The sequence below is a fragment of the Lachnospiraceae bacterium oral taxon 500 genome, from assembly GCA_002999035.1.
GTDB lineage: Bacteria > Bacillota > Clostridia > Lachnospirales > Vallitaleaceae > W11650.
On the sequence record CP027241.1, the window covers coordinates 2,047,475 to 2,162,817 of the forward strand.

General features: G+C 41.7%; 89 protein-coding genes and 6 pseudogenes (2 of these 95 running past the window's edge). 77 read left to right on the forward strand and 18 right to left on the reverse strand.

What is annotated here, in order from left to right:
- Positions 1-1,159, reverse strand: the 5' portion of a protein-coding gene (locus C3V36_09305) for a hypothetical protein (protein AVM69421.1). It extends 524 nt beyond the left edge of the window; the window shows 1,159 of its 1,683 coding nt (coding positions 1-1,159); its start codon is at positions 1,157-1,159; its stop codon lies off the left edge, out of view.
- 585 nt (positions 1,160-1,744) lie between these two features.
- Between C3V36_09305 and C3V36_09310 the strand changes: the two genes are divergently transcribed.
- Together C3V36_09310 and C3V36_09315 are read left to right on the forward strand one after the other, a co-directional pair.
- Complete coding sequence (locus C3V36_09310) at positions 1,745-4,285, forward strand: ribonucleoside-diphosphate reductase subunit alpha (protein AVM69422.1); 2,541 nt, start codon at positions 1,745-1,747, stop codon at positions 4,283-4,285.
- 137 nt (positions 4,286-4,422) lie between these two features.
- Positions 4,423-5,469: a ribonucleotide-diphosphate reductase subunit beta gene (locus C3V36_09315; protein AVM69423.1), complete on the forward strand. Its 1,047-nt coding sequence runs from the start codon at positions 4,423-4,425 to the stop codon at positions 5,467-5,469.
- An 8-nt stretch (positions 5,470-5,477) separates the two neighbouring features.
- Here C3V36_09315 and C3V36_09320 read toward each other — a convergent pair whose 3' ends face one another.
- A complete protein-coding gene (locus C3V36_09320; protein ID AVM69424.1) occupies positions 5,478-5,750 on the reverse strand; it encodes a hypothetical protein in 273 nt (90 codons plus the stop codon).
- Positions 5,751-5,935: 185 nt separating this feature from the next.
- Between C3V36_09320 and C3V36_09325 the strand changes: the two genes are divergently transcribed.
- The 28 genes from C3V36_09325 (at position 5,936) to C3V36_09460 (ending at position 39,236) form a co-directional block, all read left to right on the forward strand.
- Positions 5,936-7,408, forward strand: coding sequence for an ABC transporter substrate-binding protein (locus C3V36_09325; protein ID AVM69425.1), 1,473 nt, complete (start codon positions 5,936-5,938; stop codon positions 7,406-7,408).
- A gap of 125 nt (positions 7,409-7,533) precedes the next feature.
- Positions 7,534-8,478, forward strand: a complete 945-nt coding sequence (locus C3V36_09330; GenBank protein AVM70504.1) for a sugar ABC transporter permease — start codon at positions 7,534-7,536, stop codon at positions 8,476-8,478.
- Positions 8,479-8,487: 9 nt separating this feature from the next.
- The gene (locus tag C3V36_09335; GenBank protein ID AVM69426.1) at positions 8,488-9,360 is read left to right on the forward strand and encodes a carbohydrate ABC transporter permease; all 873 of its coding nucleotides are present in this window, start codon (positions 8,488-8,490) and stop codon (positions 9,358-9,360) included.
- 55 nt (positions 9,361-9,415) lie between these two features.
- Positions 9,416-11,269 (forward strand): hypothetical protein, encoded by a 1,854-nt coding sequence (locus tag C3V36_09340; protein AVM69427.1) that lies wholly within the window; start codon positions 9,416-9,418, stop codon positions 11,267-11,269.
- Complete coding sequence (locus tag C3V36_09345; GenBank protein AVM69428.1) at positions 11,145-12,056, forward strand: DNA-binding response regulator; 912 nt, start codon at positions 11,145-11,147, stop codon at positions 12,054-12,056. Before C3V36_09340 ends, C3V36_09345 begins: the two co-directional genes overlap by 125 nt.
- Positions 12,057-14,093, forward strand: a complete 2,037-nt coding sequence (locus C3V36_09350) for an alginate lyase (protein AVM69429.1) — start codon at positions 12,057-12,059, stop codon at positions 14,091-14,093. It begins immediately after the preceding gene.
- Positions 14,094-14,208: 115 nt separating this feature from the next.
- The gene (locus C3V36_09355; GenBank protein AVM69430.1) at positions 14,209-15,654 is read left to right on the forward strand and encodes a DUF92 domain-containing protein; all 1,446 of its coding nucleotides are present in this window, start codon (positions 14,209-14,211) and stop codon (positions 15,652-15,654) included.
- 148 nt (positions 15,655-15,802) lie between these two features.
- Entirely contained in the window at positions 15,803-17,017 is a 1,215-nt protein-coding gene (locus C3V36_09360) for a glycosyltransferase family 4 protein (protein ID AVM69431.1), read from the forward strand.
- Positions 17,005-17,649: a hydrolase gene (locus C3V36_09365; GenBank protein ID AVM69432.1), complete on the forward strand. Its 645-nt coding sequence runs from the start codon at positions 17,005-17,007 to the stop codon at positions 17,647-17,649. The genes C3V36_09360 and C3V36_09365 overlap by 13 nt, the downstream gene beginning before the upstream one ends.
- A gap of 456 nt (positions 17,650-18,105) precedes the next feature.
- Positions 18,106-19,569, forward strand: coding sequence for a PTS ascorbate transporter subunit IIC (locus C3V36_09370; GenBank protein AVM69433.1), 1,464 nt, complete (start codon positions 18,106-18,108; stop codon positions 19,567-19,569).
- Positions 19,570-19,635: 66 nt separating this feature from the next.
- Positions 19,636-20,082 (forward strand): PTS sugar transporter subunit IIA, encoded by a 447-nt coding sequence (locus C3V36_09375; protein ID AVM69434.1) that lies wholly within the window; start codon positions 19,636-19,638, stop codon positions 20,080-20,082.
- Positions 20,083-20,241: 159 nt separating this feature from the next.
- Positions 20,242-21,306, forward strand: a complete 1,065-nt coding sequence (locus tag C3V36_09380; protein ID AVM69435.1) for an L-ascorbate 6-phosphate lactonase — start codon at positions 20,242-20,244, stop codon at positions 21,304-21,306.
- 191 nt (positions 21,307-21,497) lie between these two features.
- The gene (locus C3V36_09385; GenBank protein AVM69436.1) at positions 21,498-21,776 is read left to right on the forward strand and encodes a PTS ascorbate transporter subunit IIB; all 279 of its coding nucleotides are present in this window, start codon (positions 21,498-21,500) and stop codon (positions 21,774-21,776) included.
- A gap of 8 nt (positions 21,777-21,784) precedes the next feature.
- Positions 21,785-22,438: a 3-keto-L-gulonate-6-phosphate decarboxylase gene (ulaD, locus tag C3V36_09390; protein AVM69437.1), complete on the forward strand. Its 654-nt coding sequence runs from the start codon at positions 21,785-21,787 to the stop codon at positions 22,436-22,438.
- A gap of 1 nt (position 22,439) precedes the next feature.
- Entirely contained in the window at positions 22,440-23,288 is an 849-nt protein-coding gene (locus C3V36_09395) for an L-ribulose-5-phosphate 4-epimerase (GenBank protein AVM69438.1), read from the forward strand.
- Positions 23,288-23,983 (forward strand): L-ribulose-5-phosphate 4-epimerase, encoded by a 696-nt coding sequence (gene araD / locus C3V36_09400; protein ID AVM69439.1) that lies wholly within the window; start codon positions 23,288-23,290, stop codon positions 23,981-23,983. Before C3V36_09395 ends, araD begins: the two co-directional genes overlap by 1 nt.
- A gap of 219 nt (positions 23,984-24,202) precedes the next feature.
- Positions 24,203-25,150, forward strand: coding sequence for a hypothetical protein (locus C3V36_09405; GenBank protein ID AVM69440.1), 948 nt, complete (start codon positions 24,203-24,205; stop codon positions 25,148-25,150).
- A 401-nt stretch (positions 25,151-25,551) separates the two neighbouring features.
- A complete protein-coding gene (locus C3V36_09410) occupies positions 25,552-26,574 on the forward strand; it encodes a tripartite tricarboxylate transporter substrate binding protein (protein AVM69441.1) in 1,023 nt (340 codons plus the stop codon).
- A gap of 127 nt (positions 26,575-26,701) precedes the next feature.
- Positions 26,702-27,175, forward strand: a complete 474-nt coding sequence (locus C3V36_09415) for a hypothetical protein (GenBank protein ID AVM69442.1) — start codon at positions 26,702-26,704, stop codon at positions 27,173-27,175.
- A 13-nt stretch (positions 27,176-27,188) separates the two neighbouring features.
- Positions 27,189-28,673: a C4-dicarboxylate ABC transporter permease gene (locus tag C3V36_09420; GenBank protein AVM69443.1), complete on the forward strand. Its 1,485-nt coding sequence runs from the start codon at positions 27,189-27,191 to the stop codon at positions 28,671-28,673.
- 166 nt (positions 28,674-28,839) lie between these two features.
- Entirely contained in the window at positions 28,840-29,721 is an 882-nt protein-coding gene (locus C3V36_09425) for a hypothetical protein (protein AVM69444.1), read from the forward strand.
- Positions 29,722-29,888: 167 nt separating this feature from the next.
- Complete coding sequence (rfbF, locus tag C3V36_09430) at positions 29,889-30,662, forward strand: glucose-1-phosphate cytidylyltransferase (GenBank protein AVM69445.1); 774 nt, start codon at positions 29,889-29,891, stop codon at positions 30,660-30,662.
- On the forward strand, positions 30,662-31,732 hold the full coding sequence (gene rfbG, locus C3V36_09435; protein AVM69446.1) for a CDP-glucose 4,6-dehydratase: 1,071 nt from the start codon (positions 30,662-30,664) through the stop codon (positions 31,730-31,732). The genes rfbF and rfbG overlap by 1 nt, the downstream gene beginning before the upstream one ends.
- On the forward strand, positions 31,732-32,664 hold the full coding sequence (locus C3V36_09440; GenBank protein ID AVM69447.1) for a hypothetical protein: 933 nt from the start codon (positions 31,732-31,734) through the stop codon (positions 32,662-32,664). Before rfbG ends, C3V36_09440 begins: the two co-directional genes overlap by 1 nt.
- Positions 32,657-33,985, forward strand: a complete 1,329-nt coding sequence (locus C3V36_09445; GenBank protein AVM69448.1) for a lipopolysaccharide biosynthesis protein RfbH — start codon at positions 32,657-32,659, stop codon at positions 33,983-33,985. Before C3V36_09440 ends, C3V36_09445 begins: the two co-directional genes overlap by 8 nt.
- A gap of 79 nt (positions 33,986-34,064) precedes the next feature.
- Entirely contained in the window at positions 34,065-35,927 is a 1,863-nt protein-coding gene (locus C3V36_09450) for a glycosyl transferase family 2 (protein AVM70505.1), read from the forward strand.
- A gap of 99 nt (positions 35,928-36,026) precedes the next feature.
- Entirely contained in the window at positions 36,027-37,565 is a 1,539-nt protein-coding gene (locus C3V36_09455; GenBank protein AVM69449.1) for a GMP synthase (glutamine-hydrolyzing), read from the forward strand.
- Between the two features lie 237 nt (positions 37,566-37,802).
- Complete coding sequence (locus C3V36_09460) at positions 37,803-39,236, forward strand: hypothetical protein (GenBank protein AVM69450.1); 1,434 nt, start codon at positions 37,803-37,805, stop codon at positions 39,234-39,236.
- A 102-nt stretch (positions 39,237-39,338) separates the two neighbouring features.
- On the opposite strand, the gene C3V36_09465 is transcribed toward C3V36_09460, so the two are convergent.
- Positions 39,339-39,875, reverse strand: coding sequence for an XRE family transcriptional regulator (locus tag C3V36_09465; GenBank protein AVM69451.1), 537 nt, complete (start codon positions 39,873-39,875; stop codon positions 39,339-39,341).
- Positions 39,876-40,052: 177 nt separating this feature from the next.
- On the opposite strand from C3V36_09465, the gene C3V36_09470 reads away from it, so the two are divergent.
- Positions 40,053-40,238 carry a transcriptional regulator gene (locus C3V36_09470; GenBank protein AVM69452.1) on the forward strand — a complete coding sequence of 62 codons (186 nt, stop codon included), beginning with the start codon at positions 40,053-40,055 and terminating at the stop codon, positions 40,236-40,238.
- Between the two features lie 89 nt (positions 40,239-40,327).
- Here the strand turns inward: C3V36_09470 and C3V36_09475 are convergent.
- From C3V36_09475 to C3V36_09490, 4 genes and pseudogenes are all read right to left on the reverse strand, one after another.
- Positions 40,328-41,162: pseudogene (locus tag C3V36_09475) on the reverse strand (hypothetical protein).
- Between the two features lie 77 nt (positions 41,163-41,239).
- The gene (locus C3V36_09480) at positions 41,240-41,797 is read right to left on the reverse strand and encodes a hypothetical protein (protein ID AVM69453.1); all 558 of its coding nucleotides are present in this window, start codon (positions 41,795-41,797) and stop codon (positions 41,240-41,242) included.
- 141 nt (positions 41,798-41,938) lie between these two features.
- Complete coding sequence (locus tag C3V36_09485; protein ID AVM69454.1) at positions 41,939-42,199, reverse strand: hypothetical protein; 261 nt, start codon at positions 42,197-42,199, stop codon at positions 41,939-41,941.
- A 231-nt stretch (positions 42,200-42,430) separates the two neighbouring features.
- A complete protein-coding gene (locus C3V36_09490; GenBank protein AVM69455.1) occupies positions 42,431-44,131 on the reverse strand; it encodes a DDE transposase in 1,701 nt (566 codons plus the stop codon).
- Positions 44,132-44,424: 293 nt separating this feature from the next.
- On the opposite strand from C3V36_09490, the gene C3V36_09495 reads away from it, so the two are divergent.
- From C3V36_09495 to C3V36_09630, 28 genes and pseudogenes are all read left to right on the forward strand, one after another.
- Positions 44,425-44,640: an XRE family transcriptional regulator gene (locus C3V36_09495; GenBank protein AVM69456.1), complete on the forward strand. Its 216-nt coding sequence runs from the start codon at positions 44,425-44,427 to the stop codon at positions 44,638-44,640.
- Positions 44,633-44,923, forward strand: a complete 291-nt coding sequence (locus C3V36_09500; GenBank protein ID AVM69457.1) for a restriction endonuclease — start codon at positions 44,633-44,635, stop codon at positions 44,921-44,923. Before C3V36_09495 ends, C3V36_09500 begins: the two co-directional genes overlap by 8 nt.
- Entirely contained in the window at positions 44,923-45,279 is a 357-nt protein-coding gene (locus C3V36_09505; protein ID AVM69458.1) for a very short patch repair endonuclease, read from the forward strand. The genes C3V36_09500 and C3V36_09505 overlap by 1 nt, the downstream gene beginning before the upstream one ends.
- Positions 45,280-45,617: 338 nt before the next feature.
- On the forward strand, positions 45,618-51,494 hold the full coding sequence (locus C3V36_09510) for a hypothetical protein (GenBank protein ID AVM70506.1): 5,877 nt from the start codon (positions 45,618-45,620) through the stop codon (positions 51,492-51,494).
- A gap of 860 nt (positions 51,495-52,354) precedes the next feature.
- Positions 52,355-52,690 (forward strand): hypothetical protein, encoded by a 336-nt coding sequence (locus C3V36_09515; GenBank protein AVM69459.1) that lies wholly within the window; start codon positions 52,355-52,357, stop codon positions 52,688-52,690.
- A gap of 18 nt (positions 52,691-52,708) precedes the next feature.
- A complete protein-coding gene (locus C3V36_09520) occupies positions 52,709-53,215 on the forward strand; it encodes a DUF1877 domain-containing protein (GenBank protein AVM69460.1) in 507 nt (168 codons plus the stop codon).
- Between the two features lie 112 nt (positions 53,216-53,327).
- A pseudogene (locus C3V36_09525) lies at positions 53,328-53,577 on the forward strand (hypothetical protein).
- A 70-nt stretch (positions 53,578-53,647) separates the two neighbouring features.
- The gene (locus C3V36_09530) at positions 53,648-54,514 is read left to right on the forward strand and encodes a hypothetical protein (protein AVM69461.1); all 867 of its coding nucleotides are present in this window, start codon (positions 53,648-53,650) and stop codon (positions 54,512-54,514) included.
- Between the two features lie 79 nt (positions 54,515-54,593).
- Positions 54,594-55,010 (forward strand): hypothetical protein, encoded by a 417-nt coding sequence (locus tag C3V36_09535; GenBank protein AVM69462.1) that lies wholly within the window; start codon positions 54,594-54,596, stop codon positions 55,008-55,010.
- A gap of 44 nt (positions 55,011-55,054) precedes the next feature.
- Positions 55,055-55,474: a hypothetical protein gene (locus C3V36_09540; GenBank protein AVM69463.1), complete on the forward strand. Its 420-nt coding sequence runs from the start codon at positions 55,055-55,057 to the stop codon at positions 55,472-55,474.
- A 24-nt stretch (positions 55,475-55,498) separates the two neighbouring features.
- Complete coding sequence (locus C3V36_09545) at positions 55,499-55,699, forward strand: transcriptional regulator (protein AVM70507.1); 201 nt, start codon at positions 55,499-55,501, stop codon at positions 55,697-55,699.
- A gap of 245 nt (positions 55,700-55,944) precedes the next feature.
- Positions 55,945-59,649 carry a hypothetical protein gene (locus tag C3V36_09550; GenBank protein ID AVM69464.1) on the forward strand — a complete coding sequence of 1,235 codons (3,705 nt, stop codon included), beginning with the start codon at positions 55,945-55,947 and terminating at the stop codon, positions 59,647-59,649.
- An 814-nt stretch (positions 59,650-60,463) separates the two neighbouring features.
- Positions 60,464-60,859, forward strand: coding sequence for a hypothetical protein (locus C3V36_09555; protein ID AVM69465.1), 396 nt, complete (start codon positions 60,464-60,466; stop codon positions 60,857-60,859).
- A 104-nt stretch (positions 60,860-60,963) separates the two neighbouring features.
- Complete coding sequence (locus C3V36_09560) at positions 60,964-61,365, forward strand: hypothetical protein (protein ID AVM69466.1); 402 nt, start codon at positions 60,964-60,966, stop codon at positions 61,363-61,365.
- Positions 61,346-61,456: pseudogene (locus C3V36_09565) on the forward strand (MolR family transcriptional regulator). The gene C3V36_09560 and the pseudogene C3V36_09565 overlap by 20 nt, the downstream one beginning before the upstream one ends.
- Positions 61,457-61,633: 177 nt before the next feature.
- Entirely contained in the window at positions 61,634-61,969 is a 336-nt protein-coding gene (locus C3V36_09570) for a hypothetical protein (GenBank protein AVM69467.1), read from the forward strand.
- 130 nt (positions 61,970-62,099) lie between these two features.
- Entirely contained in the window at positions 62,100-62,885 is a 786-nt protein-coding gene (locus tag C3V36_09575; GenBank protein AVM69468.1) for a hypothetical protein, read from the forward strand.
- 238 nt (positions 62,886-63,123) lie between these two features.
- A pseudogene (locus tag C3V36_09580) lies at positions 63,124-63,483 on the forward strand (TetR/AcrR family transcriptional regulator).
- A complete protein-coding gene (locus C3V36_09585; protein ID AVM69469.1) occupies positions 63,470-64,552 on the forward strand; it encodes a beta-carotene 15,15'-monooxygenase in 1,083 nt (360 codons plus the stop codon). The pseudogene C3V36_09580 and the gene C3V36_09585 overlap by 14 nt, the downstream one beginning before the upstream one ends.
- Before the next feature lie 581 nt (positions 64,553-65,133).
- Positions 65,134-65,496, forward strand: a complete 363-nt coding sequence (locus C3V36_09590) for a nitrous oxide-stimulated promoter family protein (protein AVM69470.1) — start codon at positions 65,134-65,136, stop codon at positions 65,494-65,496.
- A 77-nt stretch (positions 65,497-65,573) separates the two neighbouring features.
- Positions 65,574-66,161, forward strand: a complete 588-nt coding sequence (locus C3V36_09595; GenBank protein AVM69471.1) for an SMI1/KNR4 family protein — start codon at positions 65,574-65,576, stop codon at positions 66,159-66,161.
- Between the two features lie 130 nt (positions 66,162-66,291).
- Entirely contained in the window at positions 66,292-67,506 is a 1,215-nt protein-coding gene (locus C3V36_09600) for a hypothetical protein (GenBank protein AVM69472.1), read from the forward strand.
- Between the two features lie 393 nt (positions 67,507-67,899).
- Positions 67,900-68,964, forward strand: a complete 1,065-nt coding sequence (locus tag C3V36_09605; GenBank protein AVM69473.1) for an AAA family ATPase — start codon at positions 67,900-67,902, stop codon at positions 68,962-68,964.
- On the forward strand, positions 68,957-71,191 hold the full coding sequence (locus C3V36_09610; protein ID AVM69474.1) for a serine protease: 2,235 nt from the start codon (positions 68,957-68,959) through the stop codon (positions 71,189-71,191). Before C3V36_09605 ends, C3V36_09610 begins: the two co-directional genes overlap by 8 nt.
- 14 nt (positions 71,192-71,205) lie before the next feature.
- A complete protein-coding gene (locus C3V36_09615; GenBank protein AVM69475.1) occupies positions 71,206-72,936 on the forward strand; it encodes a hypothetical protein in 1,731 nt (576 codons plus the stop codon).
- Between the two features lie 104 nt (positions 72,937-73,040).
- On the forward strand, positions 73,041-73,910 hold the full coding sequence (locus tag C3V36_09620) for a restriction endonuclease (protein ID AVM69476.1): 870 nt from the start codon (positions 73,041-73,043) through the stop codon (positions 73,908-73,910).
- Between the two features lie 36 nt (positions 73,911-73,946).
- Positions 73,947-74,341, forward strand: a pseudogene (locus C3V36_09625) (hypothetical protein).
- 164 nt (positions 74,342-74,505) lie between these two features.
- On the forward strand, positions 74,506-75,228 hold the full coding sequence (locus C3V36_09630; protein AVM69477.1) for a hypothetical protein: 723 nt from the start codon (positions 74,506-74,508) through the stop codon (positions 75,226-75,228).
- Between the two features lie 211 nt (positions 75,229-75,439).
- Here the strand turns inward: C3V36_09630 and C3V36_09635 are convergent, their stop codons facing one another.
- Together C3V36_09635 and C3V36_09640 are read right to left on the reverse strand one after the other, a co-directional pair.
- Positions 75,440-76,327, reverse strand: a complete 888-nt coding sequence (locus C3V36_09635) for a carbohydrate ABC transporter permease (GenBank protein ID AVM69478.1) — start codon at positions 76,325-76,327, stop codon at positions 75,440-75,442.
- Positions 76,327-77,061: pseudogene (locus C3V36_09640) on the reverse strand (sugar ABC transporter permease). The gene C3V36_09635 and the pseudogene C3V36_09640 overlap by 1 nt, the downstream one beginning before the upstream one ends.
- A 575-nt stretch (positions 77,062-77,636) precedes the next feature.
- On the opposite strand from C3V36_09640, the gene C3V36_09645 reads away from it, so the two are divergent.
- Together C3V36_09645 and C3V36_09650 are read left to right on the forward strand one after the other, a co-directional pair.
- Complete coding sequence (locus tag C3V36_09645; protein ID AVM69479.1) at positions 77,637-79,211, forward strand: hypothetical protein; 1,575 nt, start codon at positions 77,637-77,639, stop codon at positions 79,209-79,211.
- A 3-nt stretch (positions 79,212-79,214) separates the two neighbouring features.
- Positions 79,215-80,984: a hypothetical protein gene (locus tag C3V36_09650; protein AVM69480.1), complete on the forward strand. Its 1,770-nt coding sequence runs from the start codon at positions 79,215-79,217 to the stop codon at positions 80,982-80,984.
- A gap of 269 nt (positions 80,985-81,253) precedes the next feature.
- Here C3V36_09650 and C3V36_09655 read toward each other — a convergent pair whose 3' ends face one another.
- The 8 genes from C3V36_09655 to C3V36_09690 form a co-directional block, all read right to left on the reverse strand.
- Complete coding sequence (locus tag C3V36_09655) at positions 81,254-83,623, reverse strand: hypothetical protein (protein ID AVM69481.1); 2,370 nt, start codon at positions 83,621-83,623, stop codon at positions 81,254-81,256.
- Between the two features lie 195 nt (positions 83,624-83,818).
- Positions 83,819-84,667: a carbohydrate ABC transporter permease gene (locus C3V36_09660; GenBank protein AVM69482.1), complete on the reverse strand. Its 849-nt coding sequence runs from the start codon at positions 84,665-84,667 to the stop codon at positions 83,819-83,821.
- A gap of 15 nt (positions 84,668-84,682) precedes the next feature.
- Positions 84,683-85,606: a sugar ABC transporter permease gene (locus tag C3V36_09665; protein ID AVM69483.1), complete on the reverse strand. Its 924-nt coding sequence runs from the start codon at positions 85,604-85,606 to the stop codon at positions 84,683-84,685.
- A 223-nt stretch (positions 85,607-85,829) separates the two neighbouring features.
- The gene (locus C3V36_09670) at positions 85,830-87,278 is read right to left on the reverse strand and encodes an ABC transporter substrate-binding protein (GenBank protein AVM69484.1); all 1,449 of its coding nucleotides are present in this window, start codon (positions 87,276-87,278) and stop codon (positions 85,830-85,832) included.
- 173 nt (positions 87,279-87,451) lie between these two features.
- Positions 87,452-88,225 carry a hypothetical protein gene (locus C3V36_09675; GenBank protein AVM69485.1) on the reverse strand — a complete coding sequence of 258 codons (774 nt, stop codon included), beginning with the start codon at positions 88,223-88,225 and terminating at the stop codon, positions 87,452-87,454.
- A 427-nt stretch (positions 88,226-88,652) separates the two neighbouring features.
- Positions 88,653-90,335 carry a hypothetical protein gene (locus tag C3V36_09680; protein AVM69486.1) on the reverse strand — a complete coding sequence of 561 codons (1,683 nt, stop codon included), beginning with the start codon at positions 90,333-90,335 and terminating at the stop codon, positions 88,653-88,655.
- 153 nt (positions 90,336-90,488) lie between these two features.
- Positions 90,489-91,370 (reverse strand): ABC transporter permease, encoded by an 882-nt coding sequence (locus C3V36_09685; protein AVM69487.1) that lies wholly within the window; start codon positions 91,368-91,370, stop codon positions 90,489-90,491.
- A 15-nt stretch (positions 91,371-91,385) separates the two neighbouring features.
- Complete coding sequence (locus C3V36_09690) at positions 91,386-92,330, reverse strand: protein lplB (protein AVM69488.1); 945 nt, start codon at positions 92,328-92,330, stop codon at positions 91,386-91,388.
- Positions 92,331-92,776: 446 nt separating this feature from the next.
- On the opposite strand from C3V36_09690, the gene C3V36_09695 reads away from it, so the two are divergent.
- From C3V36_09695 to C3V36_09740, 10 genes are all read left to right on the forward strand, one after another.
- Positions 92,777-94,948: a hypothetical protein gene (locus C3V36_09695; GenBank protein AVM69489.1), complete on the forward strand. Its 2,172-nt coding sequence runs from the start codon at positions 92,777-92,779 to the stop codon at positions 94,946-94,948.
- 284 nt (positions 94,949-95,232) lie between these two features.
- On the forward strand, positions 95,233-96,789 hold the full coding sequence (rny, locus tag C3V36_09700; protein AVM69490.1) for a ribonuclease Y: 1,557 nt from the start codon (positions 95,233-95,235) through the stop codon (positions 96,787-96,789).
- A gap of 127 nt (positions 96,790-96,916) precedes the next feature.
- Positions 96,917-97,225, forward strand: a complete 309-nt coding sequence (locus tag C3V36_09705; protein AVM70508.1) for a hypothetical protein — start codon at positions 96,917-96,919, stop codon at positions 97,223-97,225.
- Positions 97,226-97,258: 33 nt separating this feature from the next.
- Positions 97,259-97,975 (forward strand): hypothetical protein, encoded by a 717-nt coding sequence (locus tag C3V36_09710; protein ID AVM69491.1) that lies wholly within the window; start codon positions 97,259-97,261, stop codon positions 97,973-97,975.
- 222 nt (positions 97,976-98,197) lie between these two features.
- Entirely contained in the window at positions 98,198-99,445 is a 1,248-nt protein-coding gene (locus C3V36_09715) for an aminopeptidase (protein ID AVM69492.1), read from the forward strand.
- 27 nt (positions 99,446-99,472) lie between these two features.
- The gene (locus C3V36_09720) at positions 99,473-100,051 is read left to right on the forward strand and encodes a xanthine phosphoribosyltransferase (protein ID AVM69493.1); all 579 of its coding nucleotides are present in this window, start codon (positions 99,473-99,475) and stop codon (positions 100,049-100,051) included.
- Between the two features lie 25 nt (positions 100,052-100,076).
- A complete protein-coding gene (locus tag C3V36_09725) occupies positions 100,077-102,053 on the forward strand; it encodes a hypothetical protein (protein AVM69494.1) in 1,977 nt (658 codons plus the stop codon).
- On the forward strand, positions 102,050-103,435 hold the full coding sequence (locus tag C3V36_09730) for a hypothetical protein (GenBank protein AVM69495.1): 1,386 nt from the start codon (positions 102,050-102,052) through the stop codon (positions 103,433-103,435). The genes C3V36_09725 and C3V36_09730 overlap by 4 nt, the downstream gene beginning before the upstream one ends.
- A gap of 357 nt (positions 103,436-103,792) precedes the next feature.
- Positions 103,793-104,182 carry an aldoketomutase gene (locus C3V36_09735; GenBank protein AVM69496.1) on the forward strand — a complete coding sequence of 130 codons (390 nt, stop codon included), beginning with the start codon at positions 103,793-103,795 and terminating at the stop codon, positions 104,180-104,182.
- Positions 104,183-104,397: 215 nt separating this feature from the next.
- Complete coding sequence (locus tag C3V36_09740; GenBank protein ID AVM69497.1) at positions 104,398-106,485, forward strand: hypothetical protein; 2,088 nt, start codon at positions 104,398-104,400, stop codon at positions 106,483-106,485.
- Between the two features lie 29 nt (positions 106,486-106,514).
- Here C3V36_09740 and C3V36_09745 read toward each other — a convergent pair whose 3' ends face one another.
- A complete protein-coding gene (locus C3V36_09745) occupies positions 106,515-107,495 on the reverse strand; it encodes a LacI family transcriptional regulator (protein AVM69498.1) in 981 nt (326 codons plus the stop codon).
- A 576-nt stretch (positions 107,496-108,071) separates the two neighbouring features.
- Here C3V36_09745 and C3V36_09750 point away from each other — a divergent pair.
- From C3V36_09750 to C3V36_09775, 6 genes are all read left to right on the forward strand, one after another.
- On the forward strand, positions 108,072-109,340 hold the full coding sequence (locus tag C3V36_09750) for an ABC transporter substrate-binding protein (protein ID AVM70509.1): 1,269 nt from the start codon (positions 108,072-108,074) through the stop codon (positions 109,338-109,340).
- A gap of 97 nt (positions 109,341-109,437) precedes the next feature.
- On the forward strand, positions 109,438-110,325 hold the full coding sequence (locus C3V36_09755; GenBank protein ID AVM69499.1) for a sugar ABC transporter permease: 888 nt from the start codon (positions 109,438-109,440) through the stop codon (positions 110,323-110,325).
- Complete coding sequence (locus C3V36_09760; protein AVM69500.1) at positions 110,322-111,152, forward strand: sugar ABC transporter permease; 831 nt, start codon at positions 110,322-110,324, stop codon at positions 111,150-111,152. Before C3V36_09755 ends, C3V36_09760 begins: the two co-directional genes overlap by 4 nt.
- Positions 111,153-111,157: 5 nt before the next feature.
- Entirely contained in the window at positions 111,158-112,666 is a 1,509-nt protein-coding gene (locus C3V36_09765) for a sucrose-6-phosphate hydrolase (GenBank protein AVM69501.1), read from the forward strand.
- 83 nt (positions 112,667-112,749) lie between these two features.
- On the forward strand, positions 112,750-114,084 hold the full coding sequence (locus C3V36_09770; protein ID AVM69502.1) for a fructotransferase: 1,335 nt from the start codon (positions 112,750-112,752) through the stop codon (positions 114,082-114,084).
- Positions 114,085-114,476: 392 nt separating this feature from the next.
- Positions 114,477-115,343, forward strand: partial view of a guanine permease gene (locus C3V36_09775; GenBank protein AVM69503.1) — the 5' portion only. Its footprint extends 435 nt past the window's final position; only the first 867 of its 1,302 coding nucleotides appear in the window; it begins with the start codon at positions 114,477-114,479; its stop codon lies off the right edge, out of view.

A 115,343-nucleotide genomic window follows, 5' to 3' on the forward strand; every position in this document is an offset into this window, starting at 1 on the left:
CGGAAACAAACAACAGGTCGCCTTGGACGCAGTACTTTGAATCATCGGGAACAGAAAAAATCTGATCGGACGAATCGATGTCTTTGACTTCGCCTTGTTGATTCATCAGGAAAAGTCCGGGAAGAGGGCCGGTAACACTAAAATACGAGCCAATCCATTGCTCCCGCCAGGGAATCAGCCAAGACAGGCGCTGGTTGGAAATAAGGCGGCTTTGGCCGCTGGCCGGCAGAAAATATTGCTGCTCACTGCCCATAATGGCGCCGCCAAAATGAGAAGTAAAGAATAAATCGTTATTCGATAAAAGCCAAGGGTAATGATAACCAATGGGCATCTTAATCCCATCGGCAATTTCCGCGCTGCCGATTTTTTCCGCCTGACCGTTTAGGGGGCGCCGCCAAAAATCAAGGGAGGTGCTGTTCTCACCATGATTGACAAAATAAAAAAGCAGGCCGTTTTTATAAACGATCGGGTCGGCAAAAGCGCTTTTCGGCAAAACAAGGCTTTGCGTTTCTTTGAGTAACGGCAGGATCGACGGATCGGCGTTTAACGGAGCAGGTAGATCCTGGGGCGCGGCCTCTGGCTGGTAGCCGCTGCTCTTGATCTCCAGGCCGTCCGTGGCCGTAAAACGGTAGTTTAAGTCAAAAAGATCAACGGCAAAGTGCCAAGTCAGCGGAAAATAGGTAATATTTCTAAAGCTCAGAATCGGATAGGGCTGACTGTTTAAATCCAGCGCTTCTCCATTGACACTGACCGGATACCAAACCGGCTGAGCATATAAGTTTTGGTTGGTTACGCCTTGAGGCAGAGTAGGACTGGGATCATAATAGGAAAGGGGCGAGAACGAGATGTTCCAGGAATAAATGGTCATCATGGATTTTTCCTCGACCCAGTGCGCCATTAGGTTTAAAAATCTACCGTAATCCGCCGTCATGGGCAGATACGTAATGCCTTGATAAACCAGCATCGGATAATAGGACTCTTTTTGATCGCGAAGCAAAACGCCGTTTAAGCGAATGGGAAAATTGGCCACGCTGACCGGTACTTTGGCCGGCATGGCGGCGGACAGGGTAACATTTGCGCTCAGCACAGAAAATACCAGCCCAAGAGCCAACAGCTGCCGAAAACAGGATTTCGGCCGGTTCCAATTAAATCCTTTCATAGTGACCTCCTTCGTCCGGCATTTGACCGGTTTTTAATGTAAAAATAGTTTTAAAATGAAAACAGCGGTCAAGCTATTTCTCGCGGGCTATCCAAAAACTTTAGGAATTCGTCAGGAAAGCCAGCGAAAGCAAGAAATCTGTTTTTTATAGTATACGCCTGAAGTTTTATGAAAGCAATGGATGTAAAGGAATTGTAAATTAGTAAAGGAATTGTAAGAAATTGCCAAAATATTTTATTAACAAGGTAGAGTTTTATAGAAGATTACTATTGTTTCTTTTCTTATTTCTGTTGCGGCAAGTGTAGTTGGTTACTATGTTTGCAAGTGGTTAGACAGAAAGAAAAATGACAACTAGCCCAAATGAAATCCCTCAGAGTTCGTGGCTCTGAGGGATTTCTATTGTTTGGAAATCGTTTCTTTCTTGGTTGCTTTTATTATATCATAGGTGCCTATTGGAAGCAAGGGGAATTTCGATAATTTTTTATCGGGAAATTTGGTTTGCAGGCTGAGGGAAATATGCTACTATAAATTTAAGTTTCCAGAAAAAGAGAATGAAATTTTAGGTCAGGAGATAGCAAGGAAGAAATGGAAAAAATAAAGAAAATCAAAAAAAGAGACGGCAGTGTGGTTGATTTTGAGGCAAAAAAAATCGAAACTGCCATGGATAAAGCATTTCATTCGGTGGGCGAGTCCGTTTCTGCGGAAGAGTTGACCGCTTTGACGGACGCGGTGACGGAATTGATCTGGCAGCGCTTTGGAACAGAAGGAGTTCCCGGTGTGGAAGAAGTGCAGGATTTGGTTGAGTTGACGCTGATTGACCGCAAATATTATTCGGCAGTCAAGGCATTTATTTTGTACCGGTCAGCTCACAATGACAAACGTCGAAAAATAGACGGATTTAAAGCATATATTCAGGATCCGGATACGCTGGCACTGATTAAGGGGATTGCCAAGGAGTTCAGCGCTGAAGAATATGATTTGAAATATTTGCTGGCCAAGTTGGAGAGTTTTGCTAAAAAGGAGATGACGGAAGAGGATTATTTGAAAGCACTGATTCGGGGAGCGGCGGAACTGACAGCCAAAGAAGCGCCGGATTGGGAGTTTATTGCCGGCCGTTTTCTGCGCCTTGGCCTGCAAAATGAAATTGATCAGGAAAATGCCCGGCACGGAGTGTTCAGCTTGCCGGAAAAAATCAAAAAATGGGAACAAATGGGACTATACGGCGCTTATATCAGGAAGAATTACAGCAATGATGAAATCAGCCAGCTGGAAAGCTATCTGGTACCGGAAAGAGATGCCTTATTTACCTATTCGGCACTGGATCTACTGATGAAGCGCTATTTGATCAAAGATACTGACGGCCGTATTCTGGAAACTCCGCAGGAGATGTTTATGGGCATTGCCATGCACCTGGCGCTGCCGGAGGGCGAAAATCGGGTTAAGTGGGCGAAAAAGATTTACGATATTTTAAGTAAATTGCAGGTAACGATGGCAACGCCGACTTTATCCAATGCCCGCAAGCCTTTTCATCAGCTTTCGTCCTGCTTTATCGACACGGTGCCGGATTCGCTGGAAGGCATTTACCGGTCGCTGGATAATTTTGCTCAGGTCAGCAAACATGGCGGCGGCATGGGGATGTATTACGGCAAGGTCAGAGCGGCGGGCTCGGATATCCGCGGCTTTAAGGGCGTGGCCGGCGGTGTTATTCGCTGGGTGCGGCTGGCTAACGATACTGCGGTGGCGGTTGACCAGCTGGGCGTACGCCAGGGCAGCGTGGCGGTTTATTTGGATGTCTGGCATAAGGACGTACCGGAGTTTTTGCAGCTGCGGACGAACAACGGTGACGACCGGATGAAGGCGCATGATGTTTTTCCGGGAATTTGCTATCCCGACCTGTTTTGGCGGCTGGCCAAGGAAAATATTGATGCCGTATGGTATATGATGTGTCCGCATGAGATTAAAACAGAAATGGGCTATGCCTTGGAGGATTTTTACGGCCAGCAGTGGGAGGAAAAATATTGGGAATGTGTTAAAAACCCCCGAATTTCCAAGCGAACGATGGCGGTTAAGGAGATGGTCAGACTGATTATTCGGAGTGTGATTGAAACGGGAACGCCGTTTGCTTTTAACCGCGATACGGTCAATCGCTTAAACCCGAATAAGCATCAGGGTATGGTTTATTCCTCGAACTTGTGTACGGAAATTATGCAGAATATGAAAGAGATTCGTTCGCTGGAGACGGAGATTGTAACGGATGGCGGGGAAAGCATCGTGCAGACGAAAACAGCGGCCGGGGATTTTGTGGTTTGTAATCTGGCTTCTCTGGTGCTGGGCAATCTCAATTTGGATTCGGCGCAGGAACTGGAGGAAGTGGTCACCACTGCTGTTCGGGCGCTGGATAATGTCATAGATTTGAATTATTATCCGCTGCCCTATGCCGAAATTACCAATCAAAAATACCGGGCAATCGGCCTGGGTACCAGCGGTTATCATCATGCTTTGGCGCAGCGGGGGATTGCTTTCAGCTCGGAGGCACATTTGCGCTATATGGACGAGGTTTATGAAAAAATTAATTATTATGCAATTAAAGCCAGTTCCGATTTGGCAGCCGAAAAAGGGAGCTATGCTTATTTTACCGGCAGTGAGTGGCAGGATGGCCGGTATTTTGAGCGGCGCGGCTATGTTTCGGAAAAATGGCAGGCTTTAAAAGGCAAGGTGGCGGAGCAGGGACTGCGTAACGGCTATTTACTGGCGGTGGCGCCGACCGGATCGACTTCGATTATCGCCGGAACGACGGCCGGGGTTGACCCGGTTATGAGCCGGTATTTTCTGGAAGAAAAGAAAGGAGCAATCATTCCGCGGGTGGCGCCGGGACTGAACGCCGAGACTTTTTGGCTGTATGAAAACGCGCATGATATTGACCAAAACTGGGTTGTTCGTTCGGCGGGCATGCGCCAGCGCCATATCGACCAAGGGCAATCGGTTAATTTTTATATTACCAATGATTTTACGATGAAGCGAATCTTAAACCTCTATCTGCGGGCCTGGGAAGAAGGCGTAAAAAGCATTTATTATGTCCGCAGCAAATCGCTGGAGGTTGAGCAGTGTGACAGTTGTTCCGCGTAGCAGGATAAAAATACCTCAGCTTTTCTCCCGCAGGCCACAGAGCGCAAAGCGTTGTGCGGGACAGGGCATACGCCCGGTTTAAACAGACTGTGTTGTTAAGCGGGGAAAGAGGAGAACATAAGGAAAGGAGATCATCTATGGATAATAAAATTACTAGAAAAGCGTTGTTTAATGAAAAGGGTGATATTGAGCTGAGCAAACGGCGGCTGATTAACGGCAATACCACCAATTTAAATGATTTTAACAATATCAAATATAGCTGGACGAGCGATTGGTATCGGCAGGCGATGAATAATTTTTGGATTCCGGAAGAAATCAATATGAGCCAGGATGTCAAGGATTACCGGCTGCTGGATGAGGCGGAAAAGACAGCGTATGATAAAATTTTATCATTTCTGATTTTTTTAGACAGTATTCAAACGGCCAATTTGCCCAATATCAGTGAATATATTACCGCCAATGAGGTCAATTTATGTTTAAATATTCAGACCTTTCAGGAAGCGGTGCATTCGCAAAGCTACGGCTATATTTTAGACAGTATCTGCTCGCCGGAGGAAAGAACGGAGATTCTTTATCAGTGGCGGGATGATCCGCACTTGCTGGCCAGAAATAAGTTTATCGGCGACCTGTACAATGAGTTTTATGAGGAAAAATCGCCGTGGCTTTTGGCCAAAACCATGATTGCCAACTATATTTTGGAAGGAATTTATTTTTATTCGGGCTTTATGTTCTTTTATAATTTGGGCAGAATGGGCAAAATGCCCGGCACCGTGCAGGAAATCCGCTATATCAACCGGGATGAAAACACGCATTTGTGGCTGTTCCGGTCAATGCTGCTGGAGTTGAAAAAAGAAGAGCCGGAGCTGTTTACCGAGGAAAAGGTGGCGGTGTACAAGGCGATGATAAAGGAAGGGGCGGAGCAGGAAATCCGCTGGGGTCAGTATGTGCTGGATAACAAGATTCCGGGGCTGACCAATCAGATGGTGGAGGCCTATATCAAGTATTTGGGTAATCAGCGCAGTATGGCGCTGGGATTTGGCCCGATTTATGATGAGTATCAAACCGAGCCGGATGCGATGAGCTGGGTTAGCGAGTACTCCGATCCCAATCAAATCAAGACGGATTTCTTTGAAGGCAAGCCAAGTGCTTATTCCAAGGCGGCAGTGATTGAGGATGATTTGTAGATGACAGTTTAGGCGAGTATAGATATATATTTTACAGCAGACAAGCAGATATTTGAGCTGATGCGACCGGAAAGCAAGGTTTTCACGGAAAGTGTTCGGCATAAATATCTGCTCGTTTGATGTCCGCCGGAATAATCGCTGAGATATTGAACTTTTGAATTGATATTATTTGCCTGATAAACCGAGAAAAAAGGGGAATTTAACAGCAATATGCCCGATTTTCTTTTACGAACAGAAACAAACTGAAAAAAACAACTGATAAAACCTAAAATTTTAAACATAATTCCTGATATATTGCCTTTACTTATCATCGAAAATTGATAAAATAAAAATATACAAGGTTTTCTTGGTTTCCTGTTTCTGGCAACTTGACTTTGACTTAGTTTAAAGACAGAAAAAGGTGCATTTAAGATGAAACAAAGAAAACCGGAAACCGGCAGTCAGCAATTTAACAGGAGGGTAGGATATGAAGCCACGGGCAATTTTAAAACTGATCGCAGCAGTAATGTGTATAACATTCCTTTTGGGCGGATGTTCAGGGCAAAGCAGCGGAGATAAGAAAACAGAGGAGACAGCTAAAGAGGCAACGGGGGATAAGACCGGCACAACCGGACAAACAGACGCGGCCGATCAGCAGAAAGAAAAATCGGAGCAGACCAAAACGGTTATTAATATTTGGTCCAAAGACCGGCATGATGCTAAGTATGTGCAGGCCAAGGTTGATGAATACAATCAAAAACATCAGGATGTCGAGGTCGTTTATACTTTATACACGGATAATTATCTGCAGGCGGTTGATTTAGCCGCTCAAAACGGAGAGCTGCCGGATGTCCTGGTGTTTCAGGAAATGGTATTTGAAAAATATTTAGCACAGGGACAATGGCTGGATCTGTATCCTTATATGGATGATGACATGAAGAAATATTTTGCCGACGTAATATTTGAAGGCTTAAATGAATTGGACGGCAAGCTATATTTTATTCCAACCACCGGTACGACTTGCCGCTTGTTCTACAATAAGGAAATTTTAGAGCGGGCCGGAATTGCCCAGCCGCCGAAAACGATGGAAGAGGTTTTAGAGGACGCGCGCAAGATCACCGCCCAGCTGAAGGGCGAGGGGATCTATGGCTTTGCTGCCAATATGAAAAGCGCCGCTTCGGCATTAAACCGTTCCATGCTGATTGGCCTGCAAAGAGAAACCGGCACGGTCAATGGCTATAATTTTAAGGAAGGAAAATACGATTTCTCGGTGTGGAAAGATGAGCTTTTACTGTGGAAAGAGTTGCTGAAAGAGGATTCAGCTATGCCGGGCTGTGAGTCTTTGGATATTGATCCCCTTCGGACACAATTCGCTGCCGGAAAAATCGGCATGTATTTTTCTTATTCTCATGCCGAGCCGGGAGTTTACGCTAATCAATTCCCGATGGATTCGGCTAAATGGGATGCGGTTCCGATTCCGACAATTGGCGGCAAAGAAGTAGGCAAACAAAACTTTGGAGCGACCTCCGCTTATTTGATCAATGCCAAGAGCGCTAATGTGGAAAAGGCTTTTCAGGTTTATAAGGAACTATTTACTTCGGAGGACTATCTGCGGGGATATTATGAAAGCGGCTGCGGTGTCAGCATTATTCCGGCGATTGTCGCCAGTGCCAATCCCAGTGATGATTTTAAAAATAAGGAATGGCTGCGCATCAACCCGGATATAGACGCGATTATGCCGAAAGATCCAAGTCGGGCTTTTGCATCGGGAGTGATTGTTGAAGGCGAAGATATGTTTAAAGTGGCTGAGTCTGTTTATTACGGTGACGCCGATGTTGATCAGGCTTTGGCTGATTTAACCGAGCGCTATAACAAGGCTTATCAGGAGGCGGTTAAAAACGGCAGTGCACATGAAATTAAATGGCCGGATTATGATCCGATGAAACCAACTCTGAAATAAAAAGTTAGGGAACTGCCGCGTTCTGTCATAATTTCAGCTCTGAGTCAGGCTCAGTACAGACGCTGAAATCGGGACGCGGCAGCCTTTTTAGAAGGAGACAGCATATGAAGGCTCAAAAACGAAAATTGCGGCCTGCCAAAAGCCGGAATCTTGTTGGCAAACAAGCAAGCAAAAAAATCAGGGAAAATATTGATTCCTATGTATTTATGCTGCCCAATTTGATTTTATTTATTTCCTGCTCGCTGTATCCGGTTTTGTGGGCGCTGAAATATGTATTTTATCAATATGGCGGCTATGGCAGCGGCGAGATTCGATTTGTCGGTTTGGCTAATTTGGAACGAATTTTTCGGGACAAAGTTTATTGGGAAAGTCTTGGCCGGACATTTATTTATGGCTTTGGCAAGGTGGGCATCATTATTCCGCTGGCTTTTCTGCTGGCTTATTTTTTAAATGAAAACAAAAAGTTTCATACAGCGGCGCAAAGCATTATTTTTTTACCGACCATCATGAGTTCGGCGGTGATGGGGCTGGTTTTTTACCTGCTGTTTAACGCCTATAACGGTGAGATTAATAAAATGCTGATGACCGGCGGCATTATCAATCAACCGATTAACTGGCTGGGCAAGCGCCATGCCATGAAAACTTTGGTTTTAACCGCAATTTGGGGAGGTCTGGGCAATTACATGGTTTATTTTATTGCCGGGATTCAGCAGGTATCGACAGAAGTAATCGAAAGTGCTAAAATAGACGGAGCAGGCCGGATAAAAACCATCTGGTATATCCTTTTGCCGATGCTGGGGCCGGTGCTTAAAATTATTTTAATGCTGGCGATTACGTCGGCCTTCAGCGATATTTCCAATGTTATGGTTTTGACCGAGGGTGGGCCGAACAATCAAACGATGGTGTCATCTTTGTATAATTACCGTTATTTTTTTCCGGTGTCAGCAACTGAATCAACGGTTCCCCAATACGGCTACGGTGCGGCTGTCAGTGTGATGACTGCGTTTGTGGCGGGGCTGGTAACTTTGCTTTATCTGAAAATTGCCCGTAAATTGGATGACATTTATTAGGAGCAGCCGATGGAAAAAATTAGACCAAAACAGAAAAAGGTTTTCCGGCCGGGAAAAATAGCAGCGGCGGGAGTCCGGTATGCTTTTGTGCTGGCGATGATGGCGTTTACTCTTTATCCGGTGATTTATACTCTGGTCGGTTCGTTTAAGACAAACGCGGAGCTGACGCAGGGAGTCAGTTTTTTCCCCAGTGAGTGGCAGCTTCAGAATTATTATCACGCTTTTGTGGAGGCGGATTTTCTTCGCTATTCCGTTAACAGCTTGATTGTATCCGGCTCTGTTATGGCTTTGGCGATGCTGACTTCCTCGTTGGCGGGTTTTGCTATGGCCAGATGCAGTTTCGCCGGAAAAAAACTTTGGCTGGCGCTTTACTTATCGATGATGTTTGTTTCGCTGGGGTCGATTACTTTGTATCCGATTTATGGGATTATGCGCGCCTTCAATTTGCATAAAAGTTTGTTGGGCTTAATCTTAACAATGACCGGCGGGCAAGCGGCCAATGTTTTTTTGATTATGGGCTTTATTAAGTCGATTCCCCGCCAGCTTGATGAGGCGGCAATCATTGACGGCTGTTCGGTTTATCAGGTCTATGGCCGGATCATACTGCCGTTAATTAAGCCGATTTTAGGTGTAGTAGCTTTATTTTCTTTTCGCAATACCTGGAATGATTATATTACCGGTTTGATCATGACCATCGGCGCACCGCAGCTGAAAACCCTGACGGTGGCGGTGGTTCAGCTGAAGTATTCGGTCAATGCAGCGGCTGAATGGCATATTATGCTGGCGGGAGCTTCGATTGCAATCATTCCCATTCTACTGGTCTATTTGCTGGCCAGCCGCAGTTTTATTGCCGGGCTGACAGCCGGAGCTATGAAGGGATAGATCGCGCGGTGACAGAGGGCTGCAAAATTCCGACCCAGTGCCGAAAAGACAGTTCATGGACATCTTGGGGAGAACATCAATGCGGACAGGAGAGAAAATGAAAGTTCAGATCAGAAACCTAAAGTTCCGAAATCAAATATTGCTGATATTTATGATGGTTTTTATCCTGATTGCAGCCGGCAGCGGCTTGGCGTTTTATCATTTGGCGGCGGCCAGCAGTATTGAAACGTTTTCTCTTAGCGCGGAGAGCAGTCTTGCGCAAATGGAAGATACTTTAAATACCCGGCTGCAATTCATTGCCCAAAGAGCGGAAACGATGCTGATTAATTCCAACTTTCATCTGGCCCTGGAAAATTATGTGGCAGATAAGGATTTGGCCTCGCGGATTCGGGCGCAAGATGCGATTAGTATGTATTTAAAGGATTTTGAACAGGGTGAGCCTTTGATTTCGTCATCTTATCTATATACCAGCAATGGGGCAATCGATACTTATATTCATTTTAGGCGCATGGAGTTTGACTTTTTAAGTTCACTGTTTCCGGCGGCTTATCAAACGGGACAAGAATCAGCAGTTCAGTATCTGGCCCCGATGCAGGATATTATTTTTCAGGGGGAAAGACAGGTGCTGCCCTGTATTCGGCGATTTACTTTGCAAAACAGCTCTAAATGGCAATATTTTATTTATCAGCTGGATATAGAGAACTTAAAAGCCTTGGTGATGGGCAAGGACCATTTTTTTGATGAGGTTCTGATTTTGGATGACCAAGGGCGGATTCTATGGGGTGAGTTTCCGCTGAAAGAGGAAACGGCGGTGCTTCTCTCCCGGGGAGAGGAACAGGATATTATCTGGAATGGCAAAGAATATTTAGTCAAGTATGCCGAATTGTCAAAAAATCGGTGGCGGGTTTATGGTCTAAAGTCGAAAGCAGAACTGCTGGCTAATCTGAAAAACTTACGTGCCAATATTTTGATGACACTGCTGTTTTTATTTGCTTTGATTTTACCGGTACTTTATTGGCTGGTGTATCGGCTGACCGACGCGCTCAGCAGTTTGCAAAGCAAGATGAATGAGGTGGAAAAAGGCGATTTATCCGTTCGTTTTTATTATCCTTATGAAAATGAAGTTGGGAATTTGGTCAGAAGCTTTAATTATATGCTGGATGAAATTCAAAGAATGGTGGGTAAGCAGGAAATAATGATTGATTCCCTGCGCCGGGAAAAAGAACGGATTACCCAGATTCAAAGCCAAAAAAGAAAATCGGAATTGCAGGCGCTGCAAGCGCAGATTAATCCTCATTTTTTATATAATACATTAAATACGATTACCTGGCAGCTGGCGGATAAGGGCGATGCGGAAGGCAGCCGGATAGCCAGTGAGTTGGGAAAGTTTTTTCGGCTTAGTTTAAGCCGGGGAGCGGAGCGGGTCAGTCTGGCGGATGAACTGGAGCATGTTCGCTCTTATTTGTGGATTCAAAGCATTCGCTATCAGGATAAGCTGAATTACCGGATAGAGGCGGCACCGGAGCTTTTAAACGGCATGGTTTTAAAGTTGATTTTACAGCCGCTGGTGGAAAATTCGATTTATCATGGGATTAAGGAAAAAGAAGGCAAGGGTGAAATTGTTGTGACCGCGTCCGCCTTTTGGCGCAGGTCAAGAAAAATGCTTTGTTTACAGGTAACGGATAACGGCATCGGAATAGAAGCAAACAGACTGGCGGACATAAATCATCGCTTGCGCTGCGGAGAACGCGGCGCGCAAAAGGGATATGGAATTTATAATGTAAATGAAAGGATTCGCTTGTTTTACGGTGATCTGTTTGGTTTGTCCTATGAAAGCCCGGCCAAGGGAGGTCTTAAGGCGACGATTATCATTCCGTGGCATTTACCGGAGGAAAAAGAAAATGTATAAGGTTTTACTTGCCGATGATGAAGGATTGGTCAGGGAACTGCTGAAAAAGAACCTAGAATTAAGCGGCTTGCCGGTTCGGGTGGTGGCAACGGCCGGAAATGGCCGGGAAGCGCTGCAAAAAGCGGAGGAATTAAGACCGGATATTGTAATTGCTGACATTGTCATGCCGTTTATGAATGGCTTAGAATTTTTGGGCCAGTTGCAAAAGAAAAATTTAGCGGTTAAAACATTGATTATCAGCGGTTATGATGAGTTTGAATATGCCCAGAAAGCAATTTCGCTGGGAGTAAGTGAATATTTGCTCAAGCCCTTTTTGCCGCAGGAGTTGTTTGCCGCCGTGCGTAAAATTATTGACCGGTTGGAGCAGAAAGAGGAAATGACGGCGAATCCGGACGCGGAAACCGCAAACGGCCAAGAAACGGGGCAAACGGAAACAGCCGACAGGAAAGACCGGCAGGCAGTCAGAGCGGTTCGGGCGGCGCAGGCTTATATCAAGGAGCATTTGCAGGACGGACGGCTGTCAATTGATGAGACGGCGGAAGTAGTGCACTTCAGTGTCAGTTATTTAAGGCAGATTTTCAAGGAAGTAACCGGCGATAATTTTAATGAGTACCTGATTCGGCAAAGAATGGAGAAAGCGGCAGAGCTTTTAGGCACAACTTCACTTAAAATTCAGGAAATTGCGGAGGCGTGCGGCTACGATGACCAGCGCTATTTTGCCAGCAGCTTTAAAAAACAGTATGGCTGTACGCCGACAAAGTTTAAAACAGACCGGAGGAATGAATAAATGTTTCAATTTACCGAATTACAACAAGCAGAACTGCGGCAGCGGCAGATGCGGTTTCCGCAGGCGATGGCTGAAAGCCGGGCGGCGGCAGAGGCTTTTTGCCGGCAGGAGTTATTGATTCCGGCATCGGGAATTGCCAATTGGACTTTATATTATTATTGCCCGGATTGCTCCGTGCAGCTGCACTTTGATCGAAACCGGCCGCAGGCACATACCTGCCCCAGCTGCGGAAAAGTTTACCGGGGGGAGCCATATGACAGCGCCTGGTGGGGACTGGTAAATGATGAAAACCGGCGGGCGGCGTATCATCTGGCAATTACTTGGTTGCTGACCGCAGAGCCGCACTATGCCGAAAGAGCAAAACAAATCTTGCTGGGCTATGCCGAAAATTATGCTGATTATCAGGTGCATGGCGATATTCCCTATAATGGGCCGGGGCGGGTTGGCGCGCAGACTTTGGATGAGGCTAATTTTCAAAGGACGATGGCAATGGCGTATGATATTGTGCAGACAGTGATGACAGAGGCGGAAAGAGACTGTGTCAGAGAACAACTGCTTTTGCCGGCGGCTGATTTTTTGCGGCAGCACCGGACGCCGCAGCTGCATAATCATGAAGTTATCATTGATTCGGCGATGGCGGTGATTGGTATTTTATTTCAAAAGGAAGAATATATTTTACCGGCCTTGTATGGGAAATATGGATTGTACGACCAGCTGGAGAAGGGTGTGCTGGCTAACGGAATGTGGTTTGAAGGGGCGTTTAGCTATCATTTTTACGCACTGGCCAGTTTTTTTGAATATGAAAAGTTTGCTCTAAATACGAAGTACAGCGGGATTACGCACCCCAATTATCGTAAAATGATTGAGATGCCGGCGCCATATTGGCAGGCGGGGCAAGGCTTTCCGCTGCTTAATGATGCCAATTTCGGCCATGAAAAGCAATGGCAGGCCTTGTATGAGTTTGCTTATGCTAAGCTGGGCGGGGAAGCGGCGGCTTTTTTACTGCAAACATGCTATCAGCAGAAAGAAAGGGATAATCTGGAGGCGCTTTTATATGGAGCGGAGGTGCTTCCGCCTGTAAAAAAAGAATGGGGTAATTTTCATTTGCCGGCCGGCAGCAGCGGGCATACTGTTTTGCGGGCAAAAGACGGACGTTATTTGCTGTTTAAGCATGATTGTTACGGCGGAGAACATGATCATTATGACCGGCTGGGAATCAGTTATTGGGCGTTTGGCCGGCAAGTATCGGCGGATTTGGGAACGACGGGCTATGGGGCTAAACTTCACTATGATTACTATAAAAATACGGGCAGCCATAATACGGTGATGATTGGCGAGCAGAATCAGGCGCCGGTGAATGCGGTTTTGACCCGATATGAGGAAAAGGACGGTGCAGTTTATGCCGAAGCGGCGGCAGATTGGGAAAAACCTTATCAGATGCCGGACAGCTTTACTATTCGGCAGTGGTCGGAAGAGGATTATCAAAATGTCAAAATGAAGCGGCAGCTGATTTGGATGGAGGATTATTTTATTGAAGTTTTTTGGGTCTGGGATATTCCGGCGGGAAAGAGTGCCGACTGGATTATGCATTTTAACGGTGAGCGAATGAACGCGGCCGAGGGTGTGCCGGCGGAAAAAGGGTATTTCCGGGCCAGACCGTTTCAGCATCTGAAACGGATAGAATTAACGCAGCCGCAAGCTGGCACCTATGTTCGGGAGTATTGCGGAGGCGGGATTAAAAGCCGGGTTTTTGGACTTGCCAATGGACAGCAGGTTTTTGATGCCTATGGACCGGATAATCCATCGGTCAAAGAGGCCGCTTATTTAATTGAGCGCCGCTTCGGCAGCAGGATGTTGGCGGCACATGTGATTGAAAGCTGGCGGGAGAAGGCAAAAATAAAGGAGGTCAGTTTTCATAACGAAAATGACTTGTTAAAAGTAGAGGTTGTTATGGGGGAAAGCAAACGCTGTTTCGAGTTTGGTCTGGCAGAGGGGAGCGGTGGCTTGACAGCCGGGAAGCCGGATTTTATTGTTTGAGAAAATTTATTTAAATTTAGCTAAATTGACAATTCCTGTTTTGTATACTATAATTGCAGCAAGTGGGGAAGTGTTTTTTCGGGTTACAAAAAAGGCTTAGGATTTGGAGTGAATCATGCGAAATTGGCTGGCCTTGGGCTATTCTTTCGGCTATGTATTTTTGGTTTTGGTGCTGGCTGAGATCGTGGGCAGGAAAATAAAAAGCAAGCAAATCAGTCGGAAAATCATACATATCTTATGCGGCAACTGGATTGTGATTGCATTTACCTGTTTTGACAGTTTGTGGGCGGCGGTGATTCCACCGATTAGTTTTATTTTTATCAATTATATGTCTTATCGCAAAGACCTGTTTCAGGCAATGGAAGGGAAAAAGTCAATGGGAACGGTTTATTACGCCGTATCGCTTTTGGTGCTGACGGTTTCCGGCTGGCTTTTAAAGTTTCCGGCCATGGCCTATACCGGTATTTTGAGTATGGCTTACGGCGACGGGCTGGCGGCGGTTTTAGGAGAAAAGTTCGGCAGCTGGAAATGGAACAGCGGACGTGATTCCAAAAGTTATATCGGCAGCGCGGCTGTTTTTGTGCTGAGTGCGGGAGCGGCGCTTGGGGTCAGTATATTTTTTGATTTGCCGCAGGCTTTGCCGATTGCGCTGCTGTGCGGGGCGTTTGCGTTATATGTGGAGCTCTATGGTCACAACGGCTGCGATAATCTGTCTTTGCCGATTGGTACGGCTACGCTTTATTACTATTTTCATATTTTGCGGATCAGAGGGGAACAAAATGAATTTTGGCTGATTGCCGGAATTACGCTGATTATTTTAGTCGCGGCTTTGTCGCGGGATTCGATTACGGAAAACGGAGCCGGAGTGGCTTTTTTGGTGGGGATATTGGTTTTTGCCGGAGGCGGGTTTGGGCTTTACGGCGGATTGATTTTGTTTTTTATCATTGGTTCGGTGACCAGTAAGTTTAAAAAGCAAAAGAAAAAGGATAACGAAAAGCTTCAGCAAAGAACCGGAGCCCGCAGCTGGGTTCAGGTGCTGGCCAATTCGGCGGCCATTATAGCGGTGCTGTGGCTGGGACAGCTTTCGAATGAGCAGCGGGTGGCTTTTTTGTCCGCTTTTTCCGTTTTGGCAGCAGCGGCGGCCGATACCGTTTCTTCTGATTTGGGAATGCTGACCAGGGGCAAAACTTTTTCGATTTTGACCGGAAAACCGGTGACCAAAGGCTTATCCGGCGGGGTTTCCGTTAAGGGCTTGGTTTCCGGCTTTTTGGCAGCAGTGGCCTTGGCACTGCCTTTGATGGTGAGATATCACTGGCGGGAAGTACTGGCGGTGATTGGCTGCGGCTTTTTAGGGACAATTGTTGACAGTATTTTGGGTGATCGGTTACAGGTCAAATATCAGGCGGAAGACGGGACTTTAACGGAGGTACGGCTGGCCGGGGACGGAAGAGAACGTCCGAAAATCAGAGGCTTTCGCTGGATCAATAACGACGCGGTCAATCTGATTACTTTGTTTTTTGTTGCCCTGGTGTCATTTTGGCTGTTTACTGAAATTTTGTAGAGTCGGGCAGAAATACAGGAATTGTCCGGCAGGGCTCAGATTGGGAAATATTTAGGAAAAAAGGAATCACACGGAAAAGTATCTTTTCGCTTGGGAATTTGCTCAATTGGTTGGGAAAACAGCTTCAATCGTGCAGAAAGGAGATTCTATGAGAGTTGCATTATTTACCGAAACTTATCTTCCGCAGATTAACGGAGCAGTGACACATATTAAGATGCTCAAGGACGGCTTGAACGCGCTGGGTCATCAGGCGATTGTGGTTGCGCCCAAAGCTGTCAAGGAATATTCTTTGACGGATGACGAACTGATTTGCCCGGGATTGCCGCTGAAAAAGCTGTATAATAATAATTTGGCGGCACCGTACAGCCGAAAACGAGAGGAGTATATCCGCCGCTTTAAGCCGGATGTGATTCATATCCACAATGAGTTCGGCATGGGCTTTTCGGCGTTGAAAATGGCTAAAAAGCTAAATGTTCCGCTGATTTATACTTTGCATTCGGAATATAATAAATATTTATTTTATATTGCTTTTCCGGGAGCACAGCATTTGGCGGAAAAGCTGTCGCATAAGTATATGGCTCATTTTGCCAAAAATGCCGATGCGATGATCAGTCCGTCGGCGAAAGCACAGGAATATTTGAAAGAGATTGGCGTTGACCGTGAGGTGATTGTCATTCCCAACAATGCCGATGTTGATACTTTTTCGGCCGATCACCGGGATGAGAAAAAACGGAATGAGCTGCGGGACAGTTTGGGCACACCGCATTCCGCTCTGGTTTTCTGCTTTGTCGGCCGGATTGGCAAGGAAAAGAGCATTGATGATTTGATTGATTTTTGGGCAGCGGCTGAAATCCCGACCGGCCGGGCGGAGCTGTGGATTATCGGTGACGGGCCGCAGCTGGAAGAACTCCGGTCAAAGGTAAAAGCGGATGGTTTGGACAGTTCGGTTCGCTTTTTAGGCAGCATGGAGCATGGGCAGATTCCGCAGTACTTATGGGCGGCGGATTTTTACGCGACAGCGTCGCTGTCGGAAATGCACTCGGTTTCCATGCTGGAAGCAATGGCGGCCGGACTGCCGGTCTTGCAGAGATTGGATGAGCAAAATCTGTCGCAGATTAAAGAAGGGGTTAATGGTCATATTTATAAAGATGGTGCGGATTTTAAAGCAAAAGTTCAGCACCTTTTAACCATGTCCGATGCGGAAATCAAGGAGTTTCAAAAGCGGACGGCCGATTCGATGAGGGCGCACGGCAAAGAGGAATTGGCGCGCAAGGTACTGGAAGTTTATGAAACGGCCATCCAAAATAAAAAGCGGGAAAAGAAGAAAAACGGCAAAAGTTTTTGGGACAGATGGCGGCGATGAAAAAATATATTGCGGATTTGCATTTTGGGCATGAAAAGGTAATTGCCTTTGACGGCCGTCCTTTTGAAAATGCGGCGCAGATGGATGAGGAAATGATCCGGCGTTGGAATCAGGCGGTCGAAAAAAAGGATGAGGTTTATATTTTAGGCGATTTTGCCTATCGGAGTGAGCATGATTATGTTTGGTATCTAAGTCGCCTAAACGGCAAAAAACATTTAATTTTGGGCAATCATGATTACCGGATTTTAAAGGATGAGGCGGCGCAAAGTTACTTTCAGTCAATTCATCATATGCTGAGTGTGCGCGATGAAAATAGGGAGTTGATACTTTGCCATTATCCGATGTTGGAATGGCGCGGCTATTTTCGGGGAAGCCTGCATATTTTTGGCCATATTCATGAGGCCTGTCATGCCATGTACGAACATATCTGCCGGCAGCCCAATATGCTCAATGCCGGCGCCAGTGTGATTGGCTATCAGCCGGCGACTTTGCCGGAGCTGATTCAGTATAATATCGGTTACAAAAGTCGTTTGGCTGCTGCCTTGGCGGAAAAGCATGGAATTCGCCGGGAGAGCGACAGCACTTCGGCAGAGGAGATAACGGCACAAGCGGAAGAAGATGCAGAAAAATAGGCTATTAAAAGGAAAAACAAGAAAAAGTACGCGGGGTTGGTCTGCGTGCTTTTTTGATATGAGGATTTAGATTGTATTATCATAAAACAGAATAGAAAGTTTTGTAAGAATTTCATAAATAGGCTTCGCTTTTTTAGGGAAAAATTTATTAGTAAACCGAAATGAGTGAAAAAAATTTCAAAATTGAAAACTCCATATACAAATGTTCTAAAATTTGCTAGAATAGAGTTGATGAATCATCTGCAGATAATTCAGCCGAGGATTAGCGGCAGTTTTGCCGCTTAATGAGTAGCATACAGCCATAAGAGCAGGGATTGCTTTATGGCCATGTTTGGCGTGAAGAAGCGTTAAGCAACAATCAACAAAAACCAAGCAAAGCTTCCGGGTCTCTGATTGAGATTTCAGCCTGCCGCAGGGCAAAAGGCAGGGGAAGCGGAGGAAGAAAAGGAGAATAGTATGGTAGTGGAGCTATTTAGGGAGTTTGTCAATAAGTTTTTAGGACAGGCTCCTTTGATGTTGGGATTTGTGGTATTCATCGGATACTTGTTATTGAAAAAAGAATGGTATGTAGCCTTGTCCGGTTTTATTAAAACCTTTGTCGGCTTTAAGATTCTGCAGGTTGGTACCGGTGGTCTGGTATCGACCTTTAAACCGATTATTGAAAAGCTTTCTGCTACCTATGGTTTTTCTGCTAAGGTGATTGACCCTTACTTTGGGCAGGCTTCGGGCGAAAAGATATTGGACGCGGTCGGTTCGCTGACCAATGTCGGCTATGTGATGCTGATTGCCTTTGCTTGGAATATTTTGCTGGTTGCGTTTCGCAAGCAGACCAAAATTCGGACTTTATTTATTACCGGGCATATCATGTATCAGCAATCGGTTGTGCTGCTGTGGGCTTTGTACTGGGTAATTGAAGGTGCCACCGGTGCGCCGGTGTCGATGATGCTGACAGTGGTAACCGGCTTTTTGCTGGGAACTTACTGGTCGGTGATGAGCAACCTGATTATTGAACCGACGCAGGAAGTAACCGACGGCGGCGGATTTACCATTGGCCATCAGCAAATGCTGGGTGCGTGGTTTGCTTACCGGCTGGGCAAGTATGTCGGTGACAAGAAGCATAATGTTGACCATACCGAAGCGCCGGGATTTTTCTCGATTTTTAATGACAACGTTGTGGCGAATGCCTTAATTATGACGGCCTTTGTTGGAACGATTATGGTTATTTTAGGCAAGGACGCTTTTACCGGAGTCAATGCCGAGGGCGTAAAATACGGCTATGATCAGTCAAAATACTGGTTCGGCACGTATATTTGGGAAACGACCGCTTACTTTGCCGTATACATTACGGTAGTACTGACCGGTGTGCGTATGTTTGTAGCGGAACTGACCACTTCGTTCCAGGGCATTTCCGACCGGCTGCTGAAAGGTTCGGTACCGGCGGTTGACTGTGCGGTTACTTTCGGTTTTTCGCCGCAGGGGCCGACTTATGGCTTTATTTTTGGCTTTATTGGGCAATTACTGGCGATTTTGACGCTGGCCTTTGTAGTCAAAGGGAATGTATTGATTATTGCCGGTTTTATCTGCCTGTTCTTTGATAACGGTACTTTGGCAGTTTTTGCCAATAAATCCGGCGGTCGTCGGGCGGCAATGATTATTCCGTTTATTTCCGGCATTATTCAAGTATTCGGTTCCGCGCTGGTCTTGTCCTTCCTGCTGCCGGCTGCCGAGCCGATGAACAGTCTGGTTGTCGGCTGGATGGGTATGTTTGACTGGGCAACGCTGTGGGCCGGGACAACAATCTTATCCAAATGGGTCGGTATTGTTTTGCCGATTGCGCTGATTCCTCTGATGCTGATTATTCCGCAGCTGCAGTATAAACGGCATAAGGACACCTATTTTACGACCATGAGAGATGAATAAAGACAAAGGGGCAGGTATGCCCCTTTTCTTGAATGAAATAAAGCACACCGAAAAGAGGAGGGAAAAATGGAAGGATTTGAATTAACCACACAATTAGTTCGATTTGAAAAATCGGCCAAAGATTGGGAAGATGCGATTCGGATCGCAACAAAGGACTTACTGGCGGGCGGTTATATTAAAGAATCTTATGTAGACGGCATCATTGATTGCGTCAAAGAGTTCGGGCCGTATATTGTAATTGCGCCGGATATCGCTCTGCCGCATGCCCGTCCGGAAAAAGGGGCGATCAAACCCGGTTACAGCGTGACCCGGTTTGAAGAACCGGTGGCTTTTGAGGCGGACGGTTCAGCCAATGCCCGATTGTTCATTTCTCTTTCCTGCGTGGAAAGCGATACGCATATTTTGGTGCTGCAGGAGATTGTCGGCATTTTATCGGATGAGGAAAAAAAGAATATGCTGTTTGAAACGGATGATGCGGCAGAAATCGTGAAGGCTTTTCACCCGCAGAATTAAAGGGAAAAGTTGGCTTGGGCTGATTATAAATAGCCATTGCTTAACGCCCGCATCTGTAATTTGACGGCATGTCAATGAATGGCTTAGCTGAGCGGTAACTTTGTTAGCCAAAAAGCGAAACTGTCAACTCAGTAAATTGATGAATGAAAGGAAGTAAGAATGAGTAAAATTGATACAATTACAAGAGAAAGCTGGATTTTAAGCGTATTTCCCGAATGGGGAACCTGGCTGAATGAAGAGATTGAAGAAGAAGTCGTAGCACCGGGTACCTTTGCCATGTGGTGGCTGGGCTGTGTCGGCCTGTGGGTTAAAACCGAAAACAATACCAATTTGTGTATTGACTTATGGGTTAAAACCGGCAAAAGGACAAGAAAAAATAAATTGATGGCCGAGCAGCACCAGCATCAGAGAATGATTGGCTGCGTGGCTTTGCAGCCGAATCTGCGGAATGTACCGGTAGTGATTGATCCGTTTGCCATTCGGCAGGTTGATGCCATCATGGCAACGCATGATCACGGCGACCATATTGATGAAAATGTGGCGGCGGCGGTAATTCAAAACTGTGACGCATCGGTTAAGTTTATCGGCCCGAAAACCTGTGTTGATTTGTGGACGGGCTGGGGAGTTCCGGCTGACCGCTGTATCGTGGCGAAACCGGGGGATGTCATTACGGTTAAGGACACAAAGATTTCGGTGGTGGAAGCATTTGACCGGACAGAACTGGTGACGGCCCCCAAGGGCGTGATTTTAAAGGATAAAATGCCGCAGGATATGGATGAAAGGGCGGTTAATTATGTGATTGAAACGCCGGGCGGTACGATTTATCACAGCGGCGACTCGCATCATTCCAATTATTTTGCCAAACATGGCAATGATTTTAATATTGATGTGGCGCTGGGCGCTTACGGCGAAAATCCGAGAGCAATGACGGATAAGATTACGGCTGAGGATATCCTGAGAATGGCGGAAAACCTGAAATGTAAGGTAATTATTCCGGTGCATCACGATATTTGGACGAACTTCTTAGCCGACCCGAGGCTGATTTTAGAGATTTGGAACTTTAAGAAAAACCGGTTGAAATATCAGTTTAAGCCGTATATTTGGCAGGTTGGCGGCAAGTTTGTCTGGCCGCGGGATAAGGACGACTTAGAGTTTATGTTTGATCGCGGCTTCCATGATGCCTTTACGATTGAACCGGATTTGCCGTTTAAGTCGTTGCTGTAATTGGCAGATTGCGGGGTAAAGCGGGCCTTAACTGTTGTGTGTCAAGGCGGATAGGCGGCCTGCATCGCATGAAAATGAGAAATCGGAAACATTAAATAAAAAACAAGCGGACAAGGCGCGGCCTGCCGGGGCAGGGCGCGCTTCACCGCGCAGAAAATGAATGAATCGGAAGAGTATGAAGGAGGATTCAAATGTTAAAAGTATTAGCGGCTTGCGGTAATGGTATGGGTTCCAGTATGATTATTAAAATGAAGATTGAAAAGATATTAAAGGAAATGGGCAAGGATTGCAGTGTCCACCATGCCAGCGTGGGCGAAGCCAAGACGCAGGCCAAAGATTTTGATGTGGTGATGGTGTCGCATATGTTTGCCAAGGATTTCAGCGTACCGGCGAATGTAAAGGTAATCGGTCTGATTAATTTATTGGATGAAAAAGAAATTCGCACCAAATTGGAAGAAGCGTTAAGTTAGGAGGCAATATGAAACCAAAATTACAGGTAGCTTTGGATAATACTTCGTTACAAGACGGACTGGCAGCGATTCGTGAGATTGGTGATGTGATTGACGTGATTGAAGTGGGCACGATTTTGCATGTTGCGGCTGGGCTAGAACCGGTGCGCTGCCTGCGGGCGTTGTACCCGGATAAGATTATTTTAGCTGATATCAAGGGCGCGGATGCCGGCAGCCTTTTGGCCAAGCAATGCTACGGCGCGGGCGCGACGTGGATGACGGCGATTTGCTGTGCAGAGCTGGCAACAATGAAGGGTATGCTGGAAGTGGCGAAAAGTATGGACGGCGAGCGCGATGTTCAAATCGAACTGTACGGAGACTGGACCTATGAGCAGGCCCAGGGCTGGCTGGACGCCGGACTGAAACAGGTGGTTTACCATCGCTCCCGGGATGCGCAGGCAGCCGGTAAAAACTGGGGCGAGGCCGATTTGCAAAAGATTGGCAAGCTGTGCGATATGGGCTTTTTGGTCACGGTGACCGGCGGCTTAAATGTAGAAGATATTGAACTGTTTAAGGATTACCCGATTTACTGCTTTATTGCCGGCCGGGGAATTCGGGATGCGCAGTGTCCGCGCAAGGCTGCGGAAGAGTTCCAGGCCACGATTGCCAAATACTGGAGTTAGTATGAAAAAGAATCCGATTGGAATTTATGAAAAGGCGATTCCCAATTGCTTTGATTGGGCGGATAAGATACGAATAGCCAAGGAGGCCGGTTTTGACTTTATTGAGATTTCAATTGATGAGTCGGACGAGCGGCTGGCCAGACTGAAATGGAGCAGGGAAACCAGGAAATACTTAAGGGAACTCTTGGCTGAGCAGGATTTTGAAATTCGGTCAATGTGTTTAAGTGCTCATCGTCGTTTTCCGTATGGCAGCAAAGAGGAGGGGGGTCGGCAAAAAGCGTATGAAATTATGACGCAGGCAATTCGTCTGGCTCAGGATTTAGGCATTCGCAATATTCAGTTGGCCGGTTATGATGTTTATTATGAACCGGCAGATGCCGAAACCAAGGCCAGATTTAAGGACGGATTAAGGCAGGCGGCCAAGGAAGCGGCGGCGGCCAATGTTATGCTGTCGATTGAAATTATGGATACGGAGTTTATTGGCACGATCAGCCGTTGTCTGGAGTATATTGATGAGATTGCTTCGCCGTGGCTGAAGATTTATCCTGACCTTGGCAATTTATCGCGGTGGACGGAGGATCCGGTCAGTGAATTAAAGCTGGGCTGGCAGCACATTGTAGCCATTCATTTAAAGGATACGCAGCCGAATGTGTTTAAATGTGTGCCGTTTGGCGAGGGAACGGTTGATTTTGCCGGCTTGCTGGCTCAGATTAAGGAATGGGAGTATACAGGACCGTTTTTAATTGAAATGTGGGCCGATAACCAAAAAGAAGTCAGCCGGGCAGAAGCGGCCGAGCAGATTAGGGCAGCAAAAGCATGGCTGAGTCAAAAGGCAGGAGGAATGTTTTAATGCTGGAAAAATTAAAGGAAGAAGTGCTGCTGGCGAATCTGGAGTTAAAAAAGCAAAATCTGGTTATTTTTACCTGGGGCAATGCCAGTGCGATTGATGATAAAACGCAATATGTGGTGATTAAACCCAGCGGAGTTGGCTATGATGAGATGAAAGCCGAGGATATGGTGGTGCTTGATTTGGACGGCAATGTCATTGAGGGGCGCTACCGGCCGTCGTCGGATACGCCGACGCATTTGGTGCTGTATAAAAAATATCCGGAAATAAAGGGTATTGTTCATACCCACTCGGAATGGGCGACCTCATGGGCGCAGGCCGGTCGGGATATTCCCTGCTACGGTACGACGCATGCGGATTATTTTTATGGGGCGGTGCCCTGCTGCCGGCTGCTGACGAAAGCAGAGATTAACTCGGCTTATGAGAAGGAAACCGGCAATGTGATAGTTGAAACCTTAACCGAAAGAAATATTAAGCCGCTGGAAGTACCGGGTGTGATTCTGACCGGACACGGGCCGTTTACCTGGGGTAAGAACGCAGCGGAAGCAGTGCATAATGCCAGAGTCTTAGACGAGATAGCCAAAATGGCGCTGCGCACCGAAGCCATCAACCCGAACATCAAACCGCTGCCGCAGGAACTGCTGGATAAGCATTATCTGAGAAAACACGGCAAAAACGCCTACTACGGGCAGATATGATATTTTAGCTTCGCTAAAATATCAGGCGACGTAGGATTTGCGAAGCAAATTCAGTCGCCAATTAGCTTTGCCAAAATCTCAGGCGACATAGGATTTGCGGAGCGAAGCCAAAATCTCCGGCTGCAGTGTTTGCGGCGTAAATTTAATCGCCATGTAAGGGGTGAAATAAGCCTTGAAACGGCGGAACGGTAAAATGGGATAGACAGAGTAGAGGGACTTATGAGCAAAAACGACGAGCAACAGCTGCTGATTGATGTGGCGGAAATGTATTATTTAGAGGATAAGACCCAGAGCGAGATTGCAAGGAGCCTTTATCTTTCCCGGCCAAAGGTGTCCCGGCTGCTGAAAAAGGCCAGAGAAAGAAAAATCGTGGAGATTATCATTCATTATGGCGATGATCCGTATCAGCAGCTGAGCCGTCGGCTGCGGCAGGCCTTTCGGGTGGATAAGGTAGTGATTACCAAAAGCTATGATGATGAGGAAAAGACGATTCGTGACTGCGGCCGGGCGGCGGCCGGAGAGCTGGCCAAGATTTTAAAAGACGATATGGTGCTGGGGATTTCCTGGGGCCGGAATATCAAGGCAATGGCCAAATATACGCCAAAGTCAAATCATCGGGATATCAAAGTGGTGGAGCTGTTTGGTGATATTCAGTCCGGGAGCGACCCGGAAAATGTCCGGCATGCAGGGCTCTTGCTGGCACAAAATCTAGGGGCGGAGTTGTATGGGCTGCATTGCCCTTTATACATCAATGACCCCAAAGCCAGAGAAGCGGTTAAGAATACACCGATTGTCCGCAACACGCTGAATATGATTCAAAACTGCGATGTGATTATCAGCGGAATTGGTCATATCGGCAATGCCACTTCGCTGGCAATTTGGGATAATTATATTGATTCCGATATCCAGTCGCAGATTATCAAAGCCAATGGCGTCGGTTTTTTATGCGCTCATTTTTTTGACCAAAACGGCGAGTTTTTGGATTTGCCGATTAATCGGGAAGTGATAGGCGTGGATATTGAAACGATGAAAGCCAAGCAAAATATTTTGGTGGCCGGCGGCCGGTATAAGACCCGGGCGATTCTGGCTCTATTGCAGGCAGGCGGCATCAATACCCTGATTACCGATGAAGAAAATGTAAAAGAAATACTGGCTGCAATTCAGTAAGGCCATATGTAATGCCTGAAATATTGATAAATTACTTGTGTACTGCGCCAATAGATATTTATGCCGGATACGACCGAAAATTTTGTTTTTATGGGAAGTATCCGGTATAATTATTTATTTGTCTAAACAGCAACAATATTGGGAGAGGCCGAAAAAAGAAGCTGGCAACCGGTAGCCCGCACCGCAGCAGTGAAAGAAATCAGAGAGAATGACCGGCGCTTTAAAGAAAAACGGAATAAAATCACAGCAAGAGACAAATAAGGGTTTGCAGAGGATAATCCTTATTTTTTATTGTGCCGGAAGAAAAAAGGATTGACGAAGTTTCAATTAAATGGTATTTTTTGAAAGGAAATATGCAAAGTTTTGACAGAACATTTCGTAATAGGAGAGAGCACCAAGAAATGAAAAAAGGAATTGTATGGCTATTATGTGCGGCACTGCTGGTGGGAATAACGGCGTGTCAAAACAGCGGAGATTCAGGAGCAGGCTATCCGAAAAAGGAAATTACAATGATTATTCCTTACGGAGCCGGCGGAACGACGGATGTGACCGGCCGGCAATTTGCTTTGGCGCTGGAAAAGCAGTTGGGCCAATCGATTGTCATTATCAATCAGTCGGGTGCGTCCGGTTCGGTCGGTACCAAAACGGTGCTGGATGCGAAACCGGACGGTTATACCGTTCTTTATACGGCGGATTCTTTGGGGACGCAAAAGGTAATGGGGATTTCGGATTACAGTTATGCTGATTTTTCACCGATTATGGCGGTGGTCGATGATCCCAAGGTAATTGTAGTAAATAAAAATTCAAATTACAACAGTTTAGAGGACTTAATCAATGACATGAAAGCGCGGCCGGGGAAAGTTAAAATGTCGTATACCGGCCCCGGTGGTTCCGGTCATGTTCAGGCGCTGATTTATAATCAGTTGGGACTGGAGATGGCTTTGACGGCGTATGCCAGTGGAGCGGAATGTATTACTGCTGTTTTGGGCGATCAGGTTGATTTTACCAATTCCAATTATTCAACGGTAACCGGTTATCTGGAAAGCGGCGATTTAAAACTGCTGGGTGTTTCAGCCAAAGAGCGTCTGGTGCAGCATCCGGATGTGCCGGCTTTGACTGAGGTGATGCCGGAAGCGGAAAAACATTTATCGATGCCGTTTACACCGCTGAGTCTGGTGGTGGATAAGGACTGCCCGGAAGAAGTAAAAGAGGTGCTTCGAAAAGCAGCTTTGGAAGCGGTTAAGGATAGCAAGTGGCAGGAATTTGTCAAGCAAAATAATCTGAAAGAACTCTATGTAGACTATCCGGAAATAGCCGACATTGAAAGCTTTTATCAAAGCTGGGAATCTTTAGTTTGCTGGCTGCTGTGGGACGCGGGTGCTGCTAAGAACGATCCGGCTCAGTATAATATTCCCCGGCCGTAAAAAATAGTTTGGTGCACCATTGGACCGATACTCCAAAATCGTTACGGTGCGGGCAAGCCGCTTGTAATTTGCCGATACTGTGCTGTATTACGAGCGGGGCGCTGAACAAGCAGATAGGGGGAGCAATATGAAAACTTTGAAAAATGAAAACTTGAAAAAAGAAGGAGTTCAATGTCTTTTGTTTTTCGCAATAGGAGCCGGTTTGCTGGTTTATTCACTTTATCAGCATAGCCGCTTTAACATTGATTGGGCCATGTCGCCGTATTTGTTTCCGCTGCTGATTTCAATTTTTTTGCTGCTGCTGGCGGTTGGCTTGGTGGCTGAAACGATTGGCAAGACTAAGGCGGAAACCGGCCAGGAGGAAACAAAAAGTAGCGGAAGCGCTTACCGGGGTAAGCTCCTGCTGTCTGTGGCCGGGATACTGGTCTATTATCTGGCTATGCCGTATCTTGGCTTTGTTTTTTCCAGCCTGCTGTTTTTGGCGGCAATGTTTTGGCTGCTGGGCGAAAGACGCTGGCAGTTGATTCTGCTGCTTTCGGCCGGAACTACTTTTATACTTTACGGCATCTTTCATGGACTTTTGCATGTCATGCTGCCGTAGAAAGGAGGAGGAAATGGGGATTTTAGATGTTTTAATGTATTTTGTCAATCCGCAGTTTATCCTCTTTGTTTTTTTGGGAGCTTTAACCGGTCTTTTGGTTGGGGCGATTCCGGGGCTGTCAGTCACGATGGCAACGGCGCTGCTGGTATCGGTGACCTACACATGGAATACATCAAATGCCATGGCGATGATCATGGGCGTTTATGTGGTCGGTGTTTTTTCCGGAGCCATACCGGCGATTTTAATTAATATTCCGGGAGCGCCGTCATCGGTGGTAACAACGCTGGACGGCTATCCGCTGGCAAAGCAGGGGAAAGCTTATACGGCTTTAAAATATGCGACGGTTTATTCTTTTGTCGGCAGTGTTTTCAGTTTTATTTTGCTGTGGCTGATGGCCCGACCGATTGCGGCGATTGCTCTGCGCTTCACGCCGATGGATTATTTTCTGCTGGCTTTGTTCGGACTGACAACGGTTGGTTCTCTGACGGCCAAAAGTTTTTCCAAGGGGCTGATCAGCGCGGCGGTTGGACTGATTATCAGTATGATCGGTATGGATTCGGTTATGGGGATTCCGAAGCTGACATTTGGCATTGCCGATTTGCGCTCGGGTGTATCAATCGTTCCGGTGCTGGTCGGTTTATTCGGTTTGTCGGAGGTACTGACGGTCATTGCTGAGGGAGATTCCGGTCAGATTTTAAAGATCAAAAAAGAAATTGTCAAGACACGGGATGTGTTAAAGCATTTAGGAATGTCGATGTATTACTGCCTGATTGGAACTTTAATCGGTGCGCTGCCCGGTGCAGGCGGGCCGGTGGCTTCTTTTATTGCTTACAGTCAGGCGACCAAACTGGTGAAGAAGCCGTCGGTACCATTTGGCGAGGGAGCGGTTGAAGGGATCGTGGCTAGTGAATCAGCCAATAATGCCGTCATCGGCGGAGCACTGATTCCGCTGCTGACTTTGGCGATTCCGGGCGATGCGGTTACAGCCGTTATCTTATCGGTTTTTTATGTGCATGGCTTACAGCCGGGGCCAATGTTTATTAAGACCAATCCGGCGATGTTTGCGGCGATTTTAGCGGGCGGGCTGATGGCCTGTGTTTTTTTGCTGCTGTTGGGTTTGGGACTGGGGCCGCGACTCAGCCGTTTGATTTCGATTCCCAAGAAAATCCTTCTGCCGATTGTAATTGTGCTGTGTGTCATCGGTTCTTTTGCCGGAAATAACCGGCTGTTTGATGTGCTGCTGATGTTTGTCTTTGGCCTGCTTGGTTTTTTTATGCGCAAGTACGGGTATTCGATTGCATCGATGACGTTGGCGGTGGTGCTGGGTGGCATGATGGATTCCAATTTCCGGCGGGCGGTTTCACTGGCCGTGTCGGAAGAAAATAAGCTGCTGGCTTTGTTTGGACGGCCGATTTCGATGGTGTTATTCGTTGTGACGGTTTTAACAATTGCTATGAATATTCCGGCGGTGAAAAGAAAGCGGCAGCGCAAAGGCTGATTCCCTGAAATGCATTTTGCAAAGGATAAAGATTTCTTGTTTCGGCGAATTGCAAAAGCTGCCAAAACTGCAGCAGAAAATTGGAGCGATCAAGGCTGTCCGAACAGGGTAAAACGGCATTAAAAGCAGAGGATGCAAAAGCAACCAGTTTACGGAAAGGGGGCTTATGGAGGTAATTCAATTAGCGGAAAAGCAAAAGGAACCCATTTTATACGAGGACGACAATTTTTCCCGGGGCAGATTCGAGGATGATGAATCTTTATATTTGGTGGACAGGGAAAAGCAAATAGCTTATCGACTGCCTGATAAGTATAAGGATACGCCTTGTTATGAGGGTGGCTATCAGGACGGCTTGATCAAAGTCAGCTTAATGGGTAAGATATCGCTTTCCTATTATCGGATATTTGGTGAACACGGCGGATTATGGGGCTGGATTGATATGCAGGGCGAAGAAGTCATAAAGCCGCAATATGCCTATGCCAGCGATTTTGAAAATGGGATAGCGATTGTCTGTCAGGCGGATTCCTGGTATGAGGATGAGCGGGGAAGGTACTGGTGCGATCATGAAAAATGGGGAGCGATCAACCGAAAGGGAGAGGAAGTAATTTCCTGTCAATACGATGAACTTCGGTTTATGGACAACATTTTTTATGATGAGGACGGCACCAAATATCTGTTGGCACATGCCGGCGGCTGGGAAAACGGAACGGATTATATTCTGAATGCATCAGGAGAAGTGTTTTTAGAGCTGGATTTTGAATTAGAAAGAAATTGGACTTATCCATATCATTTTTACTATGAGGAATTCATTATTTTGGAAACACTTGATTTTAGTATTGAAGATGAGGATATTGTCGAGTATGAGGAAAACGGGGAACAGTTTTGCAATAATGAGAGAATTTATATTTACGATATAAAAAATCGGGAATGGATTGCCTATTATGATAATTATAAGCTGCGGGAAAGCGGCGACAAGAAGCAGATCATTCGCTTACGGAACGGCGAGGAGAAGTTTATGCTGGAGATGCCCGAGGAGTATTTGCGGTAGAGCGGTATCTGTTGTCGAAACGGTATGTTACCGGCAAAGACAGTAAACTTATTGCAAGTTTGGCCGGAATAGGATATATTACTTTATAGGGAGCTTTTTAAAACGGCGGTTTGAGGAAATGATACTTGAACAGAAGAGCAAGGAAAGCATATTTTAGGGAGGAAGGTATGAAGGTAGTAATCCTGGCCGGGGGATTCGGCACGCGAATCAGTGAGGAATCACATTTAAAGCCGAAACCGATGATTGAAATCGGGGAAATGCCAATCTTATGGCATATTATGAAATCTTATTCGCATTATGGGTATTATGATTTTATCATTTGCTGCGGATACAAAGGCTATGTTATCAAAGAATATTTTGCCGATTATTATTTGCATAATTCCGATGTGACTTTTGACTTTTCCCGGAACAATGAAATGACGATCCATAACAATATCGCTGAGCCGTGGCGGGTAACGCTGGTTGATACCGGCTTAAATACCATGACCGGCGGCCGGGTAAAGCGAATTCAAAAATATATCGGTGAGGAGCCTTTTATGCTGACCTATGGCGATGGTGTCTGTGATATTGATATCCGGAAGCTGGAGCAGTTTCATCATGCTCACGGGAAAACGGCGACTATTACGGCAGTTCAGCCGGGCGGCCGGTTTGGGGCACTGAATATTGAAAGTACCGGCCTGATTCAGTCGTTTACCGAAAAGAAAAAGGAAGACGGCGGCTGGATTAACGGCGGTTATATGGTTTTTAACCCGGAAATCTTTGACCGGTTGGCAGGAGACAGCACGGTTTTGGAGCGAGGGCCGCTGGAGGGATTGGCGGAGGCCGGGCAGTTAATGGCTTATCAATACGATGGCTTTTGGCAGTGCATGGATACACTTCGGGATAAGCTGTATTTAGAGGAGTTGTTGACACAGAAGAAAGCACCGTGGAAGGTATGGTAATGGAAGAATTAAGAAGTTTTTATCAGGGGAAGAAAGTTTTTATTACCGGCCATACCGGCTTTAAGGGGGCATGGCTGTGCCGGATCTTATATGATTTCGGGGCGGATATCTGCGGCTATGCGCTGGCAGCGGAGGAGCAATCGCTATATCGGATATTGAAACTGGACTCAAAAGTAAAAAACATCACCGGTGATATTCGTAATCTGGAGCAATTAAGCCAGGCGGTAGTCGATTATGAGCCGGAGATTGTGATCCATCTGGCGGCACAGCCGCTGGTGATTGATTCGTATGAGCGGCCGGTCTATACTTATGAAACGAATGTGATGGGGACGGTTAATATTTTAGAAACGCTGCGCCAGAGCAGGGGCGTCCGTTCCTTTTTAAATGTGACGACCGATAAGGTCTATGAAAACAAAGAATGGCTGTGGGGCTACCGGGAAAATGAAAATCTGTGCGGCTATGATCCGTATTCCAATTCCAAATCTTGCAGCGAGCTGGTTACTTACAGTTATAAAAGTTCATTTTTTCAAAACAGCGGCCCGGCAATTTCAACGGCTCGGTCGGGTAATGTGATCGGCGGCGGCGATTTTGCTGCGAACCGGATTATCCCGGATTGCGTTCGTTCGGCTTTAAAGGGCGAAGATATCTTAGTTCGCAATCCCCACTCGGTCAGACCCTATCAGCATGTGCTGGAATGTTTATCCGGATATTTGCTGATTGCCATGAAGCAGTATCAAAAAAAGGAGTATGAAGGCAGCTACAACTTTGGCCCGAATGAGAAAAGCTGCGTGACGACAGGTGAGCTGGCTGATATTTTTTGCCGGGCTTGGAACGAAGGCGAAACCGGGGAAGGAATCACTTGGTACACAGAAAATCAAAACGGCCCGCATGAGGCCAATTTCCTGAAACTGGACTGTTCCAAAGCCAAGACGGTCTTGGGCTGGCAGCCGAAGTGGGATATTAAAAAAAGTTTGGAAGAAACCATTTTCTGGAGCAAAGCTTACCGCGATCAGCAGGAGATGGACCAGGTGATAGGCCGGCAGATAACGGAGTATTTTGGGGAAAAGTGATGAGAAAAAAAGTATTAGTAGCTGGCGGGACGGGATTTATTGGCCGGAATCTGATTGATATGCTGTTAAGCAATGACTATGAAATTAGCTTAATTGTCCGGGAAAAGAAGGCGGAAACTTATTATAATGGCGAGCAATACAAGGATTTAAAAGTTATTACGGTTAAAGAACTGTTTGACCAGGCAAGGGAGTTTCCACCCTTTGACGGCTGCTTTAATTTAGCGGCTTACGGCGTAGCCCAGGGACAGGAAGAAATTGACGGACTAATTGATGGGAATTTAGTTTTTCCGCTTAAATTATTGGAGTTTTGTCAAAAAAATAAAACGAAAAAGTTTATTAACACCGGTTCCTGCTTTGAATATGGCCGAGCGCCCGAAAATGAAAAACTAAAAGAAACCGGCAGTATCGCACCACTGTCACTTTATGGCGCAGCTAAGGCAGCCAATACAATGCTGCTGAAAATCTATGCTCAAAATCATCAAATCCCCTTTTTAACCCTCAGGCCATTCGGAACTTATGGGAAATATGAAGCGCCGTACCGGCTGACCAGTCAAATTTTAAAGACAATTAAGGAAAAAGTGCCGCTGGCTTTGACCGGCGGTGAACAGATTCGGGATTATTTATATGCCGGCGATGTGGCGGCGGCCTTTTTGTCGGCATTAGAAGAGGAATTACCGCTCTATCAGGAATATAATGTCTGTTCGGGTCAAGGAATCCGTATCCGGGATTTTATTATGGAGTTTATCATCGTCAGCGGCGCAGATCCGGCACTGTTTCATTTTGGCGAGTTGACTTATCGGAGTAATGAACAAATGTATTATGTGGGGGACAACAGTAAGCTGGTGAAATATTCCGGCTGGCGGCCGCAGACAGCGCTGCGGGATGGAATCAAAATGGTACTTGACTGGAACGGAGAGAAAATAATTGGATAAGTTAAGACAGGAGATTCTGGAGAAGGTAAAGCAATATTATCAGGAATATCATCGGCCAAAGAATGAAGGGTTTATGCCCGGCAAGGATTTGGTTACTTTTGCCGGCAGGATTTATGATGAAGAAGAAATGATGAATCTGGTTGATGCGTCGCTGGACTTTTGGCTGACAACCGGGCGGTACGCCAAAGAGTTTGAAACGGAGTTTGCCAAGTATATGCAGAGCCGGTACTGCCTGCTGACCACTTCCGGCTCCTCGGCTAATTTGCTGGCACTGACGGCGCTGACATCGCCGCTTTTGGGTGAAAGACGGTTAAAAAAGGGCGATGAAGTAATCACGGTAGCGGCCGGGTTTCCGACGACAGTCAATCCGATTGTTCAAAACGGTTTGATTCCGGTCTTTGTTGATGTCGAGATGGGCACTTATAATATAAAAATCGAAGAAATGAAAAAGGCGCTGTCGGATAAGACCAGGGCGGTGATGATAGCGCATACCTTGGGCAATCCCTTTGATTTAGAGGCAGTAACGGCCTTTGCCCGGGAAAACGATTTGTTTTTGATCGAGGATTGCTGCGATGCGGTTGGCAGCTTATACGACGGCCAGATGGTGGGCTCGTTTGGCGATATTGCGACTGTCAGCTTTTATCCGGCGCATCATATTACCATGGGCGAGGGCGGTGCGGTTTTGACCGGTAATCCGGTACTGGAAAGAGTCATTCGGTCTTTTCGGGACTGGGGGAGAGACTGTTACTGCGAGCCGGGTGAAAACAATAGCTGCGGTAAACGTTTTCGCCAGCAGTATGGAACGCTGCCGCCGGGCTATGACCATAAATATGTCTATTCCCATATCGGCTATAACCTAAAAATAACGGATATGCAGGCGGCGGTTGGCTTAGCCCAGCTAAAGAAGTTGCCGGACTTTGTCGAAAAAAGAAAAGAAAACTTTCGGAAGTTAAAGGAAGGTTTAAAACGCTGGGAAGATTATCTAATCTTGCCGGAGGCAACGCCGAAGTCAGAACCGGCGTGGTTTGCTTTTCCGATTACGGTCAGGGCAAATGAGCGGTTCGGCCAAAAAGATATCGTCGGATACTTAGAGAAAAATAAAGTCTTAACAAGGCAGCTATTTGCCGGAAATATCACGCGACAGCCCGCGTATCAGGACATTGTCTGCCGAACGGTTGGTGAACTGGCGACTACCGATGAGATTATGAACAACACCTTTTTTATCGGAGTTTATCCGGGAATTGACGAGCCGAAAATGGACTATATTTTAAGTAAGTTTGCGGATTTTTTTGCGGAGAAAACTAATAATGGCAAGGCGTGAAGAGCAGTAAAGAAAAAAATAATGGCTGGCAGTTAATTGGATAACTGGCATTTTAGTTAGAAAGGACGATGCGATGGAAATGAAGAGGGCAGAGCAGGAGATTCTGACAGACAAGGTGCGGGTGCTGTTTTTTAAATTGTTTGAAGCGGCGCAGTATCAGAAGGCGTTTGTTTTTTTGCATAAGTACAGTCAAACGCAGCCATTGCCGCAGGATATCATTGATTTTATTATGGCGGCGTTTGTCGAGCCGAACCTGGTGGAAATAAAAGGCAATGTCGCAGCCAATGGTCATTTGCTGGAACGTCCGGTTGGCGCCGAAGGATTAAACTATTATATTCTACCGTCGGAGGCCGGGTTTAATTTTATATTGGATTTGGCCCTCAGAAGACTGATTGAGATTAAAAATGAATTTACGGATGAAATAAATGCAATAGTTCAAAGTGCGGATAAGTTTTCGGATTATTCTGTGTTGCTTAAAGGAAAGGAAAATATTATCAATTTCTTTTCCTTAGCACAGGAATTGAAAAAAATCAATCGAAATTTGTATGTCGTAATAGGATCGGAATGGGAAGCACTTTTACAGATGAAAAAATACAGCCAAGAAGAAGTGGATAATATCAGGTTGTTCCCTGATCTTTTTGATTTTGAAAAGCACTTTCTTAATACGGAGGATTATTTTCCCAGAAATATTATCAAATATGACGACAGCCCGGTTAATCAACTGGCGGAAGTAAGGGAGCGGATTCATGCGTACCGGCTGGCTCACAAATGCGGGAAAAGGCCGTTGCTGTCGATTGGCATTCCGTCGGCGGAACGGGGAATGTTTGCTCTCAGTAATATTTTGCATACGTTGAAAGCACCGTTTGATTATGAAATCGAGGTGGTTTTATCGGATAATGCTTCGACGACCCTGCCGGAATACTATGAACTGATCAAAACTATGCCCGACAGCCGACTGGTTTATCACAGGAACGACAGTAATCTGGGCTATCACGGCAATGTAAAAAAGTTGATTGAATTGGCGCGAGCCAAGTATCTGCTGTTTAACTGTGATACCGATGTTTTAAAGTTGGATAGATTAGATGAGATCCTGATGATCATCAGAGATGCCGGTCAGGAATATTCGCAGATCAAAACGGATTTTGAGAATCAATGGGGCGGCAATTATGTGGAATCCGCTTATGATACGATCAAGCTGTTTTCGTTTCAGTCCAACTATTTGTTTGGTAACATTTTTAATATTGATTTGGTCAAAAACGGCGGTTTTCTTAACTATTTGGATGAGCAGGCACAAAACAGTGAATTTATCCTCAATTATTATCATATGGCGATTGATTTGTTTTTGGAAGGTTTTGGCCGCACTTATGTGATTAAGGATATGGTAGTTGATGAATACCAGGGTGAAACGCCGTACTTAGTCGGCCGGAAGTTTATCTATGCAGAGCAGGATGAATTTGAGGATTTTGAAAACTTTACACAGAAATATAATTCGGAATATATGACGACCGGACTGTCGAAAAGACAGCGGATCAATGGGTATAAAATTGGCCGAAATAAAGTTCAAAATCTTCACCGGGCTTATACCATTGCCGGCCGGACAGCTCAGCATATATCCTGTGCCAAACTGCTGAGGGATATTTTCTATAATGATGAACGCATAGAGGAATTTAGCATTGCTTATGTTAAACTTTATCGAAAAACTTTGGTGATGATTGCATTAAATACAGATTGCAATTATGCGGAAACAGATTTGGAAAATACAGAAATCATTCAAAAAATCAGGCAGGCAATGGCTTATATCGAAAAAGAAAACGAACAGTTTTATCAAATGCTGGAAGGACTGGGCGGCATCGATTTAAAATCACTGAAAGAAAGTATGCGGGAAATATATGATCATTTTGAGAGGAAAGTAAATTTAGTGCTAACGGAAAGATTTGCTTGACGACCGGAAAGAGTTTTAGTTATAATGAAAAGATAGGAAGGAAGCCGCTTATGTTGCAGAGGGTTTCCTGCTATGTGCAAGGATAAGAGAGGAGCAGTCATGAAACATGAATTAATTATTGTATTGGACTTTGGCGGGCAATACAATCAGCTGATTGCCAGAAGAGTGCGGGATGCCGGGGTTTACTGCGAGGTGTTGCCTTATGATACACCGGTGCAAGAACTAATCGGCCGCAGGCCAAAGGGGATTATTTTTACCGGCGGGCCGAATGTAGTGACGGCAGCGGATGCGCCCAAAGTGGAAAAGGAAATTTTTGAAGCGGGAATCCCGATTTTGGGGATTTGCTACGGCTGCCAGCTGATGAGTTATGTGCTGGGCGGGCAGGTGCAAAAGGCGGCGCAGCGTGAGTACGGAAAAGCGGATTTGCGGATTACAAAGCCGGGCAGCGCTTTGTTTGAGAAAGTGAGTGCAAATACCGGCAGCTGGATGAGTCATACATATTATGTCAATCAGGCGCCGGCAGGCTTTGAAATAACGGCTGAGACCGATACCTGTCCGGTTGGTGCCATGGAAGATACGAGCCGTAAGCTCTATGGCGTGCAATTCCACCCGGAAGTGGCACATACGCCGGAGGGACAGAAGATGCTGGAAAACTTTTTGTTCCGGATATGCGGCTGTATCGGCGACTGGACGATGAAAGAGATTGCGGTGGAGCAGATTGAAAAATTAAGAGCCAAAATCGGGGATAAGAAGGTGCTGCTGGCTTTATCCGGCGGTGTTGATTCCTCGGTTGCCGGGGTACTGCTGCATAAGGCGGTCGGCCGGCAGCTGACTTGTATTTTTGTTGATCATGGTTTGATGCGCAAAAATGAGGGCGACGAGGTTGAAAGGGTTTTTAAACAACAGTTTGATATGAATATGATTCGGGTCAACGCCGAAGACCGCTTCTTAGGGCGCCTTGCCGGGGTAACCGATCCGGAAACCAAGCGGAAAATCATTGGCGAGGAATTTATTCGTGTCTTTGAAGAAGAAGCCAAGAAAATCGGCACGGTTGATTTTTTGGCGCAGGGCACGATTTATCCGGATATTATCGAAAGCGGCACCAAGGATGCAGCGGTGATAAAATCGCATCACAATGTAGGCGGCCTGCCTGACCATGTGGATTTTAAGGAAATTGTTGAGCCGCTGCGCGATTTGTTTAAGGATGAGGTTCGAAATCTTGGCCGCGAACTGGGGATTCCGGAGTTTTTGGTCTCGCGTCAGCCTTTCCCGGGGCCGGGTCTGGCAGTACGGGTGATTGGCGAGGTAACGAAGCATAAGCTGGATATCCTTAGAGATGCTGATTTCATCTTCCGGGAAGAACTTGAAAAATCGGAGCTTAAAGGTACCGTCGGACAATACTTTGCAGTATTAACCAATCTCCGTAGCGTGGGTGTCATGGGGGATGAAAGAACTTATAATTATACTCTGGCACTGCGGGCGGTCGATACCTCCGATTTCATGACGGCAGACTGGACGCGGATCCCGCATGACATCTTGGCGAGAGTGAGCAACCGAATTGTGAATGAAGTCAAAGAGGTCAATCGGGTCGTGTATGATATCACCAGTAAGCCACCGGCAACGATTGAGTGGGAATAACAGTAACAAACATATTTCTGCTGCATAACAGTTGAAAACAGTGCGTTTTGATGGTTGAATCTTGCTAAAAACTCCTGAGTGATACTGTTTTGATACTAAAAAGCTGAAATAGTAGGTTCAAAAGGGAGTTGTTGAATTTAGGTGAATTGTTTATAAAAGCCTCCCATCGTTTTGGAGGGAGGCTTTTGTGGAAACAGTAGATTATAATGTATCCAAGTATTTTGTAGGTGAAGATAAATGTGTGAGAATAAAATTGTTGAAAGTAGTGGGAATTTAGTTGAGCAAGTCACGAAATTTGAATTAATGTTAAATAATTTGGGATTACCTTCTGAAAATATAATTGCTTCAGTAAATGAACGTGAAAACATAATGAAAATGCTGCCGCAATTAATGAATTCTATTCCAGAAATTCAAAAAAGAGATGCAACATATTTGTCAAGATTTGTTGCAGGTGCAGCTATAGGACTTTTTGATGCTTCGTTAAATTATGTTTGGAATGAAGTAGTTATAAGTTTACGACAAAAAATAATCTATTTTGGTATTGATACATTTTTTGATAATGCAGTTGCAGATAAAGTAAGAGATCAATACAAAAATGAAGATGACCTTCCTGGAATTAAAGATAAAACAATGTTGGAAACTCTCAGAAAGTTAGAATGGATATCAAATGTTGTATACGTAAAATTATGTCACATATTGGATATGAGAAATCAGATAGGTGCATCTCATCCAAATTCATATGATATTAATTCTTTTGAATTATTAGGATGGTTAAAAACATGTGTAACAGAAGTAATAAATGATAAGCCTTCTAGTTCAGCTGTACATATAAGAGAAATTGTGGAACAAATAAAAAAGAGTACTAGTCCGTTGGATGATATAACGATTGAAACAATAGGAAAGGGAGTCGAAAAATTTTCTTCAGTTATGTCAGGTACTTTATTGCGTGCATTATTCGGTATATTTATTGTAGAAAGTACAAGTGTTGAAGCAAGAGGGAATGTTCTTAAACTATCAAAGGAAATTTGGAAATACTGTAAAGATGATATCAAATATGATATAGGTGAAAAGAAGCTTTTTTTTCGTAACAATCTTCAAAAGAATAAAGAGGACTTAACTTATAAGTTTTTGGAGTACTGTGATGGTTTACCTTATTTGTCGTTGACAGAGCGAAGTCTTGAAATAAGTAGTTTATGTGATGATCTGCAGGCTGCTCACAATGGATGGGATAATTACTACTATGAACCACCAATAGCAAGAAAAATTATGGAGTATATTTCTCTGTCATCAGATATTCCTGATGACAGAGAAGGAAAACTGATTAAAACTTTTTTGGAGTGCAGAATTGGTAGAGAAGTATCTTATTGTCAAGGTGTATCCCCGGGAGCAGTTAAGTATTATGATTCTTTATTTAAGATATTAACCGAAGAACAAATAATAATTGCTTTGACCGAAATAAAATATCAAATGGAATCAATATCTAGTGGGACTTCTGTACGAGCGAAGAATACTAGAAAGATTATCGATATTTTTTCGCGAGATGATATTAGTGATAGATTAAAAGAAATACTGGAATACATTGTTGAATTTGATGAAAAAAATATAATTAATAATGTATATAAAGATAAAGGTTTTAAAGATCTTTCAAAGGGGATTTTGAAATTTGATTAAATTCAAATATAAATCTAATAGTTTGTTTGAATTATTTAAAACTTAAAACAAAGCGCATAACTTTAAGACTTAAAAATCTTTCAGCTATGTGCTTTTTTGTGTTTATTTTATTTCCGGTGGGACTTTGACTGACATGGCGTTATTAAAGCGTTTGAGATTACTTTCCTCAAAAGGAACATAATCTTTTTTCAGGCTGTCAGGATAGTTTGCCTTCCAATCCTGCAAGGCTTCTTTAGTGATTTCATTATTCTCATATTTTTCTTTCATTTCCTGCCACTGTTCAAGCATATTGCGGATTCTGAGAATAGCTTCGCTACCGAAATATATACCTGTGGTAGTGTATTCGGGATCTTCATCATTTAGAATAACAGGACGTATTTTCACTTCAATGCTGTCGTCCAGCTTAAACAAAAATCTCATCAAATCATGTTCCGTGTAGGGATAATCAGGTTCTTTTAAATACTCTTTATTTACATGGAGTGCAGTAGATATATTTTCCAAAACATCCTCTTTGGGAGTGCGAATATCAAGCTCATATTGTCTGATTCTAACATCATCTAAATGCGTTCTGTCTCCTAATGCTTTTTGAGTGATTCTCCGTAGTTCACGGAATTTTTTTATCAATTTACCTAAACTCAATTTTATCACCTCCTTAGGAACAAATTTGTTTCTTTTATTACTATAATCGAAAACAAGAAAAAATTCAATAGAAAAATTAAAAATAAAAAAGGACTTGACAGAAACAAAAAAGCTACTTATAATCTAGAATAGAAGCAGAAACAAATATGTTTCTAAAAAAGAAAGGAGGAAAGTACGATGGAGAAATTATTTCTTACTTCAAATGAAGTTGCCGATTTATTAAATATATCGCAGCAACAAGCTTATAAAATCATACGAGATATGAATAAGCAGCTTGCTGAACACGGCTTTCTTGTCCTTAGGGGAAGAATCAATAAGAAATATTTTATGGAACAAATCTACAAAGCAAAGGAGGGAGACTAATGCCTGCATATAAGGACGAAAAAAGCGGAAAAATGTGAACTATAGTCAAGTAAGTAGACACAAAAAAGTGAAAAATATCTAGGAGCAGACTATGGGTTCTGCTCCCAGAATAAAGCTTCCGCTTCGTTTGGAGCAAGCATATTAAGCGTAGAATGAGGCCTTTTTGAATTGCAAAAGCCTTCAATATATTCAAATATAGAAAGCTGTAACTCATGCATGGAGTGGTAGAGTTTGCGGTTCGTTTCCTCCTTCTTAAGATATTAAAAAAAGCATTCACAGCAGGCATTGTCAAAAGGATAAGATTTCTTTGAAAAAGACTGCACAACATTTAGAGAATCCAGAAGCTGTCGAAAAGAAAAGGCGGTGTACTGGGTTCCCCGGTCAGAATGGAAAATTAAGCCATAAGGAGCTTTTCGTTTCTCATAAGCCTTTCTAAAGGTAGCGATAACAAGTTCAATATCGGCGTTGGTGGAAATATGCCATGAAATGATTTTTCTGGAATATAGATCCATTACAATGCAAAGATAATGCCATTTGTTGCCCGCTTTGATATAGGTTATGTCACTGACCCAAACCAGATTGGGAGCTCTCTGAATAAAGTTTTGTTTCAAGTGATTGAGACAGTCAGAGTTTTCTAACTGATTTAAATATGAGGTTTTCCTCCTCCAACTGGGCATTGCGTTTTTGAAGCTCCTTTACCTGCTTTGCCGTAAGGACTTCGCCATCATCAATTTCGACAGTAGAGTATTGTTTTACCCATTTGCCGAGTGCGGACTGTGAAATACCATATTCTTTGCAGAGTTGAGTCTGGTTTTTTCCGTTTTGGTGGAGAGAGACGAGAGATTTTTTGAAATCCTCATCATACCTGTTGTATTTGTAGCCATGATAATCCTCCTTCTTTGTGTTTAGTTTATTGTACTGGATTGTACATATATGTGTCTACTTTTATAGTATAGATCCAATTAAAGAAATCGGGGAAGAAGATCGGGAAAGAAAGTTACCTAAAAATTGCCGGTTTCACTGTTAGACTCGAAAAGCTCATGCTTTGAAAATTCAGTTCCCCGATCCGTAAGCAGAAGAGAGAAAATCTTCTGGAAGTCATTCTTGCCAAGTCTATCTTGCAACATATCCAGAGTGCTTGCCATAGATACGCTTCTCTTTTCCTTATGTAGGAAGCCTATCATAACCGGTGCATTTTCAAAGAGAAAGGTCTGAATGTAGGGTCCCTCAGGAGCATTCCATACGGTGTCCATTTCCGTGGTAGGAACGTTCCGGTTTGCAGCCTTGAACTCTAAGTAATCCTCATACCGGAAACCATCGTAGCATACCGGTTCTTTTCTTGGTTTAAGAGGTTTTCTCTTTCTCATAGAAACTTGCCTTCGTAGGGAGAAGTTATCGATCCCTTGTGTGGAGAAGACACCAGACTCAATGTAGGTATAAAGACTCTTTACACAAAGACCTATCTCCGGATGATTTTTAACGATTTGATAAATCGACTGCCCTTTTTTTAAGAGTGGTCCGATGATTTCGGCTATCATAATCATTCTGGTAGAAGTCATGTTCACCCCCTCTCTGCTGTCAGAAAGGGTCTTTAAGTAGATTTCATGGGCTTTTGCAGCATGATAGTAGTATTTATCCAGTCCACACTTTTGGTTGTCCGGGCAGCGGTTACAGACACCAATTTTCTTGCGTCGTTTGCATTAACGTTTCTTAAAGTTTTCGCATTCTTTCTTGCAGCCAAAACATTGTTTGAGCGTACCGGCATTTTCGCAGAAATACCGAGTGCCTCTGCCGTAGGCACTTGCTACCTTGAAAGGCCTATGTTTTTTAACTTCCTTAGATACTGTGGAAGGAGACTTGCCAAGCTCTCGTGCTATTTTTGCTTTACTAAATCCTTCTTCAAGACCGTGCTGAATAAATTTGCGTTCCTCTAACGTTAGATGAGTTCCTTTCATTTTCATCCTCCTTGTCCGTTCCGGAACCCCCAATTAGATCATAAAACAGAGAAGTTAAACTTACAATAACTTTATGTAAGATTAACTTCTCCATTCTTAATTACAATCGTGAACTTACTTTTTCATTTACCCCCCCCCAGCCTGTCCAAAAACTTGATTTTCAGACATAAATTTAGCCCTTTTCTTCAATCTGTGTCATTGAAAACTGAATAAAATACACAGGATTAAGAAAGAGGCTTATGCCTGTTCCATTAATTCCATCATTTTATGAAATCCCAGAAGATTTTTCGCTCTTTCTAGGTTATATCCCAGGCAAAAGAGCGCAAACTCCCCAGCCACTTTTTGCATTCCTTTTAGAAGAAAATAAGTGGCTCCCATACCACGCTTTATAGTTCCGAATGGATGCTCTGACAGGCACATCCTCTGGTTTGTTTTCTCCCTGTCTGGTTTCAGAAAGAACTTTACAACCTGCCTCTTTTCGTAATGCCATTTTTCTTTTGGCTTTGTTTCTTCTGGTGTATTTCCTTCTGATTTCAGCCAGTCTTTACATGGTTTCTCCAGCTGATCTTTTGTAAAATCAATTTCTTTCCATTCACCTTTTCCCTTGTAACATTTATTCCGATTCGGGCAATGCTTACACGCATTTTTGTTTGCATAACGGATATTCCCATTTTTCTTTATGCATTTCTGCCTCAGGATCTTTCCTGCCGGACAGTATACCAGATTTCGCTCCGGATCTCTGACAAAATAACCTGTTTCTGCCTTTCTCAACATTTCTTCTGGACTTCCATATACACCACTTTTTGCCGGCTTTTCATCTACTACTTTCCGGCGCACAGTCTCTACCTTTATATCCTGTATTACTGACGCATAAGCTTCCGGTATCTGTCCTGCATGCAGTGCTTTCTTTAATTCCTCCGGATCTGTGCTGGTAAGATCAGCTTCCGATTTTTCATAAGGTATTTCAATTTCATAACCATCTTTTCCGTCATCTGTTATGACATGGGGAATAATACCATTTTCCAGGCAGCCTGCCATATCTTCCGTATCCTCATAGCCTTTATCAGCCACTACCTTTACGATTTTTCCCGGCTCCGCTTTCTTCACTTCCTCCATGGTGCTTTCTAACAGTCCGTGATCAGTTACCTGATTTGTCATCTGGAAATCCCGGATCAGATGAGTCTCTGAATCCACTGCTGTCTGAGGATTATATGCTACCGCAAACCCATTCTTATTCTTCATAAGTTTTGCGTCTGCATCTGTGATTGACAGCTGTGATGCTCCTGTCTCTTCCATCAGTTTCTGATATCCTTCATACCTTGCAAGCCGTTCCTTCGCCTCTTCTAATTTAGCCTCAAGTTCCTCTCTGGTTAATTCACCCGGTATTTCATCGTATTCTTCCTGCCGATCCATTTCATTAAGTATCCGCAGATATTCATCTGTATATCCATTCAGCCACTTAATTCTGTCATCCAGTTTATTTTTTGTGAAGTTGTTGTCTTTCGAATTATTAGTCTGGATCTTCGTTCCATCTACAGATGAAAACCCCCATTCTACCGCACCAGAAATTCTCCTGTTAAATTCATGAAAGATTTCTTTCAGACTGTCTATGTTGTTTTTTCTAAGATCTGCAATCGTTCGGAAATCAGGTGCTACTCCACCAGTCATCCATTTCACTTCAAGATTCACTTTGCAACTCTCTGCGAGTTTCCGTGAAGAACGGATTCCTTTTCTACTTCCATAGATATAGAGCTTGTAAAGACTTTTCGGATCGTATGATGGGCGACCTTCAATTGCTACAGTCTTTACTCCCAGTTTCTTTATATCAAGATGCTCTACAAATGCATCTATTATCCTCGCAATACTTTCTTCATCTACTAATACATCCCATGAACAGCACATCAACTGGTCACGGTCAAAACCTGAAACATATGGCATCTCATCACACCTCAAAACGGAATATTTTCTCTGGTTTTATTACACTATATTTGAACCATCGCTGCATGATTTCTGCGTACGTTATTCAGTTTTCAATGTACATTTTTTATTCATATTGAACACTCATGTGAGTGAATCAACCTTAATTTCAGTGAAGACACATCCTAGTTTTCGGACAGTCTTCCCCTAAAAATCGATGTATTGAAAGATAAAATCGAGATTTCATTTTTAACAAAAAAATGTTATAATAAAACATAGAAATTCTATGTGAATGAATAGAGAAGAGGAATATTATGAAATTCTCATATAACAAGTTATGGAAGTTGTTAATCGACAGAAATATGAATAAAGGCGATTTGCAGAAATTAATAGAAACCGGTCCGTCCACCATTTCAAGAATGGGACGAAACGAGCCTGTAAGACTTGAAATCTTAGGAAGAATATGTGAGAGATTGAATTGTAACATTGAAGATATCATTGAGTATGAAAGAGGAAAACAAGATGTATAAATCAATTGATTTGTTTGCCGGAATCGGAGGGATCAGGCTTGGATTTGACCAGGCATTCGGAAATAATATCAAGACTGTTTTTATAAGCGAATGGGATGAAAAAGCGGTAGAAACTTATAAAGCAAATTTTAATGACAGTATCGATGTAGTCGGAGATATTATAAAAGTTGATGAAAAAGACATTCCCAATCACGATATATTGCTTGCAGGCTTTCCTTGTCAGGCGTTTTCCCTTGCAGGACATAAAAGAGGGTTCGAGGATGGTGAATTAAGTGAAAACTAATATGGAATAAGGGGTTCAGATATAGATTAAACTATAAGGAGTTGCCCGGAAGTCCTGATTTATATATTCCCAAATACTGGGTTGCTATTTTTGTAAACGGTTGCTTTTGGCACATGCATGAAAATTGCAGGTATTCATCCATTCCTAAAAACAATCATGATTTTTGGAAAAACAAACTTGAAGGGAATGTTGAAAGAGATAAGCAAAACTACATCAAACTTGAAAACAGGGGCTTTAAAGTGATAGTGGTTTGGGAATGTGAAATTAAAAAGGTGATGAAAGATGAAGTAATTTCAAAGCAGTATATGGATACAATTTTATACGAAATTACAAACAGTATGAAGTGTAAGAATTGATAAGAGGAACGATACATTTTTGGTTTATGGTCAAGTGAGTAAATATAAATAGTGAAGAAATTTAAGACTAATTCCGAAAGAGTTTTTCAAATCCTTTAGGTGCTGGCATTTTAAAAGAACCATACGTTCTTACTATGTTTTGGAAGCCGTCTGTATACTCAAATAAAGATTTTTAAGTTCTTGTAAAGAGTAGTATATTCTTTGATTAGTCTTTTTTTAATACTTAAATAAAAGTTTACAGCAGGCATTATCATAAGGATATTCTTTTTGAGAAAATGACTGCACAATATTTGATTAAGAAATAATATTCAATGAATAATAAGATGGCGGTGAAAATTATGGGATATTCAGCAAAAACAAAACCGGGAATGGCAGATCCTTATTGGTATGAATGGTCTGTGGGGCAGAAATATATCGTAGAAATGCTTAATCCGGATAGCCATATTCAGTATGTTGAATTACAGGCAGATGTTCAATTAGGTTTAGATGATGTAGTAATCACATATGATGATGGCAAAACGAAATTTATTCAAGTAAAGCATACTAGAGTTGATGATACGATAACTTTTGGGGATCTTGTTTCTGTTGATAAATCTAAAAAGGATACTAAGTCTCAATGTTCACTATTAAGAGAACTTGCAAGGTCATGGAAATTGGAAAAAGACTTGTATACAGATTCGGAAGTATATATCTTTACAAATAGAAAAGCAGGGAATAGGGAATCATTGGCTGGAAAAGGAAGAAACGTTAAAAGACCATCTTTAAATAAGTTTTTGGAAGAATTACAAGAAAAAGTAAGTAAAGTAGAGCAGTTTTCAGATTTAGTTTTTCCTGATAATAAAGAAGCGTGGAAAGAATGGTGCAGTCAACTTCAAGATATCGAAATGGATGAGGACAAGCTTACTTTTTTGCAGAATCTACATATCAAAACAGATCAGGAAAGTTTAGAAGAGTTAGGAAATTCTATAAAAAATAAACTGCAGATTTATTTTTCGGTCTCTGAGGAAATGTCAGATATCTTACTTGGAAAACTTGATCATGCACTGAGAGAGTGGACTACATCGGGACGAGAAAGTTCAAAAGTAACAATTGAAAAACTGTATTCCGCATTATCTGTAAAAGAGGAGGTTATAAATTACAATCATGATTTAATTCCTGTGAATCCTTTTTTTGATAGTAGGCAGGAATTAGTCACTCAAATCGAAGCTGATTTGTTAGTAGGTGAGGAAAAAGTTTTTTATGTATCAGGTGTACCTGGAACGGGGAAAACTAACATTATTAGCAAATTATGTAGTAAAAAAGATAGTATAGTTGATATTCGTTATTATGCATATGAGCCTATTGACCCGGCAAAAGAGTATTTACCGGCAGATGTTTCTGAAAGAGTGAAAAGAGAGGTGTTTTGGAATACATTACTGAACCAATTAAGAGAACTATTGGTTGGTAGGCTATATAAATACAAGGTGCCTGTGTCTAATAGTTATCTAAAGCTCGAGGAAAAGAAAAAGGAATTTTTTAGAATAGCTTCAGAATTTGCAAAAGATAGAGATCGTGTATTTATACTTGCGGTTGATGGACTAGATCATGCTGCTAGAGCAGGTGTGGTAGAGGAAACATTTCTACCAACACTGCCTAATCCGGAATATATTCCAAGTAATGTGAAAATTATTCTTGCAGGTCAACCAAAGGAAGATTATAAAAATTACCCAGATTGGTTGTATACAGGTTCTAAGCAAATTAAGGAATATTTAGTTCCAAATATTCAGCCAAGTGATATTGAAGAACTTGTAAATGAAAGATGTACTAACTACAGCTCATCTAACAAAAAAATCGTTACTAATATTGTTTGTAAATATGCGGGTGGTAATACATTGGCCGCAATTTTTGCTGTACACGAAGCTTTGAGTTGCGATAATCCTGCGTCACTTGATGCTAAACTTAAGTCTAGAAAATTGAGCGGTAACATTCAAGAGTATTATCGGACGATATGGGAAGATACGAAAAAGAAGATGCAGATTCCGTTTGTGGATTATAAGATGGCTGGAATATTTGCATTTTTTAACGAGCCTGTTAGTGGAGAAAATCTTAGCCTGATTTTCAAAGAAGAAGGAATTAGCTCTTCTTCATGGAATAACGTTCTGAAGGCGTTGAGTCCGCTTTTGCTAGAAAGAAAGGGTGCATATACCATACTTCACAATGATGTGCGTGTGTATCTTTCAGGAATTATTGGAAGGGATCAAGAGCATGTAAAGGAAGTGTACTCCGGTTTAGCAGATTACTATCTTGCACAAAACGAGAAGACTATCGGTTTTTACCGAGATGTTATTAGACTTTTGGTGTCAGCAGGAAGAATACAAGAATTTCCAATAATATATACTCCGGAATATGTGCTAAATGCCTATGTTAATGGAATTGAATTGTCAGAACTATCTCATATTACAGGGGGATTAATGCGCTTTGTTATTAACGAGGATTACCTTGATTGGAATAAACTTCTGAGTGTGACATTGGGATATTTAACCATTGAACAGATACAAAAAACCTCATATGAGATAGAGGGCTTATCTTTCCGGTCAAGTGTTAAAACTATAAGTGTTCATCCTTATGAATGCTATGTTGTATCATCCGATAAGTGGAATTCTAGAATACTATCAGAAGTGCTACAGTTAATTGATGATTTGTTTGAAAATGGAGAGGAATACCGTGGAAAAACTCTATTTTTAAATTGGTTTACTGATATTAAGTTTTCAGAAATACAAAAAAATATAGATGATGAAAATGATGACTTCCGACCGGGTGATGATAGAAATATCGCTGAATTACTAAGTAAAGCTTGTGTTAATACAGAACATTTTGAAATTCTAGATGGTATTTCTGAACTTGAAGGTGACAAATTTTTAATAAATACTGTTGAACATGTTATAGGTGAAATTATTGAAAATCTTCACGCAGAAAAGCTGGAAAAGGCTCTTGGGTCTCTTGATCTAATTTTAATAGATCCTCTTGTAGTTGGAATAAAAAAACTAATTGAGCAAAATCGTTATGAAGATCTGAAAATTCTAAAAAAGTCGATTCAAAAACGAAAAATTTCTAACTCCATGAGTATGATGATATTCTCTTTTCTAAAAATTGTGACAGGAGACGTTGATTGGGATGATAATAAAGCTGGTGTTGTTTGGGGTGAAATTGAATCAGTGGAGATGCCGGATGATAAGATTGAAAACTTAATGACCTACTATACTATTTATGCAATCGTAGCATCATATATACAGAAAAAAAGTAGAGCAACAGTAGCCCAAGAAATCACCGATAAATATATTAATGCTCATAAATATAACAAATCAAAGTATTTTTTGTTGTATTTTAATGCTGTCACTTATTTAGGAAAATGGCTTAAAGCGAGAAATGAGAAAAAAGTTTTTTTTGAATCGAAGATGGATCTTAAGGTTATAATAGAAAATCTATTCTGTAAGCCTTGGAATACGAATGAAAGAGATTTTGAAACTTTCTATCTCCGAGCTTATATCTTAAAGGTATATATTATGCTTTCTGAAAAGGAGAATAATCAATTTCAAAATGACATTGAAGAATCATTAAAAAAGGTATTCGCTGAGAATCCGATCAATCAGTTGCTTGACCCGGGAATGCTATATTACAGAACCAATCCTGAAAGAATGCAGCAATGGATTGATGAATGGCTGGATGACAATGGAAAAGTATGGTCAGAACCTATTGGTGATAGGAACAGTATAATAAAGAAATTCACAGAAGCGAAAGAAAAATATGATAAGAACAATCATCTTAATCTTCGAGGTGCTGCGGATAGAGTTAAATGGTCTGTTATCGGATTTGCATCACATAAGGAATACAGTGTAGACTATTTGTTAAATTGGTATAATAATCTTGTTGACAGATTTCCTGAGTATATTTCCAAGTATGGAGAAGTGGTTAAAGACATTTCTGATAAAATTGAGGTGCTTGGAGATAATAGGATAGAATATATATTAAACAGTAAAATCTATTCTGACTTTGGAAGCGAAGGGGCTATTCGGATTCAAAGTATATTGGACAATAAAGTATTATTTGGTCAATGTATTGCTCAACCATCATATATAGTAGATATATTGATTGGATACCTCAAAGATCGTAAATTTGATAAGAAACAACTTCTTACAATTTGGGCGATAGGAATAGGTTTACTTGATTGGAGAAATGACGGGGATTATGATGCTATTTCTGCATTACAAAGATCAATTGAAATTTGTGCAACAAAAAATGGAATACTTGATATAAAAAAAGATTTGTCAAAGCTTGGACCTGCATATATTGATTTTTTGACGGATCCGGGGAGATATATTATTCCAGGCAGATGGTGTGATAATAAAAATAATGTTAAAGAATTTGATAATGCAGAAGAGATATTGACATCATATATTACAAATAGCGATGAAGATTTACCAGAATATTCTGATGTTATTAAGGCACTAAAGTCTCTTTATACTGATAATAAGTTAAGTGAAACTCAAGTTAATCAAGTGCTTGCTGTTGAGCTAAGCAAAGACAATTATGGCATTAATCAAAATAGTATCTTAGAATTTATATTTGGTATTGCAAAAGATAATGATATAGATGAATTCTTAAGGCAATACATTAGAAAGGCTATTGATAATAATAGATTCTATCCATATTTAGATCTACCATATATTATTGGTTGGAGACTTAAATATAAAAAAGAAGATTATATTGTTGAATGTCTTGAAAAATTAATTGAAACTTTCAAATGTTGGATTACAGCCTCCAATCATATTAAAGAACCTGAGTTGAAAGAGGAATATGATTATTCTAAATATGTAGATTTTGAGTCAGAAGATTTATTGGATAACTTAATTGAAGTTCTGTTGTTAGTGATTATATCGGATGATGCTGATGCTGCAAGAGTAGCTATTGGAGGTATAGCGGCTATATTACGTGTAAATATTGATTATATTTCTAAAATAGAGAAACATTGGAATAGATTACATTATCGTGCAAAAGAATGGATTCTAATGGTATATGAATTCGTTTATGAATTATGTCCTGAACATAGAGAAAAGATTTATGAATATTTAGTTCTTCATTCAAAAGATGATGATTTTAATTCGGCTCTGTACTCAAAACTACTTTGTGAGAATATTAATCCTGAATATTCAGAAGTGTATTGTGTTGAAAAAAAAGACTGCTTTTCTTCAATTCCTACGAATGGTCAAAAACTATTTATAAAAACAAATCGAAATAGCTCTTGGATTAATGGATATGAATGCGTGTTGGAGCAAAAATCATTAATAGAGGAACGTTTATACATTGATTTGATGGATATTGAAAGACGTACGGCAGATTATTTGGAGAATATAGCAGTTCCACTCGCGTTATTACCTCTTTTCAGAAGCAAAGTCGGAGGGTGTAGAGTTGTATGCGATAAAGTGAATTTAGCTTTTTTCCGTGTCTTATACAAGGATTGGTATTACGGAAGGTGGGATGGCGTAGAGGCTGAATTGGCGAGAGTTATACTTTCTGCTTCTGAACCATTCACATTATTATTGTCTCCCTATAAATGGAAATGGAATGGTGGGAGATTATTCGACAATCTGAAGGACGTGATTTCACTATCTGAAAAAGAAAGAAATTCTAGTATAGACGAACTGTTTAATACGGGTATCAATTCTGATGATATTGTACTGGCGGGTGCGATTGAGGACTATACATATAGTCAGCAACTTTTTGGTTATATTTTAGGGTATTTAGACGTGCCGGAAATGAATGAACAATATGCGCTTCCAGAAGTTGAAAGAAATGCACGTTTATTTTTAATGAAGAGAGAAGACTATATTGAATATCAAAGTCCAAATGTAACAATACATCAGAATGGAATTGAGAGTTTTAAGCAAAGTAATATTATGTGTGGATTTAGAAAAATAATACTTTCAGCATTAGGGTGGGAAACGAGATTTGATTCGGATGGCTTGGGAATTGTAAATTCAAACGATGAAATAGTAGGAAGATTAGAGTGTTTTTACGGATTAAGAACAGGCATAGGAAATAGATTTCTGTCGAATCAACCGTATGTACAGAGGTGGGTTGTAAAGAAAGATTCTTTGAAGAAAGCACTTGAAGAATCAGGATGTCCATTTCAAATAAAAACAGTAATAGGATCTTTGATACTAGACGATGAAGAATGAATAAAAAACTAAAAATTGTTTCTGAAATCCTTTAACTTATAGTCGATAATACTAAGGAAAAAAGCAATACTTGAAAGATATTTTATAAAAATATAACCTTTATGTTGTTGAAGTATTTTCTGAAAAGTAATAAATAGAAAAGACTTAATATAATTTAGGTTGGTATATTTGAAAAGAAAACAAGAGAGGATAAATAAGGAATATAGGTTTTTAAAATGTTGCTTAATGAAAAATGATATTTTAATTTCGTAGGTAAGGATGAATGCTCAAGGATAAATTAAAGTTTTGTGCTTGCAATATGCTTGCAAAAAATCAGATAAACAGAAATAAAATGGATAATAAGGCTAAAATCGATAACAAAACCATTGATTTTATCCAGATTATATAAAATGAACTCAATGGACATATTGAGTTGGAGTAGATAAAAACAACACCACACCCCCAGTAAATACAAGGGGTTGTGGCGGTTTTATATGTATTGAGTACAGAATGAAAAATATTATAATCATTTTTTAGGAATGCTGCTGACTGAATTTGCAGCACGCTTTTCATTTGGTGCTGGTGTGGTATAGTAACGTAGTATAAGGCTTGCGAATAGAAAACAAATAGAAAAGAATCGAAAATACAAAGAGTAGCGTTAAATTATCTTTTGTAGGAATACTGAGTGCTACAAAAAAGTAGCCGAGATAACTTGGAAGATAAGCATCGTTTGCTGACTCAATTTCAAGAATATTGCCATTTATGCAGTTGTTCGATAGAAGATAGCTAAGTTTTATACAAATTATTGAGTTCGTCTAGCCAAAAACATTGGAGACTATTTAAACATTTGAATTTTTCGTACAAGCAAGAAGGGGGAAGAAGTGGAAGATAATGTATGCCGAATCATAAAAATAAGTAAGGAAGCCTTGTTGGAATTTATATATGAAAATTTCATAAATCAGGAAGAAAAGCTCTTTGATTTAGACACGAAAGTCGGTATCAGCAATTATTTTGATATAAATTGGGAGACAGGTGAGTTTCTATTTTTAGCACATAATGGTGAAGATGCAGAGGAAAATACTATCCCATTTCCTAAGGACATAGATATCAAAAAAGTTATGGGCAAATTGCCTGATACGACGGATTCTGTTTTGAATTCAGCTAAGAATTATAAGGAATTAACTTTCGAAGAATTAAGAAGCTTAAGCAATGATTGAATCTGTGAGGAAATGAAAATGGGAATAATAGCCAATTATCAATATTTAAGTGACAAAAATTTAAAAGAGCTTAAAGCTTTTTATGCGAAAGAAGATGAGATTTTTGAAGAAGTTGAAGAGCGGAGTAAAGAGGCGGATATACTTTTTGATTTAGACAAGATGTGGGATGCACTTCATTTTGTGCTTACAGGAGTAAGCAGTCTCGAACCGGTAAAAAATGATCCTCTCAGTGAAGCTGTTGCGGGACGGGTTCCTATTGAAGATGTGGAAGAATATCTAGCTTACACAGAAAAATCAAGGATTAAAGATATCGTTTTTGCTCTTGAGCATTTTGACATAGAGGAGGCTATGGAAAATTTCAGTATGAAAGAATGTAAAAAAGCAGACTTATATCCAAACATTTGGGATTATGAGGAAGAAGTGGATGAAATAAAAGAAGAACTAATGGACTGCTTTCAAAAGCTGAAAGATTTCTATAAAAAAATATTAGAAGTGAATGGTAATGTAATGGTCACTATTTGCTGAAATAATATTGGAGAGATTTTTAATTGGATGGTGAGGTGAGAATATGGGAGGATGCGGACTAAAATAATTTTAACAGTGATAATTAGAGGACGAATACGAGGAGATAATTGAAATGGAAAACTTAGAGGTTTTTGAAAACGCATGTAGATACTTCTTGGAGAATATCAGTGAGTTTAAGGATCTCTTATCTGAAAAAGTACCTGCATTAAAAAATTCGGATTGGTTATATAATAAGGGAAGTACCAAAACCTGCAAAGCAGATGACACCGGTAAGAAAAAGAAGTGCAAAGTCGGACTGGAATATACCTCAAATTTCTATTTTAGGATTTATCTCTGCAAGATATAAGAATAGTGATTTTTAATAGGCATGCGTTACGAAGTATAAAAATTGCAGAAATATTATAAAAAATTCAAATAATTCAAGGAGAAAAAATGGCATATACACAAGAGAATTTTCAGGAATGGATATTTCACATATCCGATAAAATGGATGAATTTACAGATGAGTTCGCCAAAGAGAATCATTTAATTCTGGATTATACGCTGGCTTCTTTGGATGACTTGGAAAAATGGATCTTGGAGCATTATTCCGATGCACATGAATTAATAGCGGACGCCAAGATTTTAGACCGATTGGGCATTTATATCGGGGAGACTTATAGAAAATATCTCGGCGGCAAGTGGGTCATAGATTTGAAAAATAAAAAAAATGTTTATTACGCTATGCCGGCTGTGTCGGATCCATATTATCAAGATAAGTTATGTATTTCTCCTATGCCTGATGCAACTGCTTGTATCAGTAGGAATAGAGGGAATTATATCAGCCGGATTCTAATAAATCGTATATCAGAAAGAACAAAGACAATCGACAAGTTGGTGGAATTTATGGAAAATGAGTGTTATGCCATGGATTCATTTTCCGTCGAGAAATATCAGATTACGGAAGATTTGTTTTTAGACAGGGATGGCGAAGACTATGTCTTCGGATATTCGGAAAAAGGCAATAGACATGTAGAAAAGCGCTTTGAAAATCAACAAGATGCCGTTAAGTATGTGTTTAAACAAATTTATGAATGCCGGTTAGATGATTCTCATCTGGTGGCATGGACATGGGATAGTAAAGAGATTGAAGCAGCGGAAAAAGAATTGCAGCAGATGTTTATTTCTTTTAAACGAAATGACATTCCAGGCTTTGACTTAGACGGAAGAACCGCATATAGAATCTATGCATTCGGAAAGAATATAAAGTATCTGGATGATTTTCAAAAGAAGTACAGAAGGGACTTGTCAAATAGTTGATAAATCCTGCTTTGTAGATATATTAGGATTTTAATATTCAAGGTGAAATAATAAATCAATAGCAGGAGGGATTATTTCAATGGGTGAAAATATCGTAATTGATTTGAAGCAATATTTGATTGAATTAATAGAACATCTATGCAATGAAAATGTTATTGCTCCTATGAGAGTAGATGATTTAGATAGTCAAACTTTTAACAGTCTTGTTATTTTATTAAGGGATTCACTCAAAGAAGAATATCCAAAAACAAAGCTGAAACGAACTATGAAAAGCATTCATTATGCAAACGGATTCCGTGACTTGCCTTTAAAAGAAAGTGCTTTTTTACTTGATGAGATTGAACAGTATCTCAGTATCAATAAATTTCTTGATCATGATAAATCGGTTGAATACTTTAATACGCGGATTACATCTGACGGATTTGAAATAAACCCGGAAAGTTTAGTTTTGGTTATGATAGAAAGCTTGCTTTATTGTAAGAAGAAATCTAAATGATACATGTATGAATTGAGATTTGCAAGGCTGGGATTGGTATAAGTATGTATATAGATAAAATAGTCATAGAGAATAAAAAAATCAATAAAGATCAATTTTTTACAACAGGTTATTGTCCCGAGATAAAGAAACATTTGCTGTGTGTTCATATTTCTTGGGTTGCTGGATATGACAGATATTATAAAATGGATGAAGGAGATTTAGCACTTTATGAAGCCGAGCAGGAGAAATTTTGCAAAAAATATGAAAAAGAAATCAACGCATATAGAACAGAGAGATTGATTGGTGCAGGGGCATTAAGAGATTATGATTTTAGATATTTGCCTGATGAAGTACTGAAGACTTTGGACAAGTATCCTCCGTTTGAAGGATATTGTTATAAAGACGGACTTCTTTATGCAAGAATAAAGATAGGAAATATCATTTTTAGCATTCCGCCAGTTCAAGATGAAAAACAGATGTAACGTTTAGTATAAGAGTAGAAATTGATAAATCTAGGTTTGAATAAAACGGAAAAGAGAGTAATAGAGATTTTGATAGAAAATTCGAGTGTAACATCCGTTGAACTGGCAGAACAAATAGGAGTAACAAAGAGGACTATCGAAAGAACATTTAAGACTTTACAGGAAAAGAAGAGGATAGAAAGGATCGGATCAAAGCGTGATGGGAATTGGATTGTGGTGAGATAAATAAACAAAAATGAAAAAAATCAAACAATTATTTGGAAATGTGTTATGATTTCCGTTAAGCTGATAGAAAATATAATTAAGAGGAGATTTTATCGATTTTAATGAGTTGGTTAATACAATGCATAAAATATTTGTAAGGGAAGAAGATAATATGAGGCCCCATATTTTGGAGTGAAAAACAGATTAAAAGAGTCATAGAGAGTATTAGTGAAGATTTAGTAACTATATACATGGAGGTGTGAGTATTGAATAATGTAAATCTTATTCAAAGAGCAATCATCCAATTGGAGGGAGGGGCCTTTCAAAAATTGTTTGATGTGTATCTGTATAAAAAATATAAGTTTAAAAATATTCAAACATTAGGCGTTCAGACGGGCACTAATAAACCTACAAAGGGCACACCTGATTCCTATGTCTTAACTGATGATGGAAGTTATATTTTAATAAACTACGGAACTGTGAGCTCACAGTCAGCAAAGAAAATACGTGATGATATTTTATCATGTTTTGATGAGTCGAAACTTTTGCTGCCTAAGAATAAAATAACAAAAATCATTTGCGGTCACTGTTCCACGAACATTCATATAGAACAGTTTAATAGTATTATGGAATCTATTGAAGGTGTTGAAATTGAACTTATCGGAATAGATACGCTTTCACATGATTTGGCATTGCTTTATCCACATATTGCAAAAGATGAACTTGGCATTACAATAGATACAAATCAATTTTTTGAGGTAGAGGATTTTATTAAAGCCTACGATTCTAATGGTATAAATGCACCTATTAATTGTGATTTTTATCACAGAGAGTCAGAGATTACTGAGACATGCAATAGTATACGTAATACTAAAGTTACCATATTGACAGGACCATCAGGAATCGGAAAGACTAGATTGGCCGTAGAAGCGTGTCGAAAACAAGATGATGGAATAACAAAAGTTCTCTGTGTCAAAAGCAATGGAAATCTCTTATATGAGGATATTAAGTATTACATTTCTGATCCAGGAAGATATTTGGTTTTCTTCGACGATGCTAACATGGTTGTAAGCCTAGATAATGTGCTTGGTACTATTTTGACATTGTCAACAGATTTTGATATTAAGGTACTTATTTCGGTAAGAGACTATGCCAAAGATAGAGTAATAAAGGCGGTATCGCGGTACGCAACACCGAGCATCATTGAAATTGGACGATTTAAGGATGATGAAATAAGGGATATTTTGAAGTCTGATTTAGGAATAGTGAATTCGGATTATCTTAAGAAGATTGTTGAAATTGCGAATGGAAACATAAGGCTTGCTTTTCTTGCTGGTATGAGGTTAATAGATGATGGATATCGGGCAATACGTAATGCTGAGGATATTTTTAAAAATTACTATGGAAGAATTATTGATGAAGCGAAACTGACAAAAGAAGATATTCTTATGTTGTTCTTCATTGCTATAGCTGGCCCGGTAAAGAATAATGAAAACCAGTTGTATAGTGATATGAAGAAATTGTATGGTGCGGAAATTGTTGAGGATAATATAATTGAACATTTGTATTCTTTGGAATTAGTAGATTGGTTTAAAAATGAGATTACAAAAATTGCAGATCAGAGTCTCGGTAATTATATATTATACTATGTGTTATTTGAGAAAAGGTGGGTAAGTGTAGAAAGTTTGATTTCCATTGGATTTCCTAGATTTCGTAATAAGATTGTATATGCATTGAATACGGTGATGGAAATATTCAACTCGCAAGAGTGTGCAAAATATATGAAAGATTCAATAATTGCTGCTTGGGAGAATGCGCCTGTTGGACAGGGAAAGGAATATCTCGAATCATTTTGCCAGGTTAATCCTGATAAAGCCTTATCTATAATAAAGAATCACATTGATCAAGAAGCACCTGTGAATTTTGACTTATGTAGTTTTGATATTAACTCTAAGAAAAACTATCACAATATTATGACTAAGGAAATAGAAATATTAGGCGGTTATAAGTACACGGAGAACTATGAGGATGCAGTTGATCTTCTGATGCGGTACTTTAAAAAAAGACCGGATCTGATAATGGATTTTTATCTTGTACTAAGTGAGCGATTCTTATATGACGAGCATTCATATAAGTATAAATATAATCATGAAACACGCCTAATAGATAAGTTGTGGTGCTATACAGAAAAGGGAAAAAATTACAATAACAGTATATTATATTTACAAATTGCGGAAAGTGCATTAAAAACAGAACTATCCTTCACTGAAGAGGTTAGAAATAGTAGAGCGATAAATTTCGTAAGAATGACAATCGGGTTCACTGAAGAAATAGCTGATATGAGAACTCACATATGGAAGAATCTAGCTATTTTACGAAAGAATGAAGAGTATCATTATGTTATTAATGGTATTCTTTTAGGAGTGCACTTTAATGGATTGAATAAAGAGGACTCCAAGAAATATCTATATTCAGATTTTAATACAATATATGAATATATAATTGACAAAAATACACCAGATTTTTTTGATGCGAGGTTTGTGGCAAGATACAAAGAGATAGCGGAGCAAATCGGCATAAAGCCAGACCGACGATTCATGATTGCTGAACGAAATCCAGAATTCAGAATATATAAAATGTTGACTCGTGAGCATGTAATTGGTAGAACAATAAATGAAGAGGAGCGATTACGTAAAGAGTCTATCTCAAAAGAAATAAGCGCATATGATTTGAAAGATTTCCGTGAATTGTTTAGGGTATGTAACTTTTTGAAAAAGACAGTCGATGATAGAGAGCAATGGCCTTTAAATAGGGGCTTAGATTATATTTTTGAAATCATAGAAGACGATAGTAAGCTGTATTTGAAGGTACTCGAAGAGTATTTTAATGCAAATGCACCATTCAGGCTAAATGGATATCGCCAGATAAAATATATGCTTGATCATATTGGATACGAAGCAACGTATTGTTTTGTAAATAATTCTGTGTTTGATAAGAAAGATGTTTGGTTGTCGTTAATTTGGGAGTGCGTACCGGAAGAAAATATAGATGAAAAGATAGTTAATGACTATAAAACATTTGTACTAAATAATTTAACGAAAGATAATCCTATAATTCCTGCAGTTCAAGTTGTGATACGTTATGGTGAACGAGACAGTGAACTCAAAGCGGAAGTAATCAAGGCGATAGTGGGTAATCCAGAACTTTCGGCAAGCTTTTTGGGCTATGCCTATTATGATGACGATATTGAGGAAATTTTTAATTTTTTTAGAAATGATATTAATGCATTGACGTGTATTTATATAAGCGCTTTAACAGTTGGTTGCCATGTTGATTACGATGGGAAGCTTTTTGTAAAGATATTTGAACAGCAGCCTGCTATTTGGAATGAATATGTAGATTGGGTTAAGATTAAAGATAATATGCGCGGAGATGGTAATGAACATAAAATTTTTGAATTAATATGGAATGTCGATCAGTGGCGTGAATGCGTGGAATATGCATTTAAGGTTTTTATAGATGATGACAAGTTTTTTTGTATAAAAGAACCAGAGGGGTTACTGTTTGTTAAAGCAACTGATGCAACCATATTTGAACGAAAAAAATCGTGGTTGATTGAAAAGTTACGAGAAAACAGCTTAGACATTGAAAGATGTAAAAAACTCATTGATGTGGTTGTAAATTTTCTTCCGGATTGGAAAATGGCATATATTCTCGAATTTTTGAAAGCCAACAAGAAGCTGGAAGATTTCAAGAAAATACACTTATTTCCTTCAACATGGTCATGGTCAGGAAGTGAGATTCCACTTATTATGGAAAAAATAGACTTCCTCAGATTATTGAAGGACAACCTTAAGGGAATTGATTATATTGACCATAGAAAATATATTGAAGATTATCGTATGGATCTTGAGAAGTATAAAGAGAAAGTGGAATTAAGAGAATATCTTGAAAATGCCGATTACGCATAATGAAAATGTAAACTGTAGGTTTGTCAAACATATGTTACACCATGATGTAAAAAATTAAATAAGTTTTCTTGGGGAAAGACTCATTTAAGAAGGCGAATCGGGAAGCCATTATATCGTCTGTTATGTGCAATTAATTGTTTTTTAAATAAAAGGTATGAGAGGCATAAAAGTATTCATTGTCTTTTCGGTGAGAATGTTCCACCTTCCCATTATGTCGGGGAGTAAACTGCCGGATTTTCTGTGGTGGATACCATAGTCGGCTAATTTTTCTTCAAATAGAGTAAGGTTGGATTCAGTTGAAGTCTTCCTGAAGCGTTTTGTAAACTCAAACCTATTATCTGCTTGCACGCACTCGACCGGGAAAGGAAACGCTTTTCGGACATGATCTAAAAAAGCTAGAAGAGTAGGTACTGGCTTTTTCAAAAGGTTTTACGAAGCGATAGCGGGGAAAACTCATCAATGGCAGTATATTGATAGAATTTAGAGGATGCAGCCTCTCCTGTTAAGCAAGAAGAAGGCGCGTGTTTCACATTGATTTGAATGCATTGTCCCAGATAAGTCCTTACACTTATGGGTAACGGAACTTACAGGTATGACTAAAGAAGAAATCGAAAATAGCAGCAACAATCCGAACTTGTAGAAATTAGCAATGTCGTCTGGTTGTTCACCGGCAGACCAAATGCTTTGCATTTGCCGCACTTCGTGCTCTTTATCTGCCGGTGAAGCGCCGCAAAATGAATATGCCCGCTACGCGGTCGCATTCATTTATGCTTGCGCGCTTCAAATTGAAAGTTGACGATGATTGGAGTTGAGAATGTCTGTAACAAGCTTTATTCATCTAAAAGAAGCAGAAAATAGGGATTTTGATATAAAAAAATTTAATAGAGATATTGAGGAAAAATATCCGGGTACAAGTACAGAGCAGAGTAATAATCAGTCACTGTCATACGATATTTGTTGGGAAAAATATTCGGCTCGATATCAATTTGAGTTAAGAATAGATAGAAAACGATGCACGTTTGCAATAGAGTATTTTAATTCAAAGGATAGGATTTGGGACTACGCAAATTTTATTCTGTGGATAAGGATGTATTTTCCAAAAGAAAAAGAAGTGGTTTTAGTTGATGAAAATTATGAGGATCAAATGCCGCTTTCACCAAATGAGTCAATAGAGGATATCAAAAAGTGGTTAGAGAGAGTTGGTATATAGATACCAAAGAATACCTTGTAAAAGACGGCTCGCTTTGTGGTTATTTGTTCCGTTATCTGCACTGTGGAACATCCATGGGTAGATGCTAAAGGGAAGGGGAAAATATGAAAACTTATTATGTATGGATCGGAACGCTTGAAGAGAGCGATTTTGAGCAATACTGGGATAATGAGCCTTATGAAAATGAAAGGGAACTATGGAAGAAAGGACAGAGAGCTAAACCGAGTGAGAACTTAAAGTGTGGATTTTGCAGGGAAATGGGCTTAGAAGAATTGGACAAAAAAGATTTTTGGTTTTCTGTTAGGGCTTCTTTATGTAATGTACGAGAATTGGCCAAAGACTATATTGCAGATTTAGGTGAATTTGAGAGAAAATGTAAGGAGAAAGGGATTTCAGAGGGAAACGTAATCTGGGGTGCCGCAGTGAAAGATTTTCCTGATTTAGAGCCGGAAGCTTGTAATAGTATGTATTATGTTGGGACGATAGAGGTGTTATTTTTCAGATGAAATCTATTATGATCCTTGTGATGAAGAAGCTCCGTTTGGGAGTGATGAAGGGCATGATGCATTGATCGAATTACAAGATTTGCTCAGAAAAAATCCTCAGGCAATGGAACGAATGTATCGCCTTATTTGGGGATGGGAGGATGAACAAAGCCCTTATCATATCGGTAGAATGAGAGAAGATTTAAACAAATTTGTGAAAGAAATAGGTTAAGCTGATATAGAAAGGAAGATGTGATAATCCGTTTTATAATTATCACACAAGAAAAATATGGTTGGAAAGTATCCGGTGGTTACATTATGCGGTAGTACCCGTTTTAAAGATGAGTTTTTGGAAGTTCAGAAAAAGCTTACACTGGAAGGCAATATTGTTATTAGCGTAGGCCTTTTTGGCCATTCGGGCGACTCTGAGGTTTGGGAAAATATGGATGAAGGGACATTAACTAAAACCAAGGAAATGCTGGATGATATGCATAAACGTAAGATAGATATGGCAGACGAGATATTCGTGATAAATGTTGGGGGTTATATTGGGGATAGTACAAAGTCTGAGATTAAATATGCTAAAGAGCATGGAAAAACCGTAAGGTATTTAGAAGAGGCATAAGGAGAAGACGTAATCTAAATGGAGGTAATTCTTACTAGAAAAGGATATACAAAATTGTTTATATTTTAGATAGAAGCGGATCAAGAAGATTACATCAGAAGTGTGGTGAAAAGAAAAGGGGGCGCAAGTAATGTCAATAAAAGGAGCGGTTTTAGGCGATATATTAGGTTCGCAGTATGAGTATAAGAGGCCAAAGAATTTGGATTGGCAGAACATTCCGCTAATCATAGAGGGTAAGGCAAAATTTACTGATGATTCGGTTATGATGCTTGCAATAAAAAAGGCGCTTATTCAAGAAGCTGATTTGGTAGAGACTATGGTTGAAGTTGGACAGAAATATCCGTTTTGTGGCTATGGTTCTAAATTTTTCTGGTGGATAAATGGACAGGACCACGAGCCATATAACAGTTGGGGTAATGGTTCTGCTATGAGAGTGGCTTTTGTGGGGGAGTTTTACGAAGACCATGAAGAAATGCAGACTATGGCAGCAAAAACAGCGGAAGTCTCCCATAATCATCCGGAAGGTATTAAAGGGGCAGTTGTAACGGCAACTTGTATCTGGATGGCAAAGCATGGTAAATCTAAGCAGGAAATTTATGATTATGTTTTATCGGAATATCCGACAGGAGAATATGAATACAGCATAGGATACAGCTTAGATGAAATCAGACCACGTTATAAATGGAATGAAAGCTGTCAGGGCTCAGTTCCGGTTGCTATGCGATGCTTTTATGAAAGCAGTAATTATGAATCATTTATTAGAAATATCTACAGCTTGCTGTGTGACAGTGATACTTTTGGGGCAATTGCCGGCAGTGTAGCAGAGGAATTTTATCATGGATTTGGAGATATAGATGCTGATGGTATATTAAAGAATCATTTGACAGAGGATTTATATGAGATCCTTGTAATGTAAAAATACATATGCTCATTCCAGGGACGGCTGTGATAGAACGTGCTGGCAGGAAGGCTTTGACTCTCCAATTTCTTGTTTGAGAGCCGGAGCCTTTTTTATGGCTTTTAAGCATGGCTTTGGGTTCTTGCAGTCAACGCATTATATCACCCGGACTCGGTTAATGCGTGTAGGGCGCATTTTCGAAAAATATAAAAGAGCGCAATTTTAATGAAAAATGCATTTATATGAATAGATTATCATGAAGATATTTTTGCGAAAAAATAAAAATCTGACAGAAGCTTTAGTTGAATATGGCAAAGAAATTGCAGAGATCCTATTTGACGAAAATGCCTATATGATTTATAAAAACCGATATTTATATTGGAATGAGGATTTAAACAAAGGCTGGGAGTCATCGCATAAAAATCGGGAAGAATTGTTTGAGAATATGGGTGAGAAGGGAGCGATGGATTTAGAGAAAATGTATTTTATAAAGTCAATTATTCATAGCCTGATAGAGAGGCTCTTTCAGGAAGGCTGGAATAAGGAACAGTTTATAGAAAAATATATGAAACATTTGAGTTGGATTGAGAAAGGGATAAATTATGGCAATCGTTGAAAGCATATTTGATATTGCATATTTAAGCATAGTTTTATCATTGGGTATAAGACTGCTGTTGGAGAAGTCGAAGGAAGCGAAACTGTTTGGAGTGATGGCGATAATTTTGGGCTTAGGGGATTCGTTTCACTTACTTACAAGAGTTATATCACATCTGAGCTATGGGGGCTTTGAAGCTAACGCTCCCGCTCTTTCGTGGGGCAAGTTTATAACCAGTATAACCATGACAATTTTTTATGTTTTGTTCTACTACTATTACAGAAGTCAAAGCCAGGATGACAGCACATTGAAAAGGAACATCATATATGCTTTGGCATTGATTAGAATTGTGTTAACGGTTCTTCCGCAAAATAACTGGGGTACGATGTCTGAAAATTATATGTTCGGGATATACAGAAACATTCCCTTTGCGATAATGGGAGCCTTGTTGATTTATTGGTCTTACAAGGAAAGGGCCAAACCCGGGCTGAAAAATATGAGCTTATATATTTTGCTGAGCTTTGCATTTTATGTTTCGGTGGTGCTTTGGGCGGATAAATATCCTATGATAGGGGCTCTTATGATGCCGAAAACTATGGCATATTTAATCATCGTTGTTTTGGGATATCGCCATTTCATCACCGGATTTGAAAAGAAAAACATATTAGGGTTATCCTACACATCCTTAATTATGGGATTGATCGGCGGTGTTTTTTACAGAGAATTCACAAAGTTTTATGGCTATCAAGCCGAAAATCATCTTTCAAAGCTGCATGTCCATGTTTTAGTCCTTGGATTTTTATTAATGTTGATCCTTTATATGATATCTAAAGAATATGAGGCTAAGAGAATGGTATCTCTGAAAAAACCGATTTATGTGTTTATGTCAGGATTTACCTTTACCATAGTAAATATGACGCTCTTAGGAATTTATGAGGTCGTTAGTGAAGGAAAAGATATAGTAAGCAAACCTGCTCTGGAAGGGCTTTCCGGCCTTGGACATATTGTTTTGGCAATAGGGCTTGTCCAGATAGTTCTAAAAGTTTTTCAACATGAAACGGTTAGCGGTTTTAAGCAGACAGAAGCATAATAAGTGTTTGCTGATTAAATAATTTCAAAGCGATTTATGCCCTTGTTTCCCTTCCTTTCGGGTTCGGAATGAGGGCTTTTTTACATGCTTTTGCAGCAAAAACCTTCGCCTGTATCGGGGAGCCAAAAGATTTAGCTACAAGTAAAAAACTTTCTGTGGTATAATATACGCGAATATACTGTGAGTGCAGCTTCCTGCGAAAACAGGCGTAAAACGCTTGCGTTTTAAAGCCCGCTTTCGCAGGAAGCTATATGAGCGGTAACGCGAATCGAAAAATGGTTTCATTTTTCGATTGCCCTGACAGCTTAATGGTGGAGTATATGCGAATCGTTTCCTGAGAAACAGGCGTAAAACGCTTGCGTTTTAAAGCCCGCTTTCGCAGGAAGCTATATGAGCGGTAACGCGAATCGAAAAATGGTTTCATTTTTCGATTGCCCTGACAGCTTAATGGTGGAGTATATGCGAATCGTTTCCGGAGGAACAGGCGTAAAACGCTTGCGTTTTAAAGCCTGCTTTCGCAGGAAGCTATATGAGCGGTAACGAAGGAGAGCCGCAAGAGAGCCGCATGTGGAGGATGATTTATGAATGAGGAAAGGATAGAAAAGAATCGAAGGGATGAAATACAGCTCGTCTCCCGGATGATTGAACTTTATTGTCGTAAAAAACACAAAAACTTATATAATACCACGGTATGCGATGATTGTAAAAAATTGCTGGAGTATGCTTGTTCAAGAAGTGAACGCTGTCCGTTTATGGAAAATAAGACGTTTTGCAGCAACTGTAAGGTTCACTGCTATTCCCCGACAATGCGAAAGAAGATAAAGGAGGTGATGCGTTATAGCGCTTCAAGAATGCTCCTGTATCATCCGGTTATGTGCATCCGGCATGCAGTGGTAAGTTTAAAAGGAAAATTTAAAAGGGAAAGTAAGATGCGGAAACGATAGGCAAATTGATACGCCAATTCCTTTCGGAAAAGCAAATGATACCAGAGAATGATAAAAGGGTACGAGGAGTAAATGATATGAAGATAAGCAGCGAGTTAAAAAAGATAGAAAAGTATATATGTGAAAATTTTGAAGATTGGGATTTGGATGATCCGGTGGAGGAAGAATATCTTGATGATTATCAGGAAATAGCGGGAGCCTCTGAGGAAGATATGGCATCATTTGAGGAGAAATTTGGTATCATTTTGCCTGATGAGGTAAAAGAGCTTTACAGGTATAAAAATGGAAGTAAATATCTAAGTATATTGCCATGTGTTATTGATGAAAGAGAGATGGCATTTTGCTTAATGAGTTTAACGGAGATGGAAAACAAAAAGAATTATTTTCAAAACAGGGATGCCCTCTTAACAGAGTTTACTGAGTATTTTACAAGTGAAGACCTTGATAAAATGCGAAACAGCAAGATAAAGCCTTATCTCTTTAATAAAAAATGGATACCTTTTGCCCGGTATTGCGATAGCTGTTATCTGATACTTGACTTTGATCCGGATAAAGAGGGAAAAGAAGGTCAAATTATTTGCTATATCCATGATCCGGATGAAGTTATCTATGTTGCAGAGGGGATTACGGAATTGATTTCTAAAATTATGGAAGAGATTAATTGATATGACAAATTTTTAAGAGGAATCATTATGAATGGGCAAATGTTTCCAGTGGGAGAGTGACGGAAAGCTTAGATGAGTTGTTTTGTTTAAGACAGGAGCAGCGAAAACGATTCAAAAGGAGGTGGGACAAATGTTACAACTGAAAGCATTATCAGGGGTGATACTGTCGCTATTATTCACTCTGTTTTTAACCAATGCTGTATTGGCAGACCTTCAGCACATCATCCAAAATATGCCCCCCTTTATCGATGTGGATAGGGCGGCTTGGTATTATGCGGATGTACAGATTGCTTATCAGAGCAAATTAATCAACGGCAAGACAGATACTTTATTTGCGCCCGAAGATGATATGACAGTTGTGGAAGCCGTTAAACTTGCGGCGTGTATGCACCAGCTAAAAAAAGAAGGTGCGGTCAGTTTATCGGCGGGAGCCGATATTTGGTATCAGCCCTATGTGGACTACGCTAAGGATAAGGGCATCATAGCTTCCGATCTTAATTGGGGTCAAAAAATCACTAGGGCAGGCTATATGCAAATCTTTGCCCGGCTTATTACGGATGACGAGACGAAGCTGAATGATGTACCGGATGACTTCATACCCGATGTCAAGATGACCCACCCGGATGCAGATGCTATTTACAAGCTCTATAGGGCGGGCATTGCCCAAGGGGTAGATGCCGACAGAAACTGTCAGCCATCCGCCTATATTAAGAGAAGTGAGATTGCGGCCATCCTCACCAGAATGGTAAAGGAGAGTTCAAGGATAGTATTTATGCCGGGGCAGAACTTAATGATCAGAGTGCAGCCCCAAGACGCTGAGGATAGGTTGGGCAATAGGGTAAGTCTCGAAGTTATAGTTAGTGGCGGCAAGGAACCTCTAAGCTACCAATGGGAATATTTTGATGAAGCGGATAGAGTATTTAAGAAAAGCGTATCCGAAGGCAATACCAGCAATCAACTGAAAGTTCTGGTAGAAGATAGAGTCTGCGAATACCGCTGCATAATTCGAGATGCGGCCGGCAAACAGATTATAAGCAATACGGTGAAAGTAGAAAGATACATTTCTGAGAAACTAACGATAACAAAGCAGCCGGAGCCCCAAAAGGGAAATATCGGGAAAATTGTGAAGCTAAAAGTCGAAGTGAGCGGAGCGAAGGCCCCCGTCACTTATCAATGGGAGTATTCTGAAAATTCGGATGGACCTTTTTATAAAAGTGAAGCGATAGGCAATCATACGAAAGAGCTGACCGTAGCCATAGAGAATACAGCCTACTATTATCGCTGCTATATCAAAGACAAAGAAGAAAAATCCATCCATAGCGCCGCCGTCCTTGTGGCAAAGTAGGACGAAGGGGATGAAGATGAAAGTGTAAATAAGCGTTTGTTGATGAATGATTGCAGCTTAGGCTTACTAATTTTCCTTCTTTGTTTTTTTATATTCATTTTAGATACCTCTTGTGTTTTTAGATTTTGCCAACTGTCAGGTCAGTAATAATCTAAAGTTACTTGAGGTATTTTCTTTGTTAATTTCCGACCATATTTTATAAACAGAGAAGGGACATTTTCTACCGGGAATAAAAAAATATTTTTTGTCCCAAAATGTATACATTTGTCCTAATGTGTGATATAATGATTATCAAAAATAGAAATGGAATAAGCCAAACAGATATAAGATTATAATTGCCGAAAAACTTTCGATACATACCCAAAAATAAAGTAGTAAACAGGAGGAGTCGCCATGAAGAAACAAAATGTGCTCAATTTAATAAAGTTTCATGTAGAGAGAAATGAAACAGCCTTTCGCAATGAAGCCATTCAGATCGCAAGGTATTTTGATAGCATTGGGGATAGTGAATTAGCAGAGTACATTATGGGATTAATTTCAGAAGCTAATTTATATATTCCGCAAAGTAGTGATTTTGAAAGTGAATTTTTAAAGCAAATGGATATCAGAGAAATGAATCCTTTAAATCTTCCTGTAGAGATTACAGATGATATTAAAGGGATTATCAATGCAGTCAACCATAATGTAGGTATCAATAAGTTCCTATTTGAAGGGCTTCCGGGGAGTGGAAAAACGGAAGCGGCTAAGCACATAGCAAGATTGCTGGACAGGTCGCTTTTTTATGTTGATTTTGAGAATTTGATTGATAGTAAGCTGGGACAAACCAATAAGAATATTACAAATGTTTTTCAGGAAATCAATATGCTTCCTTATTCCAATCGGGTGGTAATATTGTTTGATGAGATTGATGTGATTGCTCTGGATAGGATTAATTCTAATGATGTTCGGGAAATGGGGAGAGTGACATCTACTATTTTAAGAGAACTGGACAGATTGACGGACTTAAATAAAGAAATTGTAATTATTGCAACAACCAATCTATTTTCAAATTTTGATAAGGCATTAATTAGGAGGTTTGATGCGGTTATTAGCTTTAATCGTTACAGTACGGATGATTTGATTACCGTTGCAGAACATTATTTGTCTTCTTTTATAAAGAAATTTAAGGGCATTTCCAAAGATAGCAGATTATTTAAAAAAATTCTCAAATCAGCGGATAAATTGCCTTATCCGGGAGAGTTGAAAAATATTATTAAAACTTCCTTGGCATTTAGTGATACTCATTTGGAGCATGATTATTTAAGACGGCTTTATAACAGTCTGGTTGGAAATCTGGAACAAACAAGTATCAGTGAGCTATATGAGAAAGGTTTTACAGTTAGGGAAATAGAAAAACTAAAAGGAGAATCTAAAAGCACGATTTCCAGAAAACTGAACAAGGAGGATGTGAATGAATAATGTATTGGAGCTTAAGGGAAAACGGTTCATTCAAGCTAACAAAGATGGAAGTGGAGGTGGGCCGGCAATCAATGGCAAGGTAATCGTATCAGAAGAAAAGATGATTCAGTTAGCAAATAAACTCCATCAAATCAAAATGTTTTGGAAAACACAGAAAAGACCATTTCCGGGACTTTTAATTAGCGTTCATTATAATAAAATTGCGGCCAAGAGCAATCGAATCAGTGGACTGTTTAAGGGAAAAGATTCCAATTTTTTAGTGGTTGGTGTCAAATTTAATAAAGAAAAAACGAGGCATATTATTACATATTACTTAGAAGAAAAAGACATAGATAAAAGTATTCAACTGTTATTAGAAGCAAGAGAAGTGATGAGCAAGCATTTCTCAAAAGGGATACAGAAAGCAATCTTTGATAATAAAAAACAGATGGCTGCCGTTCCCTATAATAATTTTTCAATCAATAAATCGAATTTTAAGCAGGTGGTAGCAGATGTTTCGTATATTGATGATTTTGCAATAGAAGAACCGGAACTTGTAAAAAAACAAAGCATTATCACTTTATATAATGTGGGGATAGATACGAAAAGTCTTTTAAGGGAAATAGGAATTGATATTTTATCCAGTAGAATTTTGGATAACCAAACTATTTTCTTAGATGAAAATCAATTGGAAATTTTATTTGAGAAAATGCCATATTTGGTTTCAATGGCAACGGTTGATTTATCGGAATTATCTCCCGAAGATTTCATCAAAGAAAAGCAACAAGATTTACGCTATATTCCGAGTCCTACGATAGAGCCGACCATTGGGGTAATTGATACTCTGTTTGATAAGACAGTCTATTTTCGTGAATGGGTGGATGCTTATGATATGATTGATGAAAATATTCCAACAAATTCAAAGGATTATCGACATGGAACGGCAGTATCTTCCTTGATTGTTGATGGGCCAAAGTTGAATCCGTGGTTAGAGGATGGATGTGGCAGGTTTCGGGTTCGTCATTTTGGAGTAGCTACGGGAGGACAATTTTCATCTTTTTCGATTATAAAAAAAATAAAAGAGATTATCATGAAAAATAGAGATATCAAGGTTTGGAACATTTCTATGGGCAGTAATCAGGAGATCAATGATAATTTCATATCAGCCGAAGCGGCTGTATTGGATCAAATCCAATATGAAAATGATGTGATTTTTGTAATTGCAGGCACTAATAAACCAAATGAGAGTATAGAAAAAATTGGTTCACCGGCAGATTCCATCAATGGCTTGGTAGTAAATGCAGTGACTAAGCAAGGACTATCCACCAAGTATACAAGAAAAGGTCTTGCTTTATCTTTTTTTGCAAAGCCGGATGTCAGCTATTATGGCGGCAGTGAGGAGCAATATATAAGAGTATGTGAACCATTAGGCGCGGCGTATGTAGCAGGAACTTCTTTTGCTGCCCCTTGGATTGCCCGTAAGCTATCCTATCTTATAGATATACTGGGATTTAGTAAGGAAGTGGCAAAGGCGTTGATTATTGATGCAGCTAGAGGATGGAAAGAAAATCCGACCCCAGAGGAAGTGGCTGTTTATGGGCATGGGATAGTGCCGACTAGAATAGCAGACATTGTACAAAGCCAAGAGGATGAAATAAAGTTTATTGTGTCCGATATTAGTGAAAAATGGAATACTTATAATTATTATTTTCCGGTTCCATTAAAGGAGGAGAAATATCCTTATATTGCCAGAGCAACTATGTGCTATTTTCCAATGTGTAATCGTTCGCAAGGAGTTGATTATACGAATACAGAATTAAATTTACATTTTGGCAGAATTAATAACAAAGGAAAGTTAAAAGATATTGTCGGGGATAAACAAAACCAAGAAAACATAGCAGGGGAGGAGATAAGCTATATTCTGGAAGAGGAAGCAAGGGAGCGATTTCGGAAATGGGATAATGTCAAGTATGTAGCCGAAGTGCCAAAAGAAAGTATGCGCCCCAAAAAATCATACACTAATAAAAACTGGGGCATGGAAATTAAAACAAGTAATCGTCTAAATCCCGAAGACGGTAAAGGGATTCGCTTTGGTGTTATTGTCACGTTAAAAGAAATAGAGGGTGTCAACCGGATTGATGAGTTCATAAGAAACTGTACTCTAAATGGCTGGCTGGTAAACCAAATTGACATTCAAAGCAAGGTTGATATTCATAGGAAAGTGAATGAGGAGATAGAATTTAGGTAGGGGGAATATTATCTATGGGAGGAGAAAAGTTGAAATCTAAGATATTTTTGAAAAAAGTTAAACTTGAAAAATATAAATGCTTTGAAAATATGGAGATATCGTTTAAGGATTTAACGATTATTGTAGGGGAAAATAATGCAGGGAAGTCATGTTTAGTTGAAGCATTGAGACTGATTGCTACTGCAGCACGGCAGTCAAAATCTAGAGAATTTAAACAAGCACCGGGGTGTCTTGAATTACCATTAGCAATTAGAGGTTTTGTTATAAAAGTGGAGAAATTAAAAATCGATTTAGAAAAAGCGATATATTTTTACGGTGATGAAGCAGCAAAAATTACAGCTGTTTTTTGCGATGATTGGAAAATAGAAATACATGTAACAAAAGAAGTAGCGTTTGCAGTTTTCTATGATTCCGATGGAATGAATATTAAGAAAAAGATCAAGCCAGATGTGTCGCATTTTAATAATATTGCTATTCTTCCACAGATTGGATTAATTAGAGATAATGAAAGACTCTTGAGTACTAAAACTGTTGAAGAAGATAAAGACACTTATCTAACTTCTTTACATTTTAGAAATGAAATTTTCCTGCACAAAGAAGAATTTTTTGAGGAGTTTAAAAAATTATCAGAAACTACATGGTTTGGATTGGAGATAAATGAAGTTGAATATAATTATGGTACAAGTGAATATTTAGAGTTTTTTTTAAAAGACAATTCTTTTCCAGCAGAAATTGCAGACATGGGAAGTGGTATAAAGATGTGGTTACAGATAATGTGGTTTTTAGCTAGAACTAAAAATAATGATATTATTATATTAGATGAACCGGATGTGTATATGCATGCAGATTTACAAAGAAAGCTATTAGACATTGTAAAGATGAGATATCCACAAGTCATTATTGCAACGCACTCCTTAGAAATAATAGGTAGAGTAGAACCAGAAAATATTGTATCGGTAAATAAAAAAGATAAACAGTTACGATATGCTACAGACTCAAGTGCAGTACAAAATATAGTTGATAATATTGGAGGTATACATAATTTGTCACTAATTAGGCTTGGATTAGCAAGAAAATGCCTCTTTGTTGAGGGAAAAGATTTGCCATATTTAAATCGATTTAATGAGATTCTTTATGGGAAAAAGATTGATCTACCAATTTTAGAATATGGTGGCTTTTCGAAACTATCAAATACATTTGGGGCGTCTAATTTATTGTTTTCGGAGAGCAAAGGGAATATTAAATGCTATGCACTTGCGGATAGAGATTATAGAACTGATGATATAGTTGATCAGCAAATAAAAGAAGCTACAAAACAACATTTAGAACTTCATATTTGGGAGAAAAAAGAAATTGAAAACTATTTGATAGATACAAAAGTATTATATAGAATAGTTGAAAGGTATCAGGAAGAATCTTATGAAGATTTTTGTGGCCGGATTGAGGAGCTTGTTGAGGGGATGAAGGATTTAGTCATAGATGGATATGCGGATATGCTGCAGCAGAGAAACAGAGGTATGGAACTTTCTACCTGTAATATTAAGGCAAGAGAAATTATAAAGAATTGTTGGGGGACTCTGGAAAGTAAAATTTCTCTAGTAAATGGAAAAGATTTATTAGCTAAGATTAGAGAATATTGCCAAAGTAAGTATAAAGTTACTCTAACGGATAACTTAATACAAAAAAGTTTTACTATGGAGGATGTACCGATGGAAATAAAAACTGTGCTAGCAAAGGTGCAGTAGATAATAAGATGTGTGTAAGAAGAAAATATAGAAAATAAATAAATAGATAGATAATATATAGAACAAAAAATAGATTTAAAACAAATGATTTTAGAGGAGCAAAAATGAAAACATTATACGATGTACCATCATATAGAAATATGATGAAAGAATTATTTCAAGCAATTAAGGAGTTAGGCGGTTCAGGAACCATTCGTGAAATTGATGAAAAAACGATTGAAATATTAAAATTACCAATAGAAATACAGGAAATAATGCATGGAACTACTAGTGAAACAGAGGTGGAATATCGGCTCGCATGGACGAGAACATATTTGAAAAAAGTAGGAATTTTAGAAAATTCTGCGCGGGGAATATGGGTGCTAACGACTAAGGGAAGAGAAATTCAAGAGATTAATCCAGATGAAATTGTAAAAAAGGTTCAAGAAATGATACTTTTAAAAGAATCAGGTAAAAAAGAAATCAATACAGAAGATGAAAATTTGGAGAATGACGGTATTGATATCCCAGAAGAAATTCAATCTTGGAGAGAAAAGTTAAAAAATGTTCTATGCAACCTAACTCCGGCTGCATTTGAAAGGCTTACGCAGAGATTATTAAGAGAGTCAGGTTTTATGCAGGTGAAAGTTACCGGTAAAACAGGAGATGGCGGGATTGACGGTATGGGTATTGTAAAATTAAACGGTATCATCAGCTTTCACATGTTATTCCAATGTAAACGTTATGCAGGAACGGTTGGAGCGGGTGAAATACGAGATTTTAGAGGAGCCATGCAAGGGCGAGCAGATAAGGGACTTTTTATTACAACAGGAAAATTTACAAATGCAGCCATTGAAGAAGCAAATCGAGCGGGAGCTGCACCGATAGATTTAATTGATGGGGATGAATTAGTAGAAAAATTAAAAGATTTGCGATTAGGTGTTATTCCTATCAATGATTATAGTATTGATGAAGAATGGTTTCTGTCAATATAATTTAGCGAATTTAATTATCTCCCAACCGTAAATACGGGAAGAAAATTTTATCTTAGCTGGTCGCACTATTTGAAACTGATGCGAATTGACAACGTTGAAGAACGTCACTTTTATGAAATTGAGTGTATTACAATCGTATATTGCGTTGTTTTGTATTGTTTGATTTGAAAATTGGTGAACTGAAGCATCAGGATATCGGTCAAATGCAGATGTATGTAAATTTCTATGACCGCAAAGTTAAATTAGAAGAAGAAAATAAAACGATAGGCATTATTTTATGTAAGGATAGGAATAAGGCTATTGTTGAAATGACTTTACCTGAGGACAATGCTCAAATTTTTGCGAGTAAATATGAGACTGTTCTGCCTCAAAAGGATGATTTAAAAAAACTATTGGAAGAACATAGAGCGGATGAGGAAGAAGATTTGTAATTACCTACGATGCCATGGACGAGAAGTACGATACAAAAGCCTTTGCTCCTACTATGAAAGGGGCGACTTGGTAAAAATGCAATAATTGGAGATATTCGTGCATAAAATGTAGCGGGAAAATGATAGATAGTGTTAAACCAGAATTGATAGGGGGGAGGAAACTCATGAGTCTGATTCAGGAATTACATCAAATAGGAGCAGAAAATGTAAAAGAGGCATTTGTTGACTTTTTAGAACAATATTTAAATCCGGCATTTGGTTCAATGTCAAAGCGGGATATTGATATTTTATTGTTTATGAAATTGCAAGATTTAGGGTTAATTCAGCATAATCCGGAACTATATGAAATTGTGTCAAGCCTTAAGGTCACCAGAGCAAAAGCAAGGAATCTGCTATATGAAGCCAAAATGCGGACAACTACCGTGGAGGAGCTGGATAATGAATTAAAAAATATTCTTAAGTCCCCTGTTTTCCTGAAGGAGAATGATAAGATTTCTTTAGAAATTGGGAATCCGCTGTTAATTGATCATTTAAGAGACAAACTAAAAAAATTGAAACATATAACAGATGGCTCATTTTCCCCGGAGTTAGTAAAACTGACAATAGGAGCGTATGCAGCTTTATTTGAAAGTATGTTAAATGAAAAGAGTAAAGATACCATCCGAAAAGCATTGATCCAGTGCGGTGCAATAGAAGAACCTACATTAAAAGGTATTTTAACCAATGTGTTTAAGAGTTTGGCAGGCAAGTTTTTAGGAAAAATGGGAGATGAAATAGTGGCAGGCACATCTGAATATTTTTCAGCTATTATGGAGGAAGATATACGATTGATCCAACAACTTTTTCCCCGCTTGCTGCAAAGTGACGATAGTGAGCCAAGCAACTGATTTGTGCATTTTCAAATGAGGATTATAAAATATTTTAGTATCAGCCGGCAATAAGAAAAGTTGTGTTGAAATAAATATGTTTTGCGAAGAAGCAATAATTTAAAATAGGAAAGGGGAAATCTTAAGGGAATGATTGGACAAATTTCTGCGACAAGATACTTTTGCGGCACATACTTCAAAAGAGGGTTTCAAGGAATGCAGAAAATCTGATCTATCCTTTAATGGAACCAACCATAACCCCTTTAACAAAGTATTTTTGAATAAATGGATAAACTGTTAAAATTGGCAGGGTGGTAATGACAATGGTGGCTGCCCGAATGGATTGAGAAGGCGGAATGACATCAAGGGAATTGTAGGCTTCTGCGCCCAAATCACCAATATTAGAGGCGGCAGTAATAATATTGCGTAAAATATTTTGCATGGGCAATAAGGACGTTTTATTGATATAAAGCATGGCATCAAACCATGCATTCCAGTGAGCAACGGCATAGAAAAGCCCAATTGTGGCAATGGAGGCTTTGGACAGTGGCAGAACTACTTTAGTTAAAATTTGCATATCATTAGCCCCATCAATAATAGCGGCTTCTTCTAGGCTTTTGGGGATAGCATAAAAGAAATTACGCATAATCAACAGATTCCAGGTATTGATCAAACCAGGAAAAATCATGGACCAGCGGGAATCGAGCAAATTTAAAGATTTAACCAGAATAAAAGTCGGAATCAGGCCACCGGAGAAAAACATAGTAAAAAAGACAAAGGCAGTAAACAGATTGCGGCCTTTTAAGTTTTTTCGGGATAGACCATAAGCCAGCGTAATGGTAAATAATAAGTTTAAAAAAGTACCAATTAATACCCGAAAAAGGGTATTGCCGTAAGCACGTAAAATATTTTTGCCGCTGGCAAGCAACATTTTATACGCAGAAAAATCAAACTTTTGCGGAATGATAATAAAAGTGCCGCGCTGAGCAATCTCGGCTTCACTGACAAAGGAAGTCATTAAAACCGTAAACACCGGGATCAGGACAAGAACCATAAAGATACACATTAAAGTAATGTCAAAGATCTGAAAAATTTTTTCGCCGGAAAATTGTTTTTTCATTACCAGATCCCTCCTTGTCCCATTCTTTTGGTGATTTTATTGGTGCCGAGTACCATAATCAAGGAAATGACAGAAGTAAATAAGTTCACAGCCGATGCAAAAGAATAATTTTGATTAATGACGCCTTCTCGGTAGACATAGGTGCTGATAATATCAGCGGTTGAATAAATTTGTGCTGAATAGAGCAGTAGAATTTTTTCATATCCCAGATTTAAAATGCTGCCCACTCTTAAGATCAGCATAATTGAAATCACCGGAAAAATACCGGGCAAGGTAATGCTCCACATACGGCGAAAAACCCCGGCACCATCAACCATGGCTGCCTCATAAAGTTCTTTATCAATACCGGTCATGGCAGCAATAAAGACAATACTACTCCAACCAATGGTCTGCCATACTTCCGAAACAGTGTATATCGTCCGAAACCATTCAGCAATCCCCAGAAAATGAATGCTTTCACCGCCAAAAGCATGAATAATCGTATTGATTAATCCACCGTCAACTGAAGTCAGATTACGAATCATACCGCAGACAATTACTGCAGATAAAAAGTGGGGCAAATAAGAAACGGTTTGCACGACTTTTTTAAAATGACGGTTGTGCAGTTCATTGATGAATAATGCCAAAGTAATGGATAGGGGAAATGTCCATATCAGAGAATAAAAACTTAAAAGCAGAGTGTTGCGAATCAGCCGTAAACAATAGGCTGAGCTAAAATTTAATTGGAATTTGATTTCTTGATATCTTAATGCCATGTTGCTACCTCGATTCAGATATTTGTCCGGAAAGTTAGTTAAAAAATGAATCAGGTTGGTTCGGTGAATAAATTGGTAAAAATAAATATAATAAGAATTGAAAAATGAAAATTAAAAGATATTATTTACAAGCTTTTGCTTTGTCGTCTCCTATTATTTTAGCAAAAAAGAAAATTAAGTCAATATTTATAGAAAATTTTAGGCATGTTTTTAATAAAAATAGGCTGCTTTTGTAAAATAAGGTTATTTTTATTCAAAAGAAAAAGAGATATCGCTGTCTGTGGCAATCACCAATTTTCAAACCGCCTATCTCAGATCTGAGGCCTAAAAAGTATGCAAGGAATCTTCTCGCGCTCCTGTTGAATATATGGTAAAATAGAGTTTGAAAACAAACACCCTGATAAAGCAAAGAAAGTAGGTTATGCGGGAATGGCGGAACTCTTTCTTTGTGTTTGATCTGTCAGACAGACGGACGAGCGATTTTCATAGGACAGAATCAAAAAAGTGGCAGGATAAAGCCGAGAATATCAAATCAACTGCCATGCGGAGGAATCATGAAAGAGTTTTCATTGCTGATTGTCGAGGATAATATTTCCAGCCGGGAAGGTTTAGCCAAAAGCATTACCGGCATGGAACTGGGAATTGCGCATATTTATACGGCTAAAAACGGACAGGAAGCATTGACCTATTTGCGGAAGCTAAAAATAGATATTGTCCTGACCGATATTTGCATGCCGCAGATGGACGGTCTGGAGCTGATTCAGTGCTGCCGGGCGGAAAAACATAGGGTTGAGTTTATTATCATCAGCGGCTTTGAAGACTTTCGTTATGCCCAAACCGCCATCCGTTACGGTGTCAAAGCTTATTTGCTGAAACCGGTATCGGTTGAGGAATTGTGTAAAGAGTTAAAAACAATGATCGAGAGCCTTAAAGAAAAGGGCAGAGAATCGGGCCTTTCGGGGGCAGCTTTAGCAGAGCGGGAGAAAGAATTATTTTTGCAGAAGATAATAAAAGGCGATATTTTGCCGGAAAATATACAGGCAGCGTGGCGCCGGTACTTGCAGCCGGAAACCGGTCGGTATTTGGCAGTGGTTATGGATTGTTTGTTTTTTCATGAAGAAGGCTATGATAAAGGCTTGATTGCTCAGGAGGCAGCGGCTTTTTTCCAAGACCGTGCTTTGAGCGGACGCTATGAGATTATTTTAACAAATGCGAATCAATTTGTTTTGCTCCTTTTTCCGGAAAAGGAAAGTCCTGAGTTTATGCGGGAAACAATAGAGGAATTTAATCGCCGTTTAAACAAAAAACTGCGGCATGATGTTTATTTCGGTGTGGGGAGCGAAGTATCCGCGCCGGCGGAGCTGACTTTATCCTGTCAGACAGCGGGGAAAGCGGCTGCTTATTTGTTGTTTGAACCGGAAAATAAGGTGATCTGGGGAGAGGAACTGACTTTAAGCAGTGTAATGCCGACGGCCGCACAGACAGAGGCGCCCCTTGCCGTTTATCAGGCGATTACCGAACATGCCGAGGAGAAGATCAAAGAGCATTTAAACACTTTTTTTTCCGGCTTTTTCAGCGAAGGATTTCCGCCGCCGCATTTTGTCCGCGGTATGTGCACTTATATGGTGATTTCGGTGCAGACCGAACTGGAGAAATTAGCGGTAGAAAATGACTCTGACTGGGGCGAAGCGCTTTCCTATGACGTAATTAATAATTTATGGACGATTTCGGAAATTCACCGACTCTTGGAAGGGCTTTTTTTGTCATACAGCCGTTATTTGCAAAAGGCGCACACAATTATTGACCCGATTATGAAAAAAAGTCTTTTCTTTATTAAAAATAATTTGGATCAGCCCCTGCATGTCAATGATGTGGCCGGCTATGTTAATTTAAGTCCCGGCTATTTTTCGGCTTATTTTAAGACTAAAATGAAATGCAATTTTAAGGAATATGTTGTTGAGCGCAAGATGGAGGAAGCGAAACGCTTAATTTCAGCCGGGGATTTAAGTCTGGACGAGATTGCACTCCGCGTGGGTTATGATCAGTATCGTTCCTTTCACCGGGTTTTTAAAAAAGCAGAAGGCATATCACCGTCAGAATACCAAAAGCAGCGGACGGAGAAGGGGTAGGGAATGTTAGCGTACATGAAAAAATATTTCGGCGATTGGCCGATCCGCTCTAAGATTATGCTGCTGACCATCTCGGTTAATACCGTTACTTTATTTGCGGTGGTACTGGCGATGTATTTAATTTATCAGGCAGACTCTCTGGAGCGGATTAACCGCAGTATCGGCAAGAATATGGAGATTGCCGAAGGGCAAGTAATTGAAAAAATCAATAAAATTTTAATTGATTCATTTGAACTGACAGCCAATCATCTTTTTCAAGTTTGCACCAAGCAGGAAAATCTGTCCAAGCAGCAGTACCTGATCAATTACCTGACTCTGCAAAACAGTCTGTATAAGATGACGCAGAGCAGCGTGTTGATCGATACTGTCTTTGTGGCACATAAGCAAAAAAATATTTATAATCTGGAGCGTTTGGGTATGAAACAGCCGGAGGAAGTATTTTCCGGTTGGGAATTGGAGCGAATTGATGGCATTACCTTTTTGCCGACCTGCATTAATCCCTACGGCGATCACGGCCGGGTGATACCGCTGGCGATACCGGTGGACGAAATTGAAGGCTTGAATGTTCCGATCATCGGCACGGATATGGCCAAAGCGGAGATGACAATTTTTGTCCTGTTATCGCAGGAGCGGCTGCAGGGGCTGCTGCAAAGCTTAAATACGGTAGCGGATTCTTACTTATATTTGGCGGATGCTCAGGCTCAAGGATTGTCGCTGGTCTTACCGGAAAGCTTGGCGCGGAGCCTGAATCAGGATATGACGGCAGATTGGGGAGCGGTTAGGGAAAAAATAGGGGTGGAAAGAAAGGACTATTATTTGTCCTTTCGCAGCCTGCCGGATTTTCCGCTGAAACTGGTGCATCTTTTGCCTAAATCCGTGTTTGGTGAAGTAACCAAAAAGGTACGGCCGATTTTTTTGCTGATTTGGCTTTTGACATCGCTTTTGGCAGCCGGAATGACTGTGCTTTTATCGGATGTGATTACCAAGCCCTTGCTTTACATTATTCAAAAAGTTTCCGCCAATCAGAGAATTGAGAAAAAAGCGAAATATAAAGATGAAATCGGTATTTTAATCACCGCTTTAACCGGCATGTATGAAACGATTGACCGTCAGATTCAAACGATTGAAAAGCAGGCGGAACAGGTGCGGACGGCGGAAATGGAAATGCTGACCCAGCAGATTAATCCTCATTTTTTATATAATGTACTGGATAATACCAGGTGGAAGATTTTGGCGGAAGATAAGGCAGCAGCCGATATTATTGAGAAATTGAGCGCTTTTTTGCGGCTCAGTTTAAATCAGGGCAACCGGGAACTGCCCTTTGAGCAGGAAATACGCCATATTCAGCTGTATCTTAATATTATGGCCTATGTCGAACGGCAAGATATCCGACTTTTGGTTGATTACGAAAATGCGCTGAAAGAATATTCCATCATACATTTGATTTTGCAGCCGATGGTTGAAAACTCGATCAAGCATGGTTTTTCGGAGCCTTTTCCGGAAACGGTGAGCAAAGAAATCCGAATTGGCTTTTATCAGGACGGTGAAAATCTCGTTCTGGAAGTGACGGACAACGGCAAAGGCATGAATATTGCTAAAATGAAAGCCTGCTGCGGTGAGCAGGTTTTGGCGGAGGATGCACCGAAAGGCTCAATCGGCCTGCGCAACGTGTATTTGCGACTGTGCCGGCGGTATAATACAGCAATCAAAGCCGAATTCTTTTCTATTCCTTACGTGAAGAACTCAATTTGCTTTTATCTTCCTAAGGAATAAACCGTAGCCTTTTCTTTAAATGTCGATGTAAAGAATTCAATCCGTTTTTATCTTCCTAAGGAATAAACAGTAGCCTTTTCTTTAAATGCCGATGTGAAGAATTCAATCCGTTTTTATCTTCCCAAGGAATAAACGAAAAAAAGGTAAATAGGCGGCAATAATCTGCCGCCTGCTATTTATGTCCGCGTTTTTCCGTCGGCACACAGAATGAATTTTCACGAAACGATACCCCAAAGTCTTTGTCAGACATGAGAAAGCGCAACTAAGGATTAAACATATTGCGTATCATCGGGATAAGCTTTATACCGCATTTCAATCTGGCTATGATCCGACAGCAGCAGTTGACTGTTATCCCAATGCGGCGGCGCAGCCAGACAGCTTTTGATAAATTCTTCTCTTTGCTCCGAAACAACGCTTTCACAAATGATATAAAAAGCGGTTTGCTTACCATAGCAGCGAAGTTCGCAGCCGGTGAAAGCGTCGTCAAAGGGCTCGGGCAGAACCGATGACCACAGGGCAATCGCTCCCTGACCGAAAAAGGCAAATGTCCAAAGGCCTTCCCGCCGGACTTCATCAAACTTAACTGCAGGCAGGTAAATATGAGTAAAAGTCACCGGATAATCGTCCGGAATTTGATAAATGACACCAAGCCGGTTTTGCCGCTGCATGGTCATCGGCATGATGCCGTTGCCGTACCAATAACCGGGGCGCATCCCGGTAAAATCAGCTGCACCGGAGGGATGGTTGATAAACAGCAGCGCTTCTTTGCTTAGAGCGGCATACCCAAAATGCTGCTGATAGCCGTATACGCCGGGGCGGAAATTGGTTGTGCCGTGAAACTTTTCATTTAAGAGCTTAACCGCTTCCTGCTCGGAGTCAGCCGGCTGGCTGCGACGGCCGGCCGAAGCGGGGCTTTGCACCGAGGTTAATATATAGTCCTCGGTTTTATGGAGCGTTACTTCAGCGTTGCCGGAAAAATAAGTCTTGCTGACCGGTGTCTGCGCGAGACTCCGTAAATCTGCCGGAAAGCGATAGGCCGAGGTGGCAAAACAAATATTCCACATACATTCCCGGTCAGAATAGGGGAGCTCTGGGAAAATTAAGCAAAGCAGGCCTTGGACTGTCTGACGGTAAGGATAAAGGACATCCCGGTAAACCCGGCCTTGCGGACTGATGACAGAGCCGTCAAAAACATGGGTCGCCGCCTGTTGCAGCAACTGGTCGGTAATGCTTTGCGCCAAAGCGGCAATATCTTTCGGGGCAAAGTCAACTAAAAGCAGAAGGGCGGCTAAGGTAACGGACAAATAGCCGGCGCTGTTAAACTCTTCCGTTCCGTTTTCGGCAACATCGGCCAGCCAAAGCCGGCAGCGGGCGGCGCCAATTTGAGCCTGAAGGGTGCCGGTTCGGCCGCTGCACCGGAAAATATCATTGGGATACATTTCCCCGATCATCATTTGAATGGCATAGAACATTAAAGAATGATTTTCACTGAAGAAGCACATACCGTCCTGACCGGCTTCATCCATAAAATAGCGAAAATCCAAAAAGCTTTCTTTTATTTCATCCAGCAAATCCTGGGGCAGAGAGTACTTTTTCATCAGCCGGAGAAAGCCGATAATCAGGAAATCCGAGCAGTCAACCCGCTGCCGGATCAGCTTTAAATCCTCGCGCAGGAGCTGCAAATCTTCAGCAGTTTGCTTACCAAAATAATAGCGGGCCAAAACATGATACACGCTGAAAAAAATGCCGGTGGCTCGGGGCTGTCTCTTTTTTTCGGCAATCAGGCGATAAACCGCGTCGGCACCGCCGGCGATATAGCGCGGCCGGATTTGGCTGATGGCTTCCAGCTTGCGCCGCAGCAAAACCTGATCATTTTCATCCGTCCAGTAAAACTCCGCTTCGGTTGCCGGCGCGGGTAATTCCCATGTCTGGCTGTGATTGGCCAGTGAGAGGGTTTGACCGGAATAGGTTACAAACAGTCCATTCTTATCGCCTGCCGGTAAAGAAAAAAAATTTTCCCGGCAGTTAATTTGAAACAAAAGTTCTTTTTTGCGGCGCAGCTCTGCCACCGGCAGGCCTTGTAAATCAAGACGCAGATCAGGTGCGGCCGGCAGCTGAAGGCCAAGAATATCGCGCGAATCGCGGACGCCAAGACCGGTCATATAAATCAGAACTTCATTATAGCCCTCCGCTAAGGGCAGAGAAAAGGGATAACGGCCGATTGGCTTATAGCGGGAATCAGTGGCTTGAAGTAAAAGTGAACCGCCGCACCAGACCAAAACATTTTGATAAGTCCATAAAACCGCCGAAACAGTCTGCTTGACCGGTGAATAAATCCCGGTTTTCAGCCACAGCGTGTTTTGTACCGGTGTGCTGTAAAAGTCACTTTGATCGACAAAATAGTCGTGTCCCGTGCTGAAATAGGAAAATGGTAAACCATCCGCTTCTTTTTCGCTTACGCCGGCTAATTGGCGGCCGATTTCCTGACGCAAATAGGCCTCATAGGCAAGCTGATCGCTGAAATGCCGACTGTCGGCAGTCGGGCTGATATAACCCTTGCTTTTTAGCGGCGTCGCTAAAAAATCGCGGATAAAGCCATCCTTTTCTAAAGGAAAATACATCATATCATCTGGAATCATTCTATAAACCTAACCTTTCTGTGAATATAACGGATGAAACGATTTGTCGCAGGAGGGAAACCATTCTTGCCGCTGTTTTCATTTCTCTGCAACAATATCGGACTGTCACGAATGAAGCGGCTTGGCAAAGGAATATCCTTGTAGCTGTTTTCGCGCCTGCCAAAAGCGTCGGAATTCTCCCGCAAGAGGGGACAATCAGCCTTTGACAGCGCCGACCGTCATGCCGGACATAAAATACCGGCTAGTCAGCAAAAAGAGTATAATAATCGGCATAATTGACATGGTTGAGCCGGCAAACATAATATTCCAGGCGGCGGCGCCGTCGGAAACGTTCTTCAGGGAAATAACGCCGACCGTTAAAGGCCGCTTATTCGGGTCGTTGATGGTAAAGACCAGCGGCAGAATGTATTCGTTCCAAGCTTCCCGGAAGGAGAGCAAGGCAATTGTTGCCATAACCGGCTTTAAGAGAGGCAGAATAATCCGGTAGTAAATGCCGAAAAAACTACAGCCGTCGATGGCGGCAGCTTCATCTAATTCCTTGGGCAGCGTATTCATATAGCCCCGAACCAGGAAAATATTGGTCGCCTGCGACATGCCGATGCAAATCAAAATAACCGACCAGAGCGAAGTGTGGAGATTAAAATGGATTGTCAGCTCAAACAGCGGCCGCAGGCTGACGCTGCCGATATTGACAAACATAAAGGCAATCAGCAGACCGTAGATCACATTTTTCAGCGGAAAATCCTTGCGGGCAAAGCAGTAGCCGGCCATACTGGAAAGCAGCAGAATACCGAGCATGACCATGGTACTGATAAAGATGCTGTTTAAAGTATAGCGGGCAAAGTTAGCCAGCTGCCAGGCCTCAATATAATTATCGATAATAAAGACTTCCGGGAACAGTCTGGCGCCGCCCAGCACCAGTTCCTGATTGGTTTTGAAAGAGCCTAAAACAACATATAAAATAGGATAGAGAATAAAAACCGTCAGAATGAGAAGAAAAGCATAGGCCAATAGGGTTGAAGCTTTTATTTTTCGTTTGTTCATAAAAATACCGCCTTTCTAATATGCTTCGTCCATTTTTTTGCTGACGCGCAGGTAAATTACAGTGATAATGGCGATAATGATTGAAGATGCCAGACCGACAGTTGAGCCGTAGCCGATCTGTACCGCGCCGTCGCCGTTTTCATTGCCGAACATCAGTTGATAAACGTATAAAAACATAACCTGACTGCGTCCGGCCGGACCGCCGCCGGTCAGAACCATAATGCTCTGATAGTCCTTCAGCGCAGTGGTGATGGCTAGCATCAGGATGACTTTCAGCATGGGCTGAAGCATAGGGATGGTGATATAGAAAAAATCCTGCAGCTTATTGGTGCCGTCGATTTTGGAGCTTTCATAAATACTGTCGGGAATGGATTGCAGACCGGCTAAAAAAAGCACCATATAATTACCAAGCCCGCCCCAGATTGCCACGAAGATAATTGACAACATAACCAGACCGGGATTGCCCAGCCAGTCAATTTTCATATTAGTGATATGCAGTGCTTTCAGCGTTCCGTTTAAAATACCGTTGTAGGGGCTGTACACAAAGTAAAAGACCAAACTGGCCACGGCGGCGCTGATAACAGTCGGGATAAAAAAGACCGTCCGGAAAAAGTTTTTGCCGCGTAGCTTTTGATTGAGCAGAACCGATACAATCAGGGCCAGAGGAATAATGGTAATCAGTTTAAAAAAAGCGTATTCCAAGGTATGCAGAATACTGACGTCAAATAATTTATCTGAAAATAACCGTTTGATGTTATCCAAACCGATAAAATATTCAACGAAGCCGTTGTAATCATAGAAAATATATTTACTGATCCAAATAAAGGGATACACCGATACTACTAAAAACAGAAAAATTGTCGGGCTGAGCATCAGCCAGACAGTGAACCGATCTTTATGGGCGCTGGTTCGGAGAGAGCTTTTTTTCTTGGAAGTCATTAGCGTCAACACTCCTTTCTTAAAGGGGAAATGCCGTGATAAGAGGGCTTTAGGTGATAGATGCTGTCTGGGGTCTATATTAGAAAATGACAAAGGAAGAGTTATAAAAATTTCACCTGCCGGATAGAAATCGGATCCGGCGGGTGAAAATGATTTTAAAACTTAATTACGCTGTGAGGTATTCGCTTTTCCGTTTGGCTTTTACACGGAAAGCCGACAGACATTATTCGGATAAATATTCCAAAGTTCCGGCCAACGGTTTCATCGGATCAAAGTCCTTAATCACCAAACGTTTGATTTTTCCGGCTTTGACATCGCGATCAAGTGCTTCGTTGTAGATCTTGTTCATTTCTTCAATGGTTTGATCAATATCGGTACCTTGCGGAATAACAGTTTCCCACAGTGCATCTTTCCATTCTTTGCCTTGCGGGGTAACAGCCGGCGGCATCGGATAAACACCTTCGTAGCTGATGGGCAGGAATTCCTGAAGCTTACCGATTTTGCTCATATCAACCTTGCTCATGATATCTTGAGTGATGGACAAAGCCAAACCGTTTTCGACATACTCAACCATAAAATCTTCACTGCTGAACCAGCGGATGACTTCAAAGGCTTCCTGCGGATGCTTGCAACTGGCACTCAAAGCCAAACCATCAAACGGAGTTGCGGATAAAGCACCTTTAATTTCTCCGGTCAGTGACGGCAGTTCAGCGGCTTTCCATTCCATTTGTGCCGGGAATTGAGTAGTCAAAACACCGACTTCCTGAGAAGCGTTGCCGTAAAAACCGACGTTTCCGGCTGAAAACTGAGCTCTGGTCGGGTCAACCTTCATGCTGGCACAGCCGGGCAGCATGCTGCCATCGGCAAACATTTGCTTAAAGGCTTCCAGTACCGGCTTGTAGCCGCTGAAATCATATTTACCGTTCTTATAATCATAATATTGGATGCCGCTGATTTCAGCAATCGGAATAATCATTCGGCCGATGGCGGCGGATTGTCCGGGCACAACGCAGCCAAACTTTTCGCCTTTGCCGGCTTCGGTGATTTTTTTAGCGGCTGCGACCATTTCCGGTACCGTCTTAGGCGGGGTAACACCGGCTTCTTCCAGCAGCGGCACATTGTAAATTAGCCGGTTGCCGCTGCGCAGTGTGCGCGGGAACCAGTAGACATCGGAGCCTAGCACATTAACGCCTTCCATTTTATAGTTATCGACATTGGTAAACTTGCGGAAATCGGGATCAGCGTCTAAAAACTCGTTAATCGGCCGAACGATTTTAGCTTCGGCGTAGGAACGCAGGTCATAACCGCCGGTGACACCGCTGATACTGAAAACATCAGGTGCCTGATTGGATTTGGCGGCCATGGTGATCATATTGGTGTAGTTGTCGGTTTGAATAACATATTCAATCTCGATTTGTCCCTTATGGGCTTCATTGAATTCGGCAATCTTTTTCAGGGTGTATTCCGAATCATGACGGTTATTACTCCAAACCAGAACTTTAACGGCTTCGCCGTCCTTGACAGTCGGGGTTTCTTTGGCCGACTGTTCCGCCGTATTTTGATTGTCTGTTTTTGTTTGGTTTTGCGGAGCTGCTTCTTTATTGCCGCAGGCGCTGAGAGTCATGGTTAAGACCAACAGCAGTGAAATGATAAATGATACAGATTTTTTCATATTCCCTCCTTAATTTGCGGTGAAAGCCGCTGCTCCCGGTCTATGTTCCGGCAAAGCCGGTATGGGGCATACAGTCGCTTTCGCTTTTGTTTTGTTAGGACGGTTTTATCTTATCATTTACCTCAAAGTTTTGCGAGGACAATTTTCAAGGAATACAGGACATTTTTTAAGATTCACTGTATCTCAAATTCTGTCGTATATCCAACCGCCTCAAGGCGGTATTTGCCGCCCGTAAGAGGTTCTTCCAGTTCAATGGAACCTTTCTTTGTGGAGTTCGCATCAATTTCTGCTGTGACCTCGGAGGATCTTTCATAGATCGGAGTGCTTTCACCATCCCTGTAAAGGCGGATAACAAATTCGGCCTTCTTTGTCTCCTTTGTACCGTTTGCAAGGCGGTAGCAGAGACATTTCTGATAATACGAATACGAATAAACGGACAGAACAATTTTTCCGTTATTAAGGTCATACGGCAGTTCCCAATCGTCTTTCGTAACGGTATCGTCAATCCGAAGTCCCGGAAGGAGCGTTGCATTTTCCCAATACTTATCCCATACTTCATTGAGCTCTTTAAGTTTGGAAGCATACTTTTCCGGATAATGCTGGGAGGAGAATGACACGATCTTTGTTTCAAATTTGAAGTAGTGGCTGCTGCTTGCACCGTCGGCAATAAACATGTTCGTAAACTTCTTATTGTCCCAGTTTTTCATCCGGTATTTAACAAATACGGCCTTTAATTCATTAAGGATTTCTTTATCAACAAGATACTCTTTTATCACATCATCAGCACCGTGCCATTTGCGCTGCATGATAGTGACAATAGCACTGTCCTCATTGTATTCCTGCACCGATTGGGAATAGGAACCTCCAAGCATATCACCGCCACTGCTGTATTCATATTTTTTAAGCCTTTCTTTTTCAATGCCTGCAAACTCTCCAAATAAACTCATAGCTGCAAATACACCTCCTGTAACGAATAGAGTAGCAACAACGACTGCGCACACAATTTTCGTACTCCTTTTCATCATTCACACCACCTTCATGCATCATTGGTCGTTAATTACACCTTAGCAAGCTGTATAAGCTCTCCATGTTACATTCCATAAAAAACGCTTTGCCGTCATCAGCCGAAACTTCTTTTCATGCCTTGATTATACCATAAAGACGATATGTTTTCTATCTAAAGTAAAAATAGAGAGAGTTCTATAATTGAATAGGCAAATAGGGTATAGTATAAAAAAGCTTGATCTTAAGGACTCTGATTCATAGAAAGGCAATTGTCAAAGCAGCAGAGGAAATAGAATGGGAAAATAAAAGGAATCGCCGGTTTCGGATAAATATCCTTAACCGGCGATTCCTTATTTTATCGTTTGACTTTTATTTTCCCAAGTTCTCCTTAACCTGCGCATTCATTTCCTGCTCAATGGCCGTGCCGCCGTTTTCATAGAATAATTTAACATATTCGTCAAAATAGTCGGCCGGTTTTTCGCCGGTGATAATGCTCATATAGGTTTCTACCGTCAGGCGTTCCAAGGCACTGATGTTCTTGGAGTAGCTTTCGGTTTTGGGATACATTTCATCGGTATAGCTGGGGCCATTGTATTTTTCGATGAATTCGTAGTAGTCGGGCAGTGCTTTTTTGCGGAAATCCGGCTGCTGCAAAAGCTCGAAGATATAAACCCCGTCTTTTCTCAAATCGTTATCCTTGGGGAAATCGGTAGAATTGCGGACGAGTTTGCCATCAGCATTCTTGGTGTAATGCACGCCTTCAATTCCTTTGGTTAAAAGCAGGTAAAAATCATAATCGGTGAAAGTATCTTCAATCAACTGAAGCAGGGCATTGGTTTTTCTTTCATCCTGGACACACTTGGTAGTAAATACGCCGATATTGGAATTGACGGCGCCCCATTTATGCAGACCGGACTTGCCGTGCGGACCTTCGATGGCAGTACCGATATCAAAGGTTTCCCCAAACTTGGCGTTGGGGTTGGCAGCCAGCATTTCCTGATAAACCGCACCGCCTTGGCCTTCGTTGTCATAAGGCGGATTCCAGTGGGTAGGAAGAACTTTGCCGGTTACGCCGATACGGCCGTTGATAAAAGCGTGAGAGGTTGCCCAATAGCCGCCCGTGTTTTCACCGGTTACAAATTCCGGATCAATGACACCGTCCTTATAATACTGCTGAAGTTTAGCCAGTGCTTCTTTCATTTCCGGCCGGGTACAGGCAAATGCCAACTCACCGGCTTCGTTTTTGGTGATGAACAGCACTTGCCGGCCTTTGCCCAGTGTCTTGAGCGGAATTGCACCAAATGCTCCAAATACAGCGTCAAACGCGGTTTCGGATAAGCCGTAGGTGTTGGCCTGCCCGTCTTTATCCGGGTCTTTTTCTTTGAAAGCATACATTGCCTTTTCAAACTCTTCCAAGGTTTTGGGGATTTCATTAATGCCGACATTTTTGAGCCAGTCTGTTCTCCAGATTAAGACGGTCGGATAAGCGCCTTGCGAGGAGATGGGCTTTAAACCGTAAAGCTTACCATTGCGCTTGGCATCAACCCACATATTGTTGTTTTCATCATATTTTTCCACAACTTCAAAATAAGTCGGGATTTTAGCTTGCATTTCCGGGGTGATTTCGGCGGCTAACCCCTGTTTGATATACTTGTTGATATCACCGGAATCGGGCAGCATCACGAAATCAGGCATTTCTCCGGCGGAAAGCTTAACGCCCATAATTTCGTTAAACTTTTTATTGTCGACTACCCAGTCCCAATTAAACTTGACATTGTATTTTTCTTCTACCATTTTAACAATTCGGGCATCAACGTCTGGTTGGGCAGAAGAAACAATTTGAATTTCGACCGGTGCTTCTTTTGGAGCATCTTTGGCGGTGTCTTTTTCAGCAGCACCATTGTCCGCCGGTTTTTCACTGCCGGTTTGAGCAGCTTTTTCATCGGTTTTTGTTTCCGGTGCTTTGGTTTCTCCACAAGCAGCCAGACTGAGCAGCATAGTCAGCGCCAGCAGCAGGGAGAACATTTTTTTAAGTGCATTTTGTTGTTTCATAAAATCCTCCTTATATTTGATAAGTTGTTAAAAGTTCAGGCAAGCACAAAAATAACGCATACACTCATAATTCGCGAAAGCGAATTATGAGTGGCTTGCCTGAACATTAGTGAACGGTAGTTTTTACGGCTTGCCCAAACGGTTTTCCGTTTTTTACTCTTTTACGCCGCCCAGCTTTAAGCCTTGAACGAAATGCTTTTGCAGGAAAGGATAAATCATCAGTACCGGAATAATCGAAAGAATCAGTGCAGCCATTTTCATGGTGTCGGAGTTCACAAAAATTTGTGTGCCGGCGGCCATTTCTTCTTCAATCGAAGTGCCCTCTAACAGTAGTTTCCGGAGCACAAACTGGAGCACCTGTTTCTTTTCATCCCGAATATAAAGCATAGAATCAAACCATTCGTTCCAATGTCCAACGCCGACCCATAAAGAAACCGTAGCGATAATCGGTTTAGACAGGGGCAGATAAACCTGGCGCAAAATCTGAAAGTGAGAAGCGCCGTCGATTTTAGCCGCTTCTTCATAGGAGAGGGAAATATTGCTGAAAAAGTTTCGCATAATGATCAAGTTAAATCCGCTGGCTAAGCCCGGAATAATCAAAGCAAACATCGAATTTCCCATTTTCAGAACATTATTCACCAAAATATAGCGGGGAATCAGGCCGCCGCTGAAATACATGGTGAAGACAATAAACAGCGTCCAAAACCGACGGTGCGGGAAATAGGGCTTGGATAGGGCATAAGCACCCAAAAGCAAGGTACAAATACTTAAAGTCGTGCCGCTGACGGTCCGGATAATGGTATTTAGATATGCCAGCCAGATGGGAGCATAGGACAGCACCCGTTCATAGCCGGCCAAGGTAATTTGCTTCGGGAAAATGTGCATTCCGTATTTGGCCAATTCTTCCTGTGGACTGAGGGAAATGGTGATTACCTGCAAAAAGGGCGTAATCGTAAGGAGGCCCAGTCCGATCAGCAGGAAATAGACTACCGCATCAAAAACTTTATTTTCAGTTGTCTTCTTTTTTCTTCGCATAGTCTCCGCCTTTCCTTAAAACAGGGTTTCCTGACCCATCTTTTGAGCCAGCCAGTTGGCACCCATTACAAAGATAAAGGAAATGGTATTTTTAAATAAACCAACTGCTGTCGCATAACCGTAGTTCATTTCCTTGATGCCTTCACGATAGGTATAAGTACTGATCACATCGGCCACCTGCATTACTTGATTGTTCATCAGGTTAAAAATTTGGTCGAAGTTGTCATTGATAATCTTACCGACTGCAAAAATCAGCATGATCACAACGACATTGGCAATGCCCGGCAGAGTGATGTAAAAAATCCGCTGCAGGCGGTTAGCGCCGTCGATTTTAGCCACTTCATATAAAGTCGGGTCAATATTGGTAATTGCCGCTAAATAGATGATAGAACCCCAGCCGATTTCTTTCCAGATATTGGAGCCGACCAGTACCGTCCGGAACCATCTGACATTGGCCACAAAAAAGATAGGCTCAAAACCCAGCCACGACAATAAGATATTGATCGGCCCGCGCGAAGGCGAAAGCATTTCATAAACAATACCGGCCAGTACAACCCACGAAATAAAATGCGGAAAATAAGTAACTGTTTGAATCACCTTTTTAAAGCGGCGACTGGAAACTTCATTTAACAGGATGGCTAAAAGAATCGGAGCGGGAAAGCCGAAAATCAGGTTATAGCTGCTGTTGATTATAGTGTTTTTTAACACCGGCCAGAAATAAAGTCCTTGAAACATCGTCTTAAAATGCTCCAGGCCCACCCAATCGCTGGCCAAAATTCCTTTCGTCGGATAAAAATCCTTAAAGGCAATCAACAGCCCATAAATCGGTCCATAATGAAATATGGCAAAATAAATCAATAAGGGCAGTGCCATCAAGATCAGCGATTTATGTTTTTTGTAATCCTGCCAGGTTGTTCTTTTTTGTTTTTGTTTCAGATAAATTTCACTTGCTTTTTCCATAAATTAACTCCTTTCCGGCTGCTATTTTATCGTTTTTTCGTTAAAATCACAAGAATAAAAACTTATTATCTTAGTGAATTCCTTATCGTTTATGGGAAGAAGCTCAAAAGATACAGGGTTTTTGAAAACGGATTATTCTTTTTGAACAATCAGCGGGTATTCATATTTGAAATAACCGAAAACTTGTTTTCGTGGAAAGCACTAAGCATAAGCGTTCATTTATTTAACACCAACATCGTCATTCATTGAACGCTCAACAAATTGCGGAGAGCTTACCTGAGCTGTTACAGAAGTCCAGGAAGAATATAAACGGTAAAATAAAGTGTTCGCTTTTTAGGCCAGAAGAATCGTTTAATAGGGAAGAAAAGAATTTTGACTTGTTTTTTTTCAGGTTTTCTTTTACAATAGGAAATAAGTATTTTAGTTGCTGCTTTGAGGTGAAAATTATGTTTTTGCGAAAAAGTCATTCCTATTTTTATTCCATCAGCCTGGCACAAAAGATTTTTTTGGTGTGCTTTTTTCTGTCAACTCTCAGCCTGACGATTGTGCCGGGGTTACTTATGCTGCAATATACCAATCTGCTGCAAAGTCAGATTGAGCAAAAAAATATCAATGTGCTGAACCAATTAGCCAAGCATGTCGACGCAGCTTTGGCAGAAGAAAACTTTCGGCATCTTCAGCAGCTGACTTCCATTTGGGAGGATTCGGATTTTACAGTGGCGGGGTCATCGGTTGCGGCGTACCATCTGTTTAAAAGCTGGGAACATTATACGATGCTGCATCCGACACTTGATTCGGCTTGCCTTTATCATTTGCCGTCAGATACGATGCTTTCCAGCCAGGAGGGTCTGAGATATCATTTTTTAAGTCGGGCCGAAACGCCGTACGCCCAGTATTTAAAGGACAATGCCGATTTCTCTAAAAAAGCGCAGTGGTTTCCGGCCTTTGCCTTGGTAAGAGCCGAAAATAAGAAAGAACCGATTCAGCTGATTTCGTTTTTTCAGCCCAGTTCCGATTTGTTTTTGTTTAATCCGCCGCATTATTATTTATTGCTGAATTATGACGTGGCATATTTGGAGCGTCAGATTTTGCCGGTTCTCGACCCGAACGGCTATTTTGAAATAGCTGATGCCGGTCAGCTTTTGTATTCCGGCCGGCCGGGCGGAGCAGAAGACAGAAAGTTTTTGATGTATTCTATGGTTTCTTCGGTCAGCGGCTGGACCTATCGCTATTTTGTACCGGTTTCTTTTTGGGGCAGCCCGTGGCTGCTGATGCTGTGCTTTGGGGTGGGCGTCAGCTTGACCGGTCTTTGTCTGGCGTTTTTTTTAAGTAAACTTTTATCGAAAAAATTATATCGTCCCTTGGGCAATCTGCTTGCGGCGATAGGCGCGCATTCGCCAGAAAAAGAAATTTCGCCGAATGAGATTGATTTTATCCAGACCGTTTTTCATGAGTTGTATTCTTCCAAGGAAATTTTGGAGGCCAATCTGCCTTTGTTTGAATATCAAATCGGCCGCTTGATTTTTAATGGAAAAATTACTGGGCAAGAAGAAATCGCCGATAAATTAAAGCTGACTTCCCTTACGCTGTCAGCGGAGCAATTTCGTTTGTTTTTGCTGGCATTTCCCCAGACGGCGCTGCACAAAAATCCAATGCTGCCGTATGAAAGCGTTGCCTATATAAAGGAAGCATTTTTCTCCGAGCATAACGCGTTGTGCGTTCCCTATCCGGAAAACTGCATTAGTATTTTGATAGCGGCAAAGGAAACGGCGGCGGATTTCGAGCAGATTCGGCGGGAAGTTTCGGCGGTGTTTGAATCTCCCTGCGGTCTGTTAATATCGGACTGCTTAAAGGATTTTTCGGGGATCGGCAAGGCCTTTTCGGTGTTAAAGGCAGGGCGTTCCTATTTTGCTTTATATGGCTATGAGGCTGTTTTGACGCAGAAACAGATCCAGCAGCATCAAGAGACCAGACTGCATTTAGCGCCTTTATTTATGGCGTCTTTGGAGGAAAGTCTGGCGCATAATCCGGACAAGTTTTTGGAAAAATGCCGGGAGGTCTTGTGCTTTGCCAAAGAAAAAACGATTCATTTTGAGGATTGGATTGATTTTTGCCGGGGGCTTTTTTATATGCTGGAGGCTCATAGCCAGACGGTTGGCTTATCCTCGGCTTTTCTGGGGTTAAAGAAATCTTGTTTTTCTATTTCTTGTCCGCAGGATTATGAATATTTATGTGAAAGTTACAGTGATTTATGGAAAGCGGCAGCCGGCGCCGGCAAAGAAACCGATTCATCGGCCGAGTATATTGAGCGGATTAAACGATATGTTTTGCAGAACATTAACGCAGATTTATCTTTGGAGGCGGTGGCGGATAAGTTCGGTCTGACTCCGAATTATTTAAGCCGAATATTTCATGAATACAGTCAAATCACATTTTCTAATTTTTTAAAAGAAGCCAAGCTGAAAAAAGCGGCAGATTTGCTGAAAGAAAAAGATACACAGGTTCAAAATGTAGCGGCGGCGGTCGGTTATCAAACGCCCAACTATTTCAACCGTATTTTTAAAGAATATTATGGGGTAACACCCTTGCAGTATCGGCGGAAGTATTTACAGACGTGAACAAGAAGTGGAGTTATCAAAGATTTTTGCCGGGACTACGGATTTCCGAGACTATGGTTTTACCTCATGATCAGGCAATTAAGGACGGAATGCTGGACGGGACTTTAAAACCTATTGCTCGGGATGGTGAAATTTACCATATTTTTTAAAAATCAATTAAAATTGATTAAAATTATTTTTCGGATAATTCGTCGGTTTGACTTGACAAATTAGGTAAAAAGTAATAAACTAATTATAGTGTTCGGCGTAAGCCGGATGCAAAATAAATGAGGAGGTCTGTGGGTATGCCACAAGAAGCATTGTACGGCATAGCAGCAGTTGCAATTCTTCTCGTAAGTTGTTATATTTCATATAGGGCGGGGGAAAATCACCGCAAAAAGGTAGCCGAAGCTCAGTACGGCGGCGCAGAACAAAAAGCGCGGACAATCGTTGATGAAGCGATTAAGGAAGCGGAAACTGTGAAGCGGGAAGCAGGACTGGCGGTCAAAGAGGAAACCTTTAAACTGAAAAATGAATTAGAACAAGAAGTGAAAGAACGACGGAATGAGCTGTCCCGGCTGGAAAAACGCGTTCTTCAAAAGGAAGAAGCCTTGGATAAGAAAGCGGCGGATTTTGAACGGAAGGAACAATCCGTAGCCGACAAGGAGAATTCCCTGAAGAAAGCGAAGCAGGAAGTGGAAGAGCTCAAAGCACAACACCTGTCAGAGCTGGAGAAAATCTCCAGTTTATCTACGGAACAGGCCAAAGAATATCTTCTCCAGTTAGTTCGGGAAGATGTTCAGCATGAATCAGCAATTATTATCAAAGAGTTTGAAGCCAAAGTTAAGGAAGAATCAAACAAAAGAGCCAAAGAAATCCTGTCGACAGCCGTTCAGCGCTGTGCATCGGATTATGTGGCCGAGTCCACGGTGTCGGTAGTTAATTTGCCGAATGATGAAATGAAAGGCCGGATTATCGGGCGGGAAGGCCGGAATATCCGGGCGCTTGAAACTTTGACCGGCGTAGACTTTATCATTGACGATACACCGGAAGCCGTTATTTTATCCGGCTTTGATCCGATGCGGCGGGAAATTGCCAGAATTGCTCTGGAAAAGCTGATCGTTGACGGTCGGATTCATCCGGCGCGGATTGAGGAAATGGTAGAGAAGGCCAAAAAGGAAGTCGATGAATCCATTCGCGAGGCCGGAGAGAATGCCATTATGGATACGGGTGTTCATGGACTGCACCAGGATTTAGTTAAGATCTTGGGTCGAATGAAATACCGGACCAGCTATGGTCAAAACGTTCTCAAACATTCGATTGAGGTTTCGATTTTATGCGGCCTCATTGCCAATGAATTGGGTGCGGACGTGAAATTGGCCAAGAGAGCGGGACTTCTGCATGACATCGGCAAGGCGATTGACCATGAAACGGAAGGCTCGCATGTCGAGATCGGGGTAAATCTTTGTAAGAAATACAAAGAAAATAAGATTGTTATCAATGCCGTTCAGGCGCATCATAATGATGTCGAGCCGGAAACGGATATTGCGGTAATCGTTCAGGCGGCCGATACCATCAGTGCCGCTCGCCCCGGAGCCAGACGGGAAACTTTGGAATCTTATGTCACCAGGTTGACGAAACTGGAAGAAATTGCTGACAGCTTTGACGGCGTGGAGAAATCCTTTGCCATTCAGGCCGGTAGAGAAGTCCGAGTTATGGTAGTACCGGAGAGAATATCGGACGATAAGATGGTGTTGCTATCACGAGAAGTTGCAAAACGAATTGAAGAAGAACTTGATTATCCGGGACAAATCAAGATCAATGTCATTCGGGAAACAAGAGCTGTTCACTATGCCAAGTGATTGACTGAAAATGAAAGAAAAAAGAGCGGTTGTGGGTATCATAGCTGCTCTTTTTATACATTCAGCGGTATTTTCGGTTTGTGAAAAAACGCTTCTGCTCAAGATTAAAATGATAGGAGATGGAGAAATGGACGCAGAGCTTTATATCAAAAAAGCTTCCTTACAGATGGCAAAAGGGGAAATAGAAAAAGCGGTTGACAGTATGAAAAAAGCGATCGAGGTCGGGGGTGACATCGTTGCTGCGGTTCAGGCCCGTTGTTTTCTGGGAGAATATTATTTTGTTCATCAAAACTATATGTTATCAAAGGAAAACTTAGAATGGATTTCGGAACGGGCGGAGGAATTGGAAACGGACTATGACGACTTGCTGAATGATGAAATGGCCAAGGCTGATATGCTGTTGGAAATGATGGAGACATTTGCTTTAATTAAATAGTATAATGGCTGAATGAGAAGGTGAGGAAAAGTCATGCATAAATACTACGCGGAGAATAGAGAAAAACTAAAAAAGGATATGGATAAAATGCTCTCCCTGATAGCACCTGAATTAGAGGAGGTCAGTCAAAAAAGCTACCGCCAGGTGTTTTCTGAAATATGGAACTATTATCAGGCGGAGCTCTTGGAACGGTTTCCTTATATTGGGGGAAAGAGCGTCAGTGGAACGCATAATTTAACCGGCGCGTACTGTTTTGTCGCTATGGGTGAAGTCCTGAAAAAGTATGGCTGCACCGTAGAAAAAAGCGGCTACCTCATGATGTTGTCTTATGAGCGGATGGCGTTAAAGATTCCCAGAATTGCCCGTTGGCTGATCCGTCGGCTGTCCGGCAACACCAAACTGCTGACCAGACTATTTGTTAAAAGGGACGCTAAAAACAGAGCCAATGCCGCAAAGAACGCCGGCAGCTTTGAAACCAAAACGCAGATTCCGCCAGAGGCGGGCTATGCGTTTAGTTTTCATAATCTGGTCTGCCCGCTGGCAAACTTTGCTAGGCACTATGGCTATGAGGAATATATGCCCTATCTTTGCAATTTGGATTATGTGGCCTGCGGCGTTATGGGCGTACCGCTGTTCCGGGAGCATACCTGCTTTGAGGATGGGGATTACTGCGATTTCAAATTAAAACTCGGTGCCGAACCGATGCCGTACTGGCCGCCGGTGTTTGCGCAGGGCAAGGGGTATAAGTAATCCAACTTTCCCCGTTAGTCATGGAAATTTCAGGCTTTTTCTTGTACTGACGAGGGGAACGTGTTATAATTAAAGATAGTAGTTGACTGGCATGGTCAAGTTATGTGAAAAGTTCAAAAAACAAGTTCTCGAATTTCCGATGTTTGATTGGCAGTTTGTAGGCGGATTGTGCGTTTCTGTAAAAGTGCAGGGCTTTCGGCGGAGGAAAGGGGAGATAATCTTATGAATAAAGGAGCAGTTATGGAAGATTTAAAAAAATTAAAAAATTATGCGAAATTAGCAGTTGAAATCGGAGCCAATCTGCAAAAGGGGCAGCCAGCGATGATTATATCATTAGTGGAAACAGCCGATTTTGCCCGGATGCTGGCGGAATGTGCCTATGAGGCCGGAGCCAGTAATGTAATAATTTATTGGCGGGATGAAAAGCTGGCCAGATTAAAGCTGCAATACGAAAGCAAGGAAACACTGGCCGAAGTGCCGGCCTGGCAGAAGCTGCTAGAAGATACCTATGTTGAAAAGGATGCCTGCTTTATTTATGTTTCAGCGGAAGATCCTTGTGCTTTGCAGGGACTGGATATGGAAAAGGTGACGATTTATAAAAATGCGATGAATCAGGTAGCGGAAAAACGGCGGGAAGCGCTGATGAACAGTGAAAATACCTGGACGATTGTGTCAGTGCCAAGTCAGGCCTGGGCAGAGCAAGTGTTTGCGCCGGAAACCGGCAAAAAGGCAATGGAACTTTTGTGGGATGCGATTTTCAAGGTAACGCGTATGAATGAGGCCGATCCGATTCAGGCATGGCGGCAGCATATCCGGACTTTAGGCCAAAAGGCAGATGAGTTAAATACCCATAATTTTAAATATTTGCGCTATAAAAGCAGTAATGGCACCGATTTGACGATCGAGCTGCCGGAGGGGCATATTTGGCTGGCAGCGGCTGAAAAGAGCCGGAAAGGAATCGATTTTGTGGCCAATATGCCGACCGAAGAAGTCTTTACCCTGCCAAGGCGTGACGGTGTCAACGGGATTGTGTACAGCTCCAAGCCGCTGGTTTATTTGGGCAATGTGATTGATGAGTTTTATATTGAGTTTAAGGACGGAGCGGTTGCCCGATACGATGCCAAGGTCGGCAGAGAGGTTTTAAAATCGCTGATCGAGGCTGATGAAGGCTCGAACCGGCTGGGCGAAGTAGCGCTGGTGCCCTATGATTCGCCAATCAGCAACAGCAATATCTTGTTTTATAATACTTTATACGATGAAAATGCATCCTGCCATTTGGCTTTGGGCAAAGCCTATCCGACTACGGTCAAGGGCGGCGACGGAGCGGACGAAGAACAGCTGAAAGCGCTGGGCGCGAATGTATCGGCGGAACATTCGGATTTTATGGTGGGAACCAAGGATTTGGAAATTGTCGGTGAAACGCATGACGGCCGATTGATTCCGGTTTTTAAAAACGGCAATTGGGCCTGAGCGGATTTTATCAGGAGGTGAAGGAAGATGAAGCTATTAAAAGACCGAATTCGGGAAGAAGCGAAAATTGTATCTTCGGAAGTTATACGGGTAGATTCCTTTATCAATCATCAGTTGGACGTTGATTTTTTGGAGCTGTTGGCGCAGGAGTTTTACGCCCGTTTTAAGGATAAAAAAATTACCAAAATTCTGACGATCGAAGCTTCCGGCATTGCGATCGCAGTACTGGCGGCCCGTTATTTTAAGGTGCCGGTTGTTTTTGCCAAAAAAACAGCCTCCCGCAATTTGGATAAGGAAACCTACCGCAGCAAAATCTATTCCTTTACCAAGCAAAAAGAGTATGATATTCAGGTCGGAGCCGAATATTTAAATGCTGAAGATACCGTCCTGATTTTGGATGATTTTCTGGCTAACGGCAAGGCGGCACTGGGGCTGGCAGATATTATTGAGCAGGCCGGTGCGAAGGTCGGCGGTTTTGGCTTTGTGATTGAAAAAAGCTTTCAGGAGGGCGGCAAAACCTTAAGACAAATGGGTTTTGCGGTGGAATCTCTGGCAATAATCCGGGAAATAAAAGATAATAAGATTGTTTTTGAAGAAGTGGAATAAATCAAGACCCGGGAAGGAAAAAGAAATGACGGCGGAAAAGCGGATGCAAAAAGTTTCCCTGAAAAAAGAAACCTGGCTTGGGATTTTGTTTTTTGGTCTGATTTGCCTGCACGGCGGTTATTTTTATCATGAAAGTATTCTTTTCGGGCTGATTGGTTCCGGGCTTTGGGCGCTGGCGCTTTGGCGGAGCCGGAAAAGCCGAATTAAAATCAAACTGTTTGAAGGGCGGGAGCCGTTCCTGCCCTTTTTGTATTGGCTGGCTTATGCGATTCCGCTTCTCTGGAGCGGGCCGATGCATCTTTACGGTATTTGGAAAATGCTGGCGCCGCTGTGGCTGGCGCTGACGCTGCTTCTTTTTGCGGAGCCGCTGACTTTGCTGCAGCAAGCATTGCAGGCGTATTTGTGGTCGCTCTTAGCGGCGCTGCTTTTGTATGCCGTTCAGCTGGCTTTGGCTAAGCTGGGCTGGCCGGCAGCGGATAACTTTTTAACGACGGTGGCAATCAAGGGCCGATTTACCGGCTTTTTGCAGTATGCCAATGTCAATGCGATTCTTTCTCTGCTGGCTGGGGTTTATGCGGTGTATGCCGGAGAAAAGCTTGGTTTTGTGATGCTGGCCGGTTTTAGTTTGGGACTCTCGGGCAGCCGGACGGCATGGCTGATTGCCGTGATTTTGTGGTTTGGCGGCCTGGCGGAGCAGGTTTGGGCGGCCAGTCAAAAACGGAAAAAGAAGTTGTCAGCGAAAAACAGGGAAATGGCACTCAAACAGCAAGAGCAGACAGATCAAGAAGAACAAGAGATTCAGATAAAACAAGAGATTCAGATAAAACAAGAGATTCAGATAAAACAAGAGATTCAGGAAAAACAAAACAGTCAAGAGCAAAAAGATGCCGACCGGCTGAAACGAAAAAAGGAAATCATCAGCGGTTTTCTTTTTATAGCGGCGCTGTTTTTGGGCGGACTGCTATTGACGCTGAGTTTGGGCGGCGGTCGCTGGGGCGAGGGTCTTAGGGCGTCGGAATGGCAGACCCGGCTGCTTTATTATAAGGATGGCCTGATGATGCTCTTAAAAAAGCCGTGGGGCTACGGAACATACGGCTATTATATGGTTCAGCGCCGGTTTCAAACCGGATCGACCTATTTTGTCAAATATATTCATAACTTTTTTCTTCAGATTTTGTTAGATGGCGGGGTAATCAGCGGTTTGCTGTTTGGCCTGCTTTTATTGAAAACACTGTATTCTTTGATTTGGGGTCGAGTTTCTGTGACGGCGAAACGGCAGACCGGGCTAATTGGGGTCTTGCTTTTGGCGCTGACAGGCCATGCTTTTTGGGATTTTGATTTGGAGTTCAGCTATGCTTTTTTATTGATTTGGCTGATTTATTTTTATGCGGCCGGGTTCAAAAGGCAGGCATCGCCCAGCCGAGGTTTGGAGTGGAAAAGACGATGCCGGACGGGTGTTTTCGCTTTTTTTATAGCCGTTTTAACCGGCGGCGGATTGTTTTTAGGATTGTTGTCCTGGCAGACCTATGAAGGGCAATATGATCTGCCTGCCAGCCTGGGCTTTCCCGACGCGGCGCTTGGTATTTTGCAGGATCCGAATCGGCCGGTCGAGGAGAAATGGCGGGCGGCTAAAAAAATGGAGCGGGCGGCAGTAAAAAATGTGGAAACATTTGCATTTTTGCGGGATTATTATTATAATAAAGGAGAATGGGAGCCGGCGATTGCTTACGGCCGGCAGGCGGTTGAACTGGCGCCTTTATGGCTGCGGCACCGGCAGGAGCTGATGCGGATTGAATATGCCTATGCTTTGACGCATCCGGCTGATTTAGCGGCGGTGGCAGAGGATATTTTGGGTGTGCCGGAGGCGCTTGACCGGTTAAGGCAGGAACGCGCCACGATGCTGAATGTCAGGCATCGTCCGGTATGGGAAATGACAGAGGAAATGAAGATTTGGTACAGGCATTTTCAGGAATTGGATAAGGCTTGGAAGGAGAGATTATGAAAAAAGATTTGCTTACCAAAATGCTGATGATCGGCGGCGCCGGTTTCGGCAGTTTGATTGTAACCATTGCACTTATTTGGGCGATGTCCGGCGAAAAAACGGGGAAACCGAAAAATAATCAGAATCATACGATTCCGCAGGAGATGACGGGAGATAGTTCATCTCCGGTGCTGGACAGTTTAGATGGCGAGCGTTTTTTTGCGCTGGTGCGGACGGCCCCGACCGAGGACGGTATTTTGCCGGTATATGATTTGGATAAGAAAAAGGAACTTTTGCTTAAAATCAAGGGAGAAACCAGTATCAAAAGCCGGTACGGCGAACCGATTGCGGCGGCTCAAGTGCGGCCGGGTCATATTGTTGAAGGAAAATATGAAGCGGAAAGCTTTGCTGTTTATGCCGTGCAGATTTCCGGCCGAGCATGGGAAAAGAAAGATCCGGCCGGGCTGGTGATTTCCGCCGAGCAGAAAAAAATTGGGATTGGCAGCGATGAATACACTTATGATCCCGATTTTTTAATGGTGCTTAAAAATGGGAAAGCCATTACTTTGGCCGAGGTATCGGCTTCGGATGAGGTGATTGTCCGCGGCTATAAAAAAGAGGTCTGGTCGGTTGAAGTAACCGCCGGGCACGGCTTTTTAACGCTGAAAAACGCCGATGCTTTTACCGGCGGAACGATTGAAATCGGTAATCGCGATATTCGGACGATTGAAAAGGATATGCGGATTGAGCTGTCGGCCGGGGTGAAACGGATTATTATTTCCAAAGACAATATGAATCCCTATGCCAATGACGTGTTTATTGAAGAGGGCAAAGAGGCGGTGATTGACCTCGGTGAGTTCAAACCTAAGGTGGGCAAGGTTACTTTCAGCACAGTGCAGGACGGAGTGACACTCTATATTGATGAGGAAAAGCAGGCCTTGGCCAATGCCGAGGTTACGCTCGATTTTGGCCAACATAAATTAAAGGCGGAAAAAGACGGCTATGTGCCGTGGGAAAGTACTCTGACGGTCAATCAGGTGGTTATGCAGGTGAAAATCGACATGAAGGTGGAGCCGCAGTATTTGGATGTGCAAACGCCGCTGGGGGCTGAGCTTTATATTGACGGAGCCAGAGTGGGTGTGATTCCGGTCAGAACGGCGATTACGCCGGGCGAACATACACTTAGTATCCGCAAGGAGGGATACTATTCCAAGAATCAGGCGATTACCGTGGAAAATAACGGCAAAAATGTAAATTATGCTTTCCCGGATTTAATCCGAATCGGCAGCAATGAAACCGAGCAGCCGAATAATGGCCTAAGTCCGACCGCGCCGAATGTGACAACTCCGCCAACGCCAGCCAATCCGAACCTTAAATTGAATCCGACCGAAGATAATTATTGACTCAACTTTCCCATAGTCTCCAAAACCAGAACAGCCTTTTTTAGGCAGATTGCCCGCCCGGGCAGAAACGCGCGGCACTTCGATCAGGGGAAAGTTGAATTATTGATTATCAGGCAACCGGAGTTATAGAATTAAGAAGAAGATTTCTTACTATTTTAGTAAAATGATGAAACAGATAACCAGCCGACAAATTAGAATTTGAAGCGCGCAAGCATAAATGAATGCGACCGCGTAGCGGGCATATTCATTTTGCGGCGCTTCACCGGCAGATAAAGAGCACGAAGTACGGCAAATGCGAAGCATTTGGTCTGACGGTGAACAACCAGCCGACAAATTTGAATTTTATGAGGAGCTTGTATGGATTTTAACAATTTGATTCCTGAATTATCAGTTTTTGATATTGTTCAGACTAAAAATTTTTATGAAGAATTAGGATTTAAAATAGAGTACGAACGACAGGAAAAGAAATTTGTGTTTATGTCTTTTCAAGGCAGTCAGCTTATGTTTGAACAAATTCACGATGAGGGGTGGAACACAGGGGAATTAGTTTATCCTTTAGGAAGAGGAATAAATTTTTCAATAGCGGTTGATGATATTGAAAAACTATATTCATTGGTGAAAAGCAAACAATTAGAGATTTACAAAGAACTGGTCAGAAGTGTATATCGGGTCAACGAAATAGAAGAAATACAAATGGAATTTCTGATTCAAGATCCCAATGGATACTTATTGAGATTTACAAACTGATAACTCCCAGTTTGTTGAATCAACACAGTTAAATAAAACTACTAAGAGGAAGTAAAAGCCAAGCCGATACTTCCTTTTTTCTGCTCGAAATTCAATTTTGTTAAAAGAATAAGCCTTTAAAAACTTCCTTTGTTTTTTGAAACTAAATCTGACTTTGGTGACGCTTTAAAAGTAAAGATGAAGAATAAACAGCAGCAGACAAGGGAGGACGGATTATGAAGAAGATAGCTTTTGTTTTGGCGGCAGTGTTGATAGTAACCGGTTGTACAGGGCTGGCTCAAACGCCGGCGGGAATGGCAAAAGAAGCTGTGATTCGCAGGCAGGAATTTATTGATTATACCTTGCCGGAAAATCAAACGAAACTTCAAACCCAGGAAAAATCGGAGCAAACTCTGGCGCGGCATGAGGACTACCGGAAATTTTACCGGGATTACTGGCAGTTTGCCAATCAAACCTTCCGGGAGATTGCCAGTGAGGGAAATTGGATTTATTCGCCGCTGTCGGCTTATTTGCCTTTAAGCGAACTGTCCTATGCCTTAGAGGACGGCAGTGCGCCGCAAGCAGATTTGATTCGGCTGCTGCGGGAAAATGTGCCGAAGGAATACTGGACGGAGCTTTTGATGAAACATTTTCAGGCGCAGGGTTATTTAACGGCCAGTTCCATTTGGCTGAGCAAGGACTATCAGCCGAATTTGCCGTTTTTGCAGAAAAATCTGACCTCGGATATTTATCGGATTGACTTTGCGGCGAAAGATGCGGCGCAGCTGCAAATGGATTGGGTTAACCTGTGGACCAAGGGCTTTTTAAAGGATCAGGTCAAGGCCGAAGATTTTAAGGATAAGGTCGGCCTTTTTTGCCGGCTGATTGGCACGACTTATATCAAGGCAGCTTGGGCAGATGATTTTTTCTCGGAACCGGCAGAGGATGTTTTTTACGGAGCGGACGGAAGGGAGCAAAAAGTGCCGTTTTTGTGTTCACGGCCGACGAAGATGGAGTGCTGCTTTACCGACCGGTATCAGGCAGTGCGGGTACCGCTGAAAAGCGGCTATCTGCTGGTGATGCTGCCGCGGGAAGGGGAAACGGTCGATGCCCTGCTGCAAGGCGACGCGCTGCCGGAAGCAGCGGTCAGCCGGAACTGGTCGGAAAAGCGGGTGATACTGCATATGCCTGATTTTACAAAGAGCAGCCGAATTGAGCTTCTGCCGGTACTGGAAAAACTGGGCTATGCCGAAATCGGTCGGCCGAATATCGGCTATGTCAACTTGGCGGGAAAGACAAAGGACGGCCGTGAAATTGAGAGCTTTGTGGACAGAATTTTTCAGGAGAGTAAGATTGAAGTAAAAAAAGCTGGGGTTGAAGCGGCGGCCTATACCGTGGTGGACGTTTGTGAAGGAGCAGCGCTGGAACCCGAGGTGCCGGAAATGGTTGAGATTTTTGTCAATCGGCCCTACCTTTATATGATAGCAGATGCCGACGGCCTGCCCAGCTTTTTGGGGGTTAATCGGGATTTTGCGGCAGGACGGGACAGCGGACAAGCACCGGCGGCAAAAGCGACGGCTGGGCTGCCGCCTTACCGCTATGACGGGACAGATCCTTATGTGGATGCTATTTGCCGGTATTTGCTGAAGGAATCCGGCGATTTGGAAAATGAGGGGGAGGTTACCATTCCGGCGCCGGTGGTTTTTTATGTTGACGAATCTGGCGATGAAGTTCAGGTTTTCGGTAATTTTTGGCTGTTCCGCTACCGGCTAGAGGGCACGACTTTGCAGCTGCAAAGCGGTCGTGAACTGCCGGGGCGGTTCCGGCTGAAAAAGGACGGCAGCGCTTATACAGTGACGGCCTTTGACCAAGTCAGCCGCGGTCGCGGGTATGAACAGGAGATTCAGGCGCTGTGCGCGGGGAAAAGAGGCGTGTATCCTTCGCTGGAGGCACATTATCAGGAGCATGATTATACCGGACAGACCGATATTGCTTATGTTCGTAAAATCTTTATTGACCGTTATGTAGAAAAAAATAATTTGACAATCCGTGCCTATCAGGATCATGGGCGGGAATCGGCGGCGGTTGAACCGGTTAAGAAACTCCGGCTGAATGATAAGCTGTATCTGGATACCGGTCAGTTTTCTTATTTATATGGCTGCGGGACAATGGATTTCAGTGCCGGCATGGCAGTAGCGGCGAATCAAATACCGATGCGGGACCGGCAGACCAATTTCGGTGACTGCGAAGGGCAATGGGGCTTAGGCAACCGGATTTTGGTTGTTTATGATGGGAAAAAGCATATTTTTGAGGAAGCGAAGTGAAGTTTGGAAGATATTACTCCGCATTGATGTTAGCTGGTGGTTTCTTTTAAAATCAGTCTGGCTGGAACAATGCTTTCATATAGCCGATAATTATCAAGCGAATCAACGGCAATTTGCGCCATCAAGGAAATATTCTGTGCAATCGAGGTAATTGGATAAGCAGCATAATCAGAGACTGGCGAATTATCATAGCCAATTAACTCAATAGTTTGAGGAATAGAGACACGGTTTTTGATGCACTTTCGTTCGACTAAATTAGCGATGTCGTCGTTAGAGCAGAAAATACCGATTTTTTTATTGGCGTATTTATTCAAAATTCTAGCTAAAAGTTCTTCCATGGCGAAAGAGGCTTCTTTGGTATAGGCATCACTGAAACGTTGCTCAATGATTCGTTCATAAGTTAAGCTTTTTATGGCATATTCGAAACCAAGAATCCGCTTAAAAGAGGGCCAATCTTCATGGTAACCGTTATTAATATGAACAAAAACCTCACAACCATTGGCAATTAGGCATTCGCCGGCCATTTTTCCGCCGGCAAAGTTATCACTGTTAATCTGCATATAGTTTCCACCAGTTCTTTCAATGGAAATAACAGGAATGGTCAACTGTTCAATTTCAGCAGGCGATAATAAATGACTGAGTAAAATCAGGCCTTTAATGCGGTAGGACACCATGTCGGAAATTAGCGATAGTTCGGATTCTTTGGAACTATTGGAAGTATATACAATAAAATTATAACCCTTAGTTTTGCCATGTTCAATGACCTGATTCAGCAATTCGGTATAAAAGCTTAAATGTAAATGAGGAAAGATAATGCCGACCAGGTTTGATTTGCCGGTAACCAGAATTCGAGCCAGATTATCCTGACTGTAATTTAATTCTTTGATGGCAGTTTCTATTTTTTCTTTTGTTGATAACGCCAGCAATTCTGGTTTATTGAAATAACGCGATACCGTTGTCAGGGAAACACCGCTGTGGGATGCGATATCACTGATTTTAACTTTATTCATGACTCTCCGATCTGCCGCTGTAAAGACGGCTAAAATAGTAATGAAAATAACGTCCTCATAAACGAGCAAACCAGCCGAATTTTATAAAAGTTACAGCTTGTTGCTTAATTGCCTGAAATCTATTTTAACATGTTTTTATAAAGATAGCAAGAAACTTATGAAAAATTTTTCATTCACTTGAAAATGAAAAAAATAGTTAGGTAAATTAAGTTTATTAGGCAATTAAGTTTTGGGATAGAAAGAAGCTAAGTTATAAACAATAAAAATTTGGAAAAGAAATTAAGCAATCCATACAAAATGAACAAAACAATCTGGATAAAATTGACAAAAATGAAAATATACAATGAAAACGCTTGACATTTTATTTTTCATAAACTATGATGAGTATAAGAAAGAAACCAAGGGAGGAGATGAAGAAAAAGATGAAGGGATAGGAAGTTAAAAGCGCTGATAGTATAAAGGTGTAGCGTTTAGATAGTGGCAAGGAGAAAAATCCATTTATTATCAAACGAAAAAGCAAGGAGTATGATTATGAAGAAACGCGGTAAAGAAAAAATATTTACTTTCGTATTTGGCATGATGTTGGTTGTATTTTTACTGGCGTCTTGCGGCAAACAAGCAACGAATGAAAAAAAAGAAGAAACATCAAATGATGGCCAGACTAAAAAATTAACAGTGATGGTTGAAAGCGGTAGTCCGGGAGAAATGGTCGCCAAAGCAACAGCTGCTCAATTTAAAGAGCAGACCGGCTGCGAAGTAGTAGTAGACGCCGTGCCGTATACTGGTATTTACGATAAAATTTCAACCGAGCTCAAAGCCGGAGCAGCTACTCATGATATCGCTACCTTGGATGTTTTATGGTTGCCGGCTTTTGAAAGCGGACTGCTTGCTTTAAACGATGTGGCGACCGAGGAAATTAAGGCGGATTTTTTGCCGACATTATTGGATGGCGGAACATTAAACGGCAATCTTTATGGATTTCCAATGTGGATTAATTGTAAGGTGTTAGTGTACCGTTCGGACTTATTTAATGATGAAGCCAATAAAAAGGCATTTAAGGAAAAATATGGTTATGATTTAATCCCACCGACAACTTGGCAGCAATATTTGGATGCGGCAGAGTTTTTCACCAAGGACGGAATGTATGGAACGGCTGTTTATGGAGCTAATTCAGGCGATACCGTTTGCAGTTGGTTGGATTTTTGTGGGCAGGCTGGCGCTAAGCCGTTAGTGCTGGGAGAAGGTAATAGCGTATTAATCGATCAAAAGCCATATGTAGAAGCCTTGCAGTTCATGTGCGATCAATTTGCCAGCGGTTATGTACCAGAAGAAGCCTTAGCAATGGCAACGACCGAAGTACAGGAAATGTTTAATAATGGAAAACTGGCCATGCAATTGACTTGGAGTCACCAATATCCAGCCTGCTGCACGGCGCTGCCGGATAAAGTGGCAGTTGCGCCGATGATTGGAGGTCAAGCGGGTGTGGCCGCTACGACTGGTCCATGGTACGAGTGCATTTTGAAAAATTCTAAGAATATTGATTTGGCCAAGGAGTATTTGAAGTTTATGTACGATCATAATGGTGACTATATGGAAGCGGCTTTAAGAATTGCCGGAAGAACTTCCGTTTATGAAAAATACAGCCAACAGCCTGGAAATGAACATTTGATGGCAGTATTGACTACGTTGGCCGCGCCTGCTTCACAAAATCGACCGGCGACACCGCATTGGACGGAAATAGAAGAAAAATTAGCCGCGGCTATTCAAAATGCGATGTCAGGAAAAGCCAGTCCGCAGGAAGCATTAAATGCCGCTAAAGCAGAAATTGAACAAATTTTGAAATGATTTGAGTGAATTATCCGCTTGAGGCAGAAAAAATACAATCTGCCTCAAGTTCTGCTTAAACAAGACGAAATACTGTTTTTTAGAAAGAGAGGTTTCTATGAAACTGATTTCACGCAAAACGTTGCTTTTATTTTTTGCGCCGGGAGCAATATTTATGGGATTATTTTTGATTTATCCCATTATAAAAATGGTTTTTGACAGTATGTTTACTTTTTCCCCCACCGGGGTCCGCTCCTTTGTTGGAATGTTCAATTATGTGGAGGCATTTACAAATGAAAGTTTCCTGAAACCATTGCAAAATACGATAATTTATATAGTAACGGCCGTTATGACCGAACTGATAATTGGATTTGTGTTTGCGCTTTTTTTAGAAAATGAGTTTAAAGGCAGCAAGATATTACGTTCGCTGATGCTGACCCCGCTGATGGTTGCGCCTTTAGTGGCGGGTCTTATTTGGCGGTTAATGTTTAGCGGGCAGTTTGGAATTATCAATCAAATTTTGATAAATTTTCATATTATTGGGAGCAGCAGTGATATTTTATGGTTGGCAGATGAAAGGATTGCTTTGTTTTCCTGTGCCATTGCAGATATTTGGCTGACGACTCCGTTTATGATGCTGATGCTTTTGGCTGGACTTCAGGGAATAGACAAAAGTATGCTGGAATCAGCTAGTATCGACGGCGCAAATATTTTTCAGCAGATTTTATTCATTAAGCTGCCAATGATTAAACCCATTTTGCTGACAGCTTTGTCGGTCAGAATTATTGATGCCGCTAGGACATTTGACATTATTTGGGCCATGACCCAGGGCGGACCTAATCGTTCATCGGAAGTAATCAGCGTTGTAATTTATAAAACCTTGACTCGGTATGGCAAACAAGGGTATGCTAGCGCAATGGCGGTTTTATTTGTAATTGCTCTGGTTGCATTCACGTTAATATTTATGCAAAGTTTGTGGCGACCGTCCAGGAAAGGCGAAAAATGATGAAAAAGCAAAAAATGAAGTTTGGTTTAATTGCCGGCGTAACCGTTATGTTTTTGATTATTTGGCTATTGCCATACCTTTATCTGATTAGTTCTGCCTTTAAAACCAGCGCAGAAGTGATTTCGATTCCGGTTAAGTTTTTTCCGACCGCATTATCAACGGAAAATTTTATGGCTTTGTTTAGCCGGTTACCGGTTTTGACTTATATCAGCAATAGCTTTATTTGTGCGGTAGCCTCGACCGCTGTCGCTGTAGTTCTGGGGTCACTTTCCGCCTATGCCATTGCTCGGTCAGGTGCGAAGTTGTCTACGCTATTGATTGTATTGATTCTGTGCTTGAAAATGATTCCAACATCCAGCATTGCAGTGCCAATTTATGAATTGATTATTGGTTTGGGTCTCTATGACACCAGATTTGCCTTAATCATAGTTTATGCGGCAATCAATATGCCCTTTGTTATTTGGACAATGATTAGCTTTTATAGAAATATACCTGTCACATTAGATGAAGCAGCTTGTATTGACGGAGCCAGTAGTTTTCAAACTTTTTATAAGATTATTTTGCCGATTTGTGCTCCGGGTATCGCGACAGCAGCCATTTTTACCGTTTTCTTAGCGTGGAATGATTTCTTATTATCGCTCCTGCTGACTAGCTTGAATGCTAAAACTTTTACGGTTGGTTTATCGGAGTTTTTGTCGGCGTATAGTCTGGACTTGGGGCCGATGTGTGCTGGGGCTTTTCTCTTTAGCTTTCCGGTTATGATCTTAGCGATGATGGCGCAAAAGTATATTGTTCGCGGGCAAACGGCCGGGGCGGTGAAAGGATAAAAATTATGAACAACGAAAAGCATGAACAACGAATCAAAGAAGCGGAAAAAGCCATTACTGCTGGCAGCTTTTTAGCCCAGCAGGGAAAATACCGGCAAGCCTACCATTTTATGGCTCCGGCAGGTTGGATTAATGACCCTAACGGTTTAATTTATTTTCAAAAGAAATATCATTTGTTTTATCAATATAATCCTTATCAGGCAGTTTGGGGAAGTATGCATTGGGGGCATGCCGTTAGTGATGATTTGCTGCATTGGGATCATTGGCCGATTGCGCTTGCTCCGTCTGAAAGCTATGATGATCATCCGGAAGGCGGTTGCTTTTCTGGTTCGGCTGTAGAGGATAACGGGGAGCTAAATCTGCTCTATACAGCCGCAGTCAATACGGAATATGGTTCTGTCCAAACGCAGTGCTTAGCAGTGAGCACGGACGGAGCGAAAAGTTTTCAGAAATACGATCATAACCCGGTAATTTCTGCTTTGCCGGCGGGAATTTCAGAGGATTTTCGGGATCCTAAAGTGATACGTTATCAAAATTTTTGGTATTTAGTACTGGGAGCTTCTTCCGGCAGTGGAGCCAGAGGAGGAGGTGATGGCTGCGCACTACTTTATCAATCATCTGATTTAAAAAAATGGGAATATCGGGGAGTAATTGCCCGGTCAGATGGAAAATTGGGCTCAATGTGGGAATGCCCAGATTTGTTTCCACTTAGGGATAAATGGATATTGCTGTTCTCGCCAATGCTTTGTGGGGAGAAAAAAACCATATATCTAATTGGGAGTATGAACTTTGAAACGGCTTGCTTTTTGCCGGAGCAGCAAGGAGAATTAGACTTTGGACCTGACTATTATGCGCCGGCTTCCTTTCTTGACCCAAAGGGAAGGCGAGTTTTGATGGCTTGGGCGAATGGCTGGGAATGGATGCCTTGGCATACGGGTTTTGGGAAAACGGAAAACGAAGGTTGGAGAGGGCATTTGGCAATTCCCCGTGAGCTTAGACGATTAGAGAGCGGTCAATTACAGTTTATACCAATTCAGGAATTAGAGACATTAAGAACTAAGCCGAAAAAATATACAGCATTTACTCTTCCGGCAGGAGAAGTATTTGAAATTCAAGCAGGGAATGGAATTCAATGTGAATTGATTTTTGAAATTAGTTTAAAGAATACTTCGGCTGAGTATATTCATTTTAATTTGCGCTGCGGTGCAGCCGAGCGAGTGAGAATAACTGTCAATTTATTAGGAAAAGACTTAATTTGGCAAAAAAAGGAAAGTTCAGGTGAAATAACGACAATTTGCCGACCGCTTTATGCTGAGCAAAACGAGAATTTTAAAATGCATATCTTTATGGATACTTGTTCTGTTGAAGTGCTGGCGGATAATTACCGGTTGGCAGCTTCGGGAAATGTTTATTTTTCAGCAGACAGCAATCGAATTTATATTGAAGCCGAAGGTGGCGAGGCGAGCTTTAATAATATTTATACATATGGCTTGAAGTCGTGTCAGCAGAATTAAAGGGAATTATGTTATGGCCAGTAATAGAAATAATTACGACGGGAGCTTAAAGTGAGAACCAAATAACTGAATTGGAGGTAATTATGACAGGTGAAAATTTTTATAATGTTACCGAATGGCAAAACGGTGATCCTTATACAGATATTGGAAGTGTAATTAATAGCATTATTGCGGATATTAAAAGACGGCAAAATAGCAAGGATCAAAGAAGCGGAGGCAAACCCGGGGCAGTTATTTATATTCCGCCAGGGGATTATCATTTGACCAGTCAGGTAGTAATTGATATCAGTTATCTTAAAATTATGGGATCGGGGCATGGCTTTACATCATCCAGCATTCGCTTTAATACATCGGCACAAGAACTGGAAAGCTGGCATGAGTTGTGGCCGGGAGGCAGCCGGATACTGGTAGATCTAAAGCCGGAAATAAATGCTGGCGAAGAGGCTGGAGCAGCTTTTTATATTAAGCGGGAGGGGAATCCAAGACTCAGTTCAGTTGAATTTTCAGACTTTTGCATAGATGGACTCCATTTTGCTAATGATGGTGAAGAAAAAGATAATATAGAAAACACTTATATTAATGGCAAAACCGGGATTTATGCAGCTAGCGCGCAAGATTCTTTTCGGATTACCGGCATGGGATTGGTTTATTTGGAACATGGTGTTGTTATGTATTATTCGGACGCATTGAATATTCACGATAATTTTATCGCTGAGTGCGGAAACTGCATTGAATTGAGAGGTTGGGGACAAGCATCTAAAATTACAGATAATTTGATAGGGGCTGGGTATAGAGGATATTCGATTTTTGCCCAAAACTGCGGAGGACTTTTGATTAGCGCAAACAATATTTTCCCGCGGGGAGAAAGCAGCATTTATTTTGACGGTGTAACACGCTCGACGATTACCGCAAATCGGCTGCATGCTTTTTATTGGGGAATGATTATATTGATGGGAAATTGCTCGGAAAACTTGATTTCAGCCAATCACTTTTTACGCGATTATGAGCCGTGGACTCCCATGCAGAAATACAATAACAGACGAGGCAGTAAGTATGGAATAGTTTGGATTACCGGCAATTATAATTCAGTGATTGCTAATCATTTTTCGCTGGTTCTTATGCAAGCTGATTTTGAGAGTAATGAGGCGAAACCGGTTATTATCCGTATTGCTTCGGGCAGGGGAAACTTTATTTCCACTAATCATATGGTGGCAGTTAAGGGAAAAGCAGAAGCAAGTGATGCTTGTTTTTCAGCGCAGGTCGGGGCGCTGCTGACCGCTGAATCAGAACTTTTTTCAGTGACAGCCGTGATGGTTGAAGCTAATGCTGTTGATAATACAGTCTTAGACTCAGGAAGTGAAGGCCAAGTAATTATAGATAAAAACCAAAACTCTTTTCGACCAACTCCGACTTTATAATTACATTTGAATAATTAGAGAAAATATAAAAATCTTAAGGTTCTTTCTGGATTATATGCGTAGTAACAAAAAAATCAATTGTGCAGGGGGAGAGACAAAAGCTTTAATTATAAGTAAAAATCTCCTGCGTTATTACTGGAGTTTGTCACTTGTGAATGGAATAAGGAGCTCGTTCGGCTCCTTATTCTTAATTCAACCCAGCAATCGAACATTATAAACAAAATATAAAAAAATATTTACTTTTTATGCCTCTTTTGGTATAATAAAAAAAGTAATGATATATCTTTTAAATTTTCCGATTCAGGATGCAACGCCGGTGGAAAAGGGCTGGGCGGAATAAGTTTGGAAAAGTTGAAAGACTTTTTTTATTGGTGCTTTAAGGAGGAAATGAAATGGCAGCTTTTTTTGAAAGATATTTTAAGCTGAAAGAAAATTCAACGAATATTCGGCAGGAGGCCATTGCCGGATTTACTACTTTTATGACGATGGCCTATATCCTGATCGTCAATCCTTTAATGCTGGCGCAGGACGGGGCGACTGGCATGGATTTTGGTAAGGTCTTTACGGCCACAGCCTTATCGGCGCTGATCGGTACGCTGATTATGGCATTTTTGGCGAAACTTCCCTTTGCTTTAGCGCCGGGAATGGGCTTAAATGCTTTTTTTGTCTTTTCAGTGGTGCTGGCCCGGCAAAAGTCTTTTCAATTTGCACTGACGGCGGTTTTTATGGAGGGTATCATTTTCCTTCTGCTGTCGGCTTTTAATGTGCGGGAAGCGATCATTAAGTCGATTCCGGTTAATATTAAAAAAGCGGTTTCCGTGGGAATCGGCCTGTTTATTGCCTTTATTGGGTTAAGCAATGCCGGAATTGTGGTCAATGGGGCAACGCCCTTGGTGCTGGGCGATCTGAAGCAGCCGGCGGCGCTGCTGGCGCTGATTGGGCTTTTAATTACCGGAATTTTGCTGTGTTTAAAGGTCAAAGGTGCTTTATTCTTTTCTATCATTATTACAACGATAATCGGAATTCCGATGGGGCTGACTCAGCTGCCGGAGAAGATAATATCCTTGCCGAGTACGCCGTATTTCTTTGACTTTGACTGGAAAAATGCCTTCAGCGGCGAAATGTTTGTTGTGATGCTGACATTTTTATTTGTCGATATTTTTGATACGGTCGGCACTTTGGTCGGCGTATCAACCAAGGCAAAAATGCTGGATCAAGACGGCAATGTGCCCAGAGCCAAACAGGCGCTGTTGGCGGAC

Coding starts and splice junctions, on each gene's coding strand:
- C3V36_09620 (AVM69476.1), top strand. CDS start 73,041: ATGAAAACATTATACGATGTACCATCATATAGAAATATGATGAAAGAA.
- C3V36_09455 (AVM69449.1), top strand. CDS start 36,027: ATGAAACATGAATTAATTATTGTATTGGACTTTGGCGGGCAATACAAT.
- C3V36_09425 (AVM69444.1), top strand. CDS start 28,840: ATGGAGGTAATTCAATTAGCGGAAAAGCAAAAGGAACCCATTTTATAC.
- C3V36_09570 (AVM69467.1), top strand. CDS start 61,634: ATGGTTGGAAAGTATCCGGTGGTTACATTATGCGGTAGTACCCGTTTT.
- C3V36_09605 (AVM69473.1), top strand. CDS start 67,900: ATGAAGAAACAAAATGTGCTCAATTTAATAAAGTTTCATGTAGAGAGA.
- rfbG (AVM69446.1), top strand. CDS start 30,662: ATGGAAGAATTAAGAAGTTTTTATCAGGGGAAGAAAGTTTTTATTACC.
- C3V36_09540 (AVM69463.1), top strand. CDS start 55,055: ATGTATATAGATAAAATAGTCATAGAGAATAAAAAAATCAATAAAGAT.
- C3V36_09600 (AVM69472.1), top strand. CDS start 66,292: ATGTTACAACTGAAAGCATTATCAGGGGTGATACTGTCGCTATTATTC.
- C3V36_09380 (AVM69435.1), top strand. CDS start 20,242: ATGAGTAAAATTGATACAATTACAAGAGAAAGCTGGATTTTAAGCGTA.
- C3V36_09735 (AVM69496.1), top strand. CDS start 103,793: ATGGATTTTAACAATTTGATTCCTGAATTATCAGTTTTTGATATTGTT.
- ulaD (AVM69437.1), top strand. CDS start 21,785: ATGAAACCAAAATTACAGGTAGCTTTGGATAATACTTCGTTACAAGAC.
- C3V36_09485 (AVM69454.1), bottom strand. CDS start 42,199: ATGAAAATGAAAGGAACTCATCTAACGTTAGAGGAACGCAAATTTATT.
- C3V36_09385 (AVM69436.1), top strand. CDS start 21,498: ATGTTAAAAGTATTAGCGGCTTGCGGTAATGGTATGGGTTCCAGTATG.
- C3V36_09310 (AVM69422.1), top strand. CDS start 1,745: ATGGAAAAAATAAAGAAAATCAAAAAAAGAGACGGCAGTGTGGTTGAT.
- C3V36_09665 (AVM69483.1), bottom strand. CDS start 85,606: ATGACTTCCAAGAAAAAAAGCTCTCTCCGAACCAGCGCCCATAAAGAT.
- C3V36_09470 (AVM69452.1), top strand. CDS start 40,053: ATGGAGAAATTATTTCTTACTTCAAATGAAGTTGCCGATTTATTAAAT.
- C3V36_09715 (AVM69492.1), top strand. CDS start 98,198: ATGAATAAAGGAGCAGTTATGGAAGATTTAAAAAAATTAAAAAATTAT.
- C3V36_09375 (AVM69434.1), top strand. CDS start 19,636: ATGGAAGGATTTGAATTAACCACACAATTAGTTCGATTTGAAAAATCG.
- C3V36_09660 (AVM69482.1), bottom strand. CDS start 84,667: ATGAACAAACGAAAAATAAAAGCTTCAACCCTATTGGCCTATGCTTTT.
- C3V36_09610 (AVM69474.1), top strand. CDS start 68,957: ATGAATAATGTATTGGAGCTTAAGGGAAAACGGTTCATTCAAGCTAAC.
- C3V36_09320 (AVM69424.1), bottom strand. CDS start 5,750: ATGTTTAAAATTTTAGGTTTTATCAGTTGTTTTTTTCAGTTTGTTTCT.
- C3V36_09725 (AVM69494.1), top strand. CDS start 100,077: ATGACGGCGGAAAAGCGGATGCAAAAAGTTTCCCTGAAAAAAGAAACC.
- C3V36_09675 (AVM69485.1), bottom strand. CDS start 88,225: ATGAGTTTATTTGGAGAGTTTGCAGGCATTGAAAAAGAAAGGCTTAAA.
- C3V36_09740 (AVM69497.1), top strand. CDS start 104,398: ATGAAGAAGATAGCTTTTGTTTTGGCGGCAGTGTTGATAGTAACCGGT.
- C3V36_09730 (AVM69495.1), top strand. CDS start 102,050: ATGAAAAAAGATTTGCTTACCAAAATGCTGATGATCGGCGGCGCCGGT.
- C3V36_09440 (AVM69447.1), top strand. CDS start 31,732: ATGAGAAAAAAAGTATTAGTAGCTGGCGGGACGGGATTTATTGGCCGG.
- C3V36_09575 (AVM69468.1), top strand. CDS start 62,100: ATGTCAATAAAAGGAGCGGTTTTAGGCGATATATTAGGTTCGCAGTAT.
- C3V36_09770 (AVM69502.1), top strand. CDS start 112,750: ATGACAGGTGAAAATTTTTATAATGTTACCGAATGGCAAAACGGTGAT.
- C3V36_09685 (AVM69487.1), bottom strand. CDS start 91,370: ATGCGAAGAAAAAAGAAGACAACTGAAAATAAAGTTTTTGATGCGGTA.
- C3V36_09585 (AVM69469.1), top strand. CDS start 63,470: ATGGCAATCGTTGAAAGCATATTTGATATTGCATATTTAAGCATAGTT.
- C3V36_09555 (AVM69465.1), top strand. CDS start 60,464: ATGTCTGTAACAAGCTTTATTCATCTAAAAGAAGCAGAAAATAGGGAT.
- C3V36_09645 (AVM69479.1), top strand. CDS start 77,637: ATGAAAGAGTTTTCATTGCTGATTGTCGAGGATAATATTTCCAGCCGG.
- C3V36_09350 (AVM69429.1), top strand. CDS start 12,057: ATGTTTCAATTTACCGAATTACAACAAGCAGAACTGCGGCAGCGGCAG.
- C3V36_09405 (AVM69440.1), top strand. CDS start 24,203: ATGAGCAAAAACGACGAGCAACAGCTGCTGATTGATGTGGCGGAAATG.
- C3V36_09315 (AVM69423.1), top strand. CDS start 4,423: ATGGATAATAAAATTACTAGAAAAGCGTTGTTTAATGAAAAGGGTGAT.
- C3V36_09520 (AVM69460.1), top strand. CDS start 52,709: ATGGGAATAATAGCCAATTATCAATATTTAAGTGACAAAAATTTAAAA.
- C3V36_09705 (AVM70508.1), top strand. CDS start 96,917: ATGGACGCAGAGCTTTATATCAAAAAAGCTTCCTTACAGATGGCAAAA.
- C3V36_09535 (AVM69462.1), top strand. CDS start 54,594: ATGGGTGAAAATATCGTAATTGATTTGAAGCAATATTTGATTGAATTA.
- C3V36_09530 (AVM69461.1), top strand. CDS start 53,648: ATGGCATATACACAAGAGAATTTTCAGGAATGGATATTTCACATATCC.
- C3V36_09450 (AVM70505.1), top strand. CDS start 34,065: ATGAAGAGGGCAGAGCAGGAGATTCTGACAGACAAGGTGCGGGTGCTG.
- C3V36_09395 (AVM69438.1), top strand. CDS start 22,440: ATGAAAAAGAATCCGATTGGAATTTATGAAAAGGCGATTCCCAATTGC.
- C3V36_09690 (AVM69488.1), bottom strand. CDS start 92,330: ATGGAAAAAGCAAGTGAAATTTATCTGAAACAAAAACAAAAAAGAACA.
- rny (AVM69490.1), top strand. CDS start 95,233: ATGCCACAAGAAGCATTGTACGGCATAGCAGCAGTTGCAATTCTTCTC.
- C3V36_09500 (AVM69457.1), top strand. CDS start 44,633: ATGTATAAATCAATTGATTTGTTTGCCGGAATCGGAGGGATCAGGCTT.
- C3V36_09750 (AVM70509.1), top strand. CDS start 108,072: ATGATGTTGGTTGTATTTTTACTGGCGTCTTGCGGCAAACAAGCAACG.
- C3V36_09370 (AVM69433.1), top strand. CDS start 18,106: ATGGTAGTGGAGCTATTTAGGGAGTTTGTCAATAAGTTTTTAGGACAG.
- C3V36_09410 (AVM69441.1), top strand. CDS start 25,552: ATGAAAAAAGGAATTGTATGGCTATTATGTGCGGCACTGCTGGTGGGA.
- C3V36_09460 (AVM69450.1), top strand. CDS start 37,803: ATGTGTGAGAATAAAATTGTTGAAAGTAGTGGGAATTTAGTTGAGCAA.
- C3V36_09510 (AVM70506.1), top strand. CDS start 45,618: ATGGGATATTCAGCAAAAACAAAACCGGGAATGGCAGATCCTTATTGG.
- C3V36_09745 (AVM69498.1), bottom strand. CDS start 107,495: ATGAATAAAGTTAAAATCAGTGATATCGCATCCCACAGCGGTGTTTCC.
- C3V36_09360 (AVM69431.1), top strand. CDS start 15,803: ATGAGAGTTGCATTATTTACCGAAACTTATCTTCCGCAGATTAACGGA.
- araD (AVM69439.1), top strand. CDS start 23,288: ATGCTGGAAAAATTAAAGGAAGAAGTGCTGCTGGCGAATCTGGAGTTA.
- C3V36_09495 (AVM69456.1), top strand. CDS start 44,425: ATGAAATTCTCATATAACAAGTTATGGAAGTTGTTAATCGACAGAAAT.
- C3V36_09365 (AVM69432.1), top strand. CDS start 17,005: ATGGCGGCGATGAAAAAATATATTGCGGATTTGCATTTTGGGCATGAA.
- C3V36_09760 (AVM69500.1), top strand. CDS start 110,322: ATGATGAAAAAGCAAAAAATGAAGTTTGGTTTAATTGCCGGCGTAACC.
- C3V36_09680 (AVM69486.1), bottom strand. CDS start 90,335: ATGAAACAACAAAATGCACTTAAAAAAATGTTCTCCCTGCTGCTGGCG.
- C3V36_09335 (AVM69426.1), top strand. CDS start 8,488: ATGGAAAAAATTAGACCAAAACAGAAAAAGGTTTTCCGGCCGGGAAAA.
- C3V36_09765 (AVM69501.1), top strand. CDS start 111,158: ATGAACAACGAAAAGCATGAACAACGAATCAAAGAAGCGGAAAAAGCC.
- C3V36_09340 (AVM69427.1), top strand. CDS start 9,416: ATGGACATCTTGGGGAGAACATCAATGCGGACAGGAGAGAAAATGAAA.
- C3V36_09655 (AVM69481.1), bottom strand. CDS start 83,623: ATGATTCCAGATGATATGATGTATTTTCCTTTAGAAAAGGATGGCTTT.
- C3V36_09720 (AVM69493.1), top strand. CDS start 99,473: ATGAAGCTATTAAAAGACCGAATTCGGGAAGAAGCGAAAATTGTATCT.
- C3V36_09490 (AVM69455.1), bottom strand. CDS start 44,131: ATGCCATATGTTTCAGGTTTTGACCGTGACCAGTTGATGTGCTGTTCA.
- C3V36_09635 (AVM69478.1), bottom strand. CDS start 76,327: ATGAAAAAACAATTTTCCGGCGAAAAAATTTTTCAGATCTTTGACATT.
- C3V36_09590 (AVM69470.1), top strand. CDS start 65,134: ATGAATGAGGAAAGGATAGAAAAGAATCGAAGGGATGAAATACAGCTC.
- C3V36_09415 (AVM69442.1), top strand. CDS start 26,702: ATGAAAACTTTGAAAAATGAAAACTTGAAAAAAGAAGGAGTTCAATGT.
- C3V36_09755 (AVM69499.1), top strand. CDS start 109,438: ATGAAACTGATTTCACGCAAAACGTTGCTTTTATTTTTTGCGCCGGGA.
- C3V36_09710 (AVM69491.1), top strand. CDS start 97,259: ATGCATAAATACTACGCGGAGAATAGAGAAAAACTAAAAAAGGATATG.
- rfbF (AVM69445.1), top strand. CDS start 29,889: ATGAAGGTAGTAATCCTGGCCGGGGGATTCGGCACGCGAATCAGTGAG.
- C3V36_09325 (AVM69425.1), top strand. CDS start 5,936: ATGAAGCCACGGGCAATTTTAAAACTGATCGCAGCAGTAATGTGTATA.
- C3V36_09420 (AVM69443.1), top strand. CDS start 27,189: ATGGGGATTTTAGATGTTTTAATGTATTTTGTCAATCCGCAGTTTATC.
- C3V36_09695 (AVM69489.1), top strand. CDS start 92,777: ATGTTTTTGCGAAAAAGTCATTCCTATTTTTATTCCATCAGCCTGGCA.
- C3V36_09355 (AVM69430.1), top strand. CDS start 14,209: ATGCGAAATTGGCTGGCCTTGGGCTATTCTTTCGGCTATGTATTTTTG.
- C3V36_09480 (AVM69453.1), bottom strand. CDS start 41,797: ATGACTTCTACCAGAATGATTATGATAGCCGAAATCATCGGACCACTC.
- C3V36_09560 (AVM69466.1), top strand. CDS start 60,964: ATGAAAACTTATTATGTATGGATCGGAACGCTTGAAGAGAGCGATTTT.
- C3V36_09650 (AVM69480.1), top strand. CDS start 79,215: ATGTTAGCGTACATGAAAAAATATTTCGGCGATTGGCCGATCCGCTCT.
- C3V36_09345 (AVM69428.1), top strand. CDS start 11,145: ATGAAAGGATTCGCTTGTTTTACGGTGATCTGTTTGGTTTGTCCTATG.
- C3V36_09595 (AVM69471.1), top strand. CDS start 65,574: ATGAAGATAAGCAGCGAGTTAAAAAAGATAGAAAAGTATATATGTGAA.
- C3V36_09670 (AVM69484.1), bottom strand. CDS start 87,278: ATGAAAAAATCTGTATCATTTATCATTTCACTGCTGTTGGTCTTAACC.
- C3V36_09615 (AVM69475.1), top strand. CDS start 71,206: ATGGGAGGAGAAAAGTTGAAATCTAAGATATTTTTGAAAAAAGTTAAA.
- C3V36_09630 (AVM69477.1), top strand. CDS start 74,506: ATGAGTCTGATTCAGGAATTACATCAAATAGGAGCAGAAAATGTAAAA.